Genomic DNA, 111,907 nt, shown 5'->3' with positions numbered 1-111,907 from the left:
CAACGGGAGTATGCGTTTGTTGAATCGTTCGTCTATGGCACGGGATGTGGGATCGGATGGTTATTAGCCATTACGTCTATGGCTGGCCTGCGCGAAAAAATGAAATATTCGAATATCCCCGCCGGCTTGCGGGGCCTGGGTAGCGTGTTTATGACCGCAGGCCTGATGTCCCTCGGATTTATGTCATTTTCCGGAATACGGCTTTGATGGGCTACCTGCTCACAATGAAGTCAGTTGACCACTGTAGAGCACCGGCCCGGTTGGTTGTCCTGTAGGTGAACCACCTGCTGGCTCAAGGCTGATCGCTATGGTCATCCCCTTCTCCAACTGCATTTGGTTTAATGCCAGCTCAGTAGGTTTTTCCGCAGCGATAAGGCCCAGAGAACGGGGTTTTTCCCCGGCTGGAATAGCCCACAGTTGCAGGCTATTATCTACAGCCAAGGCTTGCGGACTCAGCGGGGTCAGCCTCAGATGTTGCTTGATGCTGTCGATACTGACTATCCATTGACCGCTGCCCTGCTGACCGGCATTGAGCACCACCGCCGGGGCAAAATCCTGCGATTGCGTAATAAAGCGCGGCACGATCAGGAGCACCGCCAATCCAGCCGCCAACGCCCAACCAAGATAATTCCAACCTTTACTCCGCTGCGTTACTTGAATCGGCAAACTGAGGCGGATCTTTTTCCATACGCGTTCCGGCGGAACAATGGGGGTATTGCGCCATCCAAAGGTGCCAGCAACGTCTGCCAACGGCCTACCAACTGCGCCAGAGCAGGCTCCTTACGAATGCGTTGTTCGAAATTCAACCGCGCTGGCCCACGCAACGTACCCAGGGCATATTCGGCGGCTAGAGCCGAGTCAAACTCACCTTTGCTTTTCATAGGCCAACACAGTCTTTCAAGTGATCCAGCGCCCTGCGGATCCAGCTCTTTATCGTCCCGAGCGGTTGCTGGAGATGCGCCGAAACTTCGCCATGAGACATGCCCTGATAATAAGCCAGCACGATGCTTTGGCGCTGTTCGGCATTAAGATGGTTTAAGCACTCGGCCAGCTTCCCCGCTTCCTCAGTACGCATCAATTGATAGGTGGGTTCCTCAGCCATTTCCCCTGAGTTATCCAACCACTCCTCCTCCGTTTCCGCTGCATGTCCGCCAGAACCGCGCAGCCAATCAATAGCGCGATTGCGTACAATGTGCGTCAGCCAGGTCAGCGGGGATGCCAGTTGGGGATCATAACTGGCTGCACGATTCCAGACGTTGATAAAGCTTTCATGCAATACCTCTTCAGCCCAGGCCTGACGGCGTAACATACGCAGCGCTACGGCAAACAAACGGGGAGAGGTCTGCCGATAAAGTTGTTCGAAAGCGTTCCGATCGCCAAGTGCAACGGCCTGCATCAATTCGACATGCTGTTCGGAAATTACTTTGGTCATGTCCCTTCCTGTCAAAGTGCGGCAGGCCTCAGTGTGCCTGCCTGCACCTAGTATAGACGGGATTTATTTTGGCAACAGGACAGTATCAATTACGTTGATCACGCCATTTTTCTGATAGACATCATAGGTGCTGATGTTGGCGATGTTGCCATGAGCATCTTTAAGCTGAATATTGTGCGCGCCATTATTCATGATCCACAGAGGCTGGCCATTTACCGTTTTCAGTTCGGCTGTGCCATGGCCTTCTTTGATTTTTTCTCCAACTGCTTCATATCATAGCGCCCTGCCACAACGTGATAGGTCAGCACACCAGCCAGCGCCGCTTTATTTTCTGGCTTGAGCAGCGTATCAACGGTACCCGCAGGCAACTTGGCAAAGGCCGCATTAGTCGGTGCAAACACCGTAAATGGGCCAGCGCCTTGCAGGGTCTCTGCCAGCCCGGCCGCTTTCACTGCGGCTACCAAGGTAGTGTGATCTTTTGAGTTGATGGCGTTTTCGACAATATTTTTACTTGGGTACATGGCGGCACCGCCAACCATAACCTCATCGGACATCATGCTAGCCATAGAGACGCTACTGAACAGCAAAGTTGAGCAGATGGCAGTGCAAATAAGCTTTTTCATGTTCAAATCCTCAAAGGGTGATGTGGGAAGCTGTCCTCACATTGCTATATACGTAATGGAGGAGGATTTTGGATGCATGAAAACCGAAAAAAACTTTAGGCAGAGAAAAACGATAAAAAAACCCCGGCGTGAACGCCAGGGTTGAAATATTTGCCGGTCACTTTCCCGGCTGTCATGGTGCGGCGTAAGCGTTCATCAAACACTCCAGCTTTACGCGGCCTAAGCGCGACCCTTTCACAACAGAAAAACATACTCTTGAACCAATAGGTTTTGCTGTTATTCAAGACTGGCCATCCCGCAGTGCTCTATTGACTGGAGATAGCTCAATCCCGGCGCCAGACCGGGATTGATTTTGTCGTGCGGATTATCGCTTGTCTGCTCCGGCTTAAACCATCATCGCTATTGCAAGTTCACCCACACGACTTTTTTACATTACAGAGCTGTAACGTTAGCCGCAGATGGGCCTTTTGCACCATTTTCAATGGTGAATTCGACCTGCTGGCCTTCATCAAGAGTTTTATAATCATTACCCTGAATGGCAGAGAAATGTACAAACACGTCTTTGCTGCCATCGGTAGGAGAAATGAAACCAAAACCTTTACCAGCGTCAAACCATTTTACTAAACCAGTCATTTTATTAGACATAGATACTTCCTTCATTATTTTTTAGGCCGCCAAATTGGCGAGAGAGGTCTGCTATTCAGTGAAAACTTATGGGGGCACTAAAGAAGAAAATTCGCGGAAGAAGAGGTATCTGTCGGATATCGCTAATACTGAGAACTACTTTACTAAAACTGCTTTCATAAGGTCTGTACTACAAACCGATGACGCTATTTACTCATAACCATTCGTTATTAGCAAGCTCTATTTATAATTAATTTTGATAACGGCAGACTCCTGATACGCCACGCCGCTCACCAGACCAACAATAAGTCATGCAAAACGTTGATTAAGCCAAACCAACCCCTTAAAATGCGCCGCTAAAAATCATTCAGGGTAGTTTTCATGTCATCGCTGTGGGTAGCAACGCAATACTGTTATTTGATTGGTCTGCTGGTTTCTATGATTATTACCTATCTGGTTAGCCGGGATACCCTAAAAATCAGAGTGATCAGTGCGTTCACAATCGGCTTTACCTGGCCATTAAGCCTGCCCGTGGTGCTGTTATTCGCCTTGTTCTAGACATCACATCCGTTGCTCAGAAAGCGCTCTTTTCGCCGGGTCCCTGGCTGGCTTTTCCCCTCGTGGCGGTCAGCGGGAAAGGCATATGCGGAACAGCCAATAGAATAATAAAACCATTCCCCAAAGAAACACATTCAGAATTGCCCACATAACGATTAAGTAAATAAACGTCTGATAAAAAGGGATCCCGCGATCGGCAGAAAAAGGATTGAAATGCCAGCCTTTGACAATGCCAAAAGGGTTCAAATTTAGCCATTCGAAGAAGTAGGTTGTCAGTGCGGGCGGCAGCAAAAAATAAGTCACTAAAGTGCAGATAAACAATAGATTAGTGATTTTTCCATTCTTATAGTTTTGCATATTTTCAACTGCCACAGGTTAAGTTACCGCTCAGCGGTAAGGATATTTCAATTTTCAGAGACCGGCAATCAGGCAATTAGTTCATCTGTCAGACAAATGTAAAGCCTATTTGGCGTTTAGTTTTCATTTAGCAATAGGGTGATATAACTCGCGGAAACTCAAGGAGGAAACAATGACACAAGCAGCAAATCCAAAAAGATTGAAAGTGGTTTATGGCTGGTATGTTTACTCTGTTTATGCGCTGCTAATCCTTAATTTGTACCTGGCAATGTACAACTTTTACGCCAGAGAACCGCTCGATGCTCCACTGACTTCCGCCGCACACAGCCTGTTCATTGCTTTTCTGCTAAGCCAGATCCTGAAGAAACGAGCCATTTTCGCCTGGTTGTTACTGGTCTATTTTATGTTTATGAGACTGTATTGCGCCAATATCCAGCATATTCAGCTTAATGCTATAAGTTTGGGTATCGTTATGGTGATCCTGACATTTTTACTGGCTGGGACGGTGGTCATCGGGCAGTTTGAACGCGCAACACCACCACAGAAATGGCTGGCATTATTTGGCTGGCGGCAATGGGCACTGCTTAGCGGGTTGTCCGCAGTTTTGACATTGTTGATCACCCGGGATTATCTGGCATAACCGGTTACTTCTGGATATGGGGCTCTGACACATCCACCACGCGGCAAACCTTACTGAAATTTTGTGATTTTTCGCAGATTTTATCAGTGACAAAAACGCCAAGGTAGCCTAATACCAGCAAATAACCGATCATACATAAAATGAAAATAAGTGTTCTCACTGGCTAGCAACCCGAAAAATGACTGGAGCTATTATACCCTGTTCAAGCTCACTCCGCCTGTTTCAATAGTATGAGCGTATTCCGGCATGTAGTACCATCTGCCAGAGACAATGCCGAGGAAACTACCATGAACCACTTGATGTTAGATATTGAAACCCTGGATATCATGCCAAGCGCGGTGATCCTGGTGGTTGCGGCCGTGTTCTTTAACCCAAGAACCGGCGAGCTGGGCGCCGAGTTTGAAGCTGCGATCAGCAGCCAGAAAGAGCAGCCGGGGCGCACCATCAGCCTGGATACCGTGGCCTGGTGGGCAAAACAGTCAGATGAAGCTCGCAAACAGGCTTTCGGTGGCACAGAAAGCCTGAAACGGGTCTTAACCAATCTGAGCCGCTTTATCCATATGCACAGCACTGATACGGTGAAAGTATGGGGCAACGGTAAAGAATTTGACTGTTCCATTCTGGAGCATGCATTCAAACAGCTGGACATGCCTTGTCCGTGGCAGTTCTGGGATACGCAGGATGCACGAACTATCATTACATTGGCAGAATTACACGGGTTCAACCCAAAGAAAGAACGCCCGTTCGAAGGTACGCCGCACCGCGCATTAGATGATGCAAAACATCAGGCACGTTATGTCGCCGATACCATTTCCGCCCTTTATTACCGGAAGCCCTCCTCCGGTTAAATCGTATCGTATTAAACTAGCGCAAACGATTTCCTTAACCTCATCAATATGTTGCCCCTTTCCATTTGCCCTTGAAATCTCTACTCTACCCCTCTCGTTGTCATTAGGATGTGCTGTTTTTGTTATGCAAAAATTTCTGTTTCTGCTTCTTAGTCTGGTACTGCTCGGGCCGCTGGGTATCGATCTCTATCTGCCGACTATTCCTGCCATTGCTCTCGGTCTCAACAGCAGCGAAGCTCTGATCCAATCCACCATTTCGCTGTTTATTCTGGTGTTAGGGCTTGGCCAGGTGATAGCTGGCCCGCTGGTAGATAACTATGGTCGTAAACCCGTGGCTATCGTCGGGATCCTGATTTATATGGCGGGTGCAGCAATGGCAGCACTGGCGACCACTGCCGAAATTTTTATCGCTTCACGCTTGCTGCAGGGTATTGCCGTTTGCTGTACTGCCGTCGTGGCGTTTAGCGGCGTGCGCGATCGCATGAATGGCGATGAAGCTGCCCGAGCTTTTGGTTTCCTCAACGGCACACTGAATATCATCCCTGCACTGGCTCCATTACTGGGCGGCCTGTTGGCAGAAGCCTTTGGCTGGCGCGCCCCATTCTGGTTCCTGATGGGTTACGCATTATTGGTTTTGTTGCTGATCGTCTTCCGGCTGCCAGAAACCCGGCCTACCGACACGGTGCCGGTAAAAGGCCTGCCGGTGCGGCAATATCTGCGCATTCTTGGCGACCGCCGTTTTATCTCTTTCAGCTTGGTAAATGCCGGTGCCATGGGCATGGCGTTAACCTACGTTTCACTGGCACCGAATGTGCTGATGGGCACAGCGGGCCTGTCACCGCTGCAGTTCTCTTTGGTGTTTGGCGCTAATGGCTTCTGGATTATGCTGGTAAGCTTTTTTGCCAACCGTATCATCCACAAGATTGGTCGGCCATTCTGCCTGGCTACCGGCGGTGTATTAATGGGGATCGGCTGCATCGGGCTGTTGTCAGGCGTGACACTGTTTTCTCCGCAAGCACAAATTCATTGGCTGGCTTATATGTTGCCCGTGGCCAGTGCCTGTGCGGGATTAGCGTTTGTTATGGGCCCGGCGACCAGTTACGCACTGGAACCCTACTCAAGCGAAGCGGGGGTGGCTTCAGCCCTGGTTGGTTTTATCCAGATGGCCGGAGGGGCCGCTTTGGGCCTGATGGCAATGGCGTTACCTTTGCAGCCGAAACTGTCGCTGGCATTGGTGATGTGGGTAGGTTGCCTGCTGGCACTGCACGCAAGAAAGCGCAGCAAGCAACTCAAAGGGCAATTGACCAAGCTAGGCTGACATTACTCCCCGGCGATAATGGGCACGCGTGCAGCCAATGCTGTCAGCAGTTCGTAACCCAAAGTTCCAGCTGCTGCAGCAACATTATCGACCGGCAGGTTGCGCCCCCACAGTTCAACCTTGCTACCTACCGTCGCCTGCGGGCAAGGCGTCAGATCGACCATCATCATATCCATCGAAACCGAACCGAGGGTGCGAGTCAGTGCCCCTTCAATCCACACAGGCGTCCCTGTAGGAGCATGCCGTGGATAACCATCTGCATAGCCGCAGGCTACTACGCCAATGCGCTGTGGCCCATCGGCAGCATAACGCCCTCCATAACCAACGCGATCCCCAGCCTGTAATTGTTGAATTCCGATAATCTCACTGCTCAGCGTCATCGCAGGTTGCAGACCAATATCGGCAATGTCGCGCCAGTCCCCGGTAGGTGATGCGCCATAAAGTATAATCCCCGGTCTTACCCAACTCCCGTGCGTGGACGGATGCCATAAGGTAGCAGCAGAGTTGGCCAGACAACGTGGCAGATCGAGCGCAGCAGCGGCACGTTCAATAGTTGCCATCTGTTGTTCGACCCCCTCGTCACTATCAGCCGTAGCAAAATGGCTCATCAAGGTTATTGAACCAATATTGGCCAGCTCACGCGCGGTTAGCCAAACGTTGTGCAATCGATCCGGGGCGAATCCCAGGCGATTCATCCCACTATTAAGCTTGAGATACACATCCAACGGGGCCTGCAGGCGAGCTTCGGCAATCGCCTGCAACTGCCAATCACTGTTGACTGCCGTAGTTAACCGGTAGCGATCGAGCAATGCTATCTCTGCTGGTTGGAAAAACCCCTCCAATAGCAGGATCGGCCCCCGCCAACCGCGCTCTCGCAGCAGCACAGCTTCGGCCAGGTCGAGCAAAGCAAAGCCATCCGTATGCTCTGCCAGGCTACGCCAGACATTTTTCAAGCCATGCCCATAAGCATTGGCCTTGACGACCGACCAGATTTTGGTTGAGGGAGCAAATCGGCGAACGACCTGCTGGTTATTGGCAAACGCGTCCAGATGCAGCGTTGCGGTGATCGGGCGGGGCATGGGCTCTCCTTCAGGCCAATATTCAGCAGCCGCAAAAGATTTTGCGGCATCAACAACCTTCAGCGTGCCGGATGCACATCATTCAGAGGGATAGCCTGCATCTTGCGGAAATCGGCACTGTAACGGGCTACCGCCAGATCGTCCGAGGGAATGGCTGGCGTGGTGCCAGAAATCAGATCCGCAAGCAGTTGGCCAGACCCGCAGGCCATCGTCCAGCCCAGCGTGCCATGGCCGGTATTCAGATAGAGGTTTTTCAATGAGGTACGGCCAACGATCGGCGTGCCATCTGGCGTCATCGGGCGTAATCCCGTCCAGAAAGTGGCGTCTTCAATCCGCCCGCCGCTGGGATAAAGATCGCGCACAACCATTTCCAACGTTTCGCGGCGTTTCTGTTCCAACTGGGTATTAAAGCCAACAATCTCGGCCATTCCACCAACGCGGATACGCTGATCGAAGCGAGTTATGGCGATTTTGTAGGTTTCATCAAGTACGGTAGAGAACGGCGCCGCCGCTTCATCAATAATTGGAATGGTTAACGAATAACCTTTGAGCGGATAAACCGGGATTGAAACCAGGTCACGTAACAAGCTTGTGGAATAGGAGCCGAGAGCGACGACATAGCTGTCTGCTTTAATGACTTCGCCATCGCATTGCACGCCGGTAATTTTGTCGCCCTCCACCAGCAAACGCTCGACGTTGCGGTTGAACTGGAAATTGACACCAGCCTGTTGGGCCAGCTTTGCCAACTGTTGTGTAAACAATTGGCAGTCCCCGGTTTCATCATTCGGCAACTGCAAACCACCGGTCAATTTGTGCACGACCTGTGCCAGCGCAGGTTCAACCGTTGCCAACTGGCTGGCTTCCAATAATTTATATGGCACCCCGGCATCTTCCAGCACGGCGATGTCCTTGGCGGCACTTTCAAACTGCTGAGCAGTACGGAACAGTTGCAGAGTCCCCCCTGCCGGCCTTCATACTGAATACCGGTTTCCTGACGTAGCGCTTTGATACAGTCACGGCTGTACTCCGCCAGCCGCACCATACGGCCTTTATTGGTCATATAATGTGCAGTGTCACAATTTTTCAGCATCTGCCACATCCAGCGCAGTTGGAAGCTGCTGCCATCAATGTGAATTGCCAGCGGCGCGTGGCGCTGGAACATCCATTTAATTGCCTTCAATGGCACACCAGGCGCTGCCCAGGGTGCCGCATAGCCCGGCGAGATCTGCCCAGCATTGGCGGCACTGGTCTCTAGCGCTGGCCCCGGCTGGCGATCGATCACCGTCACCTCATGGCCTGCTTTTGCCAAATACCAGGCACTGGCAACGCCCACCACCCCACTACCTAAAATGACTACATGCATCGCTGACTCCAGCTTAAGATTTCACAAAGCACAATCCACCAATAACAGGAAATTAACTCAGTGGAAAAAACTAGCCAACAAATTGATCGTCAATCGTGACAATATTCACAATTAATTTATCGTTCATGCGCCTGACTTTTGCAACAGTAGCCAATTGATCGCGATATTATGATGCTAAACGAGGAAGTGTTGTAAAAACAGGCTTTTTTGCAGCCATTAGCCTCACCACATTTAACCAAAAAACAGCTCGCCATTAACACCTGAAGATAAGAGTATAAATTCACAAAATAAAAGAAATGCAAAATATTATTCCATAAAATACAAACTTATAATTATTAGTGCCATTAGCAGGTTGGATCCTGTCCCTTCCTGCTAATCGACGCGTATTTGTGCCTTCACATGCGTTTTTCAACAAGCGCGTTGATTGACGCGTGCAGATGATTTCAAACGATTTATTGCGGCTTGGACTATCATTGTTAAAGGGTCTGCCGAATGAGCAAGACCCGTTAATAACGAGGGTGCGCTGATGACTACTTCGACACATAAAAAGGTTAAGGAAGATAAACGTCTGAGCGATGGACCGGACTGGACGTTCGAACTGCTGCAAGTTTATCTGGAGCAGATTGACCGGGTCGCCAAGCACTACCGGCTCGACACCTATCCGCATCAGATCGAGGTCATTACCTCCGAGCAGATGATGGACGCTTATTCCAGTGTCGGGATGCCGATCAACTATACCCACTGGTCATTCGGCAAGAAGTTTATTGAAACCGAACAGCGTTACAAGCATGGCCAGCAAGGTTTGGCCTATGAAATTGTTATCAACTCCAACCCTTGCATTGCCTATCTGATGGAAGAGAACACCATCACCATGCAGGCGCTGGTAATGGCTCATGCCTGCTATGGGCATAACTCATTTTTCAAGAATAACTATCTGTTCCGCAGTTGGACCGACGCCAGTTCAATCGTCGATTACCTGCTGTTTGCCCGCCATTACATCAGCCAATGTGAAGAACGTTATGGTGTGGAAGAAGTGGAAAAACTGCTCGATTCCTGCCATGCGCTGATGAACTACGGCGTGGACCGTTACAAACGTCCGCAAAAAATCTCGCTGCTGGAGGAAAAAGCGCGCCAGAAAAACCGTGAGGAATATCTGCAAAGCCAGGTTAACTCACTGTGGAAAACTCTGCCGCGTGTCGATCGCGAAGAGCAGCCTGAACAAGCGTTGCGCTATCCGCGTGAGCCACAGGAAAACATTCTCTATTTTATGGAGAAGAACGCCCCACTGCTGGAACCCTGGCAGCGTGAGGTATTACGCATCGTGCGCAAGGTAAGCCAATATTTCTATCCGCAGAAACAGACGCAGGTAATGAACGAAGGTTGGGCCACCTTCTGGCACTACAGCATCCTGAACCACCTTTACGACGAAGGTCACGTAACGGATCGCTTCATGCTGGAGTTTTTGCACAGTCATACCAATGTGGTCTATCAGCCCCCTTACAACAGCCCTTATTACAACGGCATTAACCCTTATGCTCTGGGATTTGCCATGTTCCAGGACATCAAGCGGATCTGCCAGTCGCCAACCGAGGAGGATCGCTACTGGTTCCCGGATATCGCTGGTAAAGACTGGCTGGACACCCTGCATTTCGCCATGCGCGACTTCAAGGACGAAAGTTTTATCAGCCAGTTCCTTTCACCGAAGATCATGCGCGACTTCCGCCTGTTCACGGTACTGGATGACGATCGTAACAACTATCTGGAGATTTCGGCAATCCATAACGAAGCTGGGTACCGTGCGATACGCCAGGAGCTGTCAGCTCAATACAACCTGAGTAACCACGAACCCAATATTCAAATTTGGAATGTCGACCTGCGCGGCGATCGTTCATTAACGCTGCGCTATATTCCGCAGGACAGAGCCCCGCTGGACAAGAGCCGCAAAGATGTAATGAAACACCTGCATCGGCTGTGGGGCTTCGATATCATTTTGGAACAGCAGAACGAAGATGGCAGCGTTGAATTACTCGATCGCTGCCCACCAAGGCCCGCAGCTCTCTAACCCATACAATGACAAAGGGGCGCATAAGCGCCCCTTTAAAATGGCCGATTAAAAATGGATTAACGGCGCGCTTCTGTCAGATCGCTTGGCATGGTGCCCTGCATGCTGTGCCAGATGGCCCCGCTCTCTTTACCATAGTTACGTACACAGTCCATAACCTGATCGTACATTTTGTCCTGGCACAAGCTAGACAACTTGTTGTAGAAGTTAAGTGCCAGTTTGCGCGCTTCCGGGTTGGAGAAATAATAACGCCCAACGCGCGTATACAACCCTTTCAATCCGTTGAGGATCAGGCCATAAATCGGGTTGCCCGAGGCAAATGCCAGCCCACGGAAAATTTCATAATCAAGGAGATTAAACGCATCAGCCTGGTCGTCAACCTGCGCCGCTTTTGCCAACACTTCCTGCGCCTGCTCCGGGTGATTGCGAACCGCCGCACGGATAAAGATAGAAGCAATGTTGGTGCGCACAGACAACAGATTATCAATCAGTTGCGGCACGCTATTATGGTCGAGGCGCGCCAGTGTCTCCAGAATGTTAAGACCAGAGGTTTCCCAAAAGTTGTTAACCTTGGTAGGTTTACCATGTTGGATAGTCAACCAGCCATCACGGGCCAATCGCTGTAAAACTTCACGTAATGTTGTGCGCGTGACACCAATCAATTCTGAAAGCTCACGTTCCGCGGGCAAAATAGTGCCAGGGGGAAGCGATTATTCCAAATACTTTCAATAATGTATTCTTCCGCGAAACCGGCAGGACTCTGCGCCTTTATGACCATGTGTTTGATGTTCCGTAGCGACGATAAACAGTAATTGTAATCAGCAGATCATACCAGATCGCCGTAGCATCACATAGTGTGAGCAAAGAACATTAAACGAAAGTGTGCATAACCTGGCAAAAAATATACAAAAACCACTTCGTCGAAATTTCCAGCTATAGAAGCGCTCCGCATTGCATCTTGCCTACTGCCGTTGTTAGGGTATAGCGCGTTAACTCATTCAAGGTTTTTTGAACGGTATAGATATGACAATACGAACGGCATTGATAAAGAATTTTCTCGGGTCAGCTCCCGACTGGTACAAATTGGCCATCATTAGTTTTTTGGTGATCAATCCATTGGTCTTTTTTCTGGTCAGTCCGTTTATTGCGGGCTGGCTGTTGGTCGTTGAGTTTATCTTTACGCTGGCGATGGCATTGAAGTGTTATCCCTTGCAACCCGGGGGCTGCTGGCCATTGAAGCCGTGATCATTGGCATGACCACCCCTTCACATGTCAGCGCAGAGATTGCCAATAACCTCGAGGTCTTGCTGTTATTGGTGTTTATGGTCGCGGGCATCTATTTCATGAAACAGTTGCTGCTGTTTGTATTTACCAAGCTGCTGCTGAATATCCGTTCAAAAATGCTACTGTCGCTGGCATTCTGCTTTGCAGCCGCCCTGCTTTCTGCCTTCCTGGATGCCCTGACGGTGGTCGCCGTTGTTATTAGCGTCGGTACCGGCTTTTATTCGATTTACCACAAGGTGGCATCCAGTCAGACCAGCAACAATCTTGATATCAGCGATGACAGCGGCATTGAAAACACTGGCCATAAACAAACGCTGGAGCAGTTTCGTGCTTTCCTGCGCAGCTTGTTGATGCATGCCGGCGTCGGTACCGCTTTAGGCGGCGTGATGACTATGGTGGGTGAGCCGCAGAACCTGATCATCGCCAAAAGCGCGGGTTGGGGTTTTATTGATTTCTTCCTGCGGATGTCACCTGTAACACTGCCGGTATTTGTATGTGGGCTGTTGGTTTGCCTGCTGGTGGAACGTTTTGCGGTATTTGGCTATGGCACCAAGCTGCCTGAGCGAGTGCGAGAAGTTCTGCAAGACGTTGATCGCAAAGCCACGGCCAAACGCAGCAGCCAGGAAAAAATGAAACTTGTGGTGCAGGCGATGATCGGTATCTGGCTGGTGATTGCGCTAGCCTTCCATTTGGCTGAAGTGGGTCTTATCGGCCTTTCGGTGATCATTCTGGCAACCTCTTTATGCGGCGTGACTGATGAACATGCCATCGGCAAGGCCTTCCAGGAAGCTCTGCCCTTTACTGCTCTGTTGACGGTATTTTTCACCGTCGTCGCGGTTATTATCGAGCAACAGTTGTTTAGCCCGGTGATCCACTATGTATTGCAGGCACCACCTTCCACACAGCTCTCGCTGTTCTATCTGTTTAACGGCCTGCTCTCTTCCGTTTCAGATAACGTTTTTGTCGGAACGGTGTATATTAACGAAGCGCGGGCGGCGCTGGAAAATGGTTCGATTTCGCTCAAACAGTTTGAAATGCTGGCGGTGGCCATTAATACCGGTACCAATCTGCCTTCGGTAGCGACACCGAACGGCCAGGCCGCTTTTCTGTTTCTGCTGACTTCGGCCCTTGCGCCATTGGTGCGCATGTCTTACGGGCGTATGGTCTGGATGGCGCTGCCGTATACGGTGGTTCTGACGTTGGTCGGCCTGTTATGTGTGCAATATTCTTTGGCTCCGCTAACCGATTTGTTGACCCAGTGGCACTGGCTGACGCTGCCACCACTTGACGCCGGGGTGCCAACCGCTGCACATTAGCCGCATCATTAACTCCTGCGGCCAGCGATATTTTTCACTGAATCACGTTCAGAAAGCTGGCAGCAGGGATGAATTGGTTTACACTGCCGGTTCAATTGCTTACTGCATGGAAGAATATATATATGTTGCAATTCTTTAACCGCTGCTCGCAGGAGCGTGGTGCTTGGCTGTTGATGGCTCTGACTGTGATAGTTCTAGAGTTGATAGCCCTCTATTTTCAGCACGTAATGCTGCTGCAGCCTTGTGTGATGTGTATCTACGAACGCGTTGCTCTGTTCGGGATCCTGGGAGCATCGCTGATTGGGGCAATAGCGCCGAAATCTCCGTTGCGTTACGTCGCTATCCTGCTGTGGATATACAGCGCCTGGGAGGGCGTGCAACTGGCCTGGAAGCACACCATGATCCAGTTGCACCCATCACCATTCAATACCTGTGATTTCTTTGTCAGTTTCCCTTCCTGGTTGCCTCTGGACAAATGGCTCCCGGCCGTGTTCCACGCTTCGGGTGATTGTGCTGTGCGCCAATGGCAGTTCCTGTCGATGGAAATGCCGCAGTGGCTGGTAGGGATCTTTGCAGCCTATCTGTTGATCGGGATTTTAGTGCTGATCAGCCAATTTGTTCGCCAGCGTAAGCGTGACCTGTTTGGTCGATAATCCCTGACATCGTAAAACGGCGCCAATCTGGCGCCGTTTTTTATTGAATTGCGTATAATCTCAGAAAGGCACTCTGACATCAGGTGTGGGTAAAATAGTAAACGAGTACAATCAGTACTCCGGCCACGGCAAACAGGCGTGCCATCTTCTTCATTATCAAACTCTCATCACTAGGCGCAAGAGCCGACAAACTACCTAACATTCTGTTTAAAAAGAAGGACACCCAAGGGTTTTGGGGAGTAATTTACATAACATTAAGTTTAATTGGGCTTCCCTTCTGAATTGTCATATCATTTTTCCTACAACGGGCTCCCTCACAGTGAGCTTTATTTACTACACTCTACTATTGATTGCGGATCTTTTATTCAGAAAATGAATATTTAACGGCGGATAATTCATAGATTGAGGGTAAATAGATTTCTCTGCAGTACTCATTTTGATTTATGCCGGTTATTTGTCGCATTGTTTAGCTTTTGTTTAACTTTTCATCTGTGTGAACAAGATATCAGGCCTATGATCTACATGATGAAAATCAGCATACCCGTCGGTACAGATCTGTAACGCAGATGACTCGACCTCGGGTTGGCATAACCCAGTAAAAAAACAGGTTTTTGGTAAGGGAACAAGATGTCTGAAAATAGAATAAGCCTGGAAACCACCGTTATGACGCTTCCCTATCAGGAATGGCGCATCGACCCCCTTCTACCTCTGGTGCCGTGGCGGCTCTGGAAGAAGGCAAAGTACTGTTTTTCCCTCATCTGGCTTTTAACCTGACCGATGCGGAAAAAACTCTGCTCACCCCCGAATTGGTGGATGCCAAACGTAAAAACATCAGTTATCAACCCGAGCAGCAAAAATTGACCGGCGTAGCACGGGAAGGCGAACGTGAATCGGTGAAAAAACTCTTGGCACGACACCACCGGGCCTGCCAGGAATTGGTCAACACTTTCCTACCCGAATATCGCCATGCCCTGCATATGCCAACCAATAGCCTGCGTTTACATCCGATTTCGGCCTGGAAGGCGGGTACCTCATGGCGCAAAGATGACAGCCGCCTGCATGTGGATGCTTTTCCCTCCCGTCCAAATTATGGCGAACGTATTTTACGTATCTTCACTAATATCAACCCGAATGGGGAAAGTCGCCTGTGGCGGATCGGTGAACCCTTCCCTGAGTTGGCGCAACGCTTCCTCCCGCGTTTAGGGCGCTATTCGCCTTTCGCCAGTTGGGTGCAGGATAAACTTGGCATAACCAAAACCCGTCGCAGCCACTACGATCATCTGATGTTACACATGCACGACGTTATGAAAGCCGATGCGGATTACCAAAAAAATGGCCCGCAGCAAGCGATTGAATTCCCACCAGGCAGCAGTTGGATCTGCTTTTCCGATCAAACTCCGCATGCCGCAATGGCCGGGCAGTTTTTGCTGGAGCAAACCTTCCTGCTCCCGGTGCAGGCAATGAAAAACCCGCAGAATGCACCACTGAGAGTGCTGGAAACGCTGCTTCACAAGCCGCTGATCTAAATTGTCATGGTGTCAGGAAATGCCTGGCACCATCGGCGAAACATTGACCTGCATCACTTATGACCTACGTGATATTTATTATATTTACTTGTGGGATAACCAGTAAGTCACGTAAGAAACAGGAGGTTTTATGTACAAGACAATCCTAGTGCCTATAGACTTAGCCGAAATCGAGTTAACCCAAAAGGTAGTTCCCCATATTAACTCGCTGTCTAAAATGGACGATCCGCATATACATTTTCTCGCCGTGCTCTATCCGATGCTGGCTTACTACGAATTTGGATTATCACAGCCGGACCGTTTACTGCCCAGTGATGATGAACGGGTTCAGATTGCTTTGGCAGAGTTGAAAAAGGTCACGAAGCTTTTTGACATCCCGGAAGACAGGATCCACTGCTCGGTAGAAATCGGGGCACCAAGAGATCGGATTTTGAATCTTGCAGAAGAAATCAGCGCTGACCTGCTCGTTGTCGGTTCTCGTCGGCCAAACATTACCACCTACCTACTCGGCACAACAGCGTCATCCGTTGTCAGGTATGCCAGAACCTCGGTTCTGGTGGTTCGATAAGCCGTCAGCCCGCTCGCAATGAGCGGGCTGTTAAATCAGCAACTCAACGTGCCCAGCTTGGTTTGTTGAGAATATGGTCTTGCCAATCCACGACTTCGCTTTCACGCACTGCGATATGACGAACGGTAATACGTTCGCCATGCATTGCAGCCTTTGAACCGCTGATCAAAGGGTGCCAGGCGAATAGCGGCTTACCTTCCCCAATCAGGCGGTAAGCGCAGGTAGGTGGCAACCAGTCGAAGGTGGTGAGATTTTCGCGCGTCAGCTTGATGCAATCTTCCTCCAGTTCAAAACGGCGCTCGTAGTTACGGCACTGGCAGGATTTGATATTGAGCTGATCGCAGGCCACGTTGGTGAAATAGATCTCATCGGTATCTTCATCGATCAGCTTGTTCAGACAACATTGCCCACATCCGTCGCACAGCGATTCCCACTCTGCCTCAGACATTTCGTCCAGCTTTTTCTGTTGCCAAAAAGGGAGTTGTGACATATCGACTTCCGAAAATAGGTAAATGAACAAACTACCTGCAAGCAGGTTTCAAGGGGGGCACTATATAGACACTCAACACAAAAGGAAATAACGACCCACCAGCGGCTCAAGGTCAACTGGTGGGCTGAGCGATAATCAGCCTGGTTGCCAGGCGATAACGCCGTAGGGCGCTGTTAAATCACGCGGGTGCTGACCAACTTGCCATTAAGCGAGATTTTCAGCATATCCCCAGACGCCATGGGCCCAACGCCCTGCGGTGTACCGGTCAGGATGATGTCACCGGCACGCAGCGTAAAGAAGCGGCTCATATAGGCGATCAGCGGTAAGATTGGGGTAATCATATCCCGCGTATTGCCCTGCTGGCGTAATTCGTCATTAACCGTCAGGGAGAGCTCAGTATTTTGTGGGTCGCCAAATTCCGCAACGGGAATGAAACCGGAGATAGGGCAAGAACCATCAAACCCTTTGGCCTTTTCCCAAGGTTGCCCGGCCTTTTTGAACCCGGCCTGCAGGTCGCGCAAGGTTAAATCCAGTGCCACACCATAACCGGCGATAGCCCTGGCGACACGATCTTCATTGGCCTGTTTCAACGGCGTTCCGATCAGAACCGCGAGTTCAACCTCATGATGCACCGACCCCAACCCTTTAGGGATCGCTACCGGTTGACGGATATCGCACAGCGCCGTTTCTGGCTTGATAAATAACACCGGTTCAGGCGAAGTTGCACTCCCCATTTCCTTGATATGGTCGGCGTAGTTGCTGCCGACACAAACCACTTTGCTTACCGGGAAATCGAGCAACGCACCTTGCCAGTCTCTATGTTGATACATACCGCCTCTCCCAACCACAGTTAAGGGCTCGGTATGATTTGCCAAGCCCATGATACGAACGGGTACCTTTGCAGGCACCTTGAGGTTGCGCCTATTGCGCGATACCGTCAGCCATCATCCCCACGCTGATCGCGAAATAATACGATCGATTCCAATGCATGAGTGTACGGAAGTTATCATAAACCAGGAAGGCGCGCCCCTGCATATCATCCGGCGCGATCATCCAACTGCGTAACACAGAAGCTGGCAACGGTGAGCCATCTGGCAGCACTACGCCCTGCCCGGCCCATTCATTGACGCTTTGCGCCTGAGCATCTTCCAGCCCAAGCCTTTCGGCCCTGAAACCGGCAGGCAGTTTTACTTCTCGCCCCCAGCTTACGCCAGGCTTCCAACCTTCTGTGGCCAGATAGTTAGCGGTAGACGCAAACACATCATCAAGGTTGTTCCAGATATCAATCTTGCCATCACCATCCCCATCGGCTGCATAGGTCAAAAATGAGGTTGGCATAAACTGGCATTGCCCCATCGCACCAGCCCATGAGCCTTTCAGGTTGGCCGTATCGATATGCCCTTGTTCGATAATCTCCAAGGCAGCCATCAGTTGCCGGGTAAAAAACGCTTCCCGCCGCCCTTCAAAAGCCAAGGTTGCCAATGCCGAAACGATATCTTCTTTGCCCTGAATCTTCCCGAAGCTGCTCTCCATGCCCCATAAAGCAACAATATATTGTTCAGGAACACCAGAACGCGCCGTCGCCCGCGCCAATTGAGGTTGATATTGCTGGCGCATCTCGCGGCCACGCTGGATTTTCCACGCTGGCAGCACGCGGTTAAGATAATCATCCAGCGTGATTTTCTTTTCCAACTGATTGCGATCGGCCGTGATGACTCGATCAACGAAATGAACATTGGCAAACGCGCTGTCAACAATGGCCTGTGAGATCCCCTGAGCTACGGCCTGGCTTTTCAGTTTTTCAACATATGACGGAAACTCTGCCGGATCGCGCCCGGTTTGTGCCAACGTAACACTTTGTTTTGCCGATGTTGCGCTGGCTGATGCTGGGGCCGGGGCCGCAACATTCTGTTTGGCGCATCCTCCCAGGATCAGCGCCGTTAGCACCATCGACATGGTCGACAATTTCATGGTGATCTTCCCTACCTGTGTGGCTGGCATTTAACATGCAGCTTAAAATCAGCGCTGACTTATTTGTTGTCGTCAGACAGATGCAGGTTTAATAAGTTTTCCACCGGCGGCGGGAACTGCAGATAAAACCCTTCCTGTATCAAAGCCTCTTTCACTTTTTCGATATCAGCCGAAGCCAATTTCTTTCTTCCGTCCAGTGAAAGCATCATGGCAAACTGCGGGGTACCGAAGCTTTTCATCAAATCTTCAGGCACTCGTGAGAAATCGTCTTTTTTTCGACATAAAGATAAGTTTGATCACGTTTTGGGCTTCTATAGATCACACAAAGCATTTTTAAAACTCTATTTAATTGAGGCAGCGACTTGCCTGGATATAACTCTGACTATAACATGCTTATAGTACTTCGGAATATCGCACCCCGAGTGGTATTCCGGGGATTTAAAGTTGCAGATACTGAGTCAGGATAGATGTCACAATCGCCAATTGAGCTAAAAGGCAGCAGTTTTACCCTATCGGTTGTTCATTTGCATAATTCAGAACCCGAGGTAATACGTCAGGCACTGCAAGAAAAGGTGGAGCAAGCGCCAGCCTTTCTCAAAAACGCCCCTGTTGTCATCAATGTTGCTACGCTAAACGGCGATGCAGACTGGAAAGAACTTCAACAGGCGGTCACAGCAGCAGGCCTGCGAGTGGTCGGCATCAGCGGTTGCAAAGATGAGCGGCAAAAACGCGCTATTGTCCGTGCAGGTTTGCCATTGCTCAATGAGGGCAAAGGCCAGAAAACGCCTCCCCAGGCCCCTGCCGCCATATCACTACCAGACAATGCCCCAGCCAAAACGCGCATCATCAGTGCACCCGTTCGTTCTGGCCAACAGATTTATGCCCGTAACAGCGATCTGATCGTCACCAGCAGCGTCAGTGCTGGTGCCGAGTTAATTGCCGATGGCAATATACATATTTACGGCTCCATGCGTGGCCGTGCCCTGGCAGGTGCCTCTGGCGATACCCAGTGTCAGATTTTTTGCACGCACCTGGGTGCTGAGCTAGTCTCTATCGCAGGGCAGTACTGGTTGAGCGATCAGATCCCGTCCGATTTTTTCGGGCAGGCAGCGCGGCTCAGCCTGTTGGATAACGCTTTAACCATACAACCTTTAAATTAAGCCCTTTTGACAAGGAATCCATTTCATGGCACGCATTATTGTTGTTACATCGGGTAAAGGGGGCGTTGGCAAGACCACTTCAAGTGCGGCCATTGCTACCGGCTTAGCCCAAAAAGGCAAGAAAACCGTGGTAATCGACTTCGATATCGGCCTGCGTAATCTTGACCTTATCATGGGCTGTGAACGCCGGGTAGTTTATGATTTCGTTAACGTTATTCAGGGTGATGCAACGCTGAACCAGGCGTTGATCAAAGACAAGCGTACCGAAAATCTGTTTATCCTACCCGCTTCACAAACCCGTGATAAAGACGCGTTGACCCGCGAAGGCGTTGAGAAGGTTCTCAACGATCTGGACGAGATGGCCTTTGAATTTGTGGTCTGCGACTCTCCGGCGGGGATCGAAACTGGTGCGTTGATGGCGCTCTATTTCGCCGATGAAGCGATCATTACCACTAACCCGGAAGTCTCTTCAGTACGCGACTCCGACCGTATTCTTGGCATTCTGGCTTCCAAGTCACGCCGCGCCGAGAGAGGCGATTCACCGATCAAGGAACATCTGCTGCTGACCCGTTACAACCCGGGCCGAGTAAGCCGTGGCGATATGCTGAGCATGGAAGACGTACTGGAAATCCTGCGTATTCCACTGGTTGGCGTGATCCCTGAGGATCAATCCGTATTGCGCGCCTCTAACCAGGGCGAACCTGTTATTCTTGATAATGAGTCTGATGCTGGTAAAGCCTACGACGATACCGTTCACCGCTTGTTAGGAGAAGAACGCCCATTCCGCTTCATCGAAGAAGAGAAAAAGGGCTTCCTGAAACGCCTTTTTGGGGGATAAACCATGGCTTTGTTAGACTTCTTTCTGTCCCGCAAAAAATCAACAGCCAGTGTAGCCAAGGAACGGCTGCAAATTATTGTAGCAGAACGTCGTCGTGGGGACAGCGAACCCCACTATCTGCCTGATTTAAAACGCGACATTTTGGCAGTAATTTGCAAATACATTCAAATCGACCCCGAAATGCTCCACGTGCAGTTCGAGCAGAAAGGGGATGATATTTCGGTGCTTGAACTTAACGTGACACTACCGGAATCGGAAGAAACTGCTAAATGATTGCGAAGCATTAAGTGCCCCCTGTATGTTTTATGCAGGGGGCAACTGTATATATAGCCAGTTAATTAACGAAGCGCAGAAATAAATCCCGTCCCCACTTTGAGATGATTCTCAATCATTCTGGCAGAAGTATTGTTTATTGTGAAAACTGGCAACTACATTTTCTGCACGGTTATTTTTATCGGAAATATACGGAACAGTTGGATTAAAACTGTCCCGCTTTTGAAACAACGATTAATAATCCTTCAGAATAGTCTGTAGAGGCTGTGACAATAACTCCCCGCGCCAGCCACTAATTAACTCCGGCAACACTTCAGGCTCTTTCAATTTCCAGTGCCAGTTCAGCAATTGATTTATCTGCCGGCGTGAGGCCAACAGCTCCGCGCTTAAACCGCTCTGCTCACTGACGGCGACTATCGCCGCTTTGATTTCCTTGAAAACCTTCTTGTAACCAGGTTGATCGATCAGGTTAATCAGCGGCTCAGGCAAGGCAGATTCATCAAGTGCATTGGCTTGTGCCACCAGCGCAACCAACGTTTTGCCATGATAACGGATCTCCGGCCCGCTCAGCCCCAACGAGTCAAGCTCACCCAATGAACTTGGCATATAACGAGCCACCGCCCATAAGTTTTCCTCACGAACCACAAAATTCACCGCCAGATCGCGTTCACGAGCCTGCCGTAACCGCCACTCGGCCAGTTTCTGCAGGCAACCCAGTTGGCGCGGGCGCAGTTGCCAGGCATTGGTGATTTCACGGTAGGCCAACTCCGGTGCCAGCGTTTCGCTGCGGCGTTTGCAAAGTTGCAGGCATTCATTATCGGCCGCCGTAGTCCAGCCTGCCTCCTCGGTTTCCTGTACCAGTTGTTTCGCCATGGGTAGCAGATAAAACACATCGGCGGCAGCATAAATGCACTGGCGCTCTGTCAGTGGCCGTGCCAGCCAGTCGGTACGGGATTCACTTTTATCCAGTTCGACCTTCATATACTCAGCGACCAGTTTGGCAAAGCCGCAAGACAGCGTATGGCCGCTGAATGCCGCCAGGATCTGTGTATCTACCATCGGCGTCGGCAGCGTATTGAAGGCATTAAGGAAGACTTCAAGATCCTCGCTACCAGCATGCAGGAACTTCACCACGGCGCTATCGGCCAACAAATCGATAAAGGGTTGCCACTGTCTGATCGGAAGAGGATCAATCAAAGAGAGTTGTTCACCATCGTATAACTGGATCAGTCCTAACTGCGGATAGTAAGTCCTGGTGCGGACAAATTCGGTATCCAAGGCAACCTGAGCAAAATTTCTTGCCTGCTCGCAGACCTGCTGCAATCCGGCGTCGGTAGTGATCAACTGATAATTCAAAACGTCATTCTCTTGGTCGTTTGTATGGTTCAAACACAACAACGCCGGCATTCACCGGCGTTGTTGATAAGGAGTTGTAACGATTGCCCTAGGCGGCATCTGCGGCTTTGGGCTTTTTCTGTTCGTCACGCAGTTCCCGTCGCAGGATTTTGCCGACGTTGGACTTCGGCAACTCATCACGGAATTCAACAATTTTTGGCACTTTATACCCGGTCAGGTGCCTACGGCAATGGGTCAGCAACTCTTCTTTGCTCAGCGAGGGATCTCTCTTCACTACGCAAATCTTCACTGCCTCACCCGAAACTTCACTTGGTACCCCGATGGCCGCGCACTCCAGCACTTTCGAATGCTGACTGACCACGTCTTCGATCTCGTTCGGATAAACGTTAAATCCAGAAACCAGAATCATATCCTTTTTGCGATCGACGATGCGAATAAAACCCTCGTCATCTACGGTGACAATATCTCCGGTTGCCAACCAGCCATCACGTAGCACTTCGTCTGTTGCACCTGGCCGCTGCCAATAGCCTAACATAACTTGCGGCCCTTTAACCCAAAGTTCACCAGGTTGGCCAATGGCCACATCTTTACCATCATCACCCACCAGCCGGATATCGGTCGAAGGCACTGGCAGGCCGATACTGCCGCTGTAATGCTTAAGATCGTGCGGATTGCCCGAAACCAATGGTGAACATTCCGTCAGGCCGTAGCCTTCCAGCAAATGCTTGCCCGTCAGCCTCTCCCACTTTTCCGCCACGGCTTTCTGCACCGACATCCCGCCGCCCACCGACAGCCGCAACGTTGAAAAGTCGAGCTTCTGGAAATCTTCGTTATTCAGTAACGCATTAAACAGTGTGTTAACCCCGGTCATGGCGCTAAACGGGTATTTCGCCAATTCCTTCACCATCCCCGGAATATCTCGCGGATTAGTGATCAGCAGGCTGCGCCCGCCCAGTTCGATAAACAGCAAGCAGTTTACCGTGAGCGCAAAGATGTGATAAAGCGGCAACGCGGTAACCACCAGCTCTTGCCCCTCAAGCAATAACGGAGCATAGGCGGCCCTGGCCTGCGCCAGATTAGCCTGCATATTGCGGTGGGTCAGCATCGCCCCTTTGGCCACACCGGTAGTGCCCCCGGTATACTGCAAGAAGGCCAGATCGGTATTGATAATATCTGGTTTCACGTATTGCAGGCGGCGGCCGCGCTGCAAGGCACTGCGAAAAGAGATGGCATCCGGCAGGTGGTATTTGGGTACCAGGCGCTTGATGTACTTCACTACAAAGTTGACCAGCGTCCCCTTGGCGGTAGAGAGCTGATCGCCCATACGCGTCAGGATGACATGCTTCACCTGCGTTCTGAATACCACTTTTTCCAGCGTATGGGCAAAGTTGGAGACGATCACAATCGCGCTGGCCCCACTGTCGTTCAGTTGGTGCTCCAATTCACGCGGGGTGTAAAGCGGGTTTACGTTTACCACCACCATGCCCGCACGCAGAATGCCGAACAGGGCTATCGGATACTGCAACAAGTTTGGCATCATCAGCGCCACACGGTCGCCTTTATTAAGCCCCAGTTCATTTTGCAGATAGGCGGCAAACGCCCGGCTGCGCTCTTCCAACTTACGGAAGGTCATGACCTCGCCCATATTGATAAAGGCAGGTTGATCCGCATATCGGGCAGCTGCGTTTTCGAAGACTTCGATCAATGATGAGTAGTGATCGGCATCGATTTCTGCCGGAACATCTGCCGGGTAACGTTTTAACCAGACCTTTTCCAAGGTATTACTCCCGAAATTTTTGCTAATTATCATCGCATCACCCAAATTTCACCCAAGCTTTAACAATATTTTAACTCATTGTACCAGTTTGGGTTTTAAACAATATTCAGGTTGCGAGGTACGTCACTAATTGCCAATGCATCCGTGCACCAAAAGATAAGGCGGCCATTAAGCCGCCCTGAATTGTAAAATCTACTCCACTTGCCGGGGCCCTTGCGCTGGCCCCTTACTCCGTGACGAAGGTCTGCACCTGCGCCGGGCCCGGATTGTACCAGCCATAACCGGCCCCCCAACCTGGGCCCCAAGGGCCACCGTGCCAGCCCCACGGCCCCATCGGCTGTGGCGGCATCACGATTTGTTGGGCGATACGCCAGCGTTTAAAACCGGTGACATCCATAGTGACAAACCGGTACGGAGTCATGCCAATTTTACCGTCGCGCAAACCGGTAATCGGCCCGACTACGGTGACCAACTGGCCTCTGAAATCGACAGGATCGAGGAAACCGTTAACCGAGGCCAGTAACCGCCCTTGAGAAGGTTCCCCCAACGTTGGACGAGCCCCCGCATCCAGCGGCACCGCAGCAATCTCCAGCACGGTACGGCCACCTTCATTGGCAACCCCGACGACGGTACCGCCAAAACGGGCTTCAGCACCGGTAAACTGTTTAGGCGCGTTTTGCACCATGGACAGTCGATCGACTGGCGTAGCGCTGGTGCCCTGAATGGCCTGCGGAATAGTCACGCAGCCGCTAAGTGCCAACACGCTGCCTGCGATTGCCAGCGTTAACAGTTTTTTATTTAAAGTGTGGGTTAACATCGTCGCAATCTCCTGAATTAACTGTAACTTGGACAGTGTTCCTTGGCGCAAGTTGCAAACGGCACTATTTCAACATCCGCGATCACAATGACAATTATACCCTAGGAATTTCAAGTTGCAGCTAGGCACTCAGCTTGCGCATCCTCTGGCACTGACTAAACCAGTGACTGGGGATGCGCAAATGCAGGTAACAACGCTGCGGCCTGAAAGCTAACGGGGATTTATTCTCGGCCCGGTAGCTTCTTCCATGTCACTTCATTGCGTAGGTAAGTGGGTTCAGCATTTTCAACGCTCACCGCCAAACCTTGCTGCCAGGACTGCAACGCCAAGGGCAGCATATCCTCAGCCTGAGGTAACAACATTTGCCCATCAGTGACGTTCAGTGAAGAACCGGCAACCAGTTCAGGATAGGTTTGCCAACCGGTGCCCACATGCGCCCAATCCCCCTGTAAACGCTGTGCACGCTCCAGAGCTTGTTGGGGTGACAGCACCGCTTCACCTTCGCTTTCCAGCCAGCGGCCATCTTGCTGGCGTTCAAACTGGCCCCAGTAGACTTCGCCCATGCGCGCATCAATTGCCGCCAACACGCGCTGCGACCCGGTCAACCGCCAGGCACCTTGCGCCATGGTCTGCAAAGTGGAAATGCCGAGCATCGGCAGATCAGCACCGAGCGCCAGCCCCTGGGCAATGCCAATACCAATACGCACGCCGGTGAAACTGCCTGGGCCACGGCCAAAGGCTAACGCATCAAGTTGAGAAAGGGTTAAACCGGATCCAGCCAGCACCTGTTGCACCAGCGGTAAAATGCGTTGAGTGTGCTCGCGCGGGCACAGCTCAAACAGGGCGTGGACTTCGCCTTGATTCCAGATAGCGACAGAACATGCTTCCGTCGCCGTATCGATCGCTAAAATTCGCGTGGACATGCCAAACCTCAGGCGGGAAAAATCAGTGGTTTCATACAGGGCGCGCATTGTAGCACAGCCCCGGGTTGACGCCTATCCGCTAGCTACCAGCCTTGAGGAAGGCGATGGCCTGTGCCAGATCGCGGGTACGCGGCGTGGGTGGCAGGCTGTTTAAGAACACCTCACCGTAAGGGCGCATCACCAGGCGGTTATCACAAATCACCAGTACGCCCCGATCGTCGGTATCGCGGATCAAACGGCCAACGCCCTGCTTTAAGGTGATCACCGCATCGGGCAGTTGCACATCGTTGAAGGGATCGCCACCGCGCAGGCGGCAATCTTCAATGCGAGCCTTCAGCAACGGGTCATCCGGTGAGGTAAACGGCAGCTTATCGATGATGACGCAGGAGAGTGCATCACCGCGCACGTCTACCCCTTCCCAGAAACTGCTGGTCGCCACCAATAACGCATTACCGGCTTCAACAAACTGCGCCAACAGTTGGCCTTTGCTGGTTTCCCCCTGTAACAGCACCGGCAACGTCAGCGTTGCCCGGAACTCTTCGGCCAGCTCACGCATCATCTGATGCGAGGTGCAAAGAAAGAAACAGCGCCCCTGGTTAGCTTCTATCATCGGCCGCAACATACGGGCAAGTTGGCGCGCTCCGCCGGGTTGATTCGGTGAAGGCAGAAAACGAGGAACACACAGCAACGCCTGATTGGCATAGTCAAACGGGCTCGGCAGCAACAGCGTCTTGGCCTTATTCAACCCCAGACGATCGGTAAAATGCCCCATTTGCTCGTTCACCGACAGCGTCGCCGAAGTGAAAATCCAACTGCCCGGTTTGTCATCGAGCATTTCGCGGAAACGTTCTGCTACCGTCAGCGGCGTCAGCGCCAGCACAAAATTGCGTGAATTGCATTCATACCAATAGCTGAAGCCCGGTTCGTTGACCTCTTTCAACCGCTTGAGGCGGGTACGGAACTGTGTCGCGCGTTCAAATGCCGCATCCAGCAGCGCCGAACGACCAAGGGAAAGCTTAACCACGTCGTAACACAACTCCAAGGCGTCATCGAGCAACAATAACGCCCGCTGCACATTTGGTTGACTTAATACTTCGCGCAGGTTGCCACGATAACCTGGTTCGCCTAACGCCAGCCGGAAATCCTGAGTACTTTGGCTGAGACGATCGGCACTCTTTTGCAGTTGGGCGGTATCACGCACCTCGGTGCGATAGGCAATGGCGATATCTTTTGCCAGATCGAGCAGTTGACGGCTGGTCAACTGTTTGCCGAAGTATTGGCTGGCAATGTCCGGGATCTGATGCGCTTCGTCGAAGATCATCACATCGGCTTCCGGGATCAGCTCAGCGAAACCGCCCTCTTTCACCACCATGTCCGCCAGAAACAGGTGATGGTTCACAACCACCACGTCCGCGTCCATCGCGCGACGGCGGGCTTTGACCACGAAACACTCTTTATACAACGGGCAATCGCTACCGAGGCAGTTGTCATTGGTGCTGGTTACCAACGGCCAGACAAAGCTGTCTTCCGCCACGTCGCTGCACGAACTGATATCCCCTTCTTCCGTTTGTGATGACCAACTGCGTAACCGCACCAGATCGATCAGCGTTTGCCCTGCCAGCTCACCGCCAGCCATGGATTGCTGTTCCAGTCGTTCCAGGCACAGATAGTTGGAGCGCCCTTTCAGCAGCGCCAGCTTACCTTTGTACTTTAAGGCCTTGGCAACGGTAGGCAGATCGCGGGCATAGAGTTGATCCTGCAGTGCCTTGGAGCCGGTGGAAATAATCACCTTGCGTTTGGAACGCAGGGCCGGGGCCAGATAGGCGTAGGTTTTGCCAGTACCGGTTCCAGCTTCAACCACCAGTTCCTGTTTAAAATTGATGGCCTCAGTCACCGCGTCTGCCATCAGTTTTTGCGGTTCACGGGGTTTGAAACCTTTAATTGCCTGCGCCAATGCGCCTTCTGGTGCGAAATCGTCTGCCACGCTATCTCTCTGCCGGAATTATTCAGCGGTGATTATGCCAAGCCTGCCCCGCCGCTACCACCGACTTTATCGGCGCACACATCCACTGACGGCTGTGTTACCCTTAGAGCGTTGATGATATGGAGATAACTGAATGAATATCGAAAGAATTGATCCGGCACAGCGCTGGTCTGAAGCGGTGATCCACAATGACACCGTGTATTACACCAGCGTACCGGAAAACCTGGATGATGACGCAACGGCGCAAACCGCCAATACGTTGGCCGCCATCGACGTGCTGCTGGCCCGAGTGGGTTCGGATAAAAGCCGTATTTTAGACGCCACTATTTTCCTGGCCAATGGCGACGATTTTGCCGCCATGAACGCCGCCTGGGATGCCTGGGTGGTAGCTGGCAGCGCACCGGTACGTTGTACCGTAGAAGCCCGCCTGATGAACCCCAAATTTAAAGTCGAAATCAAGATTATCGCGGCGCTATAAAACAAAAACCGCAGGCCATGTTCTGATGAAGAACCAGGCCTGCGGTTTTTTATTGGTGACTTATGACAGTTTGATAATAACCATCCCGGTCAGCAGTAAGGCCAATCCGATCCAGCCCTTGGCATTCAGCCGTTGGCCAAACAGGATCCAACCTGCTGCAATGGTGGCAGCAATACCAAATCCTCCCCACAACGCATAGGCGACCGACAGGTCTATCCCCTTCACCGCCTGCGCCAGCGCACTGAAAGCTCCAAGTACCGACAGCAAAGAGAGCAGCCCCAGCCAGACTTTGCGAAAACCGTCCGACATTTTCAAAAATATATTGGCGATAATTTCAAGCACGATGGCTAATGCCAGGAACCCAATGTGATACAACTCAAGCTGTTGCATGGTTGTCACCTCGTGGGCTGACCTGTTTTCGTGTTTTGCGAGTGCCAGATTTCACCAGTAAAATCCCGGCGATCAGCGTCACCAGACCCAGCACTTTCAGCGCCGAGATCGGCTCATCAAACAGCATCACGCTAAACAGGGTAATAAACAGGATGCCGATCCCTTCCCATAAGGCATAAGCGACGCCCAAGGCGACGCGTTTGACCGCCAATGACAGCATGACGTAAGAACCGGTGATCATCACATACATCACGATATGCCCGGTCATGCCGCCGCTGACGCTAGCGTATTTCATTGACAGGGTGCCGATAATTTCAGCAACGATAGCAAAACCTAAAAAGATCCAATAAATCATAATTTTTCTCCCAAACGGCGAATAACGCACGCTAAGGCGTATTTATCCCAATTTATCTCTTCAAACAGACGCATAGCGGCGCTTGAGACAATGAAATCTCTGGGGATAAACCTACCCGAACGTAATAAAAATGTTTGTCCGGTTACGCCAGACGACCAGGTGAAAACCTGTCAACGGCACCAGTTAAGGGAGAAAGACGCTATAGCTCGCCGCACCAGTGATGCTCACTGGCAAGGATGGCAGAAAGGAAAAGCTGGCAAGTAGAAGTTCTGAGGGTGATTCCATTAAGTATCATCATAATTATTCTCTATCTTCAGCCGCACACCGTGCGATTTGCCCAATATCCTCATGAATGTAAAATTTTCAACTGCATTAGTTTTACCATAGCGAAAATAAGAAAGCAAACCGCTGTTTTCACAAAAACGAGAAAAAAACGGTTTAAAAATAAGAATGTTAATGTTTTTAAAAATTAAAAAAGGCTTAGATCGCTCTCTAAGCCTTCGGGGAGTTACTGCGGTAAATATATGCGGCGAATTCAGGCGCCATGCAGCTTAGCGAAGGATTTTTTTAATGCCCTCCAGCAACTGCGCCACCTCTTCGGCACGGGTCTCGCCGCTATGCGGATCGATGATGGAGCTGTAAACATGCGGCATCACCTTTTCGACTCCGGCATCAAGGCAGGTTTCCAGTATCGGCAGGAAGTTTTGGCTATCGATCCCCCTGTCGGTTCGATCATCGTCATGCCGTTACGGACACAGCTTTCTGCCAATGCGCGCAACTCTGCCAGTGAAGCCAGGCCGCCCATCGGGAAAAACTTGGCCGCATGGCCTCCCAGATCAAGGATCATCCGCACCGCGCTATCACAGCTCACTACGGCCGGTTCGCCCTGGCTACTGTGAACCCCGGTCGAAATAATCACTTTCCCCGGCGTACCGGTTGGGGAGATCAAGGCATTGATGCAGGTATTGCTGATACCACGGACCGCCAGCGCCCCTGCGGCAAAACCGCAACCAGTGAAAGTCTGGTTAACATGTGCCGGTGCGGTAGCTGCCGCAATCATCGCCGCTTTATAAAACTGCTGCGCCGAACCGGCCCCCAACCCAACCGAAATTGCCGGGATCTGCTCCATCCAGCGCTTGACCTCAACCACACCCTGCTCGACGCTGCTAAACTGGGCCGAAATAACGCCAATGGCCACATGCCCTTCAGCGGCTTGCTGGACCTGTAACGCATTAGGAATGTCTTTCGCCAGCACGTTGATAGCCACACGCCCCTGGTAAAAATCAAGCTGTTGCATGTTGCCCCCGGCCTGTTGAACGATTTCTTCAAGTCGTGCCACGATCAACCCGAAGTCGTCGTCGTGCAACGCTCGTGGATCGAAGCTGAATATGCCCTGGTTCAGCCAATAATGGCGGGTATAAATCGCCACCTTGCCGGTGCGCAATTGCTCCTCGACCTGATAGGCAGTTAACCCCAATCTTGAGGGATCAACGCTGACCCGTACCCGATAGATTGCACGCCCGGCCTCATCCTGCTCGATCTCCGCCTGTAGACCTTGCAGGGCAGAAATCTGCTGAGCCAGCTCGCGCAACGCCGGTAACTGTCGGCTCCAGTCCGGTTGATGCTGTTGATAATGATCCAGCGCCATTACCAGCCCAACCATATTCTCTTTACCGATCTTCATCGCCCGCGCAATGCCGTTATGCTGCGCTTTGCAACAGGTGATCCAATCCCGATCACCGGTCACAAAACCGGACGTCGGAGCGTCCAGCGCCTTAGCCCCGCTGTAAACCACCATATTGGCACCGGCAGCCACATAGGTTCGCAGATCTTCTTCCGCCGCCGCATCAATAATCAGCGGTAACCTGGCATCACGGGCAACAGCGACAAAATCACTCAGTGCAATCATGCCTTTTTGCACGCAGTGATGCGATTTGACGAACAGCAGCGCAGCGGTCTGGGCAGTGATGGCCTTTTCCAGTTGCCAGCATGCCGCCAGATTGCTTTGCCCAACCTCCACCACCTTACCGCCTCCTAAGCGGATGGCAGTGGTGAGCGGCGCTCCGTAATCAATGTTATGGCCACGTAACATGACAACTTCATTGGCCAGCCCTTCGCTGCAGGGCATCTGCGCCACCCGGTCTGGCTCCCCTTTGGTGATGGCAGCTGCAACCGCAATCGCCACCCCAGCAGAAGCGCAGGAGGTCACGTAGCTGTCCTGCGCACCGGTATGCTGGGAAATAAGCTCACCAACGCGATCCACCAGCGCGTCTATTTCCACAAATGCCGACGCAGCTTCCGCGGTTGCCGCCATCACCTCTTGCGGCACGGAGGAAACCCCGAGGATCGTCATCTTGCCGCTGGCATTGATCACCCGTTTCAACCCGAGCCGTTGATAGATATTCATCATGACTCCTTTACAGAAGGCCCAGCAGGGAACACACCACGCTCAGTACCACCACCGAAAGCAGGATAGTGGTATAACGTGGCCCTTTCTTGACCAGATAAAAGTAAATTGAGAACACTGCGGCCAGCGGCAACAACCCAGGGGCGATTGAGTCCAGGATCTGCTGCACGACCACCTCGGAACCTTCCAGCGCGCTGATTTTCAGCGGCGTGGTGATCTTGACGTAGCTGGCGGATAGCGCCCCCATCATGATCAGCCCGAGCACATTCGCACCGTAGATCAGTTCTTTTATCTTGCCCCCTTGCAGCAGGCTGATGATCGACTCTCGCCCAAGCGTGTAACCTTTGTGGGCCAGGCCGTAGCTGATCGCCAGAGTGATGGCGGTATACAGCACCACCGGCATAATGCCCCCCATGGCGCTACCGTTAGCGGCAAAGGGAATGAAAATGGCAATCAGCAACGGCATAATCGCCGCCCAGACCACCGAGTCACCAATCCCTGCCAGCGGCCCCATCAGACCGGTTTTGATACCGGTAATGGACGAGTCGGCAATCGGCTCGCCACGGGTTTTCTGCTCTTCCATGGCGATCGCCACGCCCTGGATCACGGCGCCAAAAGTCTGTTCACTGTTGAAGAAATTCAGGTGCCGCTTCAGCGCCTCAACCTGCTCTTCTTTTTGTGGATATAGCTTTTTGATAATCGGCGTCATCGAAGCGCAGAAAATCAGGCTCTGCAAACGTTCATAAGAGTTCGAGACTTCGGCCCCCAGCCAGTAGATAAACCAGGCCTTGGTAATATCCCGTTTGGTCAGCACGTTGGTTTGCCGTGCACGTTCAACCAGCTCGTGTTGCATGATGTCGCTGCTCATGATTAAGCTCCTTCACCTTTAGCCATGTTTTTAACCAGGAAGGCTGCGCAGGTACCGAAAATGGCCATCGCCATGATGTCGACCTTGAGATACAGCACCGCGAAGAATCCGGCAATAAAGTAAGGCAGCAGGCTCTTCTTGCCGATGACCATAATGGTGATGGCAAAGCCCAGTGCTGGCAGGATGCCGCCCATAATCTCGAACGAGTGGGTCAACCAATGTGGCATCAGCGCCAGGAATTTCTCCACTACACCCTGGCCGAAGAAGTTGGCGGCAAACACCACCGGGAAGCGGATCACCAGGCCAAGTAACGCCGGGTAAAGGAAGGCACAGCGCATGATGCCGCCGATATTTGCGTCTTCTGCATGCTTATCCGCCATATGAACCCAAACGGCGTTCACGGTGCGGCGCAACTGATCTACAAATACACCGATCACCCCAAACGGTATGGCCAACGCTATCGCCAGATTGGGATCCATCCCGGCTTTTACGGCGATAGGCAGCGCGATACAGGCAGCCAGAGCCGGGTCGGATGGCACGTTGCCACCCGGCGTGGACGTGACACCCAGATACACCAGTTGCATGCCAGCACCAATAATCATCGCCGTTTTCATATCCCCCAGCAGAAAGCCGACGAATACCGCAATGGCGATGGGTTGAACCAGCATGCCGGAGAAGGTGTAGCCCAAGCGTAGGCGGGCAAACCAGTAATACAGCCCCATACAGATGGCAACGGTCAAGTTATCCATGTTAATGCTCCTAATGATCAGGAGTGAGATAAATGGAGTAGGAGGAGCGAGATAATTCGAAAAATACGGGCAAATAGTGAGAAATAACGTAATGAAGAATGTAATTGTATTTCACATACTGAAAAAGAACGTAAGGCGGAAAAACATCAATCCGCCTTCAATTTTACTCGTCAGGGAACAGCTCAAGACCGGGCTGTGAACGTTTCAGAATCCGTTTCTCCACACGCTTAATCACCTTACGCAGTCCTCCCTCCGTCATGCCGTATGTAACGACCAGTTGTTGCCAGGGCGTCCTCTTGCGCCAGTCCTCGTAAATCTGAAGATCTCGCGCCGACAATTTGAAGAAATAATCTTGCGGGAAAGTAATCAATTGTCCGGCGAAATGTTCACAGATGAAATTAGCCACATTGATGCCTAACTGATCGGCAGAATCTGTAGACAGGCCGTGTTCCTGAGCGACCAGTGTTACATACTCTGACAATTCTGTAAGCAACCAATGCCGTTTTTCTTCCATCTCGCTTTTCATACTAACCTCGACTACCTACGGCCAAGCCATTGCTTAAGCTTCTCAATAGCCTGATGGGCCTTATGTGGCTCTTGCTTCAGCCAGGTAAGCTGGGCCACACCAGTCTCGCGTAACAACCATGCATCAAGGGCTTTCTGCGACTTGTCCCGTACCAGCCCAGCCTTGGCCAGATCCTGCCACAACACCCAAATTTTCCTCCCCATAGGGAAGTCAGCCAACGGCACTTCACGAAATTTGTCAGCAATGTTGAACCCACGCCCACGCAAATGGGCCAGAACGTTAGCCAGCTCCCTGTCATTCATCTTGCTGCAGGAATCTTTGCTGGTCAGATTACGCAGCATTAGGCGGTACGCATCATCGGTGATATCCAGTTTGCTGCGGGCAATATGAATCAACTGAATGGCTTTGGCTCGGTTCATGAATCCTCCTCGCCATCTGGGGCTGTATAGGGTTCTGGCATGTGTGCCCAGGCAATCACATCCTCTTCATTGTCATACCAGCCACTACAGGTTGAGCAGGTATCTACATCGACATAACCATCAATAGTGGTAACGAGTAATCGAGTGAGCATCGGCGGTTCTATGTCATTAATGTTCCATTTGATAGTCGTAGCAGTTGTAACATCTGTTTCTAAACGTTTTTTCCATTCAACAAGCAAACAACCGGCATCTGACAACGCCACCTTTGTCTTATGCAGTTCTTCAGCTTTTTCTTCCAGTTCGCACAACAACGAAATGATAGCTGGCCCTGTAGCGAGCCTGCGAAACTCCCCCAGTTGGGATTCATTGCGCGGATAGCATCTTCAGTAGCCCGAAGAAGGTAGATTTTTTCCTCAATTGTTAGAGCGTCATATTTCATTACCATCATTTACCTGCCTTACAGACCTGATAACCGTCTTTATCCATACGTGGAGTAATGCCATAACCACTTACGCCGAGATATTGGCACCCTGTTGCAGCATCGGTATAAAGCGCCATGCCAGAACGGCGAGTGCCATCAGTATCATCAACCAGAAAGCCTGCTTTAAACGACAGCCAGGACAGGAACGGCAAGAGGATGGATGCGATAATGATAAGCAGAACCAGCTTTTTTACAGCCTTACGACCAGCGGCAATAAGCCCACCATAAATCGCCTGCGCCAAATCTGTTCGAACTTCAGGGGAAAGATCCACAATCTTTCGTGTAGCGAAATCACTCATGATAGCCTCCCAATCCGTGCATACTCCGGCTGAGAACCATTAACTGCATGGTGCAACTTTGCTTCCTGGCCAGCCTGGTACCCAGCAGATTTGGCAATATCATCTCCTCTGCATTTTTTGGCAGTTCTGGGATCAAGGGGCTTATGGCCATACTCACTCTTCAGCCGGTTGTAATAAGCCATCATCAACGTGGTTTCAGGTTCATTGACAATGAAGTCTTCAATAACCTGCTGCGCACCCGATACCCATCCCTCGCAGAATTGGTCGGCCCGGTTTATTTTGGTACTGCGCTTAATACTCTTGCGCTGCGACGCACTAAACTCATTACGGGCTTTGATTAACTGCCGGGACAAAACGTCAAACCCATATGCCGCTATTTGAGGGCGTTCGTTCGGGCCATAAAAAACAACAATACGGCGAGAAACGTTATAGGAGTGATAACACCGCACACCAAACGCATCGCAAATCATATTGGCAAGGGCTGTGGCATAAGCAGGGATTTTAACCGCATTAGAAGGCGCACCCTGGCTGCTGAATTCGTCGATGTCCATTAAGTCAACATCGCTTTCAGTCAGGTTATGCGCCCGCATCAGGTTTTGAGCCTGGCTAATGGCATTAGCCGCTTCATTCTGATTGGTACTGCGCCTGGCTAAATTCAGCAGTTTTTTAATTTTGGCAAGATACTTTTCGTTATTCATCATCGTCTCCAACACATTCATTACACAAGTCATCCTCAACCCAATAGCAGCTATCAGAGCATGCATTACTCCATGAGCATCCACATACACGGCACTTTTGAGTGTCATCAGGCGTAACTTTAAATATCGCGGTTCGAGACACTTCACAATGATTAATACGGGAGACAATTATGCGCTGTAGCTTGCCAAATACCTTTTTTGAAAGTTGCTGCACCGCCTGTTTCGCGCCAGATGTATTGGATGCTTGCACCCTTTTATATCTAGCTGTATAGGTACCGTTGGTATCACGCACTTTAACTTCAATACTAAATTCATTACCCATATATCACCTCAAAAAGTAAGCAGGCAAAAAGCACGGTTAATAAAAGATGTGAATAAAAGAATATGCCTACGCCGATTGATACATTCCTATTTAAGATTTTCACAATAAATTCCCAATACAGATTTGGAAACTGGTGTAAGCCCGCTCAAGCAGGTTTACACCATGACTATTACACTTACTATTCGAGGGCCACTAAGTCGCCAGTAGGCACAAAGGTATTATATTGTTGGTTACAGTGCGGACATGTCAGGATCAAATCAACACGCCAAACACAATCATGGCCTTGAATGACATTTGCCTGTTCAAAATCGAGTTCGCTGACCTCTTTTTTACAGCTTTTGCAAGATAGGCTCATTCGCTGCTCTCCTGCTCAAAAGGAACAATAGAGAAATCTTCCAGGTCACGATTAATCGTAATACCTGGAATGTTTTTAACGGCGTCTTGCTCGTTTAATATCGCCTCCTTATTAATTTCCTCCTTAGAGCGAATAAAGCGAGTAAGTTTTAATTTCTTCAGCGCCGCCATAACGGAATCAACACCTTTAATGGTGCAGCTCGGTGGCCGGTTGCGCCAAACGATCTCACCCGTTGTCAGGTTTACTGTCTTGGTTTTGCCGTCCTGTGTCAGTTCCTTGCGGTTGGCTTCGCACCAGGTCTGAATGCCGGTCTGGAAACTAACGATTTCAGCCTTCAACCTTTCCATCTCGGGAGAGTGATATTGCGTGACCGCTGCAATCTGATCATTCATTTCCGTTTCAGTGCGAGTTAATTGACGCTGTAAGTCACCGAGGGTCTTAATACCGTCGATAACCTCAGCTTTCGTTTGAGCGACGTACAGAGCCGCCGCAGCTTTAAGCCGCTTTTTACCTTTAGCCATTTTTTAATACCTTTAGTGGGTGTTAGCTTATTAAATCAAACTCGATATCTTCAGGGTCGTCGATATCTTCAATTTGATCGTCACATGGTTCAAAACCATATTTAACTGCAATTTCTTTAACTTCTTCGTCAATCTCTCTACTATTCATTTCAGAGTGACATATAGCGAGATACCGCTCGTAATCGACCTCATTCATTTCAACAGTCTTGCTGTAACGAACTGTTGAGGTAGCAGTAATATTGACTTTAACTGTACCCATCTACCGTTCCTCCCACACAACCCGGCAATTGCCCATTGGGCACTGATATTTTTTAAATGGGCCGTTATCGTCAGAACCGTAGCAATAAAGAACAGCCTTGCCGTCTTTAACCAGCAACTGCGTATTACTATCGGCCTGGATAACCAACGTTGGGCGACCGTATTGAGCAATATCAATCCTAACAACTGTAAAACCTATAGCATTCATTGCGGCCAGAGCATGTGTCACGCTACCCAGTGCCATCTGTATTGACATGCTGTTAATATTAACCGTGAGATTTTGATTCATATTCATGCCGATTCATCTCCATTAATCCGTAAATAAAAGGCCGTGTGTATAGTCATAGGTATTAATAACCAGGTTATCCTCTGACTCGCGTGAACTGACATTCAGCGTTGTGGACTCACCATGACATTCGGCAGAAAGGTTTAGATTGCAATATCCCGCAGAGACAACTGTTGCATTTGCCATTCCAGGGTAAGCAACCAGTGTTCGCATGGCATTGACAACATCTGCATGCACCAGGTTATCCGGGAAAATAATCGGTATTTCCCTGGCCATCGGCTTATCTACGCGCAACATGATGTATTTCATTACAATCCCTTAATAACGTCAGCGTTGACTACCGGCATACCAATACTGGCGGCCAGATTCATTGCTGCAATGGTTAAATTGCTAACCGCCAGTGGATATAACAGGCTGACAACCCCTTTGCGGCCCCCAACGTTGTTGCTGAGCCGGGCGCGAATGGCGTCGATAGCGTTGGCATCCAGAATGTCGGTGATCGGCTTGCTGATACGTTCGAATTTGAACTTCAGAAACGCCTCCAAATGCTGGTCGAGGGGCAAAAGATTGACGACTTCGCAGCGCTGGACGACTTCGCGCACTTCCTGATTACGTTCCGACAGCTTCATAGCCAACTCAGGCTGACCCACCAGGACGATACTGAGTAGCTTTTTAAAGCCGTTCTCCAGCTCAAAGAACCGCTTTAAGTGCTTCAGTGTCGGCAGCGGCAGCGAGTGGGCCTCTTCGATAATCAGAACGTGGCTGTAACCAGCGTTGCTGCTGTCTTTCAGTACCCGGTGCAGTTGGCGATAACGAGCTTCTTGGCTGCGCTTGACGCCCTCCAGAGGGGCGATGGTATTAATGATGGCCTCAGCGATACTGGTCGCCTTCAGCGTCTTGCCCTTGCTGTCGTTGTCCTCCATCGCAATGATGTACGGCTCAATCACAATCACCGGCGCATGTTCGCTGTTGATACGCTCAATGAGGTCACGGCGTAGCGTGGATTTGCCTGCGCCAGATTCGCCGACCACGGCCAGAAAACCACCGTGCCGTGCGGTCTGGTACAGCGCTTCACGTACGTAGCGCACGTCAGGGGTCATGAATACATCATCGGCCCCCTGCAGGGCATCGTCGCTGAATGGGTCGCGGAATAAGCCGAAATGCTTTTTCGTGGCTGGATGTAACACCTGTTTTGCAAGTAACATATTGTCGTCTCCTTCCTGATCCGCTGGGGCGTGTGCGGGTTGTGAGATGTTGGTGCAGGCGGCGTCTACCGCCTGCACCTCTTCAAAAGCGGCGACTGCATCAATGCCGCGTCCTGCTAAAAATTCACTGATAGACTGCCTAATTTCCGCCGTGCGGCGTTTGGGCCACACAGAGTGATTCACCAATTGAGAGATCGTCGGCTGAGAAACCCGCGCTGCTGCAGCAATCGCGCTTTGTTCAATACCGTGGGCCTGCATCAAACTCTTGAGTACCAGCATTTCTCCTCCTTACTGACCGTTGACGACGCTGAAACCGCCGCGCCGTTCCAGTGCCTGCAGGTCGCTGGCCAGAGCGTCGAGTTCCTCGGCAGGAACCCCTTCTGGGAACCGCTCAACGATCTGGCCGTAATAATGTTTGTGCCACTCATGGCCCTGGGCGATAAACCGCTCACGCAACTGCTTGGCGGCTTCAACGTGCGTCAGTGGGCGTTCTTCAATACGTGGCGCACGTACCTGAGATTCCTGGCCTCGTTTAGGCATATAGTCAGGGTGTTGGGCCTGCTCCATCTCCATATAAGGGTTGAACCGGCCACCGAAGGGCAGCGCCTTAGCCTTGCGGGCCGCGTCGGTTTCTTCCTGGCTATTGGTGCCGTAAACAAGTTGTTCAACCTCGGTACGGTTACGCTGGGCGTCGGTTTCCGGTATTTGGCCATACTGTTGGCCGATAACAGAGGCAGTAACGGAATAGCCCCAGTCGTCTTTGGCGATGGCATAAATAGGGTAATAGGTCGTGAAGCCATCCTCACCGGTCATCACCACCCGCGCCTCATCTTCATGCCAGGGATTGCGGCTCACGTTCAGCATGTCGCCAACACAGGCACCGGGTATCTCTTTGACGCAGAATGAGTTGCCCCGGAAGTTGACACGCAACTTGGCGGTAACCTTGCATTCTTTCGGGGCGCTGATGGCCAGTTCCCGGCAAACCTCAACGGAGGGTGCTTTCACCAGTTGATCGGCGGTGATTTTTAGCCAGGCATCGGTGCGGGGCATGCCATAGCGGCTGTGTACCTTGGTGCGGTTGTAGTTCATGCGCCACAAACGGGCGAAACTATTGAGTTGATCAATATTATTGACCTGGACGAACCGCAGCCCTGCTTCGAAGTCACACTCGATAATGTCACGCGCCTTTTCTACTGCACCGGTAGCGCGAGCATTGCGGGCCTTGTGCTGAATGCACTGAATTCCCAGTGTCTGGCACATATTGATCAGGCTGGCAGAAACCAGCGCAGATCCGGGGTCGGTATACAGAATTTTAGGTACACCGTGCAGAACGTCGGCCCCGCCACGCTCTTGCATGGCATTGATCATCACCGTCAAAAAGTTCTCGGCGCTTTCGCCCCCGAAGTGGTACTCGACATAAATCCAGTTTGTTGTGTGGTCAATCAGTTCAAATGACCACACGCGGTCATTGACAACACGATCCAGATTCTTGGGTTTGTTTTTGTTGTACTCCTCCCTGTCCATGACCCGCAGCCCAGTGTCCCCCTTAGTCTTTTTGTTGGGATTCTTGAGGTAATACAACACACACAGCGAGGCATCGACCTGCCAGACATGATTGGGGTGTAGGCTGGCCAACTCCAGTGCCGGTGCTGGGTTCTGCAACTGGTCATAGTGCAGGCGGTACACTTTCAGGGCTTTGCTGATGGCATCAACTGACAAAGGCAGAAATTCCCCCGTCTCTTCATCAATGCGGCCAGCGACAATCATACCGTTGGTACGTAAGTGGTTGATCACGTTCTCCAGGCTATACAAGCGCTTGTCATTGTTACGACGAGACTCAAGCCAGGTGCCGGATATCACCAGTGCCTCTTCACGGGTCAGCGCCGTTTTACCTGCATCAGAACGCTGCTTGCGCGGGACTGCAGGCTGAATGGATTTCAGCTTTTTCAGCAGCGTTGAACGGGACATCTGCAACTCCTTACAGGCAGACTGATAAATAACTTCTTTGCCCCCATGACCTGCCGCGCTGACTGCGTCTGCAAGGGCGACTAAACGTTGGATAAGGGCAGCATTCATGGTCAGTTCCCGCTTATCTGGTTGGTGTGCGCGAAGGCTTCCTGCAGCTTTTCGCAAACGCGGTCAGACAACCCCAGCAGGAATTCAACCTCAGACCAGTTCTCATGCTCGGTGTAAAAAGTGAGCATGGTGCTCCAGTTCTTGGCCTCTTTCACAGCTGACAAAAACTGGTCACGTTGCGCTTGCTCTGCCGGAGTGCACTTCGGGGTGATGACTACTGCGGCCAGTTTTACCGCTTCATCCTGTGACAGAAGGCGTTTGCCGTTGGAACGGGTTGATTCCTGTAGCAACTGATCAACTTTATTGTTTGAGTTCATGACGCTTGCCCCTTCTGGATTTGATTGATTTTCTGCAACAGAAGGCTTTCCAGAGCTGCAGCAAAAGGCTGTGCATCTTCAGCCAGGATAGTGACCTCACCGTGATAGGTGCAGATGGTGAAGCCTTGCTGCATATCGGGTACATGCCATAGCAGCGCGGCGCTGAGCGATTCCACGCTATCAACGATGGCGGTGCTAGGCATTGTCAGCCTCCTCACTACCCAGGCCGTTCTTCACCCAGTCAGGGCGTGGGTCAAACGGCTTGTGCTCTGGCAGGTTGAACTGCTGGCGCAGTGCAGTGATCTGGTTTTCAATGTCATCCAGCATACCGGCCATAAAACCGGCGTGAGCGATGCCGGTGCTTTCGGTATGGTCCACAAGGCTGGTAAAGCCGTTTTCCAGATTGGCGAGGTCAGCCAACACGGCATGCTGCAGGATATTGACCTCATGGGTCAGTTCAGCGCCAACAGCCTCTGGGGTTTCACGCTTGACGCGATACATCAGCTTCTCTTCCAGCTTGGATTTGTCCTCTTTGACCTTGCCCAGCTCTTCTGCCTTTTTGGCTAGGTTCTGGCGGCTGATATCAAGATCGATAGCTAGATCCTTCTTCTCCTTGGTGTGCTTGGCGATCATCTCTTCGGCCAGTTCCAGCAAGGCGTTCTTGTCACCTTCCTTGGCTACTTCGATCAGGGCACTCTTTTGGTCTTCAGGCAGGCGGCGGAATTGGCTCAGCTCGCGATAGCCGATACCCATACGGGACATAGAGTCGAGAGCTTCTTCGCCAAAAGACCGCAAGTTTTTGATATCAAGGTCAGCCTTTTCACATGACATACCCAGAAGACTGCAAAACTCTTCCCATGTACCGTTTAAAAAGTCGTAACCGTTACGGCTTTTTTGTCCTTTAAGTGCGCGGTATAGCTTGTTTTCTTTAACAAAAGCCAGTTTAGAAGTCGTAACAGTTACGGAAAATTTACCAAAGGCATCGGCCATTTGGGCTTGACCCAATAGCTGGTTTAAGAGGTCGCGTTCATCATGAAACTCACTTTGGATAGTCGCCATGATGTTCTGGGTTGCTTCCAGATCAGGGTTTAACTGAACGTCCGGTAATAATTCAGCAGTTGGAGTTGGTTTACGTGCCATGTGTCTTATCCTTACCGAGATCCAGCGGTAATACGCTGTGTGATTTCATCCATCCGAGACTGCATGCGGCCAATATGTTCGGCGTGAGCCGTGGCGATCTGCAGCATCTGTACGCTATGCGCGTATCGACCGTTATCAAGTTGAATAGCTAACCCTTCGGCAACTAACGTGGCCAGATCGCGGCTGATATTGGCAGGGGAGACGTTCAAAGCTTTAGCTAGCTCGCCATTGGAAAGGCCAGTCATCGTATGACCTTTGAGTGCAATCAGAACTCGCAAAGTGCGTGTTGCTGATGATGATGTACCAGGTGTTTTAGCCATTGTTATTAGCTCCTTTTTTTACTATGCGTAACACTGTTACACTTACATAAACGGTGCTATAAATCAGATGGTAGAGTCTGTAGGTTTCAAGCCCAGTTTGACTGCGATTTCGTGGCCTTTGCCATATTTGGCTTTAGTTAATCCATTGAGAACACGGTAAACATCGGTTGGTGTGTATCCATTCTCAATAGCCCACTGATTGAATGTCAGCCCGTTTAAGCGGAAATGTTGTTTGACTTGGTCTGGGGTTTTTACCTTCATTATGTAGCTCCGCGTGGTCGAATAAATGATTAACATATGTGATAGATTATGAGAACTATAATTCTCATTGTCAAGGTGATTGAATGAACTTTAGTTATCAAATATCGGGCCGGTTAAAAGAAGAAAGAAAGCGCTTAAAATTCAATCAGAATGATGTAGCTAGCCTTTGTGGCGTTTCGCGTGAGATGTGGGGAAAATATGAACGTGGTCTCGCTATGCCTGGAGCGAATGTCCTTGCAGCCTTGGCTACGGCTGGAGCAAATGTTCAATATGTACTTACTGGTGACTTTTCTGGTGGAACTACATTGTCAAGAGACGAGCAAGAAATGTTAACGTACTACCGTGCTGCTCCTTTGGCTGTAAGAATGGCAGCATTAGCAGCTCTAACGTCCGCACAAACAGGGAGAGGGAGTATTAGCGTGACAGGAAGCAATAACCGTGTAGCTGGTGGAGATTACAATGAAGGGAAAAAGTAACTCTTTTGATAAGTTAGGGGTTATTACATGCCTGAACCACGTATCCAAGTTGATGGTGATAATAATCGTACTGCTGGACGCGACTACCATGAGTACAAAGGGCCAGATCCATGCCCATGTTGCGAACAGCGCTATTTGACACCAGGTAGAGCTTTTTGCAGACACTGCGAGGCACAATTCGAACAAGATAGAATTCAGCAAGAATTAATAGAAAAACAGCATCAAAAAAGGGCGTCAATCTCACGAGTCGCAAGGATTTTGGCTGGTTTTATGATTTTAGGGTTGTTGGTGAATTGGTTCGGCCCAGATCCTTTACGTAAGGTAGGCTTGGTTTTAACTGCTGTTAGTGCATTTGCCATAATGCTTATTTCAAAATTGTTTACCTAAAAAGGATGAATCATGGCATTGATTGATTGCAAGGAGTGTCATCGAGAAATTTCTGATAGCGCTAAATCGTGCCCACATTGTGGTATGAAATTACAAAAACCGATTGGAAATGTTAAAGGATGCTTTGGGGTGGTATTACTTTTTGGTAGCCTATTTTTTTGCTTTATTTTGGTCTCGGCAATTTTTGGAGATGCTAAGCACACACCACTTGACTTATGTAAGATGATGATCAAGATGGATTCTGCAAACCCTGACAATGTACAGATCGCTGATATTGATGGCAGACGACAAGGGGATAAAATATCGTATGAATGGACTCCCTCACACTGAAGATACAGAATAAGTATGGAGCGTTAGTTGGGGCATCAGCAAGTTGCACTGTCAATGAAACAACCAATGATGTTGAGCGATTTATACCCCCATCATTGGCTGGGTTTTAGGTGTTCAGCCTTTATTACCAATTCCTTATCACCAGCTCCTGCTGTTTAGCTGTATCGCGTCCGGCCCCTTGAAGCGTGTAGTGAACATTCACGGTATCCATCGAGAGTCCGGCAAAAACCTGTCGCATCTCAGGGATATCGTTCACTGAGATCAGCATCTTCCCCTCAATCATCCTGGCCAGTTCGGCCATGCGTGTGTAGTTCTTAAACCCAAACTCCACGCCATAGCCTTCGGTCTGCCAGTACGGCGGATCACAGTAGAATAGCGTATGGGGCCGATCATACTTCTCAATGCATTTGGCCCAGTCCATGTGCTCAATCAGCGTTCTGACCAGGCGCATGTGTGCCTGGGATAAGTCCTCCTCGATCCGCAGCAGATTGAACCTTGGCGGCGATGTCGTTGCCGTGCCAAAGGTCTGCCCCTCGACCTTGCCGCCAAACGCCTGCTTCTGCAGATAGTAGAACCTCGCCGCCCGTTGAATGTCTGTTAACGTCACTTCTGGGGTGATCTGCAACCATTCGAACATCTGTCTGCTGACTAGCGCCCACTTGAACTGCTGAATAAACGCTTCAAGGTGGTGCTGGATCACACGGTACAGATTCACAAGTTCGCCGTTGATGTCATTGATCACTTCAACCTTGCTCGGAGTTTTGAGGAAATACAGTGCCGCTGCACCGCAGAACGGCTCAACGTAACAAGTGTGTTCTGGGAATTGTGGGAGGAGTTTTTAGCCAGACGGCGCTTTCCGCCGATCCAGGGTATGATCGGTGTCGCTTTCATAAACTGTAAGCCTTTTTCATATGTTGAAAATACGCTAGGCTGGATCTGTCTCGCGAGACGGACTGAGCCTTCGGTTGCTCACAGGCTGGATCTGTGTGTGACGGCCTACCCAGTGTTAGCGCACTGGGTGGGTCGCTCTTTCTTGCTAATCCTTGTATAAGGAAGAAATAACATGGATTTTAGTGCGTTAATCAGTTCCGTTACTTCCATTGGTCAGATCGGAAAAGCGCTTGTCGATGAGCGCGATCGCCAGAAATTGGCGGCCCTCCAAATCGATCTCTCGAATAAAATCATTGAGGCTCAAACCCAAATCTTGCAATTGCTGGGCACCGTCGTCGAGCAGGAGAGGCTTATCCCTGTCCTTGAGAAACGCATACGCGAGTTGGAGGCTAGTGATGCTGAAAAAACGCGTTATCAACTTACCAAACTGGGCAGTCTCAGGGAGTTCTTCGTTTATTCGTTGCGTCCCGATGCCGAACCGAAGGAGGGCACTGACGAGGTCTCGCATTTCCTCTGCCAACCGTGTTTCGATGCTGGCAAGAAGGTTGTCCTGACTGGCAACGGAGAGGGATATTGGAGCTGCCCCGCTTGTCGACATGGTGCTCAAGTTGAGCCCGAGACTGCTATCCGCACCAGTACCGGTCGCGATTCTTACAGGAGTGCTTTCGACGACTACTGAGTCCTCCGTCGCCGAGGTTGTATTTTTGTTCGTTTGATGCATAACTTATTACCTCTTCTCTTGATTGACGCCGTGATGGTTGCTGATGCATCCTGATAGCGTCAGCCCACTTGTTGTACGTCTGGCTCCTCCCGTGTTCTTTTATCCGTGTATAAATCACAATCCCAAAACCACCCGGCACAATGAATTCCTCTGTTGATCGTTTTCCCTCTCAACTAAGGAAGTCACCATGTCGTTCTTGAGTAAATACCGCAATTTCCGCCGTCAGCGCCTGCTAAGTTGGCTGATTGCCGCCATTTTCCTGCTGGTACTGATCGCGTTCCTGTCCCCTGCGCAAATCGGTGTCACCGTCTACAAGCTGGCGCTGGTTTCCATCGCCGTTGTACTGGGCTATCACCTTGATCGCGGCCTGTTCCCCTATGCCAGCCCAGGCGGTTACTTGCGTCAGGACTGGAAAACCACACCGCCCTTTACGGGCACTCAGGATGTTGAATATCCCGTAGTCGATGGGTATCAGCTCGTCTTTTCCGCCGTTCTGTTACGCCGGGCCCTTATCGTGCTGGCGGTAGTCATTGGCGTAACGATGGGGCTCTGACTATGCATTGGCCACAAATCATCTGGATTGTTTTCGCCGCCATAACAGTCACGCTATCGCTCGCTGGATGGGCGGTAAAAACAGACAAAGCGTTCAGCGTTATTTTGAGAATTGCCGGTATCGTCTTTGTTGCCTGGTTGCTCTGGTGTGGCGGGTTCTTTTCCCAGGCTAAGGCTGCAGGCATTCCGTTGGAGGCACAGCAGTATCAGCGTGAACTGACCCGCAATGCCCGCGCCATCTGGGGGCTGGATGCGCCGGTCTCGCTGTTCGCTGCACAAATCCATCAAGAATCGACGTGGAAAACTACCGCTCGTTCGCCGGTTGGTGCAGTAGGCTTGGCGCAGTTTATGCCTGCAACAAGCGACTGGATTGCGGGTATCTACCCCAAGTCATTGGGCACTAATCAGCCCTATAACCCTTCCTGGGCCATGCGCGCCCTGGTGACTTACAACCTCTGGCACTGGGATCGCATCCTGGGTACAGCAAGTGATTGTGACCGTTGGGCGTTTGTACTGTCGGCTTACAACGGTGGTCTGGGTTGGGTACAACGAGACCGCAAACTGGCCACTACCAAGGGGCTTGACCACTCCCGCTATTGGGGGCATGTCGAAACCATTAATGCCGGGCGATCAGCGGCAAACTGGCGAGAGAATCGGGGCTATCCGCAGCGGATTATCCAACGCTGGCAGCCTCTCTATGTTGATGCAGGTTGGGGGCTGGGGGTGTGCCATGAAAGTTAAGTACATCGTACTGATCACAGCAGTTCTGTTTCTGCTGCTTTTTACCACTGTCGAATTTGCGCGGGAATATGGCTATCAGGAAGGGCTTAACGAAGCCAGGCAGGAATGCCTGAGAAACCAGTTATCCGACAGTCAACAAGCGCTGAATTCATTCACCCAGGCGGCAAATCAAGCAGCGGAAAGGGTCAGGCTAGCCGACCGTGCCTTATCAGAACGTATCGCAGAGCAGGAACTACGCGATGAGCAGACCACGAGGGATATCAAGAATGCACTCAAGAAAACGGCTTCTGACCGTGTTAACTGCGTGTTTGATGATGACAGCATGCAGCAACTCGCCGCCGCCCGTGACCGCGCCACCGCTGCTGTTACCGGCGGGATTAACGGTCATCTGTCCGGTACCGCCACTCCCTGATGACAATAGCGCGGATGCGGCGTTCGTCACGCTGAAACGGATGTACGACATCTACGCAACCTGTGCTGGCCGTCATGTCGAGCTGGTCGATTTTATAGGCAAAAGACATCATGAACCTGGAAGAATTGAGTTTTAGTTTTAGCGCCGTGCAGTGGTTGCTGACAGTGGCTATTGGTATCTATGCCTGGGTTATCAGCCGACAAGCGGCGACCAACAGCGAGGTTCTGGAGCTGCGCACCCGTGTTATTGCCCTGGAGGAGCGTGTCAAACAGATGCCAACCCAACAGCAGTTGGCCCAACTGATGGTCCAGCTCGGCGCAACAGAGGCCCAACTGAATAATATCGGCATCCAGTTAGGGGCAATGTCGCGACGTGTTGAGAGAATTGACGATTTTTTGATGAAGCAGCGAGGTGGCAAATGAAATACCAGGATTATTTACGTGAAGATATGCGCCTGGTGACTTTGCGCATCCTGTCTGAGATGCCAGGCTACACCTCCAACAGCTCGGTGATTTTTGAGGGGCTGACGCGTTATGGCCACAACCCCAGCCGCGACCTGGTCAAATCAGAGTTGCTCTGGTTAGAAGAGCAAGGGCTGGTTTTGACAGAAGATATCGGTACCGTACTGGTCGTTCGTCTGACAGCGCGAGGCGCTGATGTGGCTGCTGGCCGTGCCATCGTTCCTGGGGTGAAGCGTCCTGGCGCGGGAGGTTGAGATGGGCCGTAAATCCACTATTCATAAGTTGCCCACGGATGCCAGGGAACATATCGACAAGCTGATGCGTGATAACAGCATGACCCTGGCCGAGATGCTGGCCGACATCTGTGAACATTTCCCTGATGCCGCCGCCGAACTCAGTACCAGTACCCTTTGGCGCTATAAGAAAGCCGGTGGTTTTGAAGAGTTCATGAACCAGATGCAGCGCCAACAACAAGCGGCACGTATGGCCGTCAGCGCCCTGGGCGAGAACCCGGACGACAAGGCCGGTACGCTGCTGGTGCAATCGGTGATGACGCTGGTGCAGTCTGCAGCGTTCGCGGCCCAGGGCGACACCCCGGACACGGAAGAAGTGCTGCAACTCTCCATGGCCATGAAGAACACCCTGCAAGGGAGCAAGCTGAGTCGTGAAGAACGTTCAGCTGTGATCCGCGAGGCGCGTGAGCAGCAGCTGCGCGAGCAACAGGCCAATCTGGACAAGGTCGCCTCCGCGCAAGGGCTGAGTGAAGACCAGGTGCAGTTCTGGCGTGAGCGTGTACTGGGGATCAAGTGATGAAACCATTAGCCTCAACGATCCGAAACGTCGAGTGGGATGAGTTACCCGCCCGAGCTCGCGATATTCCGTTTGCCTTCGATCCCTTTGCCGAGGGCGTCTTAATGGCGCACCAGGTCGAGTGCCTGAAGTACAACGTATCCATCCTGGCCATTCCGAAGGGGCGACGTACCGGCATCACGTTTGCCTGGGGGCTTAACTCCACATTGATCGCTGGTGCTCAAAAATCTGCTGGGGGTAATAACGTTTATTACATTGGCGACACCAAGGAGAAAGGTCTGGAGTTCATTGGCTATGTGGCCAAGTTCGCTCGTGTAATCGCCTCTCAACAGGCAGAGCAAGTCTCAAACATTGAGGAGTTCCTGTTCGAAGACCAAGACGAGAAAGGCCAAACTCGGCAGATCACTGCTTATAGGGTACGGTTCGCCAGCGGTTACCAAGTCATGGCGCTCTCTTCCCGTCCGGCCAATATCCGTGGTTTGCAAGGTGTGGTCATCATTGATGAAGCCGCCTTCCACCAGGATGTTCAGGGGGTACTCGATGCAGCAACAGCGCTGTTGATCTGGGGTGGCCGCATTGTGGTGATCTCCTCACACAACGGTAAAAACAACCCCTTTAATCAGTTCTGCCTGGATATTGAAGCTGGCCGGTATGGTAGTGATGCTGCCGTATTTACCGTTACGTTCGATGATGCTGTCACCAACGGCTTATATGAGCGCGTCTGCGCCATGAGCGGAGAGGAGATAACAGTAGAAGGTAAGAAAGCCTGGTACAACCGTATCCGTAACGCATATGGCCCGCGCAAATCTGCGATGCGCGAGGAACTGGATGCCATACCTCGTGATGGTAACGGTGTCTGTATACCCGGTGTATGGATTGAGCGTGCCATGCCGGAAGAACGTCCGGTCATACGCCTGGTGCTGGATGATGACTTTATCAACATGGGCGAGCTAGAGCGTGAGTCCTGGGGCAGAGACTGGATAGCACGTTACCTGCAGCCTGTTATGACCGAGGTGCTCAACCCGGAGTGGCGGTATGTTTTTGGTATGGACTTTGCCCGCCACCGGCATTTCTCCTCCCTTGTTCCAATGGGCTTAACGCCTACGTTGAAGCGCGAGGTACCGTTCATTCTCGAGTTGCATAACGTGCCGTCAGCTCTGCAGCAGCAAATTCTTTTCTACTTTATCGACTATCTCCCGCGCCAATCTGGCGGTGCAATGGATGCGACTGGCCCCGGTATGGTGCTGGCCGAGTACACGGCAGACCGTTACGGCAGGCCGCGCATTGCTGAGATCAGTTTGAGCCGCAAGTGGTATGGCATATGGATGCCAAAATTCACAGGGCTATTTGAAGACAGCATGATCACGCTCCCGCGAGATGAGAATACGGCGCAAGACTTGCGGACTATTGAAAATATCGACGGTGTACCGATGGTCGCAGCATTGGAGAAGAAGGACCTGAAGGATGCTGAGTTAGTGCGCCACGGTGACACTGCGATTGCCGGATGCCTGGCGAACTATGCCGCGCTGAACCTCGCAGCTGAAATCGAATTCCAGTCTACCGGCCCGCGTGACATCTTCCGAGTGCTGTCAGGCTATGGCTCAAGTCACGGTGGCGAATTTACGGAGACCGGCTTCGGTACCGTGCGTGGCAGTAATGATTTTGGAGGGTTTATATGAGTCTGTTGGGGAAGCTTAAAGGTGCGTTTAAACGCCCTGTGCTGGGTCAGGAAATTGCAACCACCGGTGATGGTCGTGATATCACTCGCCCGTGGGTAGGCTCTCTGGCCTTGGCTGATGACAGCGTGCTGATGAATCGGGGCGCTCCAGACCTCAAAATCTACCGTGAAGTGCTGAGTGATGATGAGGTCAAATCAGCGTTCACTCAGCGCCAGGATGCGCTGATCTCCCGCGAGATCAAGGTGGATGCCGGTGGGGATCGTCCGATTGATATCGAAGCTGCAGATGCCATGCAACGCCAGATTGATGCACTGGGCTTTGACCGTATCACCCGGCTCATGCACTACGGTGTGTTTTACGGTTACGCGGTATCTGAGCTGATTTATGGAACACGCGACAACCTGCTGTGGATCGATGAGGTCAAGGTGCGAGACCGCAGGCGGTTTCGTTTTACGCCCAAAGGGGAACTGCGGCTGCTGACGCCAGGCAACATGTTCACCGGAGAACCTTGCCCTGCGCCTTATTTCTGGTCATTCGCTACTGGCGCTGACCATGATGATGAACCGTATGGCCTTGGCCTGGCCCACTGGTTGTACTGGCCCACCTTCTTCAAGCGCAATGACATCAAGTTCTGGCTAATCTTCCTGGACAAATTTGGGATGCCTACCGTTGCCGGTAAACATCCACCAGGGGCAACACCAGAGCAAAAACGTGACCTGCTGGCACTGACCCACGCCATATCGACCGACAGTGGCGTGGTGATGCCAGAGGGCATGGCCCTTGAGATGTTGTCTGCGTCACGTTCTGGCGCGGCGGATTATGAATCCATGTACAAAGCGATGAATGAAGCTATCCGTCGCGTGGTCGTCGGGCAAATTTCCAGTTCTGGCGGAACCTCAAAAGGTATCGGCGGCGATGAGTCCTTGCAGGCCGGTATTCTGGCCAGCATTGCAAAATCTGATGCTGATGTGATCTGCGAGTCCTGGAACCGTGGCCCCGCCACTTGGCTGACCGAATTGAATTTCCCTGGTGCGGCGGTTCCCCAGGTATCCCGCGTATTCGATGAGCCGGAAGACCTGAAGTCCCGCGCCGAACGTGACAAGTTAGTCTCTGATACCACCGGCTATCGCCCAACGTTGGCTGAGGTGAAAGATACCTATGGCGGCGATTGGGAGCCAAAGCCAACCAGTGATACGCCACCAGTGGCACCTGCAGGCAGCAAGCCAAGCGAATTCGCCGAGCATAGCCACCCACAGGACGCACCCGCTGCGATGGCCATCCGTCTGAACAGTGAATTGACCCCGGTCACCGATGGGTGGATGCAGCAACTGCAGGAACTGGTCGACAATGTGGACTCCCTGGAAGCCTTGCGGGATGGCCTGGATAAATTGGTGCCGGACATGACGCTCGAACGGTATGCCGAGGTGTTGGCGCAGGCGATGTCCGCTGCCGCACTGGCGGGTCGCTATGAGTTACTGGAGGCAGTCAATGGCCGGTAACGTTGGCTATGGTTCGCTGCCATTCAGCGAGCAGATTGCCTTTTTCCAGCGCAAGCTCAATACCAAAACCGACGCCTGGACAGATGTCTACGGTGCAGCCCATGACTATGAGTTTATGGTCGCCGGTGCTAATCGTGATGACCTGTTGGCCGACCTGCGTAAGGCGGTAGAGCGGGCAATTACCGAAGGGAGAACACTGCAGGATTTCCGCAAAGACTTTTCAGGTATCGTCGCGCGTTACGGCTGGAGCTATAACGGCGGGTTTGAGTGGCGTACCCGTGTTATTTATGAAACCAACCTGCGCAGCAGCTACATGGCCGGACGCTTTGCGCAACTGATGGCCATGCGCGAAACGCATCCCTATTGGGAGTATGTTCATAGTGACGTAGTCGAAGAACCCCGTGAGGAGCACCTCGCCTGGAACGGTATGATCTTGCGGTGGGACGACCCGTGGTGGGTAACCCATTTCCCGATCAACGCCTGGGGATGTCAATGTAGCGTTATCGCCCGTACCGAGGATGATCTGCGGCGTATGGGCAAATCAGGTCCAGATACTGCGCCGCCTATCAAATGGGTTGAGCGCACGATTGGCCAGCGTAGCCCCGGTGGCCCGCGCACTGCCTTGGTACCTGAAGGCATTGATCCCGGGTTTGAACATACACCTGGCCGCAGCCGTGATTTCAGTGGCCAGGTACCGCCACCGCGTGGTGGTGGTCCATTGCCCCCTGAACATCTTCCACCTTTAGATCCTTTACCCACCGCGCCTTCGCCTATTTCCCCTCCTGACCCATTGCCAGAGCCGCAACCGGTCACTCCGCCAGACTGGGAGGGCAACGCAATTGAAGAATTCCTTCAGGTGTTTAATGCTACGTCCACTCAGGCTGCTGCGTTTCGCGATGTCGCTGGCCAGCGCATCGCTATCGGCCCTGAGATGTTCCGGGGAGATGATGGCAATCCTTCTGAGTTTGCCGAGGTTGCGCAGACCGATGCGGCTACGGTATTGCCGCTGATTGCTCAGGCAATCCAAACCCCTGACGAGATTTGGGTGCAGATAGTATGGCTGGCCGACGTGCAACTGGCCGTCGTTCGTCGCCGTTACCTGGCCCGTTTCCAGGTAAGTGGTCAGGCAGAACCGGTGGCGGTGGTGTTCGAAGTGGGCCGTGATGGTTGGGCAGGTAACGTGTCAACGTCTGAGACGATGCTGCAGTCATTGCGCCAGGGCGTGAGACTCTATCAACGGGAGGCAAACTGATGGCCGGTGCAACACTGACGTTTGATTATCAGGATGCGTTATCCACTCTGCTGGCCACGCATGCAGCATTAAGCGATCCCACACCGCTGTTGTCAGACATGGGCGAGAAGCTGCTGGAGTTTCACCAGCAGCGGTTCCGTGACCAAACGGCTCCCGATGGTACGCCGTGGGCTCCCTTATCAGCACGGTACAAAAAGCGTAAGCGCAAGAACCAGGACAAAATCCTCACGCTGGATGGTCCATTGCGTAATACCTTGCGTTGGCAAATCGCCGCGCAGGAGCTGCTGTTCGGCACTGACCGACCTTATGGTGCCATTCACCAGTTCGGTGGCACCATTGAGATGCCAGCCCGCAGTCAGCAGGCGTACTATCAGCAAAAACGTATCGCTGCCGGTGACCACCGGTTTGTCCGCAAATCAAAATCAGACTTTGCACAATGGCATACGCTGCCTGCTTACAAAATCACTCTGCCTGCCAGGGAGTGGCTGGGCGTTTCTGCCCAGGAAGGGGATCGCCTGGTCGAGCTGGCCAGAAACTACCTGCAGCGTTCACTAAAACAGTAACCGCCACCAACGCGCCGTAGTGACTTCTATGTGCCTGAGTGGCATGATGGGGCCAATGTAAACACCAAGCCGTATTACAATACGTTCTAATACGGCTCCCGGTGATGTTCCACCCTCCTGAATGATCCCGCTGTTGTTATTTCCCCTCTCGGTAATTTAGTCCGAGGATAAATTACCTTTTACGCCCCTCCCATTACGATACCGCCATCTCTTGTGATGGACGGTTACCATGACTGCTAAAACTTCACCCTCTACAGCGACCCTTGCCGTTTTTGCACCAGGCACCCACACCGCGATGGATGGCCGCACGGCGACATTTACGGTGGAAGACTGCATCGACATGGCCAGCAGCTATGACCCTGCACTCTCTGAAGCTCCCTTTGTGATCGGTCACCCTAAGCTGGATGACCCCTCTTACGGATGGGCCAAACGTTTTGAATACCGAGATGGTCTGGTTTACACCGAGCCTCACCAGGTCATCCCTGCGTTTGCCGAAGCCTTTAATGCAGGCAGCTTCAAAAAGCGTTCCCTCTCCATCTATCAACCCAATTCGCCTGGCAACCCGAAGCCAGGACATTTCTATCCCCGCCATGTGGGTTTTCTGGGTGCATCTCTACCGGGCGTAAAAGGGTTGCCGGATGCGAAATTCGATTTTGCTGAGACCACGGGCGATGACGCACCGTTGGAGTTTGCCGCTCCCTGGGAAACCGAGTTACTCACCGAGATGTTCCGCAATCTGCGGGATTACCTGATCGAGAAAGAAGGCGTTGAACGCGCCGACAACATTTTGCCGACGTGGCGCATCCAATCAATCGAAGAGATCGCCGCAGCAGCAGATGCCAATACCGCAACCATTTCAACACTGGCGTATGCCGAGGAGTCCAATGTGTCAAAAATCGATCCGAGTGCATCCAGTGCAGCAGTTGATCTCGCTGCACGGAAGGCTGACCTCGATGCCCGAGAAGAAACAATCAAGCTTAAGGAAAAGCAGAGTCAGGACGCAGCAGCAGCCCAACGCCGCACTGACATTACCTCATTTGCCGATGGCCTGGTCACAGCGGGTCAACTGCTACCACGGCAAAAAAACGCGGTAATCGAAGTGCTGGTGAACCTGGCCAACACCCCGATCTCGTTTGCCGATGGTTCAACCACTGTCAGCAAAACGCCAGAAGAACTGCTGCGCTCAGTGTTGAGTGAGAAGCCAAAGTTTCTCGATTTTGCTGAAAAATCTGCTGAAGACGGAGCTGCCGCCCTGGACTTTGCAGACGTCAATGCCGTAGCAGACCAGGCTCGCGAGTACCAGGAGGCGGAGGCCAAAAAAGGCCGCACCATCTCCATGACCGTTGCCGTCAACCATGTGAAAGGGGGTAACAAGTGAATATTCCAGGCTTGATCACCGGTTCACGGGCGGAGGGTGCTATCGCTGCCCGCAGCCTGGTGAACCACGGTACTGAAGAAGGGTTTTCAGCGCAGGCGATTGACGGCACCAAAGTGATCACCGGCGTCACCACCATTGTTCCTGCCGATGATGGCGAGGTGTTCGACATCATCCGCAGTGGATTGGCGTTGGTGGGTTACGGTGCGGATATCGCCCTGGGCGATCCATTGACAGCAAACGCCGATGGGCTTGCCGTTCCTGCTGCTGCAGGTGATTGGTTCATCGGTTATGCCGAAGTCCCTGGCACTGAGGGCGATATCGGCTCGGTGTGGGTTAATCCTGGCAAGTTGGCGGCCTAGCAACGCACTTTGAACAAACGGCCATGATTCGCCGGGATCGGCTCCGGCACCCATTCTTATCTGGAGAATTACAATGGCTCAATTTCCATTCCCCGTTGACCCCCATTTGACGGCGATTTCCATTGCGTATCGCAACGTTTCATTGATTGCCGATGATGTCTTACCTCGCGTTCCTGTGGGCGTTAAATCGTTCAAGTGGTGGAAGTACGACATCGCTCAGGGCTTCACGGTGCCTAATACAACGGTTGGCCGTACCTCACAACCTAACCAGGTCGAGTTCCCGGCAGAAGAAGAAACCAGCTCTGCGGAGGATTTCGCCCTTGATGCACCGATCCCACAGGACGACATCGACAATGCACCAAAAAATTATGATCCCTTGGGCCATGCTACCGAACGAACAGCGGATTTGATTGCTCTGGATCGCGAAGTCCGTACCAGCAAACTGGTGTTTTCTCCGAATAGCTACCCTGTTGGCAATCGTCAAATCCTGGCTGGTGCCAATCAATGGAGCCATGCAGACAGTAACCCGTTAGTCGATATTACAGATGCACTTGATGATTTGGTGATGCGGCCAAATATCGCCATTTGGGGGCGTGTTACTGCCACGGCTTTGCGCCGCAACCCAAGCATTGTTAAAGCCTATCACGGTACGTTGGGTGACAGCGGTATGGTGCCGATGGCCTTCCTGAAAGACCTGCTGGAACTGGAAGATATCTATGTCGGTTCAGCCTGGGTCAATATCGCCCGCCCTGGTCAAAAACCGGTACTGGTTCGTACCTGGGCAAATCATGCCGCCTTCCATTATCGCAATCGCCTGGCCAACACCCAAGGTGGTGTGACCTGGGGCTTTACGGCACAGTTTGGCAACCGTGTTTCCGGCTCTATCGCTGACCCCAATATCGGGATGCGCGGTGGCCAGAAAGTGCGTGTCGGTGAATCGGTAAAAGAACTGTGTGTGGCTAAAGATGTTGGCTACCTGTTCCAGAACGCCGTTGCGGGGTAATCAATCCATGCCAGTTATCAAAGCCCAAAGCTCCCACCGCCAGCTCACCGATGCCGAGCTGGCGGCGATGGAGGAACTCACCGACTTCGGCAACCTGGTCGGTGATTACCTGGACGGCCTGGCCGAAAACCCGGATATCGATCCGCGTTGGCTGGCCATCGCCCGTACCCACTTGCAGCAGGGTTTCATGGCAGCAAAACGCGCTGTCGCCAAACCCGCCGCATTTTGAGGAAGCGTGTCATGACAACGGCCTGGTATGTAACGCTCGCGCACCTTGCTGAACGGCCTGGTGCGGTCGAACTTTCACAGACGACTCAGCAGGCAGGGAAACCGCCAGCCCGCCCAGCGATTTTGGATGCGCTGCTGCGCGGTGAAGATACCAGCACCTGGCCCCCAACTGAGGTGGAGGTCGCTCTGGCCGCTGTTGAACGCATCGGTGAAGCGGTTGAGAAAGCACAGTCGCTGATCGATGGCTTTCTCCGTCAGCGTGGCCACCGTTTGCCGTTGGCCGTTATCCCTCCCGTTCTTGCGGGATGGGCATTGGATATCACCCGCTATCGGCTCCATGCTCACCGCATTACTGATGAGCAGAAAGACCCTATCGTGCGTGACTATCGCGATGCATTGAAGCTGCTGAAGGATGTCGCCAAAGGGGATTACAGCCTGGGGATTGAAGACCCGCTGCCTGCAGCCGGGGAGGCCCACACATTACCGGCCCTGGGCGCACCTTCAGCATGGACTCCTTACGGGACTTCGGCAAATGAGCAGCGGCCCTTTTGATCTGTCTTGTGTGATAGAGCGCATACAGAGTTTGCAACCCGACCCGCTGTCATTTGTCGGCAGCGTTGTCGAGTACAGCAAGGTGACTGACCTGTCTGCGGTTTCCGTCCCTGCGGCCTATGTGCTGATGGGTTCTGAACGTGGCATACCGGGTAACGGTAGCCGGGCGCAGGTGGCGGAAGCGGTTTTCGGTATTGTCATTGTGGTTCGCAATTACGGGCTGGGGATAGAGGGGATGATCCATGAGGCTAATCCGCTGATTGGCCAGGTACGTGATTTGATGATCGGCTGGATGCCCAACAAGCGCTGCACCACTGGGGTTCAGTGGGTAAAGGGGGATGTGCTGGATTATGACGCGGGCACGCTGGTCTGGATGGACGTTTTCACCGTTAACCACATCATCGGGGGCATGAGATGCCAAAAGTAACACTGAGTGGGCCACATACCCACAAAGGTAAACCCGTTACGGCGGGTGACACCATCGAGGTCAGCGACGAAGAAGCCAAGTGGCTCGAACGGCGCGGACGTATTGCACCACCTGCAGTGAGCCACAGCCCCATCGTGACCGCACCGCAGACAGGCAAAAAACCAAAGCAGGAGAACGGCGATCATGGCGCAGATTGAAACCTATCAATACAACCAGGGCAAGGTATACCTTGCTCGACGTGATGCCTACGGCAAGCCGCTGGCCTGGCGCTGGATCGGCGATGTCTCAGTATTGTCCCTGGCGCTGACGGTCGAGAACCTGTCGCACAAGGAATCGTATTCTGGGCAGCGCATGACTGTTCGCAGGTTCCCGATCAGTAAAGACGGCATCGTGACCATGACCTGGCATGAATTCTGAGCCGATAACCTGGCGCTGGTGTTTTATGGCGAACGGGTTGTGATCCCGGCAGGGACAGTGACAGGAGAGGTATTGCCTGCGGGTATTGAGGCAGGTAGCCGCGTCACGCTGGAACACCAAAACGTTAGCGATGTGGAGATCGGCGATCTGATAGCGGGTGAAGACTTCAATATTGATGTGCTGTACGGCGCAATCGACTTCCTGAAGACACCGCCACCCGCTGCATTGCCGTTGACAGTCAGCTATTCCTACGCCGGTAGCACCAACACAGAGATGTTTACTCAACAGCCTGAGCCACTGGCGCTACGGTTCGACGGTATCAACCTGGCGGAAGGCGGCGCTGCTGTCATTCAAATCCTGCACAAAGTGGTCTTTGACCCCGCAGCTGCGTTGGCCATGATCAATAGCGATACCTCGCTGGCGGGACTGGAAACGACTGCTGGTGTGCTGTTCGATACCAACCGTCCGTCAGACCGGTTCTCAGCCGTTTTGGCCGCATCATTCATGTCGCGGAGATTGCTGAATGAGCCGTAAACATAAACATCAAAAACTGGTGACAGTGGCTGTGGACAAGCCGGAAGACGATATTTCCGTGCTGCTGCCTAACCGTGATGTCCCCATCGCGGGCAGGTTCCTGACCGTGCGCGAGTTCACGTTGGCCGATTCACTGGCCATGCATCACGAACTGAAACCCATCATTGCCAGCCTGGCGGATGTGATGCAGTCGGAGTATCCGGGGTTTGATGCCGTCATGGACGTTCTGGCACAGCATGCGTTCTCGTTGCCGCTGTTGGTGGCTCGCAGTTGCGACCAGCCAGTGGAATGGGTCAACAGCCTGCCCGCCAGTGAAGGCTCGACGCTGATTGATACGTTCTGGACAGCCAACCGGCGTTTTTTTATGACCGCTGCCATTCGCCAGGTCACGATCCGCGCCGCGATGAAAAAAACGTCGGATACGGCAGCGTTTTCGCCGCACTCGTCCGGGCAGGCCATAACCCAGAACGGCTCGCCCACTACACCCATCGTCAGTTGATGCTGTATTACCGGGAAACGCTGAAGCTGGCTAACCAGGACAGCATCGCCCAGATACTGGATGTCTATGCTGGGTCGGTGGGTGGAAAGGATGCGAATACCCGGATTAATGCCCTGAAAAAGTAACTTCAGGGTAATCTCTTCTTCTATATAGGGTGCAGTTATGGCCGCTGGAAATTCAACCCTCAATCTCGCGTTACGTATCACTGCCGATATGGCTGAGGCTAAACAGAGTCTGGAAGCGTTGGCCGGTGAAATCAAGACGACGGGAGCAAATGCTGAAGCCAGCAATCAGCAGTGGAAAGCTACCGCTGAAGCTCAACAAGTCGCCGCTGAAGCGGCTCGCCAGCATACTCAATCCCAACAGGCGCTGAATACTGAGCTGACGAACTCCACAGCGCAGTCAAAACGTGCGGCGATGAGTTCAGAGGAGATGATTGCCACACAAAACGCGCTGCGCGAGCGCGGTGGTGCCCTGTACAAAGAGGAAAAAGCGGCTGAAGAAGCGGCGGCAGAGGCAGCTAAAACCCACGCTAAAGAGGTTGAGAAGCTCGCCGCAGACTTGGAAAAGTTACTGGGCAGCATCGATCCGGCATCAAAAGCACTAGCTAAATTGGATGCCCAGGAAACCCAGCTCCGTAAATCTTTCAAAGCCGGGCTGATTGATGAGCAGGTGTTCAATGATAACTTAGGCAAACTGAACGACCAACGTGCCGCCGTTGATCACCTGTCGGAAGGAACAGAAAAACTCTCCCTCAACTCCAGGGCTGCAGGCCGCGAACTGCGCGTCCTGGTTCATCAGTTATCCCAGGGCAACTTCCGTGATGCCAGCAACAACATGTTTTCCCTTGGGGCTCGTACCGGCATGTTGCCCCCCTGTTTAGTGCTACGACATTAGCGGTCGGGGGAACGGTTGCTGCCATCGTCAGTGCCAGTATGGTCATCGCCAGCGTCATCAATGATCAGGAAGCGTTTAACCGTAGTATCCAGCTCACTGGCAACTATGCCGGGGTTACGACTGGTCAATTGGAGATGATGGCACAAGCCGGTGGCCAACTGGGCAGCAACTACAGCCAGGTACGCGATATCCTCAATGGCCTGGTCAGCAGCGGCAAGTTTACCAGCGAAACTTTGAGCTCCGTCTCCGGGGCTGCATCAGCGATGGCCGAACTCACGGGCCAATCGGCTGATCAGGTAGTGGCCGAGTTCGTGAAAATGACCGATAGCGCTTCTGATTGGGCGATGAACAGCAGTGAGCAGTACCACTGGCTGGATTCAGAAACCTATCAGCGCATCCGTTCTCTTGAAGAACAGGGTCGCACAGAGGACGCCATTGAGATTGCCTCTCAAGCCTATAAAAAGGCGGCTGTTGAACGTTTGGGCGAGATTGAGACACAGTTGAATTGGGTGGCGAGAGGCTGGAAAAATGTAAAAGACAGAATGAATGAGGCGCTTCAAACCGCTAAAAGTGGTGTATCTGGTGCATTAGGGCTGGACTCTGAAGACGAAGCCAGAGTTAAAAATATTATTGCTCTGAAAGCTGAATTGGCAAATGTAGGGAGCGATACGGATGTTGCTTCTAAAGATGCTGGATATCAGCGTTATGTTTCTAGTTTAAAAGCTACATTAAGCGGGCTTGAAGCTGAAGAAACAGCAGCAAAAGCAGTTAATGAAGAGCGGGCTAAACGCCTGAAAATTGATGAAGAAAGCAATGCCGCGTCTAAAGAACTGGAACAGAGCTGGAAGAACAACGCCTCGGATATTGACAAAGAAGCGGCAGCGGTTGAAAAGCTGAGAAAAACCTATCAAAAAATGTGGACTTCTGCCGGGGGAGGAAAAATTACGTGATATGGGTGTCACGTCTACTGATGGTGAAAACTTCTCTGGCGGCCAGTGGAATATTGATGTCAAAGCCCTAGATACATCAGCGAAAAAAGCCAAACAGTTTAACGAACAGCTTCAGCGGCAGTTAGACCTCAAAAAAGACAATACCAATGCGGCGCGTGTCGAGTATGAAATCGAGCATGGTCTACTAAAAAATGCCACTGAGGAAGCCCAGAGCGATGCTCGCGTTCGTGCCGAAATATTGGATGAAGAAATTGCACGGCAAAAAGCGGCCAAAGCCGGTGCGGCATCCGATAAAAAATCTTTTGCTGAAAATCAGCGTTTTGTTGACCAGTTAGAAAAACAGGCCACCAAACGTACCGAGGGCGCGGCGGCTCTCCGGGCTGAAGAAATTGCCACCCGTAACCTGACTGCGGCACAACGCCAGGCTGCTGAAGCGGCGAATGCAGCCATCAATGCGCGTGAGTTCAACAGCCAGAACATGCAGCTGCAACTCGAATACATGCGAGCCATTGGCGACACAGCCGGAGCCAGCTTGTTGCAGGCCAAGGACAAGTTTGCCGAGTTGCGCACCGAGTTTGAGGCCAGTGGTAATACCGAAGGGCTGAACTGGCTCGACAAGCTGCTGCCAGTTACCGAAACCAAGATCCGCGTCGATAGCGTCAAGAAACAGCTTGAAGATCTGTTTACGTATCAATCCCAGCAAGAAAGCAGCATCCAGGCGCAAGTCCAGGGTGGTCTGCTGTCCGAGATCCAGGGCCGTCAGCGCCTGATCGACTTACACCAGGAAGTCGGCAACAAGATTAAGGGCTACCTGCCCCAGCTTAAAGAGATGGCTAACCTGCCCGGAGAGGCTGGCGAAAAAGTCCGTGACATGATCCGCCAACTGGAGGAGCAACTCGGCAAACTGAACCAGGCCGGTAACGAATTGACCATTGCGTTTCGTGATGGTCTGCAGAGCGGTATCGAAAGCTCTCTAATCGGGCTGGCCAAAGGCACGATGAGCCTCTCTGATGCCGTGCGTAACTTGGCCCTGAGCATCGTGGACAGCATGGCCAAAATTGCCGCGCAACAACTTGCACAGATGGCTACTTCCAGCTTCATGGGCTCAGCTGGCGGTATGGGGGGAATGATGGGTGCCTTGTTTGCAGCGGACGGAGGTCATATTCAAGGGCCGGGAACCTCAACCAGCGATTCTATCCCGGCCATGCTTTCCAACAACGAATTCGTGACGCGAGCTGCGGTGGTTCAACAGGATGGCGCGCTTAATTTCCTACATGACTTTAACCGCCAGGGTATGGCTGCATTGGATGCCTGGTTGCCGCGAACCCGTCACTCAACCGGTGGTCTGGCGGGCATTCCTGCGCCGTTTGCACCAACACCGACATCGGTACCAGAAACCAAAGCAGCCACGCCTGCCGCTGCCGCTCCCGAACAGCCACTTTTCCAGCAAACGCTGGTCTTCGATGCCGGTGACGCGATGTCCAAAGGTTTTGAAAGCCTGGGGGGCAGACGTTCGGCGTTCACATTCCTCCAGGCCAACGCACCCACTATCCGCCAGATGCTGGGGGTGAAGTGATGAGCCTTTTCCCTTGGTTGATTGAGCCTAACTGGCAAGGTGGTATCACCGAGACGCTGGAGTGGAAGACCGACGTTCTGCCGTCCCCTACAGGGGCCGAACAACGGATCGCCCGCCGTCTGTCACCGCGCCGCACGTTTGAATTCGGCATTCTAGTTGGTAATAACGACCGACAACGATTTGAAAACAGTTTGTTCATTGCTGGTGCTGCCGAGTGGGCCATGCCGTTGTTTGCTGACGTTGCTGTGCTCAATGTCGATCACCCCGCTGGCACTACACAGATAACCGTTCCTACCGTGGGCCGCGATTTTACCGTGGGAGGCTCAGTGTTGCTGATGTCTGGTCTCGGTCTGTCTGCTGAAGTTGGCCTGGCGACGGTTACCGGCATTTCGGCATCAACGCTCACTCTGGCCACTCCGCTGCCGGTGACCTGGTCGGCGGGTTCCTGGCTCTATCCGTTGCGCCCAGCAGTGCTCACCGATCCGCCGTCACTGACCCGGCATACCGACAGTCTGTTCTCGGCTCAAATTCGTTTCCGGGTGACCGAGCATAACGCTAACAGCGACAGCATCCAGGCTTTGCCCGTTTATCGTAATCATCCGGTGCTGGAACCAGCCTCGGACTGGAACGAGCCTGTTACCGGTCAATACCTGCGACTGTTGCAAGAACTGGACAACGGCTCCGGTATTCCCGTTCGCACGGACACCGCCCGCCGCGCCTTCACGTTGATGATTCACCACTGGGTATCTGTTGGCCGCGAGAAGCAGGCCACTCTGCGCCGGTTGTTTTATTACCTGCGTGGTCGCCAGCGAGCCATCTGGGTTTCCAGCGGCTCCAGCGACTTTACCGCTGTCTCTGGGTTGGCGAATGGCACCATTGATGTTGAGTATGCGGCGTTCGCAGAGCTCGGTGTTGTCAATGGCCGTTGTGATTTGCGCATCGAATTGACCGATGGCTCTTGCCTTTATCGCCGTATTACCGGCGTGGCCGTTCTGAGTTATGCCGTCGAGCGATTGGCGCTGGATGGTGATTACATCACCGTGGCCCTGGAGCACATTGTTTCTATTTCATACATCACGCTATGCCGTCAGGAGTCTGATTCGGTTGCCTGGCAGCACATCACCGACGCTGATGGCCTGGCCACCATTTCAACCACATTTAGAGGGCTTCGCGATGAGCTGGAATCAGTTTGAGTATTCAACAGCGGATGGTCGTCCCGTCACGCTGTACGAGTTCATCCGGGGCGATGTGGTGTTTTACCGCTACACCAATGCGGATCGTGATATCGAGGTTGGTGGACATATTTGGACGCAAACCGCGATCAGCGACAACGGCTTGAGTGCCGGTAGCGGCAACAGCCTGGACATTACCGCCCCGGTTGATAACGCCGTGGTGCAGTTGTTCCGGGGCATACCGCCCAGCAGCCCGCTGCGCATCCGCATCCACCGTTTTCATATTGATGATACGGCTGCTGAGTTCCGTACCGTCTGGGTGGGTACTGTTAAAGAGATGAAACGCGAAGCTATTGATCGCGCCCGCATGCTGACGTCCAGCCTGGCTAGCACATTCAACCAGGTTGGGTTACGTCTGACTTGGAGCCGAGCCTGCCCTTATGCCCTTTACGACCACAACTGCAAAGTCAATCAACAACAGTTCGCTGTTGGCGTGACCATCCAAGCACTGGACGGGGCTGGTGTGACCGTTAACTTGCCTGGCGGACTGGCTGAAGACCATTTCTCTGGGGGCTATATCGAGTGGATTGTCGATGGGGTCATTGAGCGGCGCGGGATGAAAGCGCAGAACGGTAACCAGGTAGGGCTGCTTGGCGGCACAGTGGGATTGTCCGTTGGTCAGCCGGTGACGTTGTACCCCGGTTGCAACCGCACAATCGATGTCTGTGCAGCCAAGTTTGCCAATCACATGAATTACGGCGGGACACCCCACATGCCAGGCAAAAGCCCTTACACCATTATCAAACTGTTTTAGGAGGAACTTATGGAGCCGTTCAGTTGGATGGCGGTGGCCAAGTTTGTTGCAACCTTGGTCGCCTCATACGTAATCAGTACCGCACTGGCCCCAAAAGCGAAAAACAGCACCCCAGAAGCAGCAACTGAGGACGACTGGGAGATGCCACAGCCAACCGAAGGAACCCCACAGTGTGTTTTTTTCGGCGATTGCTGGACGGAAGACTGGTTCGTTCTCGGTTATGGCAATTATCGCTATGACGCTATTCGTAAATAAGGAGCCCAGCATGTTGATCACAATGGAACACATTCGCGCTGCAAGTGGCTGTGCCTGGGGGTTACGCACCTTCTTTGCGCGTTATGGTCTCGATGTGAAGGCGTTTATTGCCAATGGTGGCATTGAATCTGACCTTCTCCTGGGCACTGGCGATGCCTTAGCGATCCGCGTTGTTGAACAGGCACAAGCAGCGGTAAATGCCGCAGATGTCGAGGAGTCGGGTAATGGGCAGTAAAGGGGGGCGGCAAGGTTACGGTTGGATACCGCTATTCCTGGGATATCCAGGCGGGTCTCGGGCGTGGGCCAATCAATGAGATTGTCGCTATTACTGCGGATAAAAAGACCGTATTTGCTGGCTATGAGGGGCAAATCTCTAGCAGCACCTCCATCTTTATCGATAAACCAAACCTATTCGGCGGCGACGACACTGGGGGCGAAGGCGGCATTCAAGGGATATTCGAAGTCGCGATGGGGGAAGCTGACCAGGTACCGACCCCGAATGTCCTGAAGCTCTTATCCGGCCTGGTGCCGGGATTTCGTGGCCTTGTCACTACGTTCTTCAGCGGTTTGATCAGTTGCTACAGTGCCAGCCCAAAACCCTGGGCTTATCGTAATCGCCGCTCTACTAAAGGATGGGATCGAGATATTGTCTGGTATCCAGAGAAGTGCCTGATCCGCCTTGAGAACACGCAGGCTCAGATTGATGGCCAGGACGAAATGACACCGGATGTTATCGCTAATCTACGGACTATCCATGCGATGAACCCGGCGCACATATTGGTTGAATGCGCGACTAATCGCGACTGGGGCCGAGGGTTGTTGCTGAATGAAGACCTCGACCTGGACAGCTACCGCTATGCTGCTGACCAACTCTATGCCGAAGGGTTTGGTCTGTGTTTTCGCTACAACCGCCAGGACAGCCTGGACACGTTCGTCCAGCAGATGCTGGACCATATCGGTGCAGCCCAGTACGGTGACCTGTCCACGGGCAAGACGACGCTGAAACTCATCCGCGATGACTACAACCCGGATGATTTGCCCCTGTTTACCTATGACAACGGCATCATCGCCGTGCAGGATGATGACAGCACCAGTTCGGATACTGCCCCTAATGAAATCACGGTGACCTATCATGACCCGGTCACCAATTCAGACGGCGAAGTCCGTGCGCAAAACTTGGGTTCAATTCAGTCTGTCGGGCTTATCAGCAGTAGCGTTGAGTACAAGGCAATCCCGACACATGAACTCGCGGCCAGGGTCGCCCAACGTGATCTGGAGGTAGGTTCTGCCGGGATAACTCGCCTGGTTATTCAGTTTGACCGGCGCGGTGGCCAACTGACACCGGCAAGCTGTTTTCGGGTGTCGCTGCCCGACCGTAACATCGTCAATATGGTGCTGCGCGTCAGCAAGATTGACGAGACCGACACTGGTGCATTGACCGTCACGGCGGTGCAAGATGTCTTCGGGCTTCCGGCCACATCCTACAGCAGCGGCCAGCAAGGCAGTGGTTGGACGCCGCCAGATAAAACCGCCGTACCGGTCACCGATATGCAGTTGGTCGAACTGCCGTATTTCAGCCTGGCGGCAACATTGAGTGCTGCTGACCTGTCGTTCGTCAGTCCAGAGGCGTGTTATCTAGGGGTAATAGCCACCGCACCGACGTCGCTCTCAGTCAACTATCATCTGCAGTCTCGCGCTGCCGGTGCCGAGTTTGTCGATCGGGGCCGTGGTGACTGGACGACGTCAGCGACCTTGCTCACTGAGGTCGCCCCCTGGACACCGAGCTGCATGTTTCAATGACGTCCCCGCCCGCTGTTGGCAGCGGAGTCATCATTGATAATGAAGTCGTCCGCGTTGATGCCGTTGACCTGGTCGCTGGCAAACTGATGGTTGGCCGTGGCTGTGCAGATACCTTGCCGCGCTGGCATGCTGCTGATACACATCTGCGGTTCCTGGGGAGTGTTGTAGAAACTGATGGTCAAGAGTATATGCCTGGCGAATCGGTCGACGTACGCCTGCTGACGCGAACCAGCATTGCAACATTGGATGCTTCGCTAGCGCCAATATCCAGTGTACAGATGAACCAACGCCAGTTTCGGCCCTATATACCCGGCGATATTCGGGTGAACGGCATCAGCTACCCTTCAGTCGTTGAGCGGGCAAGTATCTACGTACTTTCGTATGCGCACCGTGACCGTGTATTGCAGGCAGATCGGTTATTTGATTGTACTGAGGGAAGCATTGGGCCTGAGCCAGGCGTAAAATATACCATTACGCTCACTAATCAGGACTCGTCAGAGGTCGTTTGGTCATTGGTGACAACGGAAGAGTGTGTTGAACTGCCTTATGAGTCAGCCGGTATTATTACCATTGGTGCGGCTGAGCATATCCTGACGCTCAGTAGTACACGCGATGGCATAGAATCGTTGTATCGTTACCAGGCTATTCTCCCGCGTGGCTGGTACATTCCCATCGTTCCGATTGAGCCGCCAGAGCCAGAGGACGAGCCATGAATGAAACGTACTATTATGGCCAGGGTAAAGTGTATTTAGCCCGCAGGCTCAACGATGGCTCCTCATTAAATTGGCGCTGGGCCGGTGATGTTTCCGAACTCACTATATCTTTGGTCGTTGATCGCAAAACTAAAAAGCAATCTTATGGCGGTCAACTAGCGGTATCCGAATACCACATTATCGAACAATCAGGCACTGTGTCTGCTATTTGGCATGAGCATAGCCCAGAAAATCTTTCCGTAATATTGCAAGGTAACGTTGTTGCAGCTGAGGGTGGCCGTTGGACTGAGGTATTAACCAATGTCGTTGCAGGAGGACGTTATTCATTACGCTATCCAAATATTCGCCGTTTGGTGATTGATGGGTTGAAAGTCGATGTTGACTACACCGTTGATACACTATTTGGCACCATAGAATTCTTGATGACCCCTGTCGTGCAGCCTGTATCCGTGTTTTATACCTATGCAGGAAATGTCAATACGGCTCTGTATACAAAAAAGCCAGAGCAATTGGCTTTGCGTTATGAAGGAATCAATTTGGCCGAGAATGGCATTCCGGTCTTAGTCGAACTCTATAAGCTCGAGTTTGACCCTATTTCTGCAATGGCACTGATAAACAACATTACCTCCCTAGCAGGGTTGGAAACAAATGCCGTTTTAATGTTGGACTCAGCAAGACCAGCAGACGATGAGTTAGGCCGTTTTGGCCGAGTGACTAATATCTCTCAGGTAGAAGCCACATTGAATACACAGACAGATATTGTTTATAACACTGCCGCTATGAGTGGCGAGTTTATTATTATTTATCCAAAACCGCGTAACTGAGATGACTGCTATGGATATTCAACATCATTCAATTTTAACAACGGCTGGCGAAGAATACTTTGCTCAGGCTATTGCAACAGGTACGCCGGTTATTGGTGCAGAGTTCACCTTGGCTGTTGGTGATGGTGGTGGGGAGCAATATGAGCCCAACGAGTCGCAAACCAGTTTAATTACTGAAAAGTGGCGGGGAAAAATCAATGATATTTATACAAATGAAAATGATTCGTCCCAGGTGATTGTCGAGGGTATTATCCCTACCAGTGTTGGTGGCTGGTTTATTCGTGAGTGGGGTATCTACAACAAAGAAGGTGTACTTATCGCCATTGGTAGTATAGATGATACGTTTAAATCAATCCTCGCGTCAGGGATTGGTAAGCAAATAATTATCCAGGCAATCTTGGACGTTGAAAATGCAGCAGTCCTTGACATTGTTGTTGACGACTCAATTGTTATTGCCAGTAAGCATTATGTTGACGAGGAATTTAAAAAACTCAACGGCAGTTATGGTGGTATGTATATTGGCGAGGTTTCCAGCTTCGCTGAGCTTAGAACATTAAGTAACCTTAAACATAACAGTAGACTTTTTTGAGGGGATATCACGCAGAGCATCCTGGTATGGGTGCGGGAGAATTCGTCGTTGACACAACAGATAACACCACTATCGATAATAGCGGAACTGTTGCTGTTAATGCCGCTGGAGTAAGGTTAAAACGCAAGTTAGATGGCAGGACAGTGACACCCGAAATGTTCGGGGCAATACAGGGGCAAGATGCATCCACTGCAATCAAATCCGCAATGGATTCAGGGTATTTTGTTAATGGGATGCTTGGTCGTTACCGTTTGTCTAATCATGTTGAGATGCCTCTCGCTTCTTCATTGATTTTTTGTGAGTTTGATTTGGATGATAAAGCTTATAACACCGGTGGCATCATGTTTGGGACTAATTGTACCTTAAACGTGATTATACACGGCACCTCACCTACAGGACTTTATCCCCATTCACAAACTGCGGTAAGGTCAAAGCAAGGAGCCAGAAGATCAAATATTACGGTTGTTGCTGATGGAGTGAATATCGCGACATTTGGCGATAATTGCAAAATGTGTACTTTTAACATCGAAGCCTATGACATAACTGGTCATCCTGAAATGTCAGAGGGCTATGGCCTTCTTCTTGCCAACTCTAGCTATTCAAACACAGGCTCGCTAAAGGGGGACACTATCGCACGTCATGGACTTTATATTAGTACTGGATCATCAAACAACAGATTGTCTGTAAATCTAAACAATGTAATTAACAAGGCTGCTTATAACCTCAATAGCAGGCCAACTCAGGCCCGCTGTGAAGGTAACAGGGTTAGCGGGGTGATTTCAGACTCGTTTTCCTGTGTTACTCTTTTCGTTGAATCAGATAATAACATCCCTGGAAGCGGAGGGATAAGGAACAACCAAATCATCGACATGACCCTTGTTTGCAAAGAAGGGGTTACTCAAAATGCCATACTCATAGAGGCAACAAAAGAGTGCGAAACAGCTTACGGTAACGGGTGGCGAAATGTTTTAATAACCGGCGCATGTGAGTCAACGACCCAGCCAGTAATTCGTGTTGTTAATATGCCACGATTCGATAGTGACGGGATTAAAGTTCGCGTCACGGCGAAATCTCGAATTCTGTCAATTGAAAAGGCTAACAATGCGGATATGGGTACAATGCGGTTCCGCAATGTGGACATTTTAACTCTGTCATCAGTGACCGGCATATACAATAACGTTGATACAGGACTTGTCGACCTAGATGGGGTTGATGTGATTACTGCAGGTCAACGTTACCAGTTTTCGGGAACTAGCTTTAACAACGTTATAGGTGTCGGTCGCTCAGAAATGCAGGTGGTTACCGCGATTGTTCCCGCGAACAACTCAGTGAATGTTCCTGTTGTGTTTAAGCGTGAGTATTACGGTGCGCGTGCAAGTGTAACCATATCATCGGCAGAAAACTCTACAGATAAATGTAACGCAAACTACTCAGCCATGACCCCTACAGGGTGTAATGTCAGGTTGATAAACGGCACTGCGACAGAACAATCACTATCGGCATCAATTATTGTATCGGGGCTCTAATCATGAGTGTTGAAATAGTGCATATCATTTTCACAACAACAGGGACAGTTGTTACGCAGGGGTTGAGCTTTAGCGGCCCTCAGCTCCTCTTCTACAAGGACAGGGTTGAGATACGGGAGTTTTACGATACTGAAGGTACCTTTCAAGATGTTCCTAATCTGGAGAGGAAAAAATTTCAGGTGATTGGGCCATGCCAAGCCATTATCGATGAGACCACAGAGGCAACATTTTATAATGAGGAGATGTGTAAGCTTTGAAAGCCCCTCCTAGGTGGTTGACTTTGATAAACCGAAGCGTCTCTTGTAGACGCTTTTTGAAATTCATTTTCACAGGATGAAAATTTTTTCTTCTTCAAATATCGCGCGTATTGATGTGCATTTATCGCGCGGCGCATCATCCTAATCGATCAGATGTCCAATATCAGAACTTCTTCAAAATATCTTCGAGTGCCTGCGGCTTGTCTTCCGGGATGGTCTGGAAGAACACGGTGACAGCGCGTTGCTGTAAGTCGCGTAAAATTTGCACATCAGCTTCATCTAGCGTGATGTTCTGGAATACCGCCTTGCGGTTTGGCCCTCCGCCCAGGCCGCCTACCTGGATATCCTTGACATCAAACCCGGCAACCACCGCCTGCTGTACCGCAGCCAGGTTCGGGAACAGTACCAAGACGTTCCCCTCACCCAGTTGGTTCTCCTGCCAGGCAGCCGCAAAGCTCTGGTTGCCGTAGCAATCCACTTTCACATTGGGTGGTGCAGCCATCAGATAGATGCTTTTCATAAAGGGATCGGCTTCCAGCTCATCACTGACCACGACAATCCGGTTCGCCTGCGACTGCCCAACCCATTTGGTGACCACCTGACCGTGGATCAAACGGCTGTCTATGCGACATAAAACGATTTTGGCCATAATTATTATTCCCCTGATGTTATTGATTTAATTTGTTTAACTACGTCGAGGCAGCTGTTACGCCCCAATTCAACCAGCTCATCGAGATGGCTGTGCAAATCGCCCTGCTCGCGAAAATCAATGGCGGCCAGCAGCAAGGTGGCATTGAGGCCAGAGAGCACGGCGATGTCGTAGTCGCGGCTCAGTCTCGCTGCCACGTTAGAAGTGGTTCCGCCGATAAAATCGGTGAGGATCAACGACCCCTCCGGCATGGTTTTCACCTGCTGTTCTACACGCTCGTGGAACTCAGCCAGCGTATCGACCGGCATTAGCGCGATATCGAACACTCCGCTGGTTTCACCGATCACCATGCGTACGCTTTCACGCAGTTGTTGGCCCCAGCCGCCGTGGGTCAGTAACAGAATCTGTGGTAATGCAGCCAAAATAGCCTCCTGGCAATCTGTTGAAAGTCATTGAAATTTTCTCTACAACACAGATATAGCAATGCCTGTGCCAGCTTTGTGGCACACCGGAGGAAGCTCAGTGGACTGCGGGCCATCAAGGCCCGCTACGGAAGGGTTTAGCGGTAGAGAAGCTCGTAGATATAAAAATATTCCGCATCGGATAAGCGGATGGAATAGGCTCGTTCGATCGGCAAAAAGGCGCTCTTGATGACAGAAAACGCCTGTTGGTCGATATCCAACTGGGCTTCCAGGGCAATCTGTAACGGTTTGTGGCTTAAAACGATACGCTCTACCATGCAACAGCAGTGGATCAGGAAGCGAAGTGTCACTTGCCGCGAAGGCTGCAGGTCCAGCAAGCGGCAGATTTGCTGCAACACCCCTTCCATTTCCTGCAGGATACGCTGGGGATTCAGCACCGAAATATGATTGATGATGCTTTCCAGCGTCAGCGCGCTGATAAAACGCATAGAACAACGTTCCACCTGCAACTGGCGTTCGGCGCTACCAAGATCCGGGTTCAACAGACTAAGCACCAGCTCCGGCCCCTGCTCGGAAAACAGCTCTTCCAATGCAATAAAAGGAATATCCGGCAGCCCAGGCTGGAAGGTCCCGACGATCCCCACCAGGCGTTCGTCTCCGCCTATTGCCTGGCGCAGGCGCTCCAGGCTGCGCACTTCGTTGTAATCCACCAGTACCATGCGGGTGTCTTCCGCCATCAGTTCACCAAAGCTTTCCTCCAGCACTTTTTTGATCTTCACCGCTGTCCCCATGCCGGTAATGCAGGAGATGGCCAACACCTTGCCGGTTTCTTCTTCGCGCTGGTTATAAAGATGGTGGGCGATACCTTTACTGGCCATCAGCTCCATCAGAGGAACGAAGTCGCTGGTTTCGTAAGTCAGATCCAATCCAATCTCCAGCAAAGAAGCCATGGTGATGTTCTGGATCAGCAGTACATCGATGTGAAACAGCTTGCTAACGGTGCTGGCAAAGTGCACCAGGGAGCCGATATCTACCATCAGGATCAATCGCTGGTAGCGGTTCTCGCGCAGCGTGGCGATTAACAATTCCAACGTGTCATGCACCGATTGTTCAAACGGCATATCGATGGCGGTGAACAGCTCACACTCCAGTACCCGGTTAACGTAATGCGCCATGCTGCTGGCGGTAGTCGCGCCATGGCCGATCAGCATCGCACCGCAATCGGGGTTGACCTCTTTGCGTTGGCGGAAACTGCGGCATTCTTTTAAAAACAGACACAGGTAGACGATTTCAGTCGAAGGACATTGGATATGGAAAATTTCATCTATCTTGCGGCACAGCTGATTGGCATTGTCATATTCATCCTTGCAGTAATCGAGGATCAGGCTGGAGGAATACAGATTGGGGATCAATCCTTTCTGGACATAGGAAAGCAGCGCCAGCAGGTGTTTACGCAGGTGGCCAGCCATATTCTGTGGCAAAGGAAAGCCCAGCACCTGCTCAATGCAGCCGGTAAGCATGGTGATACGCTGCTCAACCTGCCCGCCATAATAACGCTCCTGGCTCTCTGCGCCGTTACGGCTGTACAAACCATATTCAAAAATGGTACGCAGCTTATTCCGGAGGATCGACAGGGTTTCCTGCGGCGGCACGTTGCTGTTGCGCAGGTTGACGTATTCGCGCGTCAGATAGGTGTAGAACAGATCGCTGTCCTGCTCGCTGCTCAAGGCGCTCAGATGCTGCTTTAGCTGCTCGAGCGGTTGTGAGCTGATATCCAGAAACTCCTGCTGGCCAAACAACGCATCCACCAACAGGCGGCCGCCAGCGCTGGCCGAGTGCGGCACGTCCATCAGCCGCTTGTCCAGCATCAGACGGGGGCTGTTGTGCCCCATGCTGCTGGCCCAGGCCTGAGCGCAGAGAAATTGAATATCGCTTTTGAGCTGACCGATGTTTCCGCTGAGGGGTTTTTCCAGCAGGAACAGCAGCAGGCTCTTATCCAACCGGATAGTCCGCCCAATCTTGCGGCTCTCCTGTTGTAAAAAACCGGTAATGATTTCGACCTGTTCCTCCAGCGAACGCTCCCGCAAGGCCGGGATGGCAATTGAAACCTGAATACGTCGCAGGAAGGTACGCAGCAAGGTTGAGTCTGGGCTTTCAGTGGTGGCACAGATTAACCGCACGCTGATAGGCCGTGCCTTGTCACTTGACCCTAATGGCCGATATTCGCCTTTATCGAGAATCGAAAACAGCTTTTCCTGCCCTTCATACGGCAAGCGGTGTACTTCATCCAGCAGCAGGAAACCACCGTCTGCCTGCTCGATCAGGCCTCGTTTACTTTCAATCGCGCCGGTAAATGCCCCCTGTTTGTGGCCAAACAGATGAGATGAGAGCAGTTCCGGGTTATGCGCATATTCTGCACAGTTGAAATACACCATGGGGATTTGGCGTTGCGATTGCTGCACCATTGCGAATTGGTGCATCACTTCCGCAAAGAAGGTTTTCCCCACCCCGGAAGGCCCGGTGAGCAACACATGTAATCCGCCGGGATAAAGCACCGCCGCTTTGCCCTTTTTTACCGCCAATTGCAGGCTGCGATCATAGCCAATCACCGCATGAAAAGGATCGTCATCCTGCGGTTGTGGCAGTGATTTATGGGGCAACAGCTCCTGCAATTCTTTGACCTCCAGCCTTTCATCCTGCAGCGGCTGGCCAATCAGCTGTTCGAACACTGCCCGGTGTAAAAACAGCACCGGGCGGGATTTAATCTTGATAACCAGCCGCTCGCTGTGCAACTGGTTGAGATCTTTACTGACAGAGTTACGTGCCAGCCCCAGATTAAAGGCGATGGTTTCCGCTACGAAACCGCCAGCACACTCTGCGAGCGTTTCTCTGGTGAGGGTAAGGGTAAGGCGTTCTAGTTCCTGGCAAACTATGTCTTTACGCTTCATGGGAACCTGTTGTTATTTTTGATAATTAAAAATCTAAAAACAAAATGGTGGCAATTGGCTGGCTGGCAGCCCAACGGGCCTGAAGCCATCCTAATACAGGGGTAGGGTTGGCAACCACCGCAAAATGGGGTGTTGCAGGATTTGCAGATAAAAAAATGCCAACCCCTGGGGATTGGCATCGGCTGAATAGGATCGGAATTAAGCGGTCGCGCCCTCGACGGCTTTACGCGCCAATTCGGTGATACGGGCATAATCGCCGCTTTCCAGCGCATCGGCAGGCACTAACCACGAACCACCAATGCACAGCACGCTTTTCAACGCCAGATAGTCACGGTAGTTATTCGGCGTAATACCGCCGGTTGGGCAGAAACGCACCTGAGAGAAAGGCCCGGCAATGGCTTGCAGTGCCTTGACGCCGCCGTTGGCTTCCGCAGGGAAGAATTTAAATTCGCGCAGGCCGTAATCCATACCCAGCATCAGCTCAGAAACGGTGCTGATACCTGGGATCAACGGGATATTACCTGCAGTGGCGGCTTTCAGCAGATCGGCAGTCAGGCCCGGGCTGATGGCGAACTGCGCCCCGGCCTCGGTGACTTCATGCAGTTGCTGCGCATTAGTCACCGTGCCCGCACCAATAATGGCATCCGGCACTTCTTTGGCGATTGCACGAATTGCGTCCATCGCGCAAGGGGTACGCAGCGTGACTTCCAACACCCGCACACCACCTGCAACCAGTGCTTTAGCCAGCGGCACTGCGTGTTCCAGTTTATTGATCACAATCACCGGAACCACTGGGCCTGCCGTCAGGATCTGTTCTGCACTGGTTTTCCAGTTTTTCATCGTCATTATCTCCACTACTTTCGGTTGGTGTATGGCACGCCCCTGCCACAGGGCTCCGCATCGCTGCGGGTTCCGATCGTACCGTTAAAGCCCGCTGACAGGCTGATGCCAGTCGGTCCAGGCCCTTATTGGGAGAATCGGGCCCAAGCCCTCTTACCCCGCCCCTCTTCCACAAGGGAGGGGGACATCACATTAACTCTGGTGATAAATATCTATTTATTCGAACTCATTCCAGGAGCGCCCGTCACGGGTGATCATGGCAACGGAAGCGACCGGGCCCCAGGTGCCAGACTGGTACGGCTTCGGCGCTTCGTTATCCGCTTTCCACGCGTCCATGATGGAATCGACCCATTTCCAGGCTTCTTCAACTTCATCCCGGCGGACGAACAACGCCTGGATACCCCGCATGGTCTCCAGCAACAGACGCTCATAGGCATCCGCAACGTGCTCCTCATTAAAGGTTTCGGAGAAGCTAAGATCCAGCTTGGTGGTTTGCAAACGATGTTTGTGATCCAACCCAGGCACTTTATTCAGTACCTGGATTTCGATGCCTTCGTCCGGCTGTAGGCGAATGGTCAGTTTGTTCTGCGGCAACTGCTGGTAAGAATCACGGAACAGGTTCAGCGGTGGGTTTTTGAAGTACACCACCACTTCTGAACATTTGGTTGGCAGACGTTTACCGGTACGCAGGTAGAACGGCACCCCGGCCCATTGCCAGTTGTCGATATCCACGCGGATGGAAACAAAAGTCTCGGTGCTGCTGCTCTTGTTTGCCCCTTCCTCTTCCAGATAACCCGGCACCTTCTTACCTTGCACGAAGCCTGCGGTGTACTGACCACGAACCGTCGTCTCCCGGACATTGGTCTGGTCGATACGGCGCAGCGAACGCAGCACTTTCACCTTCTCGTCGCGGATACGGTCAGTCGTCAAATCTGCCGGGGGTGACATGGCGATCATGGTCAGGATCTGCAACAGGTGGTTCTGGATCATATCGCGCATCTGCCCGGCCTGATCGAAATACCCCCAGCGCCCTTCAATACCCACTTCTTCCGCCACGGTGATCTGCACATGATCGATGGTGCGATTGTCCCAATTGGAAGCAAACAGCGAGTTGGCAAAACGCAAAGCCAGCAGGTTCAGTACCGTCTCTTTACCCAGGTAATGGTCGATGCGGTAAACCTGACATTCGTTAAAATACTCTGCCACCTGGTCGTTAATCACACGCGAAGAAGCCAGATCGGTGCCGAGTGGCTTTTCCATTACCACACGCGCGGGTTCTTTATTCAGCTTGGCTTCACCCAGGCCTTTGCAGATGGCGCCAAAAGTGCTTGGCGGCATGGCAAAATAGTTGATGGTGGTACGATGTTTTTGGTCCAGCATCTTGCCCAGATTGACAAAGTGCTTGCTGTCGTTGACATCAAGATTGCAAAAATCCAGGCGGGCACTCAACGTCGCCCACAACTCATCGTCCAGTTTTTCTTTCATGAAGGTGCCAAGTGCTTCCTTGACTACCTTGGTATAGGCTTCTTTATCCCACTCGGCACGGCCTACGCCGATAATTCGGGTATCCGGGTGGATGTGACCGGCTTTCTCTAACTGATACAGGGAAGGCAGCAGTTTACGGCGCGCCAAATCGCCTTTCGCGCCGAAAATAACCAGGTCACACGCCTGGGCTGTAGAAGTTACCGCCATGTTCATCTCCTCGTTGCAGGATATTTGTAATTTTCTTACATTACTAATGTACTCTCTTTGACTATAGCCAGTAAACCCAGATCAAAAGCAGAAAAAAAGCCCTATAAACTACCGCGTTAACCCCAACACAGCGCCAAGACTGCCGGCAACGGGGAAAAGTGTAATTTTCTGTCTTTTTTGACGCTCTATTACCATAATGAAAGTTAGACACAGGTCATGTTCTGGTGAAAAAAGCCATCTTATACCTTGTCGAGACTGCCAACGGTTTCCAGCACGTAGTATATTTTCATTAAACCGGCATTGATTTCTCCTTTGATTGAAATCGACATACCCTATGAATCTCAAGTTGCCGCTTGAAAGACGCTGGGTATAAACCATGAGTGACTCTCGTCTATGAATACGCTGGAAAAAATCCAGAGCCATCTGGAACTCCTGAGCAAGTCTGAAAGGAAAGTCGCCGAGGTGATCCTGGCCTCTCCGCAAACTGCCATTCACTCCAGCATCGCCCGGCTTGCAAAAATGGCCGATGTCAGTGAGCCTACCGTCAACCGGTTTTGTCGCCGGCTTGATACTAAAGGATTCCCCGACTTCAAACTGCATCTGGCACAGAGCCTGGCCAACGGTACGCCTTATGTAAACCGTAACGTGGAGGAAGACGACAGCGTTGATGCCTACACCAGCAAAATCTTTGAGTCGGTAATGGCCAGCCTGGATACTGTAAAGGCAAATCTCGACATTACCGCCATTAATCGTGCGGTTGACTTGCTTACCCAGGCGAAAAAATCTCTTTCTTTGGCTTGGGGGCTTCTGCCGCTGTCGCCCACGATGCCATGAACAAATTTTTCCGCTTCAATATTCCGGTGGTCTATTTTGACGATATTGTCATGCAGCGTATGAGTTGCATGAACTCAACGGAAGGGGATGTCGTGGTGTTGATCTCCCATACCGGGCGCACCAAGAATCTGGTAGAGATGGCGCACCTGGCGCGTGAGAATGACGCGACGGTTATTGCCATCACTTCGCAAGATACCCCACTGGCAAAAGAAGCTACCCTCGCTCTGCTGCTGGACGTGCCTGAAGATACCGATGTCTATATGCCGATGGTATCGAGAATAGCTCAGTTAACACTCATCGACGTACTGGCCACGGGATTTACCTTGCGCAGAGGGGCAAAATTCAGAGATAACTTGAAGCGGGTCAAGGAAGCCTTGAAAGAATCGCGCTTTGATAAAGGCGTTGTCATTTCCAGCAACTTTGACACGTAACCCATTTGAAAGCCGCGGCTCAGCTCACGGTTGGAGCAGCGGAATTTTGAGGTTGTACCGTGATTTACACTCATACGGATAGCCTGGATGTAGCATTTGGCCACTAAAGTGGCCCTTGTCATCCAGTTTCGTTATCCTAACGTTTAGCAACACCTATATTTGCTTCACCAGTCAACGGAGTAATACATGTCCAGACGGCTCAGAAGAACCAAAATCGTTACCACACTGGGTCCGGCTACTGACCGCGACAATAATCTGGAAAAGATCATTGCCGCCGGCGCTAACGTAGTTCGGCTTAACTTTTCCCATGGCAACGCAGAAGACCATCAGGCTCGTGCTGACAAAGTACGTGAGATTGCAGCCAAATTAGGCCGCCATGTCGCCATCCTGGGCGACCTTCAAGGGCCAAAAATTCGCGTATCCACTTTTAAGGAAGGCAAAATTTTCCTTAATATCGGCGATAAATTCCTGCTTGACGCCAACATGTCCAAGGGCGAAGGCGATAAAGAAAAAGTCGGTATCGACTATAAAGGCCTGCCAAGCGACGTGGTGCCAGGCGATGTACTGCTGTTGGATGATGGCCGTGTTCAGCTGAAAGTGCTTGAAGTACAAGGCATGAAAGTGTTCACAGAAGTCACCGTGGGCGGCCCGCTGTCGAACAATAAAGGCATCAATAAATTGGGCGGCGGCTTGTCCGCAGAAGCCCTGACCGAGAAAGATAAAGCCGATATCATTACCGCTGCCAAAATTGGCGTCGACTATCTGGCCGTTTCCTTCCCACGCACCGGTGAAGACCTTCACTATGCTCGCCGCCTGGCGCGTGATGCTGGCTGCAATGCCAAAATCGTGTCAAAAGTAGAACGTGCCGAAGCCGTATGCAGTGACGAAGCCATGGATGACATCATCCTGGCTTCCGACGTCGTCATGGTTGCTCGTGGCGATCTGGGTGTGGAAATTGGCGATCCGGAACTGGTAGGTATCCAGAAGAAACTGATCCGCCGCGCACGCACACTGAACCGCGCCGTGATCACCGCAACTCAGATGATGGAATCGATGATCACCAACCCGATGCCAACCCGCGCCGAAGTGATGGACGTGGCTAACGCCGTGTTGGATGGCACTGATGCAGTAATGCTGTCTGCTGAAACGGCTGCTGGCCAGTATCCTGCCGAAACCGTGGCCGCTATGGCTCGTGTTTGCCTGGGCGCAGAGAAAATCCCCAGCATCAACGTTTCCAAACACCGCATGGACGTGCAGTTCGACAATATCGAAGAAGCCATCGCCATGTCGACCATGTATGCGGCCAATCACCTGAAAGGGGTAACCGCCATCATCGCCATGACCGAGTCAGGCCGCACCGCACTGATGATGTCACGTATCAGCTCCGGTCTGCCAATCTTCGCCATGTCGCGTCATGAACACACGCTGAACCTGACTGCACTCTACCGTGGCGTGACGCCAGTGTACTTCGGTAGCCACAGTGATGGCGTAGCCGCCGCCAATGACGCAATCAGCCGTCTGCGTGATAAAGGCTATCTGGTGTCTGGCGATCTGGTGCTGGTCACCCAAGGTGATGTTATGAGTACCGTTGGCACCACCAATACCAGTCGTATCCTGCGCGTAGAATAATTACCGCGCTTAGCGTTAAAGCCAGTCAGTGCAACCTGACTGGCTCATTCAGCCCGATCAAATACGGCCACGCATAGTTATGATCCCCTCACCTAATACACCCCATTTGTGATATATGCCGATCTGGCACGAAAGTTCTGCTCTGACAAACCTGTTGATTAATCAAACACCATTTAAAGGTGTTTAATCTTCCCCTGCCAATATCAAGCAAGCGGTTAGAACCTACCCGCCTGGGAGCACATTTATTGAGTGTGCTATTCCTCTGTGTTCCCTATTTGCGTACCATCAGCCTACTTTTCCGCTTTGTTTCGGGGTACTTTCATGCTGCACCAGCATCATCGGCAACAGGTTCAAGGATCGTTGGATCTTGATAACCAACAACTCGAAAACCTGGACGGGCAATGCCTTAACGGTACCTGGCTGCAAAAAATCAGTTTGTACAATAACCGGCTAACCACCTTCCCCACACAAATCTTCCAACATAACCATTTGCAGGTACTGAATATCTCCTGCAACCAGATTGCTCAGTTGCCAGCCGAAATCGGCCAGTTAACGCAATTAGAGATGTTTGACTTTGGCCATAACCGAACAACGTCAATCCCGGCAGAAATAGGTGCATTACGTGGTTTAAAGTATCTGTATTTAAGTGATAACGGTTTTAGCCAGGTGCCTGATTCGCTAAGCAATCTACAGGCATTGCGTTATCTGAATATGACGGATAACCAGTTAACATGCCTCCCCGCGGTAATTTGTTCTCTGGGGGCGTTACAAGAACTTCGCCTCTACAATAATGCGATTGCGGGATTACCAGCCGAAATTGGCAAACTTGGCCAGTTACGTGAATTGCACCTGATGAATAACCGTATCGAAACCCTGCCAGTAGAAATTGCCCAACTGGCACAACTCCAGGTGTTGGATTTGGAAAAGAACGCCGTTGCGCTGTTGCCTGATCAATGCTGCCAGTTGCCAAAATTGACCACGCTGAATCTGCGTTTCAACCGCCTGACTAAATTACCGGAGAATTTTGGCGAGTTAACTTCGTTGGTCTCATTAGATCTGCGTGCCAACCAGCTAAGTGAACTGCCGCAAAGTATGATGCAGATGAAGAACCTGCGGCGGCTGGACTTACGTTGGAATAACTTTAGCCAGGCTTCGCCAGTGATCGAACGGCTGATCCAGCAAGGCTGTATGGTGCATTATTAAAACAAAAGCCGAACGGTTACCCGCTCGGCTTACAGCAAAACCTTCATCTGATTTAACGATATAAGTCGTCACGCGAATAAGGTTCAATCTCACCCTCTTTGCGCGTTTTCAGCAATTTCAGGATCCAGGTATATTGCTCCGGATTCGGGCCAACCAGGTTTTCCACTTCTTCATTCATACGGCGTGCAATACGCAGATCGTCAGCGTCGGCCAAATCATCCATAGGCTCACGGATATAGATATCCAGCATGCTGGTTTTACCGTCGTACACCGGGAAAAGTGGCACAATTGCCGCTTTACAGACTTTCATCAGGCGGCCAACCGCCGGTAATGTGGCCTTGTAAGTCGCAAAGAAATCTACGAACTCACTGTGCTCGGCACCGTGATCCTGATCCGGCAGGTAGTAACCCCAATAGCCTTGGCGCACAGAACTGATAAAAGGTTTAATGCCGTCGTTACGCGCATGCATGCGGCCACCAAATTTGCGGCGTACGGTATTCCACAGATAATCGACCAGCGGGTTACTCTGATTATGGAACATGGCGGCCATGGGTTGGCCACGCGCGGCCATCAACATCGCTGGCACATCCACCGCCCAACCGTGCGGCACCAGGAAAATGACATTTCGGCCTTCTTCGCGGATTTTATCCAGCACTTCTTCGCCATGCCAGCGCACACGTTTGAGTACTTTTTCCGGTTTAGTGCAGGCCAGTTCTGCCATCAGGATCATGGATTGTGGCGCGGTGGCAAACATCTCGTCGATGATATGTTCGCGTTCATTCTCAGGTAATTCTGGTAAGCAGTAGAGCAGATTGATACGAGCGCGGCGGCGAGCCCCTTTAGCAACCTTGCCCGCCAGTTTGCCGATCGCGCCTAACAGCGGATCGCGCATACGCGCCGGGACCAGAGAAATACCGGCCATAAGCCCGGTGCCTAGCCAAACACCCCAGTAACGCGGGTGATAGAAGGCTTTCTGGAATTGTGGGATAAACTCTACGTTCGATTTTTTCTCTTTTTGCATGAACCGACTCTTGAATCAACGCATCTGCCCGAAAGATACCACACTCTACCCTACGGATTTCAAGTTGCCGTCAGGCGGAGATCAGAATCGCTCGCCCGATAACTTACAAGATAAAGGGAGTGTCCCTGACAGGTGCTAATAAAAAAGCATCGGCCTTAATCAGGCCGATGGGGAATTCATAAATGATATTGAAATGATTAGTCCAGCTGCAGTTGCGGTACCACTTCTTTTACCTGAGCCAGATAATCGCTGCGATCTTTACCGCTCAACCCTTCTGAACGTGGCAATTTCGCTGTCAGTGGGTTTACCGCCTGCTGGTTGGTCCACATTTCATAGTGCAAATGTGGCCCGGTAGAGCGGCCAGTGTTGCCGGAAAGCGCAATGCGGTCACCACGTTTCACTTTCTGCCCTGGCTTGACCAACAGTTTTTTCAGGTGCATATAGCGGGTAGTGTATTGGCGGCCGTGGCGGATCGCCACATAGTTCCCTGCCGCGCCGCTACGCTTGGCGATCACGACCTCACCATCCCCCACTGCCAGTACTGGCGTTCCTACCGGCATGGCGAAGTCGACACCTTTATGCGGTGCAACGCGACCAGTCACCGGGTTGACACGACGGGGGTTGAAATTGGAGGAGATACGGAACTGCTTCATGGTAGGGAAACGCATAAAGCCACGTGCCAATCCTGAGCCTTGACGATCGTAGAACTTACCGTCTTCGGCACGAATGGCGTAGTAATCTTTGCCACTGCTGCGCATACGCACGCCCAACAGTTGGCTTTGTTCGCTCTTGCCGTCAAATTCTTCGCGTGACATCAACACCGCAAATTGATCGCCTTTGCGCAGTTTGCGGAAATCGAGTTGCCACTGCAGCGCTTTGATCACCGCATTGATTTCAGCACGCGTCAGGCCAGCCGCAGAAGCGCTGCTGACAAAGCTGCCATTCAACTGGCCACTCAGCACGCTGTTGCGCCATTCACCTTTCTGCGTTTCTTTCGACTCTTTAAAGTTGTTACCCACACGATCGTAAGTGCGGGTTTCACGGCGGGAAACCTCCCAGGTCAGACGTTGCAGGTCGCCTGCATCGTTCACCGTCCAGGAGAGCTGCTGGCCGATCTTCAAGTTACGCAAATCACGGTTTTGTGAAGCCAGCAGGGAAACATCAGACATTTCGATGCCGTACTGGGTCAGAATACTGCCGAGTGTATCACCAGTGGAAACTACATATTCATGCACACCTTCCTCACCGGCAACCTTCTGGTCCAGCTCATCTTGAGGGATGTCATCATCGGGGGTCGGTTGGTCGGCATCAATAGGTTCGCTAGCCTCAGGTAACAAGGTTCTTAGCTGATTAGATTCCAGATCGACGCTTTTAACGATTGGAGGTTGTTCTGGGTGATAAACAGAAGGCCGCCAGACAGCGACGGCCAACGTAACGACTGTCAACGACCCCAGCATTACGCGGTGGGGTCTAGGCAGGTTGTTATACGCCAGAGTGATAGTTCGGACTATCTTCTGCACTCGGTTTTATCCTCATAATCTTTACTTCAGGCAGCTCACGTACTGGGTCGACAGCGCTGTCAGGAAGTTCCCGTAGCTGTCTTTCCCCAGTGCGATACCGCTGCCCAGCGGGTCCAGCGTTCCAGAACGCACTTGGGTACCCTTGGCAACGGCATTGATTACGGCCGGTCTGAATTGTGGCTCAGCAAAAACGCAGACAGCTTTCTGCTCAACCAACTGTGTTCGAATTTGGTGTAAACGCTGTGCTCCAGGTTGAATTTCGGGATTAACGGTGAAATGGCCCAGTGGGCTCAAACCGAAGTGTTTTTCAAAGTAGCCGTAAGCGTCATGAAAAACAAAATATCCCTTACCTTGCACAGGCGTAAGCATCTTAACAATATTTTTGTCAGTTTGCGCTAGCTGATCCTCGAACTGGCGCAGGTTTGCGTCTAATTTGTCCTTATTTTGCGGCATAAGTTCCAATAATCTGTCGTGAATCGCGATCGCGGTCACTTTTGCGACTTCTGGAGACAGCCAAAGGTGCATATTATATTCACCATGATGATGGTCATGTTCTTCTTCGTGTGCTGCATGGCTATGCGCATCTGTTGCATGATCATGGTCGTGATCGTCGTCTTCACCCTTTATCAGCAGAGGTTTGACATCGGCCAGTTCAGCGATAGCCAGCTGTTTGTTGGCAGGCACCTGCGTCAGGGATTTGGTCAGAAAAGCTTCCATATCCGGCCCTATCCACAACACCAGATCGGCACCGCGCAAGCGCTGGATATCTGATGGGCGTAGCGCAAAATCATGGGGTGATGCCCCGTCCGGCAATAAAACTTCGGTTTCAGTGACCCCATCGGCGATGGCCGAGGCGATAAAACCCAAAGGGCGAATAGACGTCACCACCGCCGCTGAAGCGCTTCCAGCCGCCATCAATACGCTGGCTAACACGGCGCGTTGCAGCCATTTATTTTTCTGTACCATCATCTGTAATCCCATCGTTTTCAGCAAAGAAGCGTGATATTATAACATTCGGTTAGTTCTGCAAAACGTAATTACAAACATGTCTACTCTGGCAACGCTAAAAAATATTTCTGTCTCATTTGGATCCCGAAGGGTCCTGGCAAATATCTCTCTCAACCTGCAACCGGGGCGTATCCTGACGTTACTCGGGCCGAATGGCGCAGGTAAATCAACGCTGGTTCGGGTGGTGCTGGGCCTGATCGCCCCCACGGAGGGCACCATCGAATGCCAGCCGGGGCTGCGCATCGGTTATGTACCGCAGAAGTTGCACCTTGATGCTACTCTGCCGCTGACCGTCAACCGCTTTATGCGCCTGAAACCGGGGGTGAAAAAGGCCGATATTCTGCCCGCGTTAAAACGTGTCCATGCCGCACACTTGCTGGATCAACCCATGCAGAAACTCTCTGGCGGTGAAAACCAACGGGTGTTGCTGGCACGGGCGCTGTTGAATAAGCCACAACTTTTGGTGCTGGACGAACCTACGCAAGGGGTGGACGTCAACGGCCAGCTGGCGCTGTACGATTTGATTGATCAACTGCGCAAAGAACTCGGCTGTGCCGTGCTGATGGTTTCCCACGATCTGCATCTGGTGATGGCAAAAACCGACGAAGTCCTCTGCCTGAACCAACATATCTGCTGCTCTGGCACGCCAGAAGTGGTGTCGATGCACCCTGAGTTTATCGCCATGTTCGGTAACCGCGGTGCGGAGCAACTGGCGATTTACCGCCATAACCATAATCACCGTCACGACCTGCAAGGCAGAATTGTGTTGAAAAAACCGGGGGCCGTGAGGCATGATTGAACTGTTATTGCCCGGCTGGCTGGCTGGCGTGTTATTGGCCGCCGCGGCTGGCCCACTGGGCTCTTTTGTGGTCTGGCGCAGGATGTCTTATTTCGGCGATACCTTGGCTCATGCTTCTCTGCTCGGCGTAGCTTTCGGCTTATTGCTGGACGTTAATCCATTTTATGCGGTAATTGCCGTTACTCTGCTACTGGCCTTGCTGCTGGTTTGGCTGGAGCGCCGCCCGCAGCTGTCTATCGATACCCTGCTGGGGATCATGGCGCACAGTGCTCTTTCCCTGGGTCTGGTCGTTGTTGCGTTAATGTCTAATGTGCGCGTTGATCTGATGGCTTATCTGTTTGGGGATTTGCTGTCGGTGACGATTAGCGATATCTGGATGATTGGCATTGGCGTAGTGACGGTGTTACTGGTGCTGTGGTGGCAATGGCGCGATCTGTTATCCATGACCATCAGCCCGGAAATGGCCCATGTCGATGGAGTAAATCTGCCACGCGCCCGCACCATTTTGATGCTGGTAACGGCATTAACCATCGGCTTGGCAATGAAGTTTGTCGGCGCGCTGATTATCACTTCGCTGTTGATTATTCCAGCGGCAACTGCACGCCGCTTTGCCCGTACTCCTGAGCAAATGGCAGGTTATGCGGTGTTGATAGGGATTATTGCGGTAACAGGTGGGCTGACTTTCTCGGCGTTTTACGATACACCCGCCGGGCCTTCGGTAGTGCTCAGTGCAGCCGTGCTGTTTGTCCTGAGCCTGTCCAAAAAACAACAGGCTTAGCCTGCTCATCAAGGGGTTCTGCCTGCAGAACCCCTGATTTGAATCTTTGCCCCTACTTCTCTTCCCGCTCAATGCCAAAGTGTTTATAGGCATGATTGGTTGCCATCCGGCCACGCGGTGTACGCTGAATAAAACCTTGCTGGATCAGGAAGGGTTCGATGACATCTTCAATGGTTTCGCGCTCTTCACCGATCGCCGCCGCCAGGTTATCCAACCCCACCGGGCCACCGGTAAATTTATCGATAATCGCCAGCAGCAGTTTGCGATCCATATAGTCGAAACCCTCGGCATCAACATTCAACATATCCAATGCCTGCGTCGCCACTTCGCCATTAATCACGCCATTGGCTCGCACCTCGGCAAAATCACGAACGCGGCGCAACAGGCGGTTGGCAATACGTGGCGTACCACGCGCACGGCGCGCAACTTCATGCGCGCCATCGGTAGAAAGATCCAGCCCCAGGCAGTTGGCACTGCGCGAGACGATGTGTTCAAGATCGGCTACCTGATAAAACTCCAGACGCTGCACAATACCGAAACGATCGCGTAATGGTGAGGTTAACGAACCGGCACGGGTGGTGGCGCCAACCAGGGTGAACGGGGGCAGATCGAGCTTAATCGAACGCGCCGCCGGGCCTTCGCCAATCATGATATCCAGTTGGTAATCTTCCATCGCCGGATACAGGATCTCTTCCACAACCGGGGAAAGCCGATGGATTTCATCGATAAACAGAACGTCGTGAGGTTCCAGGTTGGTCAGCATCGCCGCCAGATCCCCAGCCTTCTCCAACACCGGGCCGGAGGTAGTGCGCAGATTAACCCCCATCTCGTTGGCCACAATGTTGGCCAAGGTGGTTTTACCCAAGCCTGGCGGGCCAAAAATCAACAGATGATCCAGTGCATCACCGCGCTGCTTTGCTGCCTGAATAAAGATTTCCATTTGCTCACGCACGTGCGGCTGGCCTACATACTCCGTCAGCAGCTTAGGGCGGATCGCGCGATCCAGAACCTCTTCTTCATTGAACGGCTCGGCAGAAATCAGGCGGTCAGCTTCAATCATTTTCTACCCCTTGCTGCCTAAAGTGCGGCACGTAACGCATCACGGATTAAGGTTTCACTGTCTGCACCCGGCTTGGCGACCTTGCCGATCATGCGGCTGGCTTCCTGCGGTTTATAGCCCAATGCCACCAGCGCCGAGGCGGCTTCTGCCTCTACGTCTATTTCGGCGGCTTTAGCCGCACTGGCAGGCAAGGTAATCTCGCTGCTGTTATTGAACAGATCGCCATTCAGCCCTTTGAAGCGATCCTTCATCTCTACCACCAGGCGCTCGGCGGTTTTCTTACCCACGCCAGGCAGCTTGATTAACGTGGTGATCTCTTCACGTTCTACCGCACTGACAAACTGCTGCGCAGACATGCCAGAGAGGATCGCCAATGCCAGCTTCGGCCCCACACCGTTCACTTTTATCAACTCCCGGAACAGTGCGCGTTCTTGTTTGTCATTAAACCCATACAGCAGTTGTGCATCTTCACGCACCACAAATTGGGTAAAAACGATAGCCTCTTGCCCCAGCTCCGGCAGCTCATAAAAACAGGTCATGGGCATATGTACTTCATACCCGACGCCGTTGGCTTCCAATAACACCAGCGGTGGCTGCTTTTCCAGAATAATTCCTCTGAGACGACCTATCATTACCCCTCCTGAATGGATCCCTGCATGTGGCATACTGCCACACAGTAATGGTGAAGCTTATACCATAAAAAAGGCTGGATGAATATCCAGCCTGCATCTACCGTCGTGTTTTAGAGCGGGCTTCAGCGCAACCGGCCACGCGCCAGATTCAACCGCCCTTCACTCACGCGCAATACGTTCTGGCTGAGATGACAGTGAGTGATAGCGATAGCCAGCGCATCCGCAGCATCCGCCTGCGGGTTGGCGGAAAGCTTCAGCAGCGAGCGCACCATATGCTGCACCTGCGATTTCTCTGCCGCACCGGTACCGACCACCGTCTGCTTCACCTGGCGCGCCGCGTACTCAAACACTTCCAGATTCTGATTAACGGCGGCAACGATAGCCACACCCCGCGCCTGCCCCAGCTTGAGTGCTGAGTCCGGGTTCTTGGCCATAAACACCTGCTCAATGGCGAAGAAATCCGGCTGAAACTGGGTGATGATCTCACTCACGCCCGCATAAATCAGCTTTAGGCGCGTGGGCATATCATCGACCACGGTACGGATACAACCGCTGGCAACGTAAGTCAGTTGGCGGCCCTGCTGGCGGATAAGGCCATAACCGGTGACGCGTGAGCCGGGATCGATACCCAGTATGATCGCCATTGCTACCACCACCTTGCGTTAAGCATTAAGGCGCTGCCGGCAACAGCGCCATTATTCACCTGCATTACAGCGTAGCGGCAATCTCGTCGGAGATCTCACCGTTGTGATAAACCTCCTGCACGTCGTCACAATCTTCCAGCATATCGATCAGGCGCAGCAGTTTAGGTGCGGTTTCAGCATCCATATCTGCTTTCGTTGACGGGATCATGGACACTTCTGCCGAGTCGGCTTCAAAGCCTGCCGCGGTCAATGCGTCTTTCACTTCACCCAGGTTTTCCCAGGCGGTGAAGACATCAATAACGCCATCATCATAGGTCTGGATATCTTCAGCGCCAGCTTCCAGAGCCGCTTCCATAACGCTGTCTTCGTCCAGGCCCGGTGCATAGGTAATCACCCCTTTTTTGGTGAACAGATAGGCAACAGAGCCATCAGTCCCCAGGTTGCCACCACACTTGGTGAAGGCATGACGCACTTCTGCAACGGTACGGTTACGGTTGTCACTCAGGCACTCGATCATCACAGCGGTGCCGCCTGGGCCGTAACCTTCATAGATGATGGTTTCCATGTTGCTGTCATCATCGCCGCCCACACCACGGGCGATAGCGCGGTTCAGCGTATCGCGCGTCATGTTATTGGACAGCGCTTTGTCGATGGCCGCACGCAGACGCGGGTTAGCACCAGGATCGCCGCCACCCAGTTTGGCTGCGGTTACCAGCTCACGGATAATTTTGGTGAAAATTTTACCGCGTTTGGAATCTTGTGCTGCTTTGCGGTGTTTCGTGTTGGCCCATTTACTATGACCTGCCATAAAAAATATCTCCAAAAAGAACTACTGGACAGAATGGATCACAAATTCTTCAATCGCCTGCTGATTACTCCAGGACTTGGTCAATCTGGCAGCCTCGGCCGCCTCAAGCCACTGGTATGCGTGATGCTCGGTTAATACCGGATCGCGCTCTTCAGGTAACGCCAGACAGAACCAATGCTCTTTATTACGAAGGGTTCCCGGCGCATAGCGATGTCGCAAATGGACAAAGAGTTCAAACTCCACGCAGCGCTGGCAATCGAGCAACGGCAGTTTCTCTGCTTCGATATCAATACCAATCTCTTCCATGACTTCGCGCTGTGCGGCATGCGGCGGCGATTCGGTACCTTCCAGGCTGCCAGTAACCGACTGCCAGAATTCCGTATCGTCACGCCGCTGTAACATCAGCACCCGGCCACTGGATTGCGCATAAATCACTACCAGAATAGACTCGGGCCGCTTGTAATTCATCACACGTTCTCTTGACTTGCGTCGTCCGAGGCCTTCTTCACCACGCTGATCGCCAATTCCTGCAAGGATGCCGGGTTGGCAAAGCTGGGGGCATCGGTCATCAGGCAGGCTGCCGCGGTGGTTTTCGGGAAGGCGATAACGTCACGGATGTTCTCCGTGCCGGTCAGCAGCATCACCAGACGGTCCAGGCCGAATGCCAGACCGGCGTGCGGTGGGGTGCCGTATTTCAGGGCATCCAGCAGGAAGCCGAACTTCTCACGCTGTTCCTGTTCGTTGATACCGAGAATGCCAAATACCGTCTGCTGCATTTCACTGCGGTGAATACGTACTGAGCCACCGCCAACTTCATAGCCATTCAGCACCATGTCATACGCATTGGCGATAGCGGCAGTGGGTTGTTTCTGCAGCTCTTCCGGGCTCATGTCACGAGGCGCGGTGAATGGGTGGTGCATCGCTGCCAGGCCCCCTTCGCCATCGTCTTCAAACATTGGGAAGTCAACGACCCACAGCGGTGCCCAACTTTCCAACTTGGTCAGGCCCAGATCGCGGCCCAACTTCAGGCGCAATGCGCCCATGGCATCGGTAACGATTTTAAAACTGTCAGCACCGAAGAACAGGATATCGCCACTTTGCGCATTGGTGCGGGCCAGCATGGCTTCCAGCACTTCTGCACTCAGGAACTTGGCAATCGGGCTCTGTACGCCTTCCATGCCTGCTGCGCGATCGTTCACCTTCAGCCATGCCAAACCCTTGGCGCCGTAGATGTTAACAAAAGCCCCGTATTCGTCGATCTGCTTACGGGTCAGTTGCGCGCCACCAGGGACGCAGATTGCGGCAACGCGGCCTTTGGCATCGTTGGCCGGGCCGGAGAACACTTTAAACTCAACGTCTTTAACCAGATCGGCAACGTCCACCAGTTCCAGCGGGTTACGCAGGTCCGGTTTATCGGAACCGTAACGGCGCATCGCTTCGGCAAAGGTCATGACCGGGAATTTGCCCAGATCCACGCCTTTCACGTCCAGCCACATTTCATGCACCAATTGCTCCATCACTGCACGCACCTGATCGGCGGTCATGAAAGAGGTTTCGACATCGATCTGGGTAAATTCCGGCTGGCGGTCAGCGCGCAGGTCTTCGTCGCGGAAGCATTTGACAATCTGGTAGTAACGATCAAAACCAGACATCATCAACAATTGCTTGAACAACTGCGGGGACTGCGGCAGCGCGTAGAATTTGCCTTTATGCACACGGCTTGGCACCAGATAGTCACGGGCACCTTCCGGTGTGGCTTTGGTCAGCATCGGGGTTTCGATATCCAGGAAACCGTGGCTGTCCATAAAGCGGCGCACAAAACTGGTGATCTTGGCGCGGGTTTTCAGGCGATCGGCCATTTCCGGACGACGCAGATCCAGATAGCGATATTTAAGGCGCGCTTCTTCAGAGTTGGTCTGGTTTGAATCCAGCGGCAGAGGTTCAGAGCGGTTAATGATCTCCAGGGCGTGGGCAAAAACTTCAACCTGGCCAGTGGCCATATCTTTATTGATCTGGCTGTCTGGGCGGGCGCGTACGGTACCCACGATCTGAATACAGAACTCATTACGCAGTTCGAAAGCTTTGTCGAAGGCCGCTTTCTGATCCGGGTCGAAGAACACCTGCACGATGCCTTCACGGTCACGCATATCAATAAAGATCAGGCCGCCCAGATCGCGACGACGGTTGACCCAACCACACAAAGTGACTTCCTGGCCTACATGGGCCAGATTCAACTGCCCGCAATATTCAGTACGCATACGCTATCCTTTTGACTTAAGCCGGTTCCGCCGGAGAGGTGGCATTATTGCTTTGTCCGCACGGCTGTTATCTGATGAATTTTTCTTTGCCCGGTTTGAAACCCGTCGCCCGCCAGCCACAAACCGTTGGAGGCAGATCAACCCAGGCTGCCCACACGCCTGGCACTTTGCCAGCGGCGCGTCGGAAAATTTTTGCCGTTTCTCTAATCGAGCCAGATGCCTATTCATTAAGCGACACAGTTCGTTGGATTAAAGAATGGTGAAAAAAGGCGGCCATTATAAAGGAAATTCATGCGCCAGATAAGTGCGAACACACCATTGTTGCCACCCTAAATGGTGCATTCAGACTTGAATTAACACATTGATTAACAAATTTCCCATTAACCGACAGCAGTTTTTTCACGTAGCCTCTCCCCATCGCTGATTGTTTTGCGGTTTTAGCTGTCAAACTGCCAGCCTGAATCTTATCCACCGTAACAAGGAGACCTCTGTATGTTGAAGCTTGATCCCCAAACGACCGCCCTGGTATTGATAGATCTGCAAAAAGGGATCCTACCCTTCGCTGCTGGCCCGCACAGTGCCAGCGAGGTAGTCACCCATGCTGCACATCTGGCTGGGCGTTTTCGCGCGTTGAATGCACCGGTATTTTTGGTGCGGGTAGGTTGGTCTGATTCCTTTGCCGAAGCGTTGAAACAACCGGTAGATAAACCTTCCCCGGCACCGGTCGGCGGGTTGCCCGAATCCTGGTGGGAGTTCCCGGAAGCGTTGGCAGTCAACGACAACGACATATTGATCGTCAAACGCCAGTGGGGGCCTTCTACGGCACCGATCTTGACCTGCAACTGCGACGCCGCGGTATCAAAACGGTGGTGTTGGGCGGTATCGCCACCAACATCGGCGTAGAATCCACCGCCCGCAACGCCTGGGAGCATGGCTATGAGCTGGTGATCGCCGAAGACGTATGCAGCACCTACAGCGCCGAGATGCATCGGTTTGCCTTCGACAATATCTTCCCACGCATTGCCCGCGTGCGCAGCACCAGTGAGATCCTCGCCGCGCTGTGAGCCGCCCTGTGTTAACTTGATTTGCAAGACCGTGGGCATAAACAAGGAAGGCAAGGACTTGATATACATCGGACTACCGCAATGGCAACACGCAGCTTGGAATCGCATCGGTTTACGCGATTTGGCGGACTACAGCCGCTATTTCAACTGCGTGGAAGGCAACACCACCTTCTACGCCCTGCCGAAGCCGGAAATAGTGCATCGCTGGCGTGATATGACCAGCGATGATTTCCGTTTCTGCTTTAAATTCCCTTCGCAAATCAGCCACAAAGCAGCACTGCGCAACTGCGAGGCCGACATCAGGGCCTTTTACCAATGCCTGGGCCCTATAGATGCCCGCATCGGGCAGCTATGGCTGCAATTGCCCGCCACCTTCGCCCCCGAACATCTTGATATTCTGTGGGCGTTTTTCGAGTCTCTGCCGCAAAGCTTTACCTACGGCGTCGAAGTGCGTCATCTGGAGTTTTTCGCCAAGGGTGAGGCAGAACGGCGTCTGAACCAGGGGTTACATCAGCGTGGTATCAACCGGGTAATCCTCGACAGCCGCCCGTTGCATCAGGCCGCAGCGCACAGTGCTGCCGTCTGCGATGCACAACTGAAAAAGCCAAAGTTACCGGTCCATGCCGTGCTCACCGCCAATAATCCGCTGGTGCGTTTTATTGGTGGCGATGTTCTCGATGACAATTTGCATTGGTTTGGCTCCTGGCAACAGAAGCTACCGGCCTGGGCAGAGCAACATCAACCGTATCTGTTTATACACACGCCGGATAACAGTGATTCACCGCAACAGGCGCAAAAAATCTGGCAGCGCTTACGCCAGTTAATTCCGAATTTACCGGCTCCGCCAGACTGGCCAGAGCAGGATGCGTTGTTTTAACCAATTGATCTGGCCGATCACATCGGTTTTTTCCGGGCGACAGTCACGATAATGGCAGTTATGATGCTCGCTGCCAGATTTGGTTAGGGAATGGAGTTAAAAATGGTTAGCGCGCTCTATGTGGTGTTTGGCGCATTGTTGTTGATCAAACTCTCTTACGACGTGGTCAGGTTAAGAATGCAGTACCGGGTCGCCTACGGTGATGGCGGCTTCTATGAGCTGCAAACCGCGATCCGTGTACACGGCAACGCCGTGGAGTACATCCCCATCGCCGCTGTGTTGCTGGTGATCATGGAAATGAATGGCGCAGAGGTGTGGATGGTGCATATCTGCGGCCTACTGTTAATGGCAGGCCGATTGGTGCATTACTACGGTTTGCGCAACCGCGAGGTTCGCTGGCGCCGTTCAGGCATGGCTGCCACCTATATTTCTTTGATACTGATGGTGATCGCCAATATCTTCTACCTGCCATGGGACATTATTTTCAGTTTGCATTAATCCTTGCCGCTGTTCAGGCGGCAACGCCGCCTGCTTCTGCCCTCCCCGATTTTCTGTTAGAATGCGCCCCTTCGAATTCTGACCTGATTTGCCGCCATGCCAAACCACGATACTCTTTTTCCGCCCCAATCGCCAAACTGGGCGACTGGACCTTCGACGAGCGGGTCGCTGAGGTCTTCCCAGACATGATCCAGCGATCCGTTCCCGGCTACTCCAATATCATTTCCATGATTGGCATGTTGGCCGAACGCTTTGTGCAACCGGGCAGTCAGGTCTATGACCTGGGGTGTTCGCTTGGTGCGGCAACGCTGTCGATGCGCAGGAACATCAAGGTCGCAGGCTGCAATATCATTGCTGTCGATAACTCCCCTGCCATGGTTGAGCGCTGCCGCCGTCATATTGATGCGTTCCGCGCCGATACGCCGGTAGAAGTGATCGAAGCCGATATTCTGGACATCAACATCGAAAATGCGTCGATGGTGGTGCTGAACTTTACCCTGCAGTTTCTTGAACCCGCCGACCGTCTGCGCCTGCTTGAACAAGTTTATCGCGGGTTACGCCCAGGTGGCGCGCTGGTATTGTCAGAAAAATTCAGTTTTGAGGATGCGGATGTTGGTGAACTGCTGTTCAACATGCATCATGACTTTAAACGCGCCAACGGTTACAGCGAACTGGAAATCAGCCAAAAGCGCAGCATGCTGGAAAATGTGATGCTGACCGACTCGGTAGAAACGCATAAAGCTCGCCTTCAACAAGCCGGTTTTGAACATGCAGAAGTCTGGTTCCAATGCTTTAACTTCGGCTCGCTAATCGCGTTGAAAGCGGGGGATTGTGCATGATCGAGTTTGGAGATTTTTATCAGCGCATCGCTAAAAGCCCTCTCAGCCATTGGCTTGATACCCTGCCAGCGCAGATCAGCGCCTGGCAACGTGAATCCCTGCACGGCAAGTTCAAGCAATGGTTTAACTCGGTAGAACATTTACCAGCCCTGGCGCCAACCCGGCTGGATTTGTTGCATGGCGTTCATGCCGCTATGGAGCAACCCCTCTCACCGGGCCAGCTCGAAGGCATCGAAAAAATGCTGCGAACGCTGATGCCATGGCGCAAAGGGCCATTCTCGCTGTATGGCATTGATATCGAAACCGAGTGGCATTCAGACTGGAAGTGGGATCGGGTGCTGCCTCACATTTCCCCGTTGGCTGGCCGCACTATTCTTGATGTGGGCTGCGGCAGCGGCTATCACCTGTGGCGCATGATCGGGGCCGGGGCTCATCTGGCCGTCGGCATCGATCCGATGCAATTGTTCCTGTGCCAATTTGAAGCAGTGCGTAAACTGCTGGGTGGCGATCAGCGTGCCCATGTATTACCGCTTGGGATTGAACAATTGCCAGAACTGGCCGCCTTCGACACCGTGTTCTCGATGGGCGTGCTGTATCATCGCCGCTCTCCGCTGGATCATCTGTATCAGTTGAAAAACCAATTGGTTGCCGAAGGTGAGCTCGTGCTGGAGACTTTGGTCGTGGAAGGCGACCGTCATCAGGTATTGGTGCCGGGCGACCGCTACGCGCAAATGCGTAACGTCTACTTTATTCCTTCTGCAGAAGCCCTGAAAGGTTGGTTGGAGAAATGCGGGTTCGTGGACGTAAAGATTGCCGATATCTGTACCACCACAACCGAAGAACAGCGCCGCACCGATTGGATGACCAGCGAGTCATTGGCCGAATTCCTTGATCCGAACGATCAAAGTAAAACTATTGAAGGTTATCCCGCCCCGATTCGCGCGGTACTGACGGCTAAAAAGCCCTGAACGGCAACCCCCCTGTTTTGCCTCTTTCGCTTTAGGTGAGACGTTTTCCCTCTCCCACCCTTTGGGGAGAGGGGTTAGGTCCGGATTATTTTCTTAAAGCCTCCAGGAGGTCTTTTTCAAACACTCCGCTGGAAGAGCAGGCGAAAGGTTTGACCTTATCGTTGCCATCTGCCGCCAGCAGCCCCGCAACGCCATTAACCTGCACCATGATATTCGAACCTTCTCCGGCGCTAAAAATCTGCACCAGGATCCGATAGGTCTCGTCCAGGTTTGACGGCCCTGGCTGATCGGAACATTTAAGATATAAACTGGCCAGTTCGGCATCATTCCCGGTAACGCCAACAATTCCCAAATCACGCTCAACAACAAGCGACTTAACCCCTTTCTGCGCAAAAAAGGCTTCTGCACGGCTTAGCAGTTCATCGGGTTTGCGGTTGCCTATCAAAGTCGGCTTCGCCGATGCCGTGGGCGTATCGTCAACAGCCGTGCCGGTATCCGCAGGTTGGTTACCGCTTTTGGTCGGCCCATACACCGAAACACAACCATTCAATATCAATATCAGTAAAAAAATCGAGTATCTCATCATTCACCTGTAATACAGCGTGGCGCAGGCCGTTAACGACAGCGCGATCCCGATAATCAGTAAATAACGCATCTCCCCCTCCTTTTAGCGGTAATAGGCCGCAACACAGCCCGATAAGGAACAGCAAATAATCATTAGCAACACAACATAAACTTTCATCTTTCCTCCGGTTTGAATCTGGTTGGCTTTTGTTTCCAACCGCGTCAGCAGACGATAAGGCGTTCTGAGGAGCATGTCGCTTGCTGCCATTTGTATCAGCTCTGGCAAGACAACCACATGGATGATGAACAGGAGATCAGGCTTAAAGGTTGCAGGCTTTCTCTGGGGTGGTAGACTCAATTAAAATCAACAAATTCAAAAATAGCTAATGCGCGATATCGATTTACTGTTAATTATTTTATTCACGGTTATGGTCGGAGTATGGATCTCCGTCATATTCAATATTGGCGGTATTGTTCACACTTTCTCAGCCATTTTTCACTGGTTCGAAAGTCTGCGCTAGCCCCCATTTCCGTTTACATTTCTACAACATTTAAACCCTGCACACTGACCTACAGTTAACTAAAGTTAAAGTGTTGGTATCGCGCCAACACCAGTGAAACATTTAATCTTATTTGCCCTGGGCACCTCTACCCTGTTCAGGGCATTTTTTTGCCGGTTAAACATTGACGACAAAAAGCCCCGAAAACATCTCGGGGCTTCCAGGGCTGATTTCTGCCAGTGTCAGGCATTCGTGGTTGCAGGCGTGAGCATCGCCAAGGCATTTTTCATCGATTCAACCATTTCCCCGTCTACGCAATAATGGCTGAATTCATCGAACTCATTATCGGAACACATGGTCACCCCCGCCTTGCGGTAACGCATGGTAGAAGGCACCGTATGCCCGGCGGAGCTGTGTAATTCCTGAATACCTATATCCACAAACTTATGCAGATTGCTCAGACGTACCCCGGCGCCAGCCATCACTACCGGCCCTTTGCTGGCTCGGAGCAGATCACGCAGCAGCAACAGGCCCAGTTCAGCATTTTGCTGTTGGCCAGAAGTGAGAATACGTGCAACGCCTAATTGTGTCAGTTGCTCCAGCGCCACCATCGGGTTTTGGCACATGTCGAAAGCACGATGGAAGGTAACCGCCATGTTGCCACTCAGCTTCATGATCTCGTGCATTCGCGGCAGATCGATATGCCCTTCGTCGTCAAGCATACCCACCACCACACCGGCAAACCCCATATCGCGGATTTGAGCGATGTCATTTTTGATGGTATCGAATTCAACAGCGCTATAGCAAAAATCGCCCCCTCGCGGGCGAACAATCGGGTGAACAGGGATATTTACCCGCTCGCGCGCCAGCTTCAGCGTACCAAAACTCGGTGTCAAGCCCCCTCACTTTGGCTGGCACATAGCTCTATGCGGTCAGCTCCCGCCTGTTCCGCCGTCATTGCACAATCGACGCTAAAGCAACAAACTTCCAGTTTCATTATTGCCACCCCCAGATAACGGCCAAAATGCTACAACAGATGTTAATTACAAAATTTTTCGCGTAGGCTCAAGCCATACACCTTGAACCCGTTCAGGTTGATAACTATGGCATTCAATTTTGATCAATGGGTAGACCGCAGTCACAGCGATAGCGTTAAGTGGGATAAATATCGCGATCGCGACATCATTCCACTCTGGATAGCTGATACCGACTTTCTTTCTCCCCCGGCGGTGATCGACGCGCTGCAACAGCGCGTTTCCCAGGGTGTTTTTGGTTACGGCCAACCATCCCCTGAGCTTATTACGGTTTTTACCCAGCGCATGTTAGAGCGCTACGACTGGCGCATCAAGCCCGAATGGGTCGTTCTATTGCCTGGCCTGGTTTGTGGGTTGAATCTGTGCGTGCGCACATTTACTCAAGATGGGCAAAGCTCTCTGGCACCGACGCCCATTTACCCGCCCTTTCGCCAGGCGGCAAAATCCGTCGATCGCGAGCAGTTGCAGATCCCTCTGGCACGCAGCAATCAGCGCTGGGTGCTGGATTTCCCTGCGGTGGCTGGCTCACTGACCGGGCGTGAACGTCTGTTGATGCTGTGCAACCCGCAAAATCCGGGCAGCACGGTTTATCGACGAGAAGAGTTGCTGGCCCAACATGCGTTCGCCCGCAAGCACGATCTGATCGTCTGTTCGGACGAGATCCATTGCGAACTGCTGCTGGAACCCGGTTTAAAACATATTCCATTTGCCAGCCTGAATGAGGATGCAGCCCAGCGCAGCATTACGCTGATGTCACCTTCCAAAACCTTCAATATCGCCGGGTTGGGAGCTTCCATGGCTATCATCCCTAATCAAACCCTACGCCAGCAATTGTGCAAGGCTCGCAAAGGTATTGTGCCTGCAGTGGATATTCTGGCGCAGGTCGCCGCCCTGGCGGCTTACCGCGAAGGTCAAAGCTGGTTGGATGAACTGCTGAATTATCTGCGCATCAATCGTGATTTGGTCACCGAACGCATCAACGCCATACCCGGCCTGCACCTGTTGCCTATAGAGGCCACCTATCTGGCTTGGATCGATTGCAGCGAATTGGCTGTCGATAATCCTCATGCCTTTTTCGAGCAGGCCGGTGTTGGCCTTAGCCCTGGATTGGATTTCGGTGATCGACGTTTTGTGCGCCTTAACTTTGGCTGCCGTTACTCATTGTTACTCACCGCGCTGGAACGCATGACACAGGCCGTTGAGCGCCACCACGCGGGCTAAGAACGCTCACTGGCGACGATTGCGCGAATATGATGCGGGTGGAATTTGATGGTTACGTTGCCATCGGTGATCGCCAGCGTCGGATTGGCCAGCCGCTCCCCTTCCCCTTGAGGTGAACTCTGCTTCAGTTTGATCCCTGGCAGCAGCAGTGCTTCGTCTGCCAGATGATCCAATGCACGGGCATATAAGGTCTCCGGATCGCCGCTCAGCACCAGTTCAACATGCTCCCAGCCCTCGTGGGGATAGCGTTTTTCGCCCGGATAGGGCAGTTCGATACAATCGATCTGCCAGGGGCCAACCTGCAGTGGAACCGCCAGGTCAAACAGGCAAATCGGCCTGCCGTTGATCATCGATTCCGAAAGCAGAGTCCCGCACTGCTGCAACCCTTGGCGCCAACGATCGGCCGTGCTGTTTTGATGGCAACGAACCGAAATATGGTCAGCGTTGAAATGTGGTAAATCAAGATGCAGTTTCTCTGCAAACTGGGTTAGCGCCAGCTCAAAGCGGGGCAAATCCAGCGCCAGATCGTTAAGTTCGTTAATTGATGAAAAATGGGTCATGATTTTCTCGGATTTTCCTTGGCAAAGGGCAGGCCAACAATCTACATGGCAAATGCCCAGCAGGCTATGCTTCAACGGCGTAAAATTTTCTACTCCATCGAGGATTACGCATTTGAAGACGCCAGCAGCGATAATATGGTTTTATTATCACAATATTGACTCGTCCCCTTCCCATAAAGAATATATGTACTTACTCTTAATGCCGTATATTTACAAAAAAATGCCAAGAATTATCTTAATTCCATTATCTTCCTTATTATTCATGCTGATAGGCACTTTCCCCCTGGCACTTCACCGCGCCAAACCCGGCAATAGGCTGTTTATCATTGGCAATCCAAATAGAAACACACCGGAGCATTCCTAAATCGTAACTATCATATTGCCTAAAAAGAACGATTACGTTAATTTGAACCTGCATTTAACTCCAGGTAAATGAATATGATCCTTTTAGGCATATCAATTGTACTGATTATTATCGCTACTTATGCGATTTACCGTCATTACAAAACGAGACGAAATGGCTTATTACGTTCCGGCCGCAACAATAAAAAACGCTAGACACACGCATCATCCGCATGGTTTTTACCTACCCAATTAACACGGACAATTTTATCTACCGTTATAACCCCCAAGGCTTTACTTTTCGCTACACCAGCCCGCGTCAGCTACTGACGCGGCGCCTCTGATCGGGTACAATCGCAGGCTGTTTTGTGTTTGTCATTAAGGTAACCCGGTGAATATTCAGGCTCTTCTATCAGATAAAGTCAGCCAGGCGCTGATAGCCGCAGGTGCGCCTGCCGATTGCGAAGCTCAGGTTCGTCAGTCCGCTAAAGCGCAGTTTGGTGATTATCAGGCTAACGGTGTGATGTCCGTTGCCAAAAAACTTGGCATGCCGCCGCGACAACTGGCAGAGAAAGTGCTGGAACTGCTGGAACTGGGCGATATTGCCAGCAAAGTGGAAATCGCCGGTCCGGGCTTTATCAATATTTTCCTGAACAGTGACTGGGTAGCCCTGCAGGCTGATGCCGTCCTGGCCGCGCCAAAATTAGGCGTCGCGCCGGTTGAACCGCAAACCATCGTCATCGATTACTCCGCTCCGAACGTCGCAAAAGAGATGCATGTGGGCCACCTGCGCTCCACCATTATTGGTGATGCCGCCGCCCGTACCCAGGAGTTCCTGGGCCATAAAGTGATCCGTGCCAACCACGTTGGCGACTGGGGCACCCAGCTCGGTATGCTGATCGCCTATCTGGAAAAAATGCAGAACGAAAACGCCAGCGATATGGGCCTATCGGATCTGGAGCAATTTTACCGTGAAGCCAAGAAGAACTATGACGAGGATGAAGACTTCGCCCTGCGTGCCCGTGGTTACGTGGTGAAGCTGCAAGGCGGTGATCCCTATTGCCTGAAGATGTGGCGCAAGCTGGTGGATATCACCATGGCGCAAAACCAACTGACTTACAATCGTCTGAACGTGACCCTGACCGAAGATGACGTGATGGGTGAAAGCCTGTACAACGCCATGCTGCCAGGCATCGTTGCCGACCTGAAAGCCAAGGGGCTGGCGGTAGAAAGCGAAGGCGCTACCGTGGTGTTCCTGGACGAGTACAAAAATAAAGATGGCGACCCGATGGGGGTCATCATCCAGAAAAAAGACGGCGGCTATCTTTACACCACCACCGATATCGCCTGTGCCAAATACCGCTATGAAACCCTGGGTGCCGATCGCGTTCTGTATTACATCGATTCGCGCCAGCATCAGCACCTGATGCAAGCCTGGACTATCGTGCGTAAAGCCGGTTATGTGCCAGACGCCGTTACTCTGGAACATCATATGTTCGGCATGATGCTGGGCAAAGACGGTAAGCCGTTCAAAACCCGCTCAGGCGGAACGGTGAAGCTTTCAGATCTGCTGGATGAAGCTGTCGAACGTGCCAACAAACTGATCGCCGAGAAAAACCCGGATATGCCAGCCGATGAAATGCAGAACGTGGCCAACGTGGTGGGTATCGGCGCGGTGAAATATGCCGACCTGTCAAAAAGCCGTACTACCGACTACGTGTTCGACTGGGACAATATGCTGGCCTTCGAAGGGAATACCGCCCCTTACATGCAATACGCCTATACTCGCGTTGCCTCGGTGTTCAAACGTGCCGGCGTTGATGAAAGCAGCCTGACGTTGCCGTTGGTGATGACCGAAGAGCGCGAAATTGCGTTGGCTACCCGCCTGTTACAGTTCGAAGAAGTCCTCACCGTGGTGGCCCGTGAAGGCACACCGCACGTGATGTGTACTTATCTGTATGACCTGGCTGGGTTGTTCTCGGGCTTCTACGAGCATTGCCAGATCCTGAATGCCGAAAGCGAAGAAGCCCGTCAGAGCCGCCTGAAGCTGGCCCTGTTGACGGCCAAAACGCTGAAAACCGGTCTGGATACGCTGGGGATCGAAACCGTCGAGCGGATGTAACCCCAGGCTCCAGCAGTAAAAAAGGTCGCGTGAGCGACCTTTTTGCTTTCTATGTACTGCAAGGCGTATCAAGCCACCCGGCGCGCAAAGTCTCTCGGTCTGAAACCCAAGATCCCTAAAACCGCAAAGTAGGCAATAACCCCGGCCACCACCACGACCGCCAGCCGCAACAGGCGAGCTAACATATTGCCCTGATCCCAGGCTGGCATCAGCCACATCACGCCCAACAAGACCACTGACATTACCAGCACTGCGGCCACCAGCTTGGCGAGAAATAGCGCCCAGCCCGGCTGAGGTTGGAAGATTTTCTGCTTACGCAGTTGCCAGTAGAGCAAAGAAGCATTCAGGCAAGCCCCCAGACCAATCGATAACGATAGCCCGGCATGCTTTAACGGCCCAATAAACATCAGGTTCATCACCTGCGTCATGATCAGCGTAATAATGGCGATCCTCACTGGCGTTTTGATGTCTTGCCGTGAGTAAAAACCGGGGGCCAGCACTTTCACCACAATCAGGCCCATCAGGCCTACCGCATAGGCGACCAGCGCACGCTGGGTCATGGCCGCGTCAAAGGCGCTGAATTTACCGTACTGGAACAGGGAAACGGTTAGCGGCTTGGCCAGAATACCCAGGGCAACAGCGCTCGGTAAGGCCAGCACAAAGCACAACCGCAGGCCCCAATCCATCAGGCGATTATACTCATCATGATTACCGCTGGAGAAACTCTTCGCCAGCGACGGCAGCAGAATGGTGCCCAACGCGACCCCCAGCACGCCGGATGGGAACTCCATCAGGCGATCGGCGTAATACATCCATGAAACTGAGCCGGAGACCAGGAACGAGGCAAAAATGGTGTTGATGATCAGCGAGATCTGGCTGACCGAAACCCCGAGAATTGCAGGCCCCATCTGGCGCATCACACGCCATACGCCAGCATCCTTCAGCGCCAGGCGCGGCAACACCAACATGCCGATCTTTTTCAGATGCGGTAATTGGTAACCCAGTTGCAGCACCCCACCGACCAGCACCGCCCAGGCCAAAGCCAGCACCGGCGGGTTAAAATAGGGCGCGGCAAACAACGCAAAGCCAATCATGCTGACGTTCAGCAGCGTGGGCGCAAAAGCCGGGATCGAAAACCGATTCCAGGTATTCAGGATGGCGCCAACCAGGGAGGCCAGAGATATCAGCAGAATATAGGGGAACGTGATGCGCAACAGCGCGGAGGTGAGAGCAAATTTATCCGGCGTATCAGTGAAGCCAGGCGCGGTAATGTAGATAACCCAAGGTGCAGCCAACATGCCCAGCACCGTCACCACCGCCAGTACCAGCGTCAGCAAACCGGAAACGTAGGCGACAAACGTGCGGGTCGCCTCTTCCCCCTGCTGACTTTTATATTCAGCCAGGATCGGCACAAATGCCTGCGAAAACGCCCCTTCGGCAAAGATACGCCGCAACAGGTTGGGCAATTTGAACGCCACAAAGAAAGCATCCGTCGCCATCCCGGCCCCAAAAACGCGCGCCACAATGGCGTCACGCGCAAAGCCCAACACCCGCGAAAACATGGTCATCGAGCTAACGGCTGCCAGTGATTTAAGTAGATTCATGTGGTTTTTCTGATGAGTACGACGTGTAAATATCAACGCCTGCTTCAGCAGGCGTCAGTTGAATGGCGATAGTCTACGGATCCACAGAAATAATAGCTACCGCCATATGTTACATAGGGTTATCCAGCATCGCGCAGCAGCTTTTCAATCAGCCGTTGCGCGTAAATGGCTTGCTCGCCCGCGGTTTCCGGCATCGTCTGATTGCTGATGGACTGAATAAAGTGTTGTACCGCCCCTTCAAAACCCCGCTGCGCCAAAGTGGTTTGCCAACCCGGAGCCGGTTGTTCGATGATGCCTTGCGGGTCTTCGCGCCACCACTGGCGCATGTCGTTCAATTGATAAACTGCCCCTTCGGTTACCGCCTGCACGCTCTCGCGCTGGCTGCCTGCCCGGCGATGCATACTGGTTGTCACAATAGTATCGCCACAGGCAAAGTGGTGTTCTGCGTAGAGCATTTCGCCGGCCTCATTGGTGCGCACACTACCGCTCAGCAGACCCGCGTTACCGCCCCCCAGCCACAGCGCAGTATCCACCACGTGCAGATAGTCATCCAGCAGGGTAAATCGTAAATTCTTTGGCCCCACGCTGTCAGCGCGATGTTTATCCATACGGATCGAGGCAGGCTGTTGCATTTGCTGTTTCAGTTGGCGATACAGCGGCGCAAAGCGGCGGTTGAACCCCACCATCAGTGTCTTGCCGTGCTTGTCTGCCAAGGCGATCAGCTGTTCGCTCTGCTCTACCGTTTCTGCCAGCGGTTTATCAACATACACATGTACGCCATGCGCAAGCAGCTCACTCACCACCTGAAAATGGCTGGCGGTACTGCTGTGTACCAACACCGCATCACACTGTTGCGCCAGGCTATCAAGACGGGGGAAACACGCCATGCGGTAGCTGTCACACACCGTCTGCGCTTTTTGCTGATTAGGCGAGAAACCGCCAACCAGTAGCCAGTCCGCTGCCTGGCTGAGCAATGGCAAATAGGCTTTTTGCGCAATACCGCCCAGCCCAACCACGCCAATACGCAATTTACTCATGTTGCCCCCGCGCCAGCAGCTGTTGCAGTTGCTGCTTCAACTCAGCGACCGAGGCTTCCAGTAGCGCGACTCGCTCACTCAGTTCTCCGTTGGCCGCTTCTTCTGCTTCGGCCGGGGCCGCTTCAATCTGGCCGCTGAAAAGATGCATAAAACGGCTTTCTCGCTTGCCTGGCTCACGCGCCAGGCGGACCACAAACTGGCCATCCTCACGGGCCGTCAACTGCTGTAAAACCGCTTCGACTTCACTGACGTCACTGAATTCATGCATGCGGCCAGTGCGGGTACGCAGTTCACCCGGAGTCTGCGCGCCACGCAGTAACAGCGTTGCGATCACCGCCAGTTCGGCCGGTGACAATTTCAGTTGGCCGAATTCCGAATTGCAGAACCGCTGCTCATATTTCACCACCCGGTTGCCAAAACCACTCTGCGTACGCAGAAAGTGTTTTCTCAGCAGCAAATCCAGGATCTGCTGAACCTCACTTTCCGACAGATCCATGACCGGCTCCCGGTTGGTTTTCTGGTTACAGGCCAACGTAATGGCATTCAGCGAAAGCGGATATTGGTCGGGAGTGGTCACCTGTTTTTCCAGCAGGCAACCTATCACTCTGGCTTCTTTGGCATTTAATTCATATTTCATTTACGGCCTCAACGTGGCGGTAGCCATTCTTTATTGGTTAATGCGGTGAGAACGTGGTCCCGCCACTGTCCGTCGATCAGCAGATAATCTTTGGCGTAGCCCTCCCGTTCAAAACCAAGACGGGTCAGCAACGCGCCGCTGCGCTGGTTGTGCGGCATATAGTTGGCCATAATGCGATGCATCCGTTGCTGGCGCAGCATATAGCGGATAGCCGATTGCAGCGCTTCGTACATCAGCCCTTGCCCCTGCCACTTTTCACCCAGCGAGTAACCGAGGAAACAGGCATGAAACGAACCGCGCAGCACATTGCTGAAATTTGCTACGCCATACACTTCGCGTTCATCGGGATCGAGCAGAATAAAATAGTAGGCACTGCCCTGCTTTTGCATTTCAGTAATCATGCCCAGCCGGGCCTGCCAGCCGGAGGGATAGCAATGGCTGTCATCACGCACCGGTTCCCACGGTTTGAGGAAAGCCCGGTTTTCGGCATAGTATTCTGCCAGGCGGTAGGCATCACGCTCGTGGACTAAACGGACCACCAGCCGGTCGGTGGTAAGGCGTACTTTCGGTGATGCAGAGCGATAGCCAAACATCATTTCCCCCGCGGTCATAAGGGTTCGATAAGAAGTATTGATTGGGTGAGTGTCTGAATAACTGGTCTTTATTGTCATATCACCAACAGATTTAATGACTAATTACCGGCACAGAACCACAGGTTCCCCCAGATAATATAACCGTAGCCCGTCCTACAGGTAAGTCCCATACTGTTCAGTAAATAGGCAGTCAATCATTTTGCCGGTTTTTTTGTGCAGTTTTGCCACTTGCGTAACGTCTTGACGATAAAAAAATATTATCTATCTTCCCCCTATCTGACTGGCCGTATTGGGTAGAGAATAAACAGGTTGTCTTTCTCTCCTTCTTAATTGCTCATGGTGAAGCATGTCTCTGGTATCGCAGGCTCGGAGCTTGGGTAAGTATTTTTTATTATTCGATAATCTGTTGGTGGTTTTAGGCTTTTTCGTCGTCTTCCCACTTATTTCTATTCGTTTTGTCGATCAACTGGGCTGGGCAGCCGTGGTTGTGGGGCTGGCTCTGGGTTTGCGCCAATTGGTTCAGCAAGGATTGGGGATCTTTGGCGGCGCTATAGCCGACCGTTTTGGTGCCAAACCGATGATAGTCACCGGCATGCTGCTGCGTGCAGCCGGTTTTGCCACCATGGCGATGGCCGATCAGCCTTGGATACTGTGGTTTTCCTGTGCTCTTTCTGCAATTGGCGGCACCTTGTTTGACCCGCCGCGTACCGCCCTGGTGATCAAATTAACCCGCCCGCACGAACGTAGCCGTTTCTTTTCATTACTGATGATGCAAGACAGCGCGGGTGCGGTGGTCGGTGCACTGATCGGCAGTTGGCTTTTGCAATACGACTTCCATTTTGTCTGTTGGACCGGTGCCGGCATTTTCGTACTGGCCGCTGGCTGGAATGCCTGGCTGTTACCCGCCTACCGTATCTCTACCGTGCGTGCCCCAATGAAAGAAGGCATGATGCGGGTAATGCGTGACCGCCGTTTTCTGGTCTATGTGCTGACGCTGACCGGCTATTACATGCTGGCGGTTCAGGTCATGCTGATGCTGCCGATTGTGGTCAATGAAATTGCCGGTTCACCGTCGGCGGTAAAATGGATGTATGCCATCGAAGCCGCACTTTCGCTTAGCTTGCTTTATCCGCTGGCACGTTGGAGTGAAAAACATTTCCGGCTTGAACAGCGCCTGATGGCCGGTTTACTGCTGATGACCCTAAGCCTGTTGCCCATCGGGTTTGCAACCAGTCTGCAGGCACTCTTCACCCTGATTTGCTGTTTCTACCTGGGGTCGATCATTGCCGAACCGGCACGCGAAACCCTGAGCGCTTCACTGGCCGATTCCCGCGCTCGTGGCAGCTATATGGGTTTCAGCCGTCTTGGGCTGGCCCTGGGCGGCGCATTGGGTTATACCGGCGGCGGCTGGATGTATGATACAGGCCGAGCCATGGGCAGGCCTGAATTGCCCTGGTTTATGCTGGGGCTGGTCGGTTTTATCACGCTGGTCGCCCTGTATTGGCAGTTTAATCCCCGGGCTGCGGCCCCGGCGGTACTTCGCGGTGGTTGAGTCATCACACGGCAACCCAAGCAAAAGAGTCATAAAACCAGTCAAATTTGCCGGGGTTGCTATCCTGGTAGTGAAAAATAAGCGCAAAAAATTTCATTATGACGCATCATCCAATAACCACTCTGCGCGACAGCCTTTACGGGCTGCGACCTGACAACGGGAGCAATCATGAAACTGTTTATATACGACCATTGCCCATATTGCGTGAAGGCCCGCATGATTTTCGGCCTGAAGGATCTGCCAGTACGTCTGGTCACTTTGCTTAGCGATGATGAAACCACGCCCATTAGCATGATCGGCAAGAAAATGGCGCCGATCCTGCAAAAAGACGACGGCAGTTATATGCCAGAAAGTATGGATATTGTGCATTACGTCGATAACCTGGATGGCAACCCCGTTCTGACGGGGAACACCAACCCGGCCATCAGCTTGTGGGTAGAGCACGCCAGCAGTTACACCAATAAGTTATTGCTGCCGCGTTTTGCCAATGCCGATTTCGAAGAGTTCGCCACTGACAGCGCGCGCCAGTACTTCACCCATAAAAAGCAGGCCACCTTAGGTGATTTTGCCACCCTGCTGGCCGACAGTGCCGATCTGATTGAGCAGTTAGAGGACGATCTGCAAAAGCTGTCTGCGCTGATCCAATCCCCGGAGGCGGTCAATGGCAGCCTTTCGTTGGATGATATCCACCTGTTCCCTCTGCTGCGCTCACTGTCGATAGTGGCAGGCGTCACCTTGCCTGACAATGTGGAGGCCTACCGCAACCGCATGGCGCAACGCTGTGATATTCCGCTACTATTCGACATGGAGCAGTGATCCTCACTGGCGATAATGGAGTAGCGCACAGATGTTAAAAATGGTTTTTGTCACCACCCGCGATCGTGCCAGGCTGCAAGAGATTTCATCCGTGCTGATCCGGTACGGTTTGCAGGATGTGATCAGGCTGCTTGGCCTGGGCAAATTGCTCGGCGGCCTCAGTGCCAGCGGCGTGGAGGTAGATAACCAAACGTTGCCTGAACGTCTGCGCGCCGCTTTTGAAGAGCTTGGCCCCACTTTCGTCAAGTTTGGCCAGATACTGGCCACCCGCACCGACCTGCTGGAACAGCGCTGGACGGACGAACTTGAACGCCTGCACAGCCAGGCCACCACCCTCCCCTGGGAAAAACTGGCCGCGCAGATAAACGCCGATCTGGGTGGCGATCCGCAGCAGATTTTTGCGCAGTTCGATCAAAAGCCTCTCGCCGCCGCCTCAATGGCGCAGATCTACCGCGCTCGCCTGCACAGTGGTGAATCTGTGGTAGTTAAGGTGCTGCGCCCTGGTTTGGCCAAAACCATTCACGCCGATCTGCGCTTGCTGACCTATCTGGCAGAAACCGTGGAACAACAGAGCCCGGCACTGTCCCGCTATCGCCCCCATCAGATGGTGCAGACCCTGGCAACCGCACTTAACCACGAGTTGGATCTGACCCACGAAGGCAATAATTGTGACCGGGTAGCAGAACATTTTAATCAGCAGCCTGAAGTGGTGATCCCCAGGATACACTGGCAGTACTCCTCAAAACGCCTGTTGGTGCAGCAGTTTCTGCCAGGCATCGCGCCGGAAAATCCAGCACAATTGGCTGCAGCCGGTTTTGATGGCCCACTGCTGGCCCAGCGTGGCGCGCAGGCCTTTATGAAAATGGTGCTGGAGCATCGGCTTTACCACGCCGATCCGCATCCCGGCAACGTGATGGCCATAGGGGATAATCAGGTTGGTTTTATCGACTTCGGCATGGTGGGTCAACTTTCCGAACGGCGGCGCAACCAGTTGTTGCTGTTGCTGCAAGCCATTGCGGAGCGGCAAAGCGACGGTATCGTCAATACGCTGATCGCCTGGTCGGACAGCCAGGAGCTGGATCTGATGGATTTGGAGCAGGCCGCGCAAAATTTCCTCGACAAACAAGCCTCAACCACTCTCACTCTGGGCAAAGCACTGACAGACCTGTTAGTGATGGCGCGCGAACATCAATTACCGCTGCCGCCAGATCTGGTGTTGCTGTTCAAGGCGCTGATTACCGCCGATGGTGTGTTGCACCGCTTAGATCCCGCTTTCGATATCATCGCCACGCTCAAGCCGATGTTGCAGCAGGTGATGCTGCAACGATACACCCCGGAAGCTTTACGCCGCCGAGCCCTGTTGCTGGGCGGCGAGGCCCTGGACGCTGGTGAGGAGCTGCCCCAGGCAATCCGTTTGCTGATGAGGCGGTTAAAGCAGGGGCGGATTGACGCAGAAATCAACGTCAAAAATATCCATCAGCTCAGCAAAGCATTGGAACGCGCTGCGGTGACCTTAGCCATTGCTATCGTGACCGCCGCCTTTGCTCTGGGGTTGGCACCCTATCTGATGCGCTCCACCAGCCAGTTATGGGGCATCCCTCTGTTCCCGGCCCTGGGTGGAATAACCTGCCTGGGTGGCGTGATATTGCTGGTTTTGCGCCTGCGCCGCTAGGCAGTTTCAGCGTTATCCGATAGGTAAAAACGCCTTTCCACCGCAACATCTGCTATCCTGCAGGCCTGAAAAATTTCTCTTTACCCGTAGCAATTCCGTTGAAAGTTTTATGAGGCACGAATGAAAAAGATCCTGATGGGCATGGCCGCCCTGGTATTTGCCGGTGCGCTTGTCGGTTGTAACCAGCTAACTCAATACACCGTCAGCGAGCAGGAAGTGAACGATTACCTGCAAAAGCATAATGACTATCAAAAACAGATCGGCGTACCTGGATTGGTGGATGCCAATATCGTGTTAACCCAGTTGCAGAGCCAGATTGGCCGCACTGAGCCCAACAAAGTGACGCTTTCCGGCAATGCCAAGGTCAATATTACCTCTATTCTCGGCCCACAGTCTGCTGACCTGCAGCTAACGCTGAAAGCGCAACCGGTCTACGATCCGCAGAAAGGGGCAATCTTCCTGAAAGATATGGAACTGGTCGATTACAAGGTACAACCGGAAAAGATGGATACGGTGATGAAGGCCCTGACGCCTTATCTGAATCAGTCGTTAAAATCCTACTTCAGCCAACAGCCGGTCTATGTTCTGAATCCAGACAACAGCAAGGTCGAAGCATTGGCACGCCAACTGGCCAAAGGGCTGGAAGTGAAACCGGGTCAATTGGTGATCCCCTTCACCGACTGACGTTATAGACATAATCATTCAAGATGCTTAGAGCCACCAACCAAGAAGCGCTTTGAAGGATAACCAGTATATTGGACGCAGTGTTGAACTGCGTCCCACCCATTTACTCTTCTTCGTCTGCCCCGTCGTCTTCCTGCTCATACTCTTCCAGCTCATCGCGCATAGCGGCGATGGCATCACGGGTAATCAGCGCCAAGGTACGGTAAAAAGCACCGGTTGCGTGCGCTTCAACCTTACCGAGGAAGCGACCACACCACGGCAACAGAAACTCATCAAACAGCGTGATTTGTGCCTGGGCTTCATCTTCCTGTGATTGATCTTCCAGCCAGGAGGCCGCCAGCAACAGCGAACCGAAATGGTCGGCAGGCGCTTCGCTTAATGGCATCCCTCGTTGCTGCAGGAATAAACGCACATCCGCTTCGTTGGCACCTTCAACATAGGTTGAGCGGAATGGTGAAACACTGCATTCACTGCCAACAAACAGGGCGTTAAAATCAGCGGCCAGCAGGTGGGCATCACAATGTTGCTGCAAGCGGACCAGCAGCTCGTCCTGCTCCAATGGCCAATGCTGTTGCAGCTTGCCCTCCTTAATCAGGGTAAACAGCGGCACCAGCAACGGATCCTGCGGCTGGCGGTAAAACAGCGTACCCAGCACCCGACAGACAACGGAAAACTCATTCATAATCAAGGCCTATACAAGACGGGAAAATTTGCCGTGACGATGTCACAGATCGGCTAATTCCGCAATCGCTGGCTTACCGCGCTGCTCCAGAAAATCCAGTAAACGTCGTGGTGACACGTTCAGAATACGCCCCTGCGGGAATTGAACCTCCTCAATAATGCGTTCACAGTGCTCAAAGATGCCGAGCGAAAAAGCCACATGTGAATCGGAACCCAGCGCTAACCAGCCCCCTACATCCTTGACCGCGCTGGCGATGGCACGGCAGTTCGCCTCGCTGCCTTTACGGGAATGGGAGAAGGAGGAGTTATTTAGCTCCAGCGCCACCTGATACTTGGCCGCCGCTGCGGCTACCGCCGGGATATCAATCGGATATTTGGGGTTGCCGGGGTGGCTGATGATGTGCACATCGCCCTGCGCCATCGCAGCGATCATCGCTTCGGTGTTGCCAGCTTTATCCTGTGGGGCAAATACCGGCTCATGGAACCCGGCAATGATCAGGTCGATCTCGTTAAGCATCGGGCCGGTGCAGTCGATATCTCCGGCCAGATTCTTGATATTGGCTTCGATGCCACGCAGGATACCTACTCCATCCACCAGGCGCGGCCAAACCCGCATATTCATAAAGTGCCAGTAATGCGGTGCATCGGCCATGTCTGGCCCATGATCAGTGATGGCGAACAGCTTGATATTCTTTTGCTTCGCTTCGGCGATATAATCGTGCAGGGTGCTGTAGGCGTGGGTGCTGGCAAC

General features: G+C 52.3%; 118 protein-coding genes and 13 pseudogenes (2 of these 131 running past the window's edge). 67 read left to right on the top strand and 64 right to left on the bottom strand.

Translation table 11 applies throughout. The annotated features are described in order from the left end of the window. Positions 1-207, top strand: partial view of an NADH:ubiquinone reductase (Na(+)-transporting) subunit E gene (gene nqrE, locus ACQ86O_RS18150; protein ID WP_431222265.1) — the end only. The gene continues 390 nt to the left of window position 1, outside the view; 207 of the gene's 597 nt are visible here — the last part of the coding sequence; its start codon lies beyond the left edge, outside the window; the stop codon is at positions 205-207. Positions 208-219: 12 nt separating this feature from the next. Here nqrE and ACQ86O_RS18145 read toward each other — a convergent pair. The 4 genes and pseudogenes from ACQ86O_RS18145 to cspE all read right to left on the bottom strand — a co-directional run bounded on the left by ACQ86O_RS18145 (position 220) and on the right by cspE (position 2,700). Continuing rightward, positions 220-881: pseudogene (locus ACQ86O_RS18145) on the bottom strand (anti-sigma factor). Continuing rightward, entirely contained in the window at positions 878-1,432 is a 555-nt protein-coding gene (locus ACQ86O_RS18140; RefSeq protein ID WP_431222264.1) for a sigma-70 family RNA polymerase sigma factor, read from the bottom strand. Before ACQ86O_RS18140 ends, ACQ86O_RS18145 begins: the two are co-directional and overlap by 4 nt. A gap of 63 nt (positions 1,433-1,495) precedes the next feature. After that, a pseudogene (locus tag ACQ86O_RS18135) lies at positions 1,496-2,055 on the bottom strand (fasciclin domain-containing protein). Positions 2,056-2,487: 432 nt separating this feature from the next. Beyond that, the gene (gene cspE, locus ACQ86O_RS18130; RefSeq protein WP_431222263.1) at positions 2,488-2,700 is read right to left on the bottom strand and encodes a transcription antiterminator/RNA stability regulator CspE; all 213 of its coding nucleotides are present in this window, start codon (positions 2,698-2,700) and stop codon (positions 2,488-2,490) included. 360 nt (positions 2,701-3,060) lie between these two features. Between cspE and ACQ86O_RS18125 the strand changes: the two genes are divergently transcribed. From ACQ86O_RS18125 to ACQ86O_RS18110, 4 genes are all read left to right on the top strand, one after another. Continuing rightward, positions 3,061-3,237, top strand: coding sequence for a GhoT/OrtT family toxin (locus ACQ86O_RS18125; protein ID WP_431222262.1), 177 nt, complete (start codon positions 3,061-3,063; stop codon positions 3,235-3,237). Between the two features lie 529 nt (positions 3,238-3,766). Continuing rightward, entirely contained in the window at positions 3,767-4,234 is a 468-nt protein-coding gene (locus ACQ86O_RS18120; protein WP_431222261.1) for a hypothetical protein, read from the top strand. A gap of 287 nt (positions 4,235-4,521) precedes the next feature. After that, on the top strand, positions 4,522-5,082 hold the full coding sequence (locus ACQ86O_RS18115) for a 3'-5' exonuclease (protein ID WP_431222260.1): 561 nt from the start codon (positions 4,522-4,524) through the stop codon (positions 5,080-5,082). A gap of 124 nt (positions 5,083-5,206) precedes the next feature. Beyond that, complete coding sequence (locus ACQ86O_RS18110) at positions 5,207-6,400, top strand: multidrug effflux MFS transporter (protein WP_431222259.1); 1,194 nt, start codon at positions 5,207-5,209, stop codon at positions 6,398-6,400. Positions 6,401-6,402: 2 nt separating this feature from the next. On the opposite strand, the gene dadX is transcribed toward ACQ86O_RS18110, so the two are convergent. Then, the gene (dadX, locus tag ACQ86O_RS18105; RefSeq protein WP_431222258.1) at positions 6,403-7,479 is read right to left on the bottom strand and encodes a catabolic alanine racemase DadX; all 1,077 of its coding nucleotides are present in this window, start codon (positions 7,477-7,479) and stop codon (positions 6,403-6,405) included. A 59-nt stretch (positions 7,480-7,538) separates the two neighbouring features. Beyond that, positions 7,539-8,842 (bottom strand): annotated as a pseudogene (locus ACQ86O_RS18100) (D-amino acid dehydrogenase). A 526-nt stretch (positions 8,843-9,368) separates the two neighbouring features. Here ACQ86O_RS18100 and ACQ86O_RS18095 point away from each other — a divergent pair. Then, on the top strand, positions 9,369-10,904 hold the full coding sequence (locus ACQ86O_RS18095) for a SpoVR family protein (protein ID WP_431222257.1): 1,536 nt from the start codon (positions 9,369-9,371) through the stop codon (positions 10,902-10,904). A 59-nt stretch (positions 10,905-10,963) separates the two neighbouring features. Here the strand turns inward: ACQ86O_RS18095 and fadR are convergent. Further along, a pseudogene (fadR, locus tag ACQ86O_RS18090) lies at positions 10,964-11,682 on the bottom strand (fatty acid metabolism transcriptional regulator FadR). Between the two features lie 239 nt (positions 11,683-11,921). Here fadR and nhaB point away from each other — a divergent pair. The 4 genes and pseudogenes from nhaB to ACQ86O_RS18070 all read left to right on the top strand — a co-directional run bounded on the left by nhaB (position 11,922) and on the right by ACQ86O_RS18070 (position 16,251). Continuing rightward, a pseudogene (gene nhaB / locus ACQ86O_RS18085) lies at positions 11,922-13,504 on the top strand (sodium/proton antiporter NhaB). A gap of 122 nt (positions 13,505-13,626) precedes the next feature. After that, positions 13,627-14,157 carry a disulfide bond formation protein DsbB gene (dsbB, locus tag ACQ86O_RS18080; RefSeq protein WP_431222256.1) on the top strand — a complete coding sequence of 177 codons (531 nt, stop codon included), beginning with the start codon at positions 13,627-13,629 and terminating at the stop codon, positions 14,155-14,157. Positions 14,158-14,784: 627 nt separating this feature from the next. Beyond that, positions 14,785-15,683 (top strand): annotated as a pseudogene (locus ACQ86O_RS18075) (Kdo hydroxylase family protein). A 130-nt stretch (positions 15,684-15,813) separates the two neighbouring features. Next, positions 15,814-16,251, top strand: coding sequence for a universal stress protein (locus tag ACQ86O_RS18070; protein ID WP_431222255.1), 438 nt, complete (start codon positions 15,814-15,816; stop codon positions 16,249-16,251). Between the two features lie 43 nt (positions 16,252-16,294). On the opposite strand, the gene ACQ86O_RS18065 is transcribed toward ACQ86O_RS18070, so the two are convergent. The 4 genes and pseudogenes from ACQ86O_RS18065 to ACQ86O_RS18050 all read right to left on the bottom strand — a co-directional run bounded on the left by ACQ86O_RS18065 (position 16,295) and on the right by ACQ86O_RS18050 (position 19,043). Beyond that, complete coding sequence (locus ACQ86O_RS18065) at positions 16,295-16,741, bottom strand: YcgN family cysteine cluster protein (protein WP_431222254.1); 447 nt, start codon at positions 16,739-16,741, stop codon at positions 16,295-16,297. 173 nt (positions 16,742-16,914) lie between these two features. Further along, the gene (locus ACQ86O_RS18060; protein WP_431222253.1) at positions 16,915-17,571 is read right to left on the bottom strand and encodes a fumarylacetoacetate hydrolase family protein; all 657 of its coding nucleotides are present in this window, start codon (positions 17,569-17,571) and stop codon (positions 16,915-16,917) included. 91 nt (positions 17,572-17,662) lie between these two features. Then, the gene (locus ACQ86O_RS18055; protein WP_431222252.1) at positions 17,663-18,712 is read right to left on the bottom strand and encodes a lytic murein transglycosylase; all 1,050 of its coding nucleotides are present in this window, start codon (positions 18,710-18,712) and stop codon (positions 17,663-17,665) included. 59 nt (positions 18,713-18,771) lie between these two features. Further along, positions 18,772-19,043 (bottom strand): annotated as a pseudogene (locus tag ACQ86O_RS18050) (YcgL domain-containing protein). A 136-nt stretch (positions 19,044-19,179) separates the two neighbouring features. Here ACQ86O_RS18050 and minC point away from each other — a divergent pair. From minC to minE, 3 genes are read left to right on the top strand one after another with little or no spacing between them, the layout of a single operon-like run. Continuing rightward, positions 19,180-19,872 carry a septum site-determining protein MinC gene (gene minC / locus ACQ86O_RS18045; RefSeq protein ID WP_431222251.1) on the top strand — a complete coding sequence of 231 codons (693 nt, stop codon included), beginning with the start codon at positions 19,180-19,182 and terminating at the stop codon, positions 19,870-19,872. Between the two features lie 25 nt (positions 19,873-19,897). After that, positions 19,898-20,710: a septum site-determining protein MinD gene (minD, locus tag ACQ86O_RS18040; protein ID WP_431222250.1), complete on the top strand. Its 813-nt coding sequence runs from the start codon at positions 19,898-19,900 to the stop codon at positions 20,708-20,710. 3 nt (positions 20,711-20,713) lie between these two features. Beyond that, the gene (gene minE / locus ACQ86O_RS18035; protein ID WP_142013025.1) at positions 20,714-20,983 is read left to right on the top strand and encodes a cell division topological specificity factor MinE; all 270 of its coding nucleotides are present in this window, start codon (positions 20,714-20,716) and stop codon (positions 20,981-20,983) included. Positions 20,984-21,217: 234 nt separating this feature from the next. Here minE and rnd read toward each other — a convergent pair whose 3' ends face one another. The 5 genes from rnd to ACQ86O_RS18010 all read right to left on the bottom strand — a co-directional run bounded on the left by rnd (position 21,218) and on the right by ACQ86O_RS18010 (position 27,840). Continuing rightward, positions 21,218-22,339, bottom strand: coding sequence for a ribonuclease D (gene rnd, locus ACQ86O_RS18030; protein WP_431225767.1), 1,122 nt, complete (start codon positions 22,337-22,339; stop codon positions 21,218-21,220). 88 nt (positions 22,340-22,427) lie between these two features. Further along, positions 22,428-24,116, bottom strand: a complete 1,689-nt coding sequence (gene fadD / locus ACQ86O_RS18025) for a long-chain-fatty-acid--CoA ligase FadD (RefSeq protein ID WP_431222249.1) — start codon at positions 24,114-24,116, stop codon at positions 22,428-22,430. A 226-nt stretch (positions 24,117-24,342) separates the two neighbouring features. Next, positions 24,343-24,933 (bottom strand): Slp family lipoprotein, encoded by a 591-nt coding sequence (locus ACQ86O_RS18020; RefSeq protein ID WP_431222248.1) that lies wholly within the window; start codon positions 24,931-24,933, stop codon positions 24,343-24,345. A gap of 221 nt (positions 24,934-25,154) precedes the next feature. After that, complete coding sequence (tsaB, locus tag ACQ86O_RS18015) at positions 25,155-25,856, bottom strand: tRNA (adenosine(37)-N6)-threonylcarbamoyltransferase complex dimerization subunit type 1 TsaB (RefSeq protein ID WP_431222247.1); 702 nt, start codon at positions 25,854-25,856, stop codon at positions 25,155-25,157. A 79-nt stretch (positions 25,857-25,935) separates the two neighbouring features. Continuing rightward, entirely contained in the window at positions 25,936-27,840 is a 1,905-nt protein-coding gene (locus tag ACQ86O_RS18010) for an ATP-dependent DNA helicase (RefSeq protein ID WP_431222246.1), read from the bottom strand. 133 nt (positions 27,841-27,973) lie between these two features. Between ACQ86O_RS18010 and ACQ86O_RS18005 the strand changes: the two genes are divergently transcribed. Beyond that, a complete protein-coding gene (locus ACQ86O_RS18005; protein ID WP_248947182.1) occupies positions 27,974-28,318 on the top strand; it encodes a RidA family protein in 345 nt (114 codons plus the stop codon). 60 nt (positions 28,319-28,378) lie between these two features. Here ACQ86O_RS18005 and mdtI read toward each other — a convergent pair whose 3' ends face one another. The 23 genes and pseudogenes from mdtI to ACQ86O_RS17890 form a co-directional block, all read right to left on the bottom strand. Continuing rightward, entirely contained in the window at positions 28,379-28,708 is a 330-nt protein-coding gene (mdtI, locus tag ACQ86O_RS18000; RefSeq protein ID WP_431222245.1) for a multidrug/spermidine efflux SMR transporter subunit MdtI, read from the bottom strand. After that, positions 28,695-29,063 (bottom strand): multidrug/spermidine efflux SMR transporter subunit MdtJ, encoded by a 369-nt coding sequence (gene mdtJ / locus ACQ86O_RS17995; protein ID WP_431222244.1) that lies wholly within the window; start codon positions 29,061-29,063, stop codon positions 28,695-28,697. Before mdtJ ends, mdtI begins: the two co-directional genes overlap by 14 nt. A gap of 551 nt (positions 29,064-29,614) precedes the next feature. Beyond that, positions 29,615-30,360: pseudogene (gene dagF, locus ACQ86O_RS17990) on the bottom strand (2-dehydro-3-deoxy-phosphogluconate aldolase). Between the two features lie 9 nt (positions 30,361-30,369). Then, a pseudogene (gene dgaE, locus ACQ86O_RS17985) lies at positions 30,370-31,473 on the bottom strand (D-glucosaminate-6-phosphate ammonia lyase); the annotation flags it as partial. Positions 31,474-31,480: 7 nt separating this feature from the next. Further along, positions 31,481-32,341, bottom strand: a complete 861-nt coding sequence (locus tag ACQ86O_RS17980; RefSeq protein WP_431225766.1) for a PTS system mannose/fructose/sorbose family transporter subunit IID — start codon at positions 32,339-32,341, stop codon at positions 31,481-31,483. Next, a complete protein-coding gene (locus ACQ86O_RS17975) occupies positions 32,341-33,087 on the bottom strand; it encodes a PTS mannose/fructose/sorbose/N-acetylgalactosamine transporter subunit IIC (RefSeq protein WP_431222243.1) in 747 nt (248 codons plus the stop codon). Before ACQ86O_RS17975 ends, ACQ86O_RS17980 begins: the two co-directional genes overlap by 1 nt. 163 nt (positions 33,088-33,250) lie before the next feature. Then, positions 33,251-33,613 (bottom strand): Mor transcription activator family protein, encoded by a 363-nt coding sequence (locus ACQ86O_RS17970; protein ID WP_431222242.1) that lies wholly within the window; start codon positions 33,611-33,613, stop codon positions 33,251-33,253. Positions 33,614-33,624: 11 nt separating this feature from the next. Further along, positions 33,625-34,032, bottom strand: coding sequence for a phage protein GemA/Gp16 family protein (locus ACQ86O_RS17965; protein WP_431222241.1), 408 nt, complete (start codon positions 34,030-34,032; stop codon positions 33,625-33,627). After that, positions 34,029-34,343, bottom strand: a complete 315-nt coding sequence (locus ACQ86O_RS17960) for a hypothetical protein (protein ID WP_431222240.1) — start codon at positions 34,341-34,343, stop codon at positions 34,029-34,031. The genes ACQ86O_RS17965 and ACQ86O_RS17960 overlap by 4 nt, the downstream gene beginning before the upstream one ends. Before the next feature lie 133 nt (positions 34,344-34,476). Further along, entirely contained in the window at positions 34,477-34,812 is a 336-nt protein-coding gene (locus ACQ86O_RS17955) for a hypothetical protein (RefSeq protein WP_431222239.1), read from the bottom strand. After that, on the bottom strand, positions 34,809-35,513 hold the full coding sequence (locus tag ACQ86O_RS17950) for a DUF2786 domain-containing protein (protein ID WP_431222238.1): 705 nt from the start codon (positions 35,511-35,513) through the stop codon (positions 34,809-34,811). Before ACQ86O_RS17950 ends, ACQ86O_RS17955 begins: the two co-directional genes overlap by 4 nt. Then, positions 35,503-35,832, bottom strand: coding sequence for a hypothetical protein (locus tag ACQ86O_RS17945; protein ID WP_431222237.1), 330 nt, complete (start codon positions 35,830-35,832; stop codon positions 35,503-35,505). The genes ACQ86O_RS17950 and ACQ86O_RS17945 overlap by 11 nt, the downstream gene beginning before the upstream one ends. Positions 35,833-36,183: 351 nt before the next feature. Further along, on the bottom strand, positions 36,184-36,708 hold the full coding sequence (locus tag ACQ86O_RS17940) for a host-nuclease inhibitor Gam family protein (protein WP_431222236.1): 525 nt from the start codon (positions 36,706-36,708) through the stop codon (positions 36,184-36,186). A 22-nt stretch (positions 36,709-36,730) separates the two neighbouring features. After that, positions 36,731-36,967, bottom strand: coding sequence for a hypothetical protein (locus ACQ86O_RS17935; RefSeq protein ID WP_431222235.1), 237 nt, complete (start codon positions 36,965-36,967; stop codon positions 36,731-36,733). Further along, the gene (locus ACQ86O_RS17930; RefSeq protein WP_431222234.1) at positions 36,968-37,261 is read right to left on the bottom strand and encodes a hypothetical protein; all 294 of its coding nucleotides are present in this window, start codon (positions 37,259-37,261) and stop codon (positions 36,968-36,970) included. It abuts the gene before it with no gap. Positions 37,262-37,276: 15 nt separating this feature from the next. Next, positions 37,277-37,561, bottom strand: coding sequence for a hypothetical protein (locus tag ACQ86O_RS17925; RefSeq protein WP_431222233.1), 285 nt, complete (start codon positions 37,559-37,561; stop codon positions 37,277-37,279). After that, positions 37,561-38,736 (bottom strand): ExeA family protein, encoded by a 1,176-nt coding sequence (locus ACQ86O_RS17920; protein ID WP_431222232.1) that lies wholly within the window; start codon positions 38,734-38,736, stop codon positions 37,561-37,563. Before ACQ86O_RS17920 ends, ACQ86O_RS17925 begins: the two co-directional genes overlap by 1 nt. Before the next feature lie 9 nt (positions 38,737-38,745). Then, the gene (locus ACQ86O_RS17915; protein WP_431222231.1) at positions 38,746-40,533 is read right to left on the bottom strand and encodes an integrase catalytic domain-containing protein; all 1,788 of its coding nucleotides are present in this window, start codon (positions 40,531-40,533) and stop codon (positions 38,746-38,748) included. A gap of 2 nt (positions 40,534-40,535) precedes the next feature. Then, positions 40,536-40,850 (bottom strand): hypothetical protein, encoded by a 315-nt coding sequence (locus ACQ86O_RS17910; protein WP_431222230.1) that lies wholly within the window; start codon positions 40,848-40,850, stop codon positions 40,536-40,538. Continuing rightward, entirely contained in the window at positions 40,847-41,053 is a 207-nt protein-coding gene (locus tag ACQ86O_RS17905; protein ID WP_431222229.1) for a hypothetical protein, read from the bottom strand. The genes ACQ86O_RS17910 and ACQ86O_RS17905 overlap by 4 nt, the downstream gene beginning before the upstream one ends. Then, positions 41,046-41,990: a hypothetical protein gene (locus ACQ86O_RS17900; RefSeq protein WP_431222228.1), complete on the bottom strand. Its 945-nt coding sequence runs from the start codon at positions 41,988-41,990 to the stop codon at positions 41,046-41,048. Before ACQ86O_RS17900 ends, ACQ86O_RS17905 begins: the two co-directional genes overlap by 8 nt. An 11-nt stretch (positions 41,991-42,001) precedes the next feature. Beyond that, the gene (locus tag ACQ86O_RS17895; protein WP_431222227.1) at positions 42,002-42,310 is read right to left on the bottom strand and encodes a helix-turn-helix domain-containing protein; all 309 of its coding nucleotides are present in this window, start codon (positions 42,308-42,310) and stop codon (positions 42,002-42,004) included. Positions 42,311-42,373: 63 nt separating this feature from the next. Beyond that, entirely contained in the window at positions 42,374-42,571 is a 198-nt protein-coding gene (locus ACQ86O_RS17890; RefSeq protein ID WP_431222226.1) for a DNA-binding protein, read from the bottom strand. Positions 42,572-42,654: 83 nt separating this feature from the next. Between ACQ86O_RS17890 and ACQ86O_RS17885 the strand changes: the two genes are divergently transcribed. The 3 genes from ACQ86O_RS17885 to ACQ86O_RS17875 are packed head-to-tail and all read left to right on the top strand — an operon-like array spanning position 42,655 to position 43,764. Beyond that, positions 42,655-43,047: a helix-turn-helix domain-containing protein gene (locus ACQ86O_RS17885; protein WP_431222225.1), complete on the top strand. Its 393-nt coding sequence runs from the start codon at positions 42,655-42,657 to the stop codon at positions 43,045-43,047. Positions 43,048-43,074: 27 nt separating this feature from the next. Continuing rightward, positions 43,075-43,434 carry a hypothetical protein gene (locus ACQ86O_RS17880; protein WP_431222224.1) on the top strand — a complete coding sequence of 120 codons (360 nt, stop codon included), beginning with the start codon at positions 43,075-43,077 and terminating at the stop codon, positions 43,432-43,434. A 12-nt stretch (positions 43,435-43,446) separates the two neighbouring features. Continuing rightward, the gene (locus tag ACQ86O_RS17875; protein ID WP_431222223.1) at positions 43,447-43,764 is read left to right on the top strand and encodes a zinc-ribbon domain-containing protein; all 318 of its coding nucleotides are present in this window, start codon (positions 43,447-43,449) and stop codon (positions 43,762-43,764) included. A gap of 124 nt (positions 43,765-43,888) precedes the next feature. On the opposite strand, the pseudogene ACQ86O_RS17870 reads toward ACQ86O_RS17875, so the two are convergent. Together ACQ86O_RS17870 and ACQ86O_RS17865 are read right to left on the bottom strand one after the other, a co-directional pair. After that, a pseudogene (locus ACQ86O_RS17870) lies at positions 43,889-44,655 on the bottom strand (DNA adenine methylase). 187 nt (positions 44,656-44,842) lie between these two features. Further along, positions 44,843-45,376: a hypothetical protein gene (locus ACQ86O_RS17865; protein ID WP_431222222.1), complete on the bottom strand. Its 534-nt coding sequence runs from the start codon at positions 45,374-45,376 to the stop codon at positions 44,843-44,845. A gap of 187 nt (positions 45,377-45,563) precedes the next feature. On the opposite strand from ACQ86O_RS17865, the gene ACQ86O_RS17860 reads away from it, so the two are divergent. The 34 genes from ACQ86O_RS17860 to ACQ86O_RS17695 all read left to right on the top strand — a co-directional run bounded on the left by ACQ86O_RS17860 (position 45,564) and on the right by ACQ86O_RS17695 (position 70,115). Continuing rightward, positions 45,564-45,929 (top strand): putative holin, encoded by a 366-nt coding sequence (locus ACQ86O_RS17860; RefSeq protein WP_431222221.1) that lies wholly within the window; start codon positions 45,564-45,566, stop codon positions 45,927-45,929. 2 nt (positions 45,930-45,931) lie between these two features. After that, positions 45,932-46,669 carry a transglycosylase SLT domain-containing protein gene (locus ACQ86O_RS17855; RefSeq protein ID WP_431222220.1) on the top strand — a complete coding sequence of 246 codons (738 nt, stop codon included), beginning with the start codon at positions 45,932-45,934 and terminating at the stop codon, positions 46,667-46,669. Beyond that, a complete protein-coding gene (locus ACQ86O_RS17850; protein ID WP_431222219.1) occupies positions 46,659-47,081 on the top strand; it encodes a hypothetical protein in 423 nt (140 codons plus the stop codon). The genes ACQ86O_RS17855 and ACQ86O_RS17850 overlap by 11 nt, the downstream gene beginning before the upstream one ends. Before the next feature lie 110 nt (positions 47,082-47,191). After that, on the top strand, positions 47,192-47,503 hold the full coding sequence (locus tag ACQ86O_RS17845) for a DUF2730 family protein (RefSeq protein ID WP_025121745.1): 312 nt from the start codon (positions 47,192-47,194) through the stop codon (positions 47,501-47,503). Next, positions 47,500-47,796, top strand: a complete 297-nt coding sequence (locus tag ACQ86O_RS17840) for a VpaChn25_0724 family phage protein (RefSeq protein WP_431222218.1) — start codon at positions 47,500-47,502, stop codon at positions 47,794-47,796. Before ACQ86O_RS17845 ends, ACQ86O_RS17840 begins: the two co-directional genes overlap by 4 nt. Position 47,797: 1 nt before the next feature. Continuing rightward, complete coding sequence (locus ACQ86O_RS17835; RefSeq protein ID WP_431222217.1) at positions 47,798-48,352, top strand: phage protein Gp27 family protein; 555 nt, start codon at positions 47,798-47,800, stop codon at positions 48,350-48,352. A gap of 104 nt (positions 48,353-48,456) precedes the next feature. Beyond that, positions 48,457-50,031 (top strand): hypothetical protein, encoded by a 1,575-nt coding sequence (locus tag ACQ86O_RS17830; RefSeq protein WP_431222216.1) that lies wholly within the window; start codon positions 48,457-48,459, stop codon positions 50,029-50,031. Further along, on the top strand, positions 50,028-51,530 hold the full coding sequence (locus tag ACQ86O_RS17825) for a DUF935 domain-containing protein (RefSeq protein ID WP_431222215.1): 1,503 nt from the start codon (positions 50,028-50,030) through the stop codon (positions 51,528-51,530). The genes ACQ86O_RS17830 and ACQ86O_RS17825 overlap by 4 nt, the downstream gene beginning before the upstream one ends. Next, positions 51,520-52,782 carry a PBECR2 nuclease fold domain-containing protein gene (locus tag ACQ86O_RS17820; protein WP_431222214.1) on the top strand — a complete coding sequence of 421 codons (1,263 nt, stop codon included), beginning with the start codon at positions 51,520-51,522 and terminating at the stop codon, positions 52,780-52,782. Before ACQ86O_RS17825 ends, ACQ86O_RS17820 begins: the two co-directional genes overlap by 11 nt. Continuing rightward, positions 52,782-53,345: a phage virion morphogenesis protein gene (locus ACQ86O_RS17815; protein ID WP_431222213.1), complete on the top strand. Its 564-nt coding sequence runs from the start codon at positions 52,782-52,784 to the stop codon at positions 53,343-53,345. Before ACQ86O_RS17820 ends, ACQ86O_RS17815 begins: the two co-directional genes overlap by 1 nt. 229 nt (positions 53,346-53,574) lie before the next feature. Then, a complete protein-coding gene (locus tag ACQ86O_RS17810) occupies positions 53,575-54,723 on the top strand; it encodes a hypothetical protein (RefSeq protein ID WP_431222212.1) in 1,149 nt (382 codons plus the stop codon). After that, a complete protein-coding gene (locus tag ACQ86O_RS17805; protein WP_431222211.1) occupies positions 54,720-55,082 on the top strand; it encodes a hypothetical protein in 363 nt (120 codons plus the stop codon). Before ACQ86O_RS17810 ends, ACQ86O_RS17805 begins: the two co-directional genes overlap by 4 nt. Positions 55,083-55,155: 73 nt before the next feature. Then, positions 55,156-56,085: a phage capsid protein gene (locus ACQ86O_RS17800; RefSeq protein ID WP_431222210.1), complete on the top strand. Its 930-nt coding sequence runs from the start codon at positions 55,156-55,158 to the stop codon at positions 56,083-56,085. Between the two features lie 7 nt (positions 56,086-56,092). Beyond that, positions 56,093-56,314, top strand: a complete 222-nt coding sequence (locus ACQ86O_RS17795) for a DUF7681 family protein (protein WP_431222209.1) — start codon at positions 56,093-56,095, stop codon at positions 56,312-56,314. 11 nt (positions 56,315-56,325) lie between these two features. After that, complete coding sequence (locus ACQ86O_RS17790) at positions 56,326-56,865, top strand: phage protein Gp36 family protein (RefSeq protein WP_431222208.1); 540 nt, start codon at positions 56,326-56,328, stop codon at positions 56,863-56,865. Further along, a complete protein-coding gene (locus tag ACQ86O_RS17785) occupies positions 56,846-57,292 on the top strand; it encodes a phage tail terminator protein (RefSeq protein WP_431222207.1) in 447 nt (148 codons plus the stop codon). The genes ACQ86O_RS17790 and ACQ86O_RS17785 overlap by 20 nt, the downstream gene beginning before the upstream one ends. After that, positions 57,280-57,489, top strand: a complete 210-nt coding sequence (locus tag ACQ86O_RS17780; RefSeq protein ID WP_431222206.1) for a DUF7210 family protein — start codon at positions 57,280-57,282, stop codon at positions 57,487-57,489. Before ACQ86O_RS17785 ends, ACQ86O_RS17780 begins: the two co-directional genes overlap by 13 nt. Continuing rightward, positions 57,476-57,709 carry a hypothetical protein gene (locus ACQ86O_RS17775; protein ID WP_431222205.1) on the top strand — a complete coding sequence of 78 codons (234 nt, stop codon included), beginning with the start codon at positions 57,476-57,478 and terminating at the stop codon, positions 57,707-57,709. Before ACQ86O_RS17780 ends, ACQ86O_RS17775 begins: the two co-directional genes overlap by 14 nt. A gap of 18 nt (positions 57,710-57,727) precedes the next feature. After that, a complete protein-coding gene (locus ACQ86O_RS17770; protein ID WP_431222204.1) occupies positions 57,728-58,243 on the top strand; it encodes a hypothetical protein in 516 nt (171 codons plus the stop codon). Further along, a complete protein-coding gene (locus ACQ86O_RS17765; protein ID WP_431222203.1) occupies positions 58,233-58,742 on the top strand; it encodes a DUF6631 family protein in 510 nt (169 codons plus the stop codon). The genes ACQ86O_RS17770 and ACQ86O_RS17765 overlap by 11 nt, the downstream gene beginning before the upstream one ends. Next, positions 58,742-58,867 carry a hypothetical protein gene (locus ACQ86O_RS17760; RefSeq protein WP_431222202.1) on the top strand — a complete coding sequence of 42 codons (126 nt, stop codon included), beginning with the start codon at positions 58,742-58,744 and terminating at the stop codon, positions 58,865-58,867. Before ACQ86O_RS17765 ends, ACQ86O_RS17760 begins: the two co-directional genes overlap by 1 nt. A 37-nt stretch (positions 58,868-58,904) precedes the next feature. Continuing rightward, the gene (locus tag ACQ86O_RS17755) at positions 58,905-59,639 is read left to right on the top strand and encodes a hypothetical protein (protein WP_431222201.1); all 735 of its coding nucleotides are present in this window, start codon (positions 58,905-58,907) and stop codon (positions 59,637-59,639) included. Continuing rightward, on the top strand, positions 59,618-60,589 hold the full coding sequence (locus ACQ86O_RS17750) for a phage tail length tape measure family protein (protein ID WP_431225765.1): 972 nt from the start codon (positions 59,618-59,620) through the stop codon (positions 60,587-60,589). Before ACQ86O_RS17755 ends, ACQ86O_RS17750 begins: the two co-directional genes overlap by 22 nt. Position 60,590: 1 nt before the next feature. Then, on the top strand, positions 60,591-62,165 hold the full coding sequence (locus ACQ86O_RS17745) for a hypothetical protein (protein ID WP_431222200.1): 1,575 nt from the start codon (positions 60,591-60,593) through the stop codon (positions 62,163-62,165). Beyond that, the gene (locus tag ACQ86O_RS17740) at positions 62,165-63,358 is read left to right on the top strand and encodes a hypothetical protein (RefSeq protein WP_431222199.1); all 1,194 of its coding nucleotides are present in this window, start codon (positions 62,165-62,167) and stop codon (positions 63,356-63,358) included. The genes ACQ86O_RS17745 and ACQ86O_RS17740 overlap by 1 nt, the downstream gene beginning before the upstream one ends. Further along, entirely contained in the window at positions 63,339-64,151 is an 813-nt protein-coding gene (locus ACQ86O_RS17735) for a phage BR0599 family protein (protein WP_431222198.1), read from the top strand. Before ACQ86O_RS17740 ends, ACQ86O_RS17735 begins: the two co-directional genes overlap by 20 nt. A gap of 9 nt (positions 64,152-64,160) precedes the next feature. Beyond that, entirely contained in the window at positions 64,161-64,406 is a 246-nt protein-coding gene (locus ACQ86O_RS17730) for a hypothetical protein (RefSeq protein WP_431222197.1), read from the top strand. Positions 64,407-64,416: 10 nt separating this feature from the next. Further along, the gene (locus ACQ86O_RS17725) at positions 64,417-64,641 is read left to right on the top strand and encodes a hypothetical protein (protein ID WP_431222196.1); all 225 of its coding nucleotides are present in this window, start codon (positions 64,417-64,419) and stop codon (positions 64,639-64,641) included. Between the two features lie 233 nt (positions 64,642-64,874). Further along, positions 64,875-66,206, top strand: a complete 1,332-nt coding sequence (locus ACQ86O_RS17720) for a phage tail protein (protein ID WP_431222195.1) — start codon at positions 64,875-64,877, stop codon at positions 66,204-66,206. Further along, positions 66,203-66,919 carry a hypothetical protein gene (locus tag ACQ86O_RS17715; RefSeq protein ID WP_431222194.1) on the top strand — a complete coding sequence of 239 codons (717 nt, stop codon included), beginning with the start codon at positions 66,203-66,205 and terminating at the stop codon, positions 66,917-66,919. Before ACQ86O_RS17720 ends, ACQ86O_RS17715 begins: the two co-directional genes overlap by 4 nt. Beyond that, positions 66,916-67,743 carry a hypothetical protein gene (locus ACQ86O_RS17710; protein WP_431222193.1) on the top strand — a complete coding sequence of 276 codons (828 nt, stop codon included), beginning with the start codon at positions 66,916-66,918 and terminating at the stop codon, positions 67,741-67,743. Before ACQ86O_RS17715 ends, ACQ86O_RS17710 begins: the two co-directional genes overlap by 4 nt. Before the next feature lie 10 nt (positions 67,744-67,753). After that, complete coding sequence (locus ACQ86O_RS17705; RefSeq protein WP_431222192.1) at positions 67,754-68,332, top strand: phage tail protein; 579 nt, start codon at positions 67,754-67,756, stop codon at positions 68,330-68,332. A 26-nt stretch (positions 68,333-68,358) separates the two neighbouring features. After that, the gene (locus ACQ86O_RS17700; RefSeq protein ID WP_431222191.1) at positions 68,359-69,858 is read left to right on the top strand and encodes a hypothetical protein; all 1,500 of its coding nucleotides are present in this window, start codon (positions 68,359-68,361) and stop codon (positions 69,856-69,858) included. Positions 69,859-69,860: 2 nt separating this feature from the next. Beyond that, a complete protein-coding gene (locus ACQ86O_RS17695; RefSeq protein WP_431222190.1) occupies positions 69,861-70,115 on the top strand; it encodes a hypothetical protein in 255 nt (84 codons plus the stop codon). 163 nt (positions 70,116-70,278) lie between these two features. Here the strand turns inward: ACQ86O_RS17695 and ACQ86O_RS17690 are convergent, their stop codons facing one another. The 5 genes from ACQ86O_RS17690 to zwf all read right to left on the bottom strand — a co-directional run bounded on the left by ACQ86O_RS17690 (position 70,279) and on the right by zwf (position 76,666). After that, positions 70,279-70,764, bottom strand: coding sequence for a PTS system mannose/fructose/N-acetylgalactosamine-transporter subunit IIB (locus ACQ86O_RS17690; RefSeq protein ID WP_431222189.1), 486 nt, complete (start codon positions 70,762-70,764; stop codon positions 70,279-70,281). A gap of 5 nt (positions 70,765-70,769) precedes the next feature. Then, positions 70,770-71,189: a PTS sugar transporter subunit IIA gene (locus tag ACQ86O_RS17685; RefSeq protein WP_431225764.1), complete on the bottom strand. Its 420-nt coding sequence runs from the start codon at positions 71,187-71,189 to the stop codon at positions 70,770-70,772. A gap of 134 nt (positions 71,190-71,323) precedes the next feature. Continuing rightward, positions 71,324-74,134 carry a transcriptional regulator DagR gene (gene dagR, locus ACQ86O_RS17680; protein WP_431222188.1) on the bottom strand — a complete coding sequence of 937 codons (2,811 nt, stop codon included), beginning with the start codon at positions 74,132-74,134 and terminating at the stop codon, positions 71,324-71,326. A 198-nt stretch (positions 74,135-74,332) separates the two neighbouring features. Beyond that, complete coding sequence (locus ACQ86O_RS17675) at positions 74,333-74,974, bottom strand: bifunctional 4-hydroxy-2-oxoglutarate aldolase/2-dehydro-3-deoxy-phosphogluconate aldolase (RefSeq protein WP_431222187.1); 642 nt, start codon at positions 74,972-74,974, stop codon at positions 74,333-74,335. A gap of 216 nt (positions 74,975-75,190) precedes the next feature. After that, entirely contained in the window at positions 75,191-76,666 is a 1,476-nt protein-coding gene (zwf, locus tag ACQ86O_RS17670; protein ID WP_431222186.1) for a glucose-6-phosphate dehydrogenase, read from the bottom strand. Positions 76,667-77,059: 393 nt separating this feature from the next. Between zwf and ACQ86O_RS17665 the strand changes: the two are divergent. From ACQ86O_RS17665 to ACQ86O_RS17655, 3 genes and pseudogenes are all read left to right on the top strand, one after another. Beyond that, positions 77,060-77,931, top strand: a pseudogene (locus ACQ86O_RS17665) (MurR/RpiR family transcriptional regulator). Positions 77,932-78,117: 186 nt separating this feature from the next. Beyond that, complete coding sequence (pyk, locus tag ACQ86O_RS17660; protein ID WP_431222185.1) at positions 78,118-79,560, top strand: pyruvate kinase; 1,443 nt, start codon at positions 78,118-78,120, stop codon at positions 79,558-79,560. A gap of 321 nt (positions 79,561-79,881) precedes the next feature. Then, the gene (locus ACQ86O_RS17655) at positions 79,882-80,763 is read left to right on the top strand and encodes a leucine-rich repeat domain-containing protein (protein WP_431222184.1); all 882 of its coding nucleotides are present in this window, start codon (positions 79,882-79,884) and stop codon (positions 80,761-80,763) included. Between the two features lie 52 nt (positions 80,764-80,815). Here ACQ86O_RS17655 and lpxM read toward each other — a convergent pair whose 3' ends face one another. The 3 genes from lpxM to znuA all read right to left on the bottom strand — a co-directional run bounded on the left by lpxM (position 80,816) and on the right by znuA (position 84,270). After that, complete coding sequence (lpxM, locus tag ACQ86O_RS17650) at positions 80,816-81,784, bottom strand: lauroyl-Kdo(2)-lipid IV(A) myristoyltransferase (protein ID WP_431222183.1); 969 nt, start codon at positions 81,782-81,784, stop codon at positions 80,816-80,818. 197 nt (positions 81,785-81,981) lie between these two features. Continuing rightward, positions 81,982-83,304 carry a murein DD-endopeptidase MepM gene (mepM, locus tag ACQ86O_RS17645; protein ID WP_431222182.1) on the bottom strand — a complete coding sequence of 441 codons (1,323 nt, stop codon included), beginning with the start codon at positions 83,302-83,304 and terminating at the stop codon, positions 81,982-81,984. Positions 83,305-83,325: 21 nt separating this feature from the next. Then, positions 83,326-84,270, bottom strand: coding sequence for a zinc ABC transporter substrate-binding protein ZnuA (gene znuA / locus ACQ86O_RS17640; protein ID WP_431225763.1), 945 nt, complete (start codon positions 84,268-84,270; stop codon positions 83,326-83,328). Between the two features lie 79 nt (positions 84,271-84,349). Between znuA and znuC the strand changes: the two genes are divergently transcribed. Beyond that, positions 84,350-85,111, top strand: a complete 762-nt coding sequence (znuC, locus tag ACQ86O_RS17635) for a zinc ABC transporter ATP-binding protein ZnuC (protein ID WP_431222181.1) — start codon at positions 84,350-84,352, stop codon at positions 85,109-85,111. Continuing rightward, complete coding sequence (znuB, locus tag ACQ86O_RS17630) at positions 85,104-85,889, top strand: zinc ABC transporter permease subunit ZnuB (protein ID WP_431222180.1); 786 nt, start codon at positions 85,104-85,106, stop codon at positions 85,887-85,889. The genes znuC and znuB overlap by 8 nt, the downstream gene beginning before the upstream one ends. A gap of 52 nt (positions 85,890-85,941) precedes the next feature. On the opposite strand, the gene ruvB is transcribed toward znuB, so the two are convergent. The 6 genes from ruvB to aspS all read right to left on the bottom strand — a co-directional run bounded on the left by ruvB (position 85,942) and on the right by aspS (position 91,291). Further along, complete coding sequence (gene ruvB / locus ACQ86O_RS17625) at positions 85,942-86,949, bottom strand: Holliday junction branch migration DNA helicase RuvB (RefSeq protein ID WP_431222179.1); 1,008 nt, start codon at positions 86,947-86,949, stop codon at positions 85,942-85,944. A gap of 17 nt (positions 86,950-86,966) precedes the next feature. After that, on the bottom strand, positions 86,967-87,581 hold the full coding sequence (ruvA, locus tag ACQ86O_RS17620) for a Holliday junction branch migration protein RuvA (protein ID WP_431222178.1): 615 nt from the start codon (positions 87,579-87,581) through the stop codon (positions 86,967-86,969). A 122-nt stretch (positions 87,582-87,703) separates the two neighbouring features. Continuing rightward, entirely contained in the window at positions 87,704-88,225 is a 522-nt protein-coding gene (gene ruvC, locus ACQ86O_RS17615; protein ID WP_431222177.1) for a crossover junction endodeoxyribonuclease RuvC, read from the bottom strand. Between the two features lie 64 nt (positions 88,226-88,289). Beyond that, the gene (locus tag ACQ86O_RS17610) at positions 88,290-89,033 is read right to left on the bottom strand and encodes a YebC/PmpR family DNA-binding transcriptional regulator (RefSeq protein WP_431222176.1); all 744 of its coding nucleotides are present in this window, start codon (positions 89,031-89,033) and stop codon (positions 88,290-88,292) included. Between the two features lie 21 nt (positions 89,034-89,054). After that, positions 89,055-89,501 (bottom strand): dihydroneopterin triphosphate diphosphatase, encoded by a 447-nt coding sequence (gene nudB / locus ACQ86O_RS17605; protein WP_431222175.1) that lies wholly within the window; start codon positions 89,499-89,501, stop codon positions 89,055-89,057. Beyond that, positions 89,501-91,291: an aspartate--tRNA ligase gene (gene aspS, locus ACQ86O_RS17600; RefSeq protein ID WP_431222174.1), complete on the bottom strand. Its 1,791-nt coding sequence runs from the start codon at positions 91,289-91,291 to the stop codon at positions 89,501-89,503. The genes nudB and aspS overlap by 1 nt, the downstream gene beginning before the upstream one ends. 492 nt (positions 91,292-91,783) lie before the next feature. On the opposite strand from aspS, the pseudogene ACQ86O_RS17595 reads away from it, so the two are divergent. From ACQ86O_RS17595 to cmoB, 5 genes and pseudogenes are all read left to right on the top strand, one after another. Beyond that, a pseudogene (locus ACQ86O_RS17595) lies at positions 91,784-92,355 on the top strand (hydrolase). Between the two features lie 61 nt (positions 92,356-92,416). Continuing rightward, complete coding sequence (locus ACQ86O_RS17590) at positions 92,417-93,232, top strand: DUF72 domain-containing protein (protein WP_431225762.1); 816 nt, start codon at positions 92,417-92,419, stop codon at positions 93,230-93,232. 102 nt (positions 93,233-93,334) lie between these two features. Then, complete coding sequence (locus ACQ86O_RS17585; protein ID WP_431222173.1) at positions 93,335-93,730, top strand: MAPEG family protein; 396 nt, start codon at positions 93,335-93,337, stop codon at positions 93,728-93,730. Further along, the gene (cmoA, locus tag ACQ86O_RS17580; protein ID WP_431222172.1) at positions 93,703-94,569 is read left to right on the top strand and encodes a carboxy-S-adenosyl-L-methionine synthase CmoA; all 867 of its coding nucleotides are present in this window, start codon (positions 93,703-93,705) and stop codon (positions 94,567-94,569) included. Before ACQ86O_RS17585 ends, cmoA begins: the two co-directional genes overlap by 28 nt. Continuing rightward, complete coding sequence (cmoB, locus tag ACQ86O_RS17575) at positions 94,566-95,537, top strand: tRNA 5-methoxyuridine(34)/uridine 5-oxyacetic acid(34) synthase CmoB (protein ID WP_431222171.1); 972 nt, start codon at positions 94,566-94,568, stop codon at positions 95,535-95,537. Before cmoA ends, cmoB begins: the two co-directional genes overlap by 4 nt. Before the next feature lie 85 nt (positions 95,538-95,622). Here cmoB and ACQ86O_RS17570 read toward each other — a convergent pair whose 3' ends face one another. After that, positions 95,623-96,069 carry a hypothetical protein gene (locus ACQ86O_RS17570; protein WP_431222170.1) on the bottom strand — a complete coding sequence of 149 codons (447 nt, stop codon included), beginning with the start codon at positions 96,067-96,069 and terminating at the stop codon, positions 95,623-95,625. A 774-nt stretch (positions 96,070-96,843) separates the two neighbouring features. Further along, positions 96,844-97,601: pseudogene (gene cutC / locus ACQ86O_RS17565) on the bottom strand (copper homeostasis protein CutC). Positions 97,602-97,704: 103 nt separating this feature from the next. Here cutC and ACQ86O_RS17560 point away from each other — a divergent pair. After that, positions 97,705-98,856 (top strand): MalY/PatB family protein, encoded by a 1,152-nt coding sequence (locus tag ACQ86O_RS17560; protein WP_431222169.1) that lies wholly within the window; start codon positions 97,705-97,707, stop codon positions 98,854-98,856. Here ACQ86O_RS17560 and ACQ86O_RS17555 read toward each other — a convergent pair. Beyond that, complete coding sequence (locus tag ACQ86O_RS17555; protein WP_431222168.1) at positions 98,853-99,416, bottom strand: VOC family protein; 564 nt, start codon at positions 99,414-99,416, stop codon at positions 98,853-98,855. The two genes, ACQ86O_RS17560 and ACQ86O_RS17555, sit on opposite strands and share 4 nt — an antisense overlap. Positions 99,417-100,149: 733 nt before the next feature. Between ACQ86O_RS17555 and argS the strand changes: the two genes are divergently transcribed. Next, complete coding sequence (gene argS / locus ACQ86O_RS17550) at positions 100,150-101,880, top strand: arginine--tRNA ligase (protein ID WP_431222167.1); 1,731 nt, start codon at positions 100,150-100,152, stop codon at positions 101,878-101,880. A gap of 68 nt (positions 101,881-101,948) precedes the next feature. On the opposite strand, the gene murJ is transcribed toward argS, so the two are convergent. The 4 genes from murJ to rimJ all read right to left on the bottom strand — a co-directional run bounded on the left by murJ (position 101,949) and on the right by rimJ (position 105,751). Then, a complete protein-coding gene (murJ, locus tag ACQ86O_RS17545; protein WP_431222166.1) occupies positions 101,949-103,484 on the bottom strand; it encodes a murein biosynthesis integral membrane protein MurJ in 1,536 nt (511 codons plus the stop codon). 119 nt (positions 103,485-103,603) lie between these two features. Beyond that, a complete protein-coding gene (locus ACQ86O_RS17540; RefSeq protein ID WP_431222165.1) occupies positions 103,604-104,521 on the bottom strand; it encodes a Gfo/Idh/MocA family protein in 918 nt (305 codons plus the stop codon). Beyond that, the gene (locus ACQ86O_RS17535; protein ID WP_431222164.1) at positions 104,514-105,158 is read right to left on the bottom strand and encodes a DUF480 domain-containing protein; all 645 of its coding nucleotides are present in this window, start codon (positions 105,156-105,158) and stop codon (positions 104,514-104,516) included. The genes ACQ86O_RS17540 and ACQ86O_RS17535 overlap by 8 nt, the downstream gene beginning before the upstream one ends. Before the next feature lie 8 nt (positions 105,159-105,166). Continuing rightward, positions 105,167-105,751 (bottom strand): ribosomal protein S5-alanine N-acetyltransferase, encoded by a 585-nt coding sequence (gene rimJ / locus ACQ86O_RS17530; protein WP_431225761.1) that lies wholly within the window; start codon positions 105,749-105,751, stop codon positions 105,167-105,169. A gap of 346 nt (positions 105,752-106,097) precedes the next feature. Between rimJ and mdtH the strand changes: the two genes are divergently transcribed. From mdtH to ACQ86O_RS17510, 4 genes are all read left to right on the top strand, one after another. Further along, positions 106,098-107,303: a multidrug efflux MFS transporter MdtH gene (gene mdtH, locus ACQ86O_RS17525; protein WP_431222163.1), complete on the top strand. Its 1,206-nt coding sequence runs from the start codon at positions 106,098-106,100 to the stop codon at positions 107,301-107,303. Positions 107,304-107,471: 168 nt separating this feature from the next. Beyond that, entirely contained in the window at positions 107,472-108,119 is a 648-nt protein-coding gene (gene grxB / locus ACQ86O_RS17520; protein WP_431222162.1) for a glutaredoxin 2, read from the top strand. Positions 108,120-108,150: 31 nt separating this feature from the next. Continuing rightward, the gene (locus ACQ86O_RS17515) at positions 108,151-109,791 is read left to right on the top strand and encodes an ABC1 kinase family protein (RefSeq protein WP_431222161.1); all 1,641 of its coding nucleotides are present in this window, start codon (positions 108,151-108,153) and stop codon (positions 109,789-109,791) included. A 120-nt stretch (positions 109,792-109,911) separates the two neighbouring features. Then, complete coding sequence (locus tag ACQ86O_RS17510) at positions 109,912-110,475, top strand: lipoprotein (protein ID WP_431222160.1); 564 nt, start codon at positions 109,912-109,914, stop codon at positions 110,473-110,475. A 103-nt stretch (positions 110,476-110,578) separates the two neighbouring features. Here the strand turns inward: ACQ86O_RS17510 and ACQ86O_RS17505 are convergent, their stop codons facing one another. Both ACQ86O_RS17505 and ACQ86O_RS17500 read right to left on the bottom strand, forming a co-directional pair. Then, positions 110,579-111,157: a TorD/DmsD family molecular chaperone gene (locus tag ACQ86O_RS17505; protein ID WP_431222159.1), complete on the bottom strand. Its 579-nt coding sequence runs from the start codon at positions 111,155-111,157 to the stop codon at positions 110,579-110,581. A gap of 42 nt (positions 111,158-111,199) precedes the next feature. Then, positions 111,200-111,907 carry the 3' portion of a phosphatase gene (locus ACQ86O_RS17500; protein ID WP_431222158.1) on the bottom strand. The gene runs 30 nt beyond the window's last position, so 708 of the gene's 738 nt are visible here — the last part of the coding sequence; its start codon lies off the right edge, out of view; it ends in the stop codon at positions 111,200-111,202.

This window comes from Serratia sp. L9 (assembly GCF_050632285.1).
Taxonomy (GTDB): Bacteria; Pseudomonadota; Gammaproteobacteria; order Enterobacterales; family Enterobacteriaceae; genus Chania.
Note: the sequence above shows the minus strand (reverse complement) of the source record. Positions and strands in the feature narration are given on the sequence as shown.

Excerpts from the sequence above, each read along its gene's own strand:
- ACQ86O_RS18140 (WP_431222264.1), bottom strand. The coding sequence starts at position 1,432 with ATGACCAAAGTAATTTCCGAACAGCATGTCGAATTGATGCAGGCCGTT.
- cspE (WP_431222263.1), bottom strand. The coding sequence starts at position 2,700 with ATGTCTAATAAAATGACTGGTTTAGTAAAATGGTTTGACGCTGGTAAA.
- ACQ86O_RS18125 (WP_431222262.1), top strand. The coding sequence starts at position 3,061 with ATGTCATCGCTGTGGGTAGCAACGCAATACTGTTATTTGATTGGTCTG.
- ACQ86O_RS18120 (WP_431222261.1), top strand. The coding sequence starts at position 3,767 with ATGACACAAGCAGCAAATCCAAAAAGATTGAAAGTGGTTTATGGCTGG.
- ACQ86O_RS18115 (WP_431222260.1), top strand. The coding sequence starts at position 4,522 with ATGAACCACTTGATGTTAGATATTGAAACCCTGGATATCATGCCAAGC.
- ACQ86O_RS18110 (WP_431222259.1), top strand. The coding sequence starts at position 5,207 with ATGCAAAAATTTCTGTTTCTGCTTCTTAGTCTGGTACTGCTCGGGCCG.
- dadX (WP_431222258.1), bottom strand. The coding sequence starts at position 7,479 with ATGCCCCGCCCGATCACCGCAACGCTGCATCTGGACGCGTTTGCCAAT.
- ACQ86O_RS18095 (WP_431222257.1), top strand. The coding sequence starts at position 9,369 with ATGACTACTTCGACACATAAAAAGGTTAAGGAAGATAAACGTCTGAGC.
- dsbB (WP_431222256.1), top strand. The coding sequence starts at position 13,627 with ATGTTGCAATTCTTTAACCGCTGCTCGCAGGAGCGTGGTGCTTGGCTG.
- ACQ86O_RS18070 (WP_431222255.1), top strand. The coding sequence starts at position 15,814 with ATGTACAAGACAATCCTAGTGCCTATAGACTTAGCCGAAATCGAGTTA.
- ACQ86O_RS18065 (WP_431222254.1), bottom strand. The coding sequence starts at position 16,741 with ATGTCACAACTCCCTTTTTGGCAACAGAAAAAGCTGGACGAAATGTCT.
- ACQ86O_RS18060 (WP_431222253.1), bottom strand. The coding sequence starts at position 17,571 with ATGTATCAACATAGAGACTGGCAAGGTGCGTTGCTCGATTTCCCGGTA.
- ACQ86O_RS18055 (WP_431222252.1), bottom strand. The coding sequence starts at position 18,712 with ATGAAATTGTCGACCATGTCGATGGTGCTAACGGCGCTGATCCTGGGA.
- minC (WP_431222251.1), top strand. The coding sequence starts at position 19,180 with ATGTCACAATCGCCAATTGAGCTAAAAGGCAGCAGTTTTACCCTATCG.
- minD (WP_431222250.1), top strand. The coding sequence starts at position 19,898 with ATGGCACGCATTATTGTTGTTACATCGGGTAAAGGGGGCGTTGGCAAG.
- minE (WP_142013025.1), top strand. The coding sequence starts at position 20,714 with ATGGCTTTGTTAGACTTCTTTCTGTCCCGCAAAAAATCAACAGCCAGT.
- ACQ86O_RS18020 (WP_431222248.1), bottom strand. The coding sequence starts at position 24,933 with ATGTTAACCCACACTTTAAATAAAAAACTGTTAACGCTGGCAATCGCA.
- tsaB (WP_431222247.1), bottom strand. The coding sequence starts at position 25,856 with ATGTCCACGCGAATTTTAGCGATCGATACGGCGACGGAAGCATGTTCT.
- ACQ86O_RS18005 (WP_248947182.1), top strand. The coding sequence starts at position 27,974 with ATGAATATCGAAAGAATTGATCCGGCACAGCGCTGGTCTGAAGCGGTG.
- mdtI (WP_431222245.1), bottom strand. The coding sequence starts at position 28,708 with ATGCAACAGCTTGAGTTGTATCACATTGGGTTCCTGGCATTAGCCATC.
- mdtJ (WP_431222244.1), bottom strand. The coding sequence starts at position 29,063 with ATGATTTATTGGATCTTTTTAGGTTTTGCTATCGTTGCTGAAATTATC.
- ACQ86O_RS17975 (WP_431222243.1), bottom strand. The coding sequence starts at position 33,087 with ATGGATAACTTGACCGTTGCCATCTGTATGGGGCTGTATTACTGGTTT.
- ACQ86O_RS17970 (WP_431222242.1), bottom strand. The coding sequence starts at position 33,613 with ATGAAAAGCGAGATGGAAGAAAAACGGCATTGGTTGCTTACAGAATTG.
- ACQ86O_RS17965 (WP_431222241.1), bottom strand. The coding sequence starts at position 34,032 with ATGAACCGAGCCAAAGCCATTCAGTTGATTCATATTGCCCGCAGCAAA.
- ACQ86O_RS17955 (WP_431222239.1), bottom strand. The coding sequence starts at position 34,812 with ATGAGTGATTTCGCTACACGAAAGATTGTGGATCTTTCCCCTGAAGTT.
- ACQ86O_RS17950 (WP_431222238.1), bottom strand. The coding sequence starts at position 35,513 with ATGATGAATAACGAAAAGTATCTTGCCAAAATTAAAAAACTGCTGAAT.
- ACQ86O_RS17945 (WP_431222237.1), bottom strand. The coding sequence starts at position 35,832 with ATGGGTAATGAATTTAGTATTGAAGTTAAAGTGCGTGATACCAACGGT.
- ACQ86O_RS17940 (WP_431222236.1), bottom strand. The coding sequence starts at position 36,708 with ATGGCTAAAGGTAAAAAGCGGCTTAAAGCTGCGGCGGCTCTGTACGTC.
- ACQ86O_RS17935 (WP_431222235.1), bottom strand. The coding sequence starts at position 36,967 with ATGGGTACAGTTAAAGTCAATATTACTGCTACCTCAACAGTTCGTTAC.
- ACQ86O_RS17930 (WP_431222234.1), bottom strand. The coding sequence starts at position 37,261 with ATGAATATGAATCAAAATCTCACGGTTAATATTAACAGCATGTCAATA.
- ACQ86O_RS17925 (WP_431222233.1), bottom strand. The coding sequence starts at position 37,561 with ATGAAATACATCATGTTGCGCGTAGATAAGCCGATGGCCAGGGAAATA.
- ACQ86O_RS17920 (WP_431222232.1), bottom strand. The coding sequence starts at position 38,736 with ATGCTGGTACTCAAGAGTTTGATGCAGGCCCACGGTATTGAACAAAGC.
- ACQ86O_RS17915 (WP_431222231.1), bottom strand. The coding sequence starts at position 40,533 with ATGAATGCTGCCCTTATCCAACGTTTAGTCGCCCTTGCAGACGCAGTC.
- ACQ86O_RS17910 (WP_431222230.1), bottom strand. The coding sequence starts at position 40,850 with ATGAACTCAAACAATAAAGTTGATCAGTTGCTACAGGAATCAACCCGT.
- ACQ86O_RS17905 (WP_431222229.1), bottom strand. The coding sequence starts at position 41,053 with ATGCCTAGCACCGCCATCGTTGATAGCGTGGAATCGCTCAGCGCCGCG.
- ACQ86O_RS17900 (WP_431222228.1), bottom strand. The coding sequence starts at position 41,990 with ATGGCACGTAAACCAACTCCAACTGCTGAATTATTACCGGACGTTCAG.
- ACQ86O_RS17895 (WP_431222227.1), bottom strand. The coding sequence starts at position 42,310 with ATGGCTAAAACACCTGGTACATCATCATCAGCAACACGCACTTTGCGA.
- ACQ86O_RS17890 (WP_431222226.1), bottom strand. The coding sequence starts at position 42,571 with ATGAAGGTAAAAACCCCAGACCAAGTCAAACAACATTTCCGCTTAAAC.
- ACQ86O_RS17885 (WP_431222225.1), top strand. The coding sequence starts at position 42,655 with ATGAACTTTAGTTATCAAATATCGGGCCGGTTAAAAGAAGAAAGAAAG.
- ACQ86O_RS17880 (WP_431222224.1), top strand. The coding sequence starts at position 43,075 with ATGCCTGAACCACGTATCCAAGTTGATGGTGATAATAATCGTACTGCT.
- ACQ86O_RS17875 (WP_431222223.1), top strand. The coding sequence starts at position 43,447 with ATGGCATTGATTGATTGCAAGGAGTGTCATCGAGAAATTTCTGATAGC.
- ACQ86O_RS17865 (WP_431222222.1), bottom strand. The coding sequence starts at position 45,376 with ATGCATCAAACGAACAAAAATACAACCTCGGCGACGGAGGACTCAGTA.
- ACQ86O_RS17860 (WP_431222221.1), top strand. The coding sequence starts at position 45,564 with ATGTCGTTCTTGAGTAAATACCGCAATTTCCGCCGTCAGCGCCTGCTA.
- ACQ86O_RS17855 (WP_431222220.1), top strand. The coding sequence starts at position 45,932 with ATGCATTGGCCACAAATCATCTGGATTGTTTTCGCCGCCATAACAGTC.
- ACQ86O_RS17850 (WP_431222219.1), top strand. The coding sequence starts at position 46,659 with ATGAAAGTTAAGTACATCGTACTGATCACAGCAGTTCTGTTTCTGCTG.
- ACQ86O_RS17845 (WP_025121745.1), top strand. The coding sequence starts at position 47,192 with ATGAACCTGGAAGAATTGAGTTTTAGTTTTAGCGCCGTGCAGTGGTTG.
- ACQ86O_RS17840 (WP_431222218.1), top strand. The coding sequence starts at position 47,500 with ATGAAATACCAGGATTATTTACGTGAAGATATGCGCCTGGTGACTTTG.
- ACQ86O_RS17835 (WP_431222217.1), top strand. The coding sequence starts at position 47,798 with ATGGGCCGTAAATCCACTATTCATAAGTTGCCCACGGATGCCAGGGAA.
- ACQ86O_RS17830 (WP_431222216.1), top strand. The coding sequence starts at position 48,457 with ATGGCGCACCAGGTCGAGTGCCTGAAGTACAACGTATCCATCCTGGCC.
- ACQ86O_RS17825 (WP_431222215.1), top strand. The coding sequence starts at position 50,028 with ATGAGTCTGTTGGGGAAGCTTAAAGGTGCGTTTAAACGCCCTGTGCTG.
- ACQ86O_RS17820 (WP_431222214.1), top strand. The coding sequence starts at position 51,520 with ATGGCCGGTAACGTTGGCTATGGTTCGCTGCCATTCAGCGAGCAGATT.
- ACQ86O_RS17815 (WP_431222213.1), top strand. The coding sequence starts at position 52,782 with ATGGCCGGTGCAACACTGACGTTTGATTATCAGGATGCGTTATCCACT.
- ACQ86O_RS17810 (WP_431222212.1), top strand. The coding sequence starts at position 53,575 with ATGACTGCTAAAACTTCACCCTCTACAGCGACCCTTGCCGTTTTTGCA.
- ACQ86O_RS17800 (WP_431222210.1), top strand. The coding sequence starts at position 55,156 with ATGGCTCAATTTCCATTCCCCGTTGACCCCCATTTGACGGCGATTTCC.
- ACQ86O_RS17795 (WP_431222209.1), top strand. The coding sequence starts at position 56,093 with ATGCCAGTTATCAAAGCCCAAAGCTCCCACCGCCAGCTCACCGATGCC.
- ACQ86O_RS17790 (WP_431222208.1), top strand. The coding sequence starts at position 56,326 with ATGACAACGGCCTGGTATGTAACGCTCGCGCACCTTGCTGAACGGCCT.
- ACQ86O_RS17785 (WP_431222207.1), top strand. The coding sequence starts at position 56,846 with ATGAGCAGCGGCCCTTTTGATCTGTCTTGTGTGATAGAGCGCATACAG.
- ACQ86O_RS17780 (WP_431222206.1), top strand. The coding sequence starts at position 57,280 with ATGCCAAAAGTAACACTGAGTGGGCCACATACCCACAAAGGTAAACCC.
- ACQ86O_RS17775 (WP_431222205.1), top strand. The coding sequence starts at position 57,476 with ATGGCGCAGATTGAAACCTATCAATACAACCAGGGCAAGGTATACCTT.
- ACQ86O_RS17765 (WP_431222203.1), top strand. The coding sequence starts at position 58,233 with ATGAGCCGTAAACATAAACATCAAAAACTGGTGACAGTGGCTGTGGAC.
- ACQ86O_RS17760 (WP_431222202.1), top strand. The coding sequence starts at position 58,742 with ATGCTGTATTACCGGGAAACGCTGAAGCTGGCTAACCAGGACAGCATC.
- ACQ86O_RS17755 (WP_431222201.1), top strand. The coding sequence starts at position 58,905 with ATGGCCGCTGGAAATTCAACCCTCAATCTCGCGTTACGTATCACTGCC.
- ACQ86O_RS17745 (WP_431222200.1), top strand. The coding sequence starts at position 60,591 with ATGGGTGTCACGTCTACTGATGGTGAAAACTTCTCTGGCGGCCAGTGG.
- ACQ86O_RS17740 (WP_431222199.1), top strand. The coding sequence starts at position 62,165 with ATGAGCCTTTTCCCTTGGTTGATTGAGCCTAACTGGCAAGGTGGTATC.
- ACQ86O_RS17735 (WP_431222198.1), top strand. The coding sequence starts at position 63,339 with ATGAGCTGGAATCAGTTTGAGTATTCAACAGCGGATGGTCGTCCCGTC.
- ACQ86O_RS17730 (WP_431222197.1), top strand. The coding sequence starts at position 64,161 with ATGGAGCCGTTCAGTTGGATGGCGGTGGCCAAGTTTGTTGCAACCTTG.
- ACQ86O_RS17725 (WP_431222196.1), top strand. The coding sequence starts at position 64,417 with ATGTTGATCACAATGGAACACATTCGCGCTGCAAGTGGCTGTGCCTGG.
- ACQ86O_RS17720 (WP_431222195.1), top strand. The coding sequence starts at position 64,875 with ATGGGGGAAGCTGACCAGGTACCGACCCCGAATGTCCTGAAGCTCTTA.
- ACQ86O_RS17715 (WP_431222194.1), top strand. The coding sequence starts at position 66,203 with ATGACGTCCCCGCCCGCTGTTGGCAGCGGAGTCATCATTGATAATGAA.
- ACQ86O_RS17710 (WP_431222193.1), top strand. The coding sequence starts at position 66,916 with ATGAATGAAACGTACTATTATGGCCAGGGTAAAGTGTATTTAGCCCGC.
- ACQ86O_RS17705 (WP_431222192.1), top strand. The coding sequence starts at position 67,754 with ATGGATATTCAACATCATTCAATTTTAACAACGGCTGGCGAAGAATAC.
- ACQ86O_RS17700 (WP_431222191.1), top strand. The coding sequence starts at position 68,359 with ATGGGTGCGGGAGAATTCGTCGTTGACACAACAGATAACACCACTATC.
- ACQ86O_RS17695 (WP_431222190.1), top strand. The coding sequence starts at position 69,861 with ATGAGTGTTGAAATAGTGCATATCATTTTCACAACAACAGGGACAGTT.
- ACQ86O_RS17690 (WP_431222189.1), bottom strand. The coding sequence starts at position 70,764 with ATGGCCAAAATCGTTTTATGTCGCATAGACAGCCGTTTGATCCACGGT.
- dagR (WP_431222188.1), bottom strand. The coding sequence starts at position 74,134 with ATGAAGCGTAAAGACATAGTTTGCCAGGAACTAGAACGCCTTACCCTT.
- ACQ86O_RS17675 (WP_431222187.1), bottom strand. The coding sequence starts at position 74,974 with ATGAAAAACTGGAAAACCAGTGCAGAACAGATCCTGACGGCAGGCCCA.
- zwf (WP_431222186.1), bottom strand. The coding sequence starts at position 76,666 with ATGGCGGTAACTTCTACAGCCCAGGCGTGTGACCTGGTTATTTTCGGC.
- pyk (WP_431222185.1), top strand. The coding sequence starts at position 78,118 with ATGTCCAGACGGCTCAGAAGAACCAAAATCGTTACCACACTGGGTCCG.
- ACQ86O_RS17655 (WP_431222184.1), top strand. The coding sequence starts at position 79,882 with ATGCTGCACCAGCATCATCGGCAACAGGTTCAAGGATCGTTGGATCTT.
- lpxM (WP_431222183.1), bottom strand. The coding sequence starts at position 81,784 with ATGCAAAAAGAGAAAAAATCGAACGTAGAGTTTATCCCACAATTCCAG.
- znuA (WP_431225763.1), bottom strand. The coding sequence starts at position 84,270 with ATGGTACAGAAAAATAAATGGCTGCAACGCGCCGTGTTAGCCAGCGTA.
- znuC (WP_431222181.1), top strand. The coding sequence starts at position 84,350 with ATGTCTACTCTGGCAACGCTAAAAAATATTTCTGTCTCATTTGGATCC.
- znuB (WP_431222180.1), top strand. The coding sequence starts at position 85,104 with ATGATTGAACTGTTATTGCCCGGCTGGCTGGCTGGCGTGTTATTGGCC.
- ruvB (WP_431222179.1), bottom strand. The coding sequence starts at position 86,949 with ATGATTGAAGCTGACCGCCTGATTTCTGCCGAGCCGTTCAATGAAGAA.
- ruvA (WP_431222178.1), bottom strand. The coding sequence starts at position 87,581 with ATGATAGGTCGTCTCAGAGGAATTATTCTGGAAAAGCAGCCACCGCTG.
- ruvC (WP_431222177.1), bottom strand. The coding sequence starts at position 88,225 with ATGGCGATCATACTGGGTATCGATCCCGGCTCACGCGTCACCGGTTAT.
- ACQ86O_RS17610 (WP_431222176.1), bottom strand. The coding sequence starts at position 89,033 with ATGGCAGGTCATAGTAAATGGGCCAACACGAAACACCGCAAAGCAGCA.
- nudB (WP_431222175.1), bottom strand. The coding sequence starts at position 89,501 with ATGAATTACAAGCGGCCCGAGTCTATTCTGGTAGTGATTTATGCGCAA.
- aspS (WP_431222174.1), bottom strand. The coding sequence starts at position 91,291 with ATGCGTACTGAATATTGCGGGCAGTTGAATCTGGCCCATGTAGGCCAG.
- ACQ86O_RS17585 (WP_431222173.1), top strand. The coding sequence starts at position 93,335 with ATGGTTAGCGCGCTCTATGTGGTGTTTGGCGCATTGTTGTTGATCAAA.
- cmoA (WP_431222172.1), top strand. The coding sequence starts at position 93,703 with ATGGGACATTATTTTCAGTTTGCATTAATCCTTGCCGCTGTTCAGGCG.
- cmoB (WP_431222171.1), top strand. The coding sequence starts at position 94,566 with ATGATCGAGTTTGGAGATTTTTATCAGCGCATCGCTAAAAGCCCTCTC.
- ACQ86O_RS17560 (WP_431222169.1), top strand. The coding sequence starts at position 97,705 with ATGGCATTCAATTTTGATCAATGGGTAGACCGCAGTCACAGCGATAGC.
- ACQ86O_RS17555 (WP_431222168.1), bottom strand. The coding sequence starts at position 99,416 with ATGACCCATTTTTCATCAATTAACGAACTTAACGATCTGGCGCTGGAT.
- murJ (WP_431222166.1), bottom strand. The coding sequence starts at position 103,484 with ATGAATCTACTTAAATCACTGGCAGCCGTTAGCTCGATGACCATGTTT.
- ACQ86O_RS17540 (WP_431222165.1), bottom strand. The coding sequence starts at position 104,521 with ATGAGTAAATTGCGTATTGGCGTGGTTGGGCTGGGCGGTATTGCGCAA.
- ACQ86O_RS17535 (WP_431222164.1), bottom strand. The coding sequence starts at position 105,158 with ATGAAATATGAATTAAATGCCAAAGAAGCCAGAGTGATAGGTTGCCTG.
- rimJ (WP_431225761.1), bottom strand. The coding sequence starts at position 105,751 with ATGTTTGGCTATCGCTCTGCATCACCGAAAGTACGCCTTACCACCGAC.
- mdtH (WP_431222163.1), top strand. The coding sequence starts at position 106,098 with ATGTCTCTGGTATCGCAGGCTCGGAGCTTGGGTAAGTATTTTTTATTA.
- grxB (WP_431222162.1), top strand. The coding sequence starts at position 107,472 with ATGAAACTGTTTATATACGACCATTGCCCATATTGCGTGAAGGCCCGC.
- ACQ86O_RS17515 (WP_431222161.1), top strand. The coding sequence starts at position 108,151 with ATGTTAAAAATGGTTTTTGTCACCACCCGCGATCGTGCCAGGCTGCAA.
- ACQ86O_RS17510 (WP_431222160.1), top strand. The coding sequence starts at position 109,912 with ATGAAAAAGATCCTGATGGGCATGGCCGCCCTGGTATTTGCCGGTGCG.
- ACQ86O_RS17505 (WP_431222159.1), bottom strand. The coding sequence starts at position 111,157 with ATGAATGAGTTTTCCGTTGTCTGTCGGGTGCTGGGTACGCTGTTTTAC.